This window comes from Bradyrhizobium agreste (assembly GCF_016031625.1).
Lineage (GTDB): Bacteria > Pseudomonadota > Alphaproteobacteria > Rhizobiales > Xanthobacteraceae > Bradyrhizobium > Bradyrhizobium agreste.
On sequence record NZ_JACCHP010000015.1, the window covers coordinates 7,501 to 119,606 of the forward strand.

Annotated in this window: 104 protein-coding genes, 1 tRNA gene and 3 pseudogenes (2 of these 108 only partly in view); 54 read left to right on the forward strand and 54 right to left on the reverse strand. The window is 64.1% G+C overall.

Annotation, left to right across the window (positions count from 1 at the left end; genetic code table 11):
• Positions 1–142, forward strand: the 3' end of a protein-coding gene (locus HZZ13_RS21730; RefSeq protein WP_197961571.1) for a hypothetical protein. The gene continues 455 nt to the left of window position 1, outside the view; the window shows 142 of its 597 coding nt (coding positions 456–597); its start codon lies beyond the left edge, outside the window; its stop codon occupies positions 140–142.
• A gap of 318 nt (positions 143–460) precedes the next feature.
• On the opposite strand, the gene HZZ13_RS21735 is transcribed toward HZZ13_RS21730, so the two are convergent.
• From HZZ13_RS21735 to HZZ13_RS21760, 6 genes are all read right to left on the reverse strand, one after another.
• Positions 461–1,042: a dienelactone hydrolase family protein gene (locus HZZ13_RS21735; protein WP_197961572.1), complete on the reverse strand. Its 582-nt coding sequence runs from the start codon at positions 1,040–1,042 to the stop codon at positions 461–463.
• Between the two features lie 213 nt (positions 1,043–1,255).
• Complete coding sequence (locus HZZ13_RS21740; RefSeq protein ID WP_197961573.1) at positions 1,256–2,344, reverse strand: TRAP transporter substrate-binding protein; 1,089 nt, start codon at positions 2,342–2,344, stop codon at positions 1,256–1,258.
• A 181-nt stretch (positions 2,345–2,525) separates the two neighbouring features.
• Positions 2,526–3,839 (reverse strand): NAD(P)H-dependent oxidoreductase, encoded by a 1,314-nt coding sequence (locus HZZ13_RS21745; RefSeq protein WP_197961574.1) that lies wholly within the window; start codon positions 3,837–3,839, stop codon positions 2,526–2,528.
• A 156-nt stretch (positions 3,840–3,995) separates the two neighbouring features.
• Positions 3,996–4,796: a phytanoyl-CoA dioxygenase family protein gene (locus tag HZZ13_RS21750; protein WP_197961575.1), complete on the reverse strand. Its 801-nt coding sequence runs from the start codon at positions 4,794–4,796 to the stop codon at positions 3,996–3,998.
• A 143-nt stretch (positions 4,797–4,939) separates the two neighbouring features.
• Positions 4,940–5,617: a GntR family transcriptional regulator gene (locus HZZ13_RS21755; RefSeq protein ID WP_197961576.1), complete on the reverse strand. Its 678-nt coding sequence runs from the start codon at positions 5,615–5,617 to the stop codon at positions 4,940–4,942.
• Positions 5,618–5,762: 145 nt separating this feature from the next.
• Entirely contained in the window at positions 5,763–6,662 is a 900-nt protein-coding gene (locus HZZ13_RS21760; protein ID WP_197961577.1) for a sigma-70 family RNA polymerase sigma factor, read from the reverse strand.
• A gap of 100 nt (positions 6,663–6,762) precedes the next feature.
• Between HZZ13_RS21760 and HZZ13_RS21765 the strand changes: the two genes are divergently transcribed.
• A complete protein-coding gene (locus HZZ13_RS21765; RefSeq protein WP_197961838.1) occupies positions 6,763–7,218 on the forward strand; it encodes a carboxymuconolactone decarboxylase family protein in 456 nt (151 codons plus the stop codon).
• A gap of 1 nt (position 7,219) precedes the next feature.
• Here HZZ13_RS21765 and HZZ13_RS21770 read toward each other — a convergent pair whose 3' ends face one another.
• Both HZZ13_RS21770 and HZZ13_RS21775 read right to left on the reverse strand, forming a co-directional pair.
• On the reverse strand, positions 7,220–8,032 hold the full coding sequence (locus HZZ13_RS21770) for an alpha/beta fold hydrolase (protein WP_197961578.1): 813 nt from the start codon (positions 8,030–8,032) through the stop codon (positions 7,220–7,222).
• Positions 8,033–8,034: 2 nt separating this feature from the next.
• Positions 8,035–8,853 carry an alpha/beta fold hydrolase gene (locus HZZ13_RS21775; protein ID WP_197961579.1) on the reverse strand — a complete coding sequence of 273 codons (819 nt, stop codon included), beginning with the start codon at positions 8,851–8,853 and terminating at the stop codon, positions 8,035–8,037.
• Between the two features lie 133 nt (positions 8,854–8,986).
• On the opposite strand from HZZ13_RS21775, the gene HZZ13_RS21780 reads away from it, so the two are divergent.
• Positions 8,987–9,529 carry a methylated-DNA--[protein]-cysteine S-methyltransferase gene (locus HZZ13_RS21780; RefSeq protein WP_197961580.1) on the forward strand — a complete coding sequence of 181 codons (543 nt, stop codon included), beginning with the start codon at positions 8,987–8,989 and terminating at the stop codon, positions 9,527–9,529.
• Between the two features lie 178 nt (positions 9,530–9,707).
• On the opposite strand, the gene HZZ13_RS21785 is transcribed toward HZZ13_RS21780, so the two are convergent.
• Both HZZ13_RS21785 and HZZ13_RS21790 read right to left on the reverse strand, forming a co-directional pair.
• Positions 9,708–11,252 (reverse strand): acyl-CoA synthetase, encoded by a 1,545-nt coding sequence (locus tag HZZ13_RS21785; protein WP_197961581.1) that lies wholly within the window; start codon positions 11,250–11,252, stop codon positions 9,708–9,710.
• A gap of 117 nt (positions 11,253–11,369) precedes the next feature.
• Complete coding sequence (locus HZZ13_RS21790) at positions 11,370–12,542, reverse strand: acetyl-CoA C-acetyltransferase (protein WP_197961582.1); 1,173 nt, start codon at positions 12,540–12,542, stop codon at positions 11,370–11,372.
• A 93-nt stretch (positions 12,543–12,635) separates the two neighbouring features.
• Between HZZ13_RS21790 and HZZ13_RS21795 the strand changes: the two genes are divergently transcribed.
• The 7 genes from HZZ13_RS21795 (at position 12,636) to HZZ13_RS21825 (ending at position 21,103) form a co-directional block, all read left to right on the forward strand.
• Entirely contained in the window at positions 12,636–13,346 is a 711-nt protein-coding gene (locus tag HZZ13_RS21795) for a TetR family transcriptional regulator (RefSeq protein WP_246504520.1), read from the forward strand.
• Between the two features lie 71 nt (positions 13,347–13,417).
• Entirely contained in the window at positions 13,418–14,176 is a 759-nt protein-coding gene (locus HZZ13_RS21800; RefSeq protein ID WP_128939966.1) for an SDR family NAD(P)-dependent oxidoreductase, read from the forward strand.
• Positions 14,177–14,388: 212 nt separating this feature from the next.
• Positions 14,389–15,195, forward strand: coding sequence for an enoyl-CoA hydratase/isomerase family protein (locus tag HZZ13_RS21805; RefSeq protein ID WP_197961584.1), 807 nt, complete (start codon positions 14,389–14,391; stop codon positions 15,193–15,195).
• A 43-nt stretch (positions 15,196–15,238) separates the two neighbouring features.
• Positions 15,239–17,110: an AMP-binding protein gene (locus tag HZZ13_RS21810; protein WP_197961585.1), complete on the forward strand. Its 1,872-nt coding sequence runs from the start codon at positions 15,239–15,241 to the stop codon at positions 17,108–17,110.
• A gap of 143 nt (positions 17,111–17,253) precedes the next feature.
• The gene (locus tag HZZ13_RS21815) at positions 17,254–18,381 is read left to right on the forward strand and encodes an acyl-CoA dehydrogenase family protein (protein WP_197961586.1); all 1,128 of its coding nucleotides are present in this window, start codon (positions 17,254–17,256) and stop codon (positions 18,379–18,381) included.
• A gap of 122 nt (positions 18,382–18,503) precedes the next feature.
• Complete coding sequence (locus tag HZZ13_RS21820; protein WP_197961587.1) at positions 18,504–19,748, forward strand: acyl-CoA dehydrogenase; 1,245 nt, start codon at positions 18,504–18,506, stop codon at positions 19,746–19,748.
• 110 nt (positions 19,749–19,858) lie between these two features.
• A complete protein-coding gene (locus tag HZZ13_RS21825) occupies positions 19,859–21,103 on the forward strand; it encodes an acyl-CoA dehydrogenase (RefSeq protein ID WP_197961588.1) in 1,245 nt (414 codons plus the stop codon).
• Positions 21,104–21,157: 54 nt separating this feature from the next.
• Here HZZ13_RS21825 and HZZ13_RS21830 read toward each other — a convergent pair whose 3' ends face one another.
• Positions 21,158–22,753: an ABC transporter substrate-binding protein gene (locus HZZ13_RS21830; RefSeq protein ID WP_197961589.1), complete on the reverse strand. Its 1,596-nt coding sequence runs from the start codon at positions 22,751–22,753 to the stop codon at positions 21,158–21,160.
• Positions 22,754–22,953: 200 nt separating this feature from the next.
• Here HZZ13_RS21830 and HZZ13_RS21835 point away from each other — a divergent pair, with 200 nt between their 5' ends.
• The 12 genes from HZZ13_RS21835 to HZZ13_RS21890 all read left to right on the forward strand — a co-directional run bounded on the left by HZZ13_RS21835 (position 22,954) and on the right by HZZ13_RS21890 (position 36,359).
• Positions 22,954–24,615: an ABC transporter substrate-binding protein gene (locus tag HZZ13_RS21835; protein ID WP_197961590.1), complete on the forward strand. Its 1,662-nt coding sequence runs from the start codon at positions 22,954–22,956 to the stop codon at positions 24,613–24,615.
• Positions 24,616–24,847: 232 nt separating this feature from the next.
• Complete coding sequence (locus HZZ13_RS21840; RefSeq protein WP_197961591.1) at positions 24,848–25,801, forward strand: ABC transporter permease; 954 nt, start codon at positions 24,848–24,850, stop codon at positions 25,799–25,801.
• A gap of 2 nt (positions 25,802–25,803) precedes the next feature.
• Positions 25,804–26,706: an ABC transporter permease gene (locus HZZ13_RS21845; protein ID WP_197961592.1), complete on the forward strand. Its 903-nt coding sequence runs from the start codon at positions 25,804–25,806 to the stop codon at positions 26,704–26,706.
• A gap of 184 nt (positions 26,707–26,890) precedes the next feature.
• The gene (locus tag HZZ13_RS21850) at positions 26,891–27,952 is read left to right on the forward strand and encodes an ABC transporter ATP-binding protein (protein WP_197961593.1); all 1,062 of its coding nucleotides are present in this window, start codon (positions 26,891–26,893) and stop codon (positions 27,950–27,952) included.
• Positions 27,949–28,146 carry a hypothetical protein gene (locus HZZ13_RS21855; protein ID WP_197961594.1) on the forward strand — a complete coding sequence of 66 codons (198 nt, stop codon included), beginning with the start codon at positions 27,949–27,951 and terminating at the stop codon, positions 28,144–28,146. Before HZZ13_RS21850 ends, HZZ13_RS21855 begins: the two co-directional genes overlap by 4 nt.
• Positions 28,143–29,558, forward strand: coding sequence for an amidase (locus HZZ13_RS21860; protein WP_197961595.1), 1,416 nt, complete (start codon positions 28,143–28,145; stop codon positions 29,556–29,558). The genes HZZ13_RS21855 and HZZ13_RS21860 overlap by 4 nt, the downstream gene beginning before the upstream one ends.
• Positions 29,555–30,532, forward strand: coding sequence for an ABC transporter ATP-binding protein (locus HZZ13_RS21865; RefSeq protein ID WP_197961596.1), 978 nt, complete (start codon positions 29,555–29,557; stop codon positions 30,530–30,532). Before HZZ13_RS21860 ends, HZZ13_RS21865 begins: the two co-directional genes overlap by 4 nt.
• Before the next feature lie 103 nt (positions 30,533–30,635).
• Positions 30,636–30,905, forward strand: a complete 270-nt coding sequence (locus HZZ13_RS21870) for a GlsB/YeaQ/YmgE family stress response membrane protein (protein ID WP_197961597.1) — start codon at positions 30,636–30,638, stop codon at positions 30,903–30,905.
• Between the two features lie 260 nt (positions 30,906–31,165).
• Entirely contained in the window at positions 31,166–32,914 is a 1,749-nt protein-coding gene (locus HZZ13_RS21875) for a type I secretion system permease/ATPase (protein WP_197961598.1), read from the forward strand.
• On the forward strand, positions 32,911–34,245 hold the full coding sequence (locus HZZ13_RS21880; RefSeq protein ID WP_197961599.1) for an HlyD family type I secretion periplasmic adaptor subunit: 1,335 nt from the start codon (positions 32,911–32,913) through the stop codon (positions 34,243–34,245). Before HZZ13_RS21875 ends, HZZ13_RS21880 begins: the two co-directional genes overlap by 4 nt.
• A 288-nt stretch (positions 34,246–34,533) precedes the next feature.
• Positions 34,534–36,003, forward strand: a complete 1,470-nt coding sequence (locus tag HZZ13_RS21885) for an AMP nucleosidase (RefSeq protein WP_197961600.1) — start codon at positions 34,534–34,536, stop codon at positions 36,001–36,003.
• An 80-nt stretch (positions 36,004–36,083) separates the two neighbouring features.
• Positions 36,084–36,359 (forward strand): DUF1488 family protein, encoded by a 276-nt coding sequence (locus HZZ13_RS21890; protein ID WP_197961601.1) that lies wholly within the window; start codon positions 36,084–36,086, stop codon positions 36,357–36,359.
• 256 nt (positions 36,360–36,615) lie between these two features.
• Here HZZ13_RS21890 and HZZ13_RS21895 read toward each other — a convergent pair whose 3' ends face one another.
• Positions 36,616–37,098, reverse strand: coding sequence for a CinA family protein (locus HZZ13_RS21895; RefSeq protein WP_197961602.1), 483 nt, complete (start codon positions 37,096–37,098; stop codon positions 36,616–36,618).
• Between the two features lie 145 nt (positions 37,099–37,243).
• Between HZZ13_RS21895 and HZZ13_RS21900 the strand changes: the two genes are divergently transcribed.
• Genes HZZ13_RS21900 through HZZ13_RS21910 form a run of 3 tightly spaced genes read left to right on the forward strand, consistent with a single transcriptional unit; the run spans position 37,244 to position 39,906 of the window.
• Positions 37,244–38,302, forward strand: a complete 1,059-nt coding sequence (locus HZZ13_RS21900; RefSeq protein ID WP_197961603.1) for an amidohydrolase family protein — start codon at positions 37,244–37,246, stop codon at positions 38,300–38,302.
• 25 nt (positions 38,303–38,327) lie between these two features.
• A complete protein-coding gene (locus HZZ13_RS21905) occupies positions 38,328–39,440 on the forward strand; it encodes an amidohydrolase family protein (RefSeq protein WP_197961604.1) in 1,113 nt (370 codons plus the stop codon).
• 52 nt (positions 39,441–39,492) lie between these two features.
• Positions 39,493–39,906, forward strand: a complete 414-nt coding sequence (locus tag HZZ13_RS21910; RefSeq protein ID WP_197961605.1) for a Rieske (2Fe-2S) protein — start codon at positions 39,493–39,495, stop codon at positions 39,904–39,906.
• A 137-nt stretch (positions 39,907–40,043) separates the two neighbouring features.
• On the opposite strand, the gene HZZ13_RS21915 is transcribed toward HZZ13_RS21910, so the two are convergent.
• On the reverse strand, positions 40,044–40,943 hold the full coding sequence (locus HZZ13_RS21915) for a transcriptional regulator GcvA (protein WP_197961606.1): 900 nt from the start codon (positions 40,941–40,943) through the stop codon (positions 40,044–40,046).
• Positions 40,944–41,053: 110 nt separating this feature from the next.
• Here HZZ13_RS21915 and HZZ13_RS21920 point away from each other — a divergent pair, with 110 nt between their 5' ends.
• Entirely contained in the window at positions 41,054–41,257 is a 204-nt protein-coding gene (locus HZZ13_RS21920) for a DUF1127 domain-containing protein (protein WP_197961607.1), read from the forward strand.
• A gap of 69 nt (positions 41,258–41,326) precedes the next feature.
• Entirely contained in the window at positions 41,327–41,950 is a 624-nt protein-coding gene (locus HZZ13_RS21925; RefSeq protein ID WP_197961608.1) for a GNAT family N-acetyltransferase, read from the forward strand.
• Between the two features lie 214 nt (positions 41,951–42,164).
• Here HZZ13_RS21925 and HZZ13_RS21930 read toward each other — a convergent pair whose 3' ends face one another.
• Positions 42,165–42,995, reverse strand: a complete 831-nt coding sequence (locus HZZ13_RS21930) for an enoyl-CoA hydratase (RefSeq protein ID WP_197961609.1) — start codon at positions 42,993–42,995, stop codon at positions 42,165–42,167.
• 123 nt (positions 42,996–43,118) lie between these two features.
• Complete coding sequence (locus HZZ13_RS21935; RefSeq protein ID WP_197961610.1) at positions 43,119–43,820, reverse strand: SDR family NAD(P)-dependent oxidoreductase; 702 nt, start codon at positions 43,818–43,820, stop codon at positions 43,119–43,121.
• Between the two features lie 222 nt (positions 43,821–44,042).
• On the opposite strand from HZZ13_RS21935, the gene HZZ13_RS21940 reads away from it, so the two are divergent.
• Together HZZ13_RS21940 and HZZ13_RS21945 are read left to right on the forward strand one after the other, a co-directional pair.
• The gene (locus HZZ13_RS21940) at positions 44,043–45,827 is read left to right on the forward strand and encodes an acyl-CoA dehydrogenase family protein (RefSeq protein ID WP_197961611.1); all 1,785 of its coding nucleotides are present in this window, start codon (positions 44,043–44,045) and stop codon (positions 45,825–45,827) included.
• A gap of 196 nt (positions 45,828–46,023) precedes the next feature.
• Positions 46,024–47,112, forward strand: a complete 1,089-nt coding sequence (locus HZZ13_RS21945) for a Zn-dependent alcohol dehydrogenase (protein WP_197961612.1) — start codon at positions 46,024–46,026, stop codon at positions 47,110–47,112.
• A 108-nt stretch (positions 47,113–47,220) separates the two neighbouring features.
• Here the strand turns inward: HZZ13_RS21945 and HZZ13_RS21950 are convergent, their stop codons facing one another.
• The 7 genes from HZZ13_RS21950 to HZZ13_RS21980 all read right to left on the reverse strand — a co-directional run bounded on the left by HZZ13_RS21950 (position 47,221) and on the right by HZZ13_RS21980 (position 54,571).
• Positions 47,221–48,693, reverse strand: a complete 1,473-nt coding sequence (locus HZZ13_RS21950; RefSeq protein ID WP_197961613.1) for an amidase — start codon at positions 48,691–48,693, stop codon at positions 47,221–47,223.
• 100 nt (positions 48,694–48,793) lie between these two features.
• Positions 48,794–49,765 carry an iron exporter MbfA gene (mbfA, locus tag HZZ13_RS21955; protein ID WP_197961614.1) on the reverse strand — a complete coding sequence of 324 codons (972 nt, stop codon included), beginning with the start codon at positions 49,763–49,765 and terminating at the stop codon, positions 48,794–48,796.
• A 67-nt stretch (positions 49,766–49,832) separates the two neighbouring features.
• Positions 49,833–50,981 carry an alpha/beta hydrolase gene (locus HZZ13_RS21960; RefSeq protein ID WP_197961615.1) on the reverse strand — a complete coding sequence of 383 codons (1,149 nt, stop codon included), beginning with the start codon at positions 50,979–50,981 and terminating at the stop codon, positions 49,833–49,835.
• A 205-nt stretch (positions 50,982–51,186) separates the two neighbouring features.
• Positions 51,187–52,056 (reverse strand): MBL fold metallo-hydrolase, encoded by an 870-nt coding sequence (locus tag HZZ13_RS21965; RefSeq protein WP_197961616.1) that lies wholly within the window; start codon positions 52,054–52,056, stop codon positions 51,187–51,189.
• 14 nt (positions 52,057–52,070) lie between these two features.
• Positions 52,071–52,682 (reverse strand): glutathione S-transferase family protein, encoded by a 612-nt coding sequence (locus HZZ13_RS21970; RefSeq protein ID WP_197961617.1) that lies wholly within the window; start codon positions 52,680–52,682, stop codon positions 52,071–52,073.
• A gap of 111 nt (positions 52,683–52,793) precedes the next feature.
• The gene (locus tag HZZ13_RS21975) at positions 52,794–53,636 is read right to left on the reverse strand and encodes a fumarylacetoacetate hydrolase family protein (RefSeq protein ID WP_197961618.1); all 843 of its coding nucleotides are present in this window, start codon (positions 53,634–53,636) and stop codon (positions 52,794–52,796) included.
• An 86-nt stretch (positions 53,637–53,722) separates the two neighbouring features.
• A complete protein-coding gene (locus HZZ13_RS21980) occupies positions 53,723–54,571 on the reverse strand; it encodes an MBL fold metallo-hydrolase (protein ID WP_197961619.1) in 849 nt (282 codons plus the stop codon).
• A gap of 113 nt (positions 54,572–54,684) precedes the next feature.
• Between HZZ13_RS21980 and HZZ13_RS21985 the strand changes: the two genes are divergently transcribed.
• Positions 54,685–55,161, forward strand: a complete 477-nt coding sequence (locus HZZ13_RS21985) for a DUF3775 domain-containing protein (protein ID WP_197961620.1) — start codon at positions 54,685–54,687, stop codon at positions 55,159–55,161.
• Positions 55,162–55,206: 45 nt separating this feature from the next.
• Here the strand turns inward: HZZ13_RS21985 and HZZ13_RS21990 are convergent, their stop codons facing one another.
• Complete coding sequence (locus HZZ13_RS21990) at positions 55,207–55,989, reverse strand: SDR family oxidoreductase (protein WP_197961621.1); 783 nt, start codon at positions 55,987–55,989, stop codon at positions 55,207–55,209.
• Positions 55,990–56,259: 270 nt separating this feature from the next.
• On the opposite strand from HZZ13_RS21990, the gene HZZ13_RS21995 reads away from it, so the two are divergent.
• On the forward strand, positions 56,260–57,021 hold the full coding sequence (locus tag HZZ13_RS21995; protein WP_197961622.1) for an SDR family oxidoreductase: 762 nt from the start codon (positions 56,260–56,262) through the stop codon (positions 57,019–57,021).
• 184 nt (positions 57,022–57,205) lie between these two features.
• Here HZZ13_RS21995 and HZZ13_RS22000 read toward each other — a convergent pair whose 3' ends face one another.
• Positions 57,206–58,804 (reverse strand): GMC family oxidoreductase, encoded by a 1,599-nt coding sequence (locus HZZ13_RS22000; protein WP_197961623.1) that lies wholly within the window; start codon positions 58,802–58,804, stop codon positions 57,206–57,208.
• A gap of 389 nt (positions 58,805–59,193) precedes the next feature.
• Here HZZ13_RS22000 and HZZ13_RS22005 point away from each other — a divergent pair.
• A tRNA-Met gene (locus HZZ13_RS22005) sits at positions 59,194–59,270 on the forward strand.
• Between the two features lie 61 nt (positions 59,271–59,331).
• Positions 59,332–59,583, forward strand: a complete 252-nt coding sequence (locus tag HZZ13_RS36905) for a hypothetical protein (protein ID WP_246504521.1) — start codon at positions 59,332–59,334, stop codon at positions 59,581–59,583.
• 255 nt (positions 59,584–59,838) lie between these two features.
• Here the strand turns inward: HZZ13_RS36905 and HZZ13_RS36910 are convergent.
• Together HZZ13_RS36910 and HZZ13_RS22015 are read right to left on the reverse strand one after the other, a co-directional pair.
• Positions 59,839–60,966: pseudogene (locus HZZ13_RS36910) on the reverse strand (recombinase family protein); the annotation flags it as partial.
• Between the two features lie 245 nt (positions 60,967–61,211).
• The gene (locus tag HZZ13_RS22015; RefSeq protein WP_197961624.1) at positions 61,212–63,179 is read right to left on the reverse strand and encodes a prohead protease/major capsid protein fusion protein; all 1,968 of its coding nucleotides are present in this window, start codon (positions 63,177–63,179) and stop codon (positions 61,212–61,214) included.
• Between HZZ13_RS22015 and HZZ13_RS22020 the strand changes: the two genes are divergently transcribed.
• Positions 63,178–63,357, forward strand: coding sequence for a hypothetical protein (locus HZZ13_RS22020; RefSeq protein WP_197961625.1), 180 nt, complete (start codon positions 63,178–63,180; stop codon positions 63,355–63,357). The genes HZZ13_RS22015 and HZZ13_RS22020 overlap by 2 nt on opposite strands.
• A gap of 36 nt (positions 63,358–63,393) precedes the next feature.
• Here the strand turns inward: HZZ13_RS22020 and HZZ13_RS22025 are convergent, their stop codons facing one another.
• From HZZ13_RS22025 to HZZ13_RS22055, 7 genes are all read right to left on the reverse strand, one after another.
• Positions 63,394–63,948: a hypothetical protein gene (locus HZZ13_RS22025; RefSeq protein WP_197961626.1), complete on the reverse strand. Its 555-nt coding sequence runs from the start codon at positions 63,946–63,948 to the stop codon at positions 63,394–63,396.
• Between the two features lie 1,304 nt (positions 63,949–65,252).
• A complete protein-coding gene (locus HZZ13_RS22030) occupies positions 65,253–68,120 on the reverse strand; it encodes a class I SAM-dependent DNA methyltransferase (protein ID WP_197961627.1) in 2,868 nt (955 codons plus the stop codon).
• A gap of 285 nt (positions 68,121–68,405) precedes the next feature.
• Complete coding sequence (locus HZZ13_RS22035; protein WP_197961628.1) at positions 68,406–68,666, reverse strand: hypothetical protein; 261 nt, start codon at positions 68,664–68,666, stop codon at positions 68,406–68,408.
• A 269-nt stretch (positions 68,667–68,935) separates the two neighbouring features.
• Complete coding sequence (locus HZZ13_RS22040; protein ID WP_197961629.1) at positions 68,936–70,507, reverse strand: DUF5906 domain-containing protein; 1,572 nt, start codon at positions 70,505–70,507, stop codon at positions 68,936–68,938.
• A 422-nt stretch (positions 70,508–70,929) separates the two neighbouring features.
• On the reverse strand, positions 70,930–71,508 hold the full coding sequence (locus HZZ13_RS22045) for an amino acid synthesis family protein (RefSeq protein ID WP_376707074.1): 579 nt from the start codon (positions 71,506–71,508) through the stop codon (positions 70,930–70,932).
• 10 nt (positions 71,509–71,518) lie between these two features.
• Positions 71,519–72,382: a fumarylacetoacetate hydrolase family protein gene (locus HZZ13_RS22050; protein WP_197961631.1), complete on the reverse strand. Its 864-nt coding sequence runs from the start codon at positions 72,380–72,382 to the stop codon at positions 71,519–71,521.
• A gap of 96 nt (positions 72,383–72,478) precedes the next feature.
• A complete protein-coding gene (locus HZZ13_RS22055; RefSeq protein WP_197961632.1) occupies positions 72,479–73,180 on the reverse strand; it encodes an FCD domain-containing protein in 702 nt (233 codons plus the stop codon).
• A gap of 119 nt (positions 73,181–73,299) precedes the next feature.
• Here HZZ13_RS22055 and HZZ13_RS22060 point away from each other — a divergent pair, with 119 nt between their 5' ends.
• The 3 genes from HZZ13_RS22060 to HZZ13_RS22070 all read left to right on the forward strand — a co-directional run bounded on the left by HZZ13_RS22060 (position 73,300) and on the right by HZZ13_RS22070 (position 76,263).
• Positions 73,300–74,292, forward strand: coding sequence for a zinc-dependent alcohol dehydrogenase family protein (locus HZZ13_RS22060; RefSeq protein ID WP_197961633.1), 993 nt, complete (start codon positions 73,300–73,302; stop codon positions 74,290–74,292).
• 16 nt (positions 74,293–74,308) lie between these two features.
• Entirely contained in the window at positions 74,309–75,211 is a 903-nt protein-coding gene (locus tag HZZ13_RS22065; RefSeq protein WP_197961634.1) for a VOC family protein, read from the forward strand.
• 74 nt (positions 75,212–75,285) lie between these two features.
• On the forward strand, positions 75,286–76,263 hold the full coding sequence (locus HZZ13_RS22070) for a Bug family tripartite tricarboxylate transporter substrate binding protein (RefSeq protein ID WP_197961635.1): 978 nt from the start codon (positions 75,286–75,288) through the stop codon (positions 76,261–76,263).
• Positions 76,264–76,362: 99 nt separating this feature from the next.
• Here HZZ13_RS22070 and HZZ13_RS22075 read toward each other — a convergent pair whose 3' ends face one another.
• The 5 genes from HZZ13_RS22075 to HZZ13_RS22095 are packed head-to-tail and all read right to left on the reverse strand — an operon-like array spanning position 76,363 to position 80,358.
• On the reverse strand, positions 76,363–77,130 hold the full coding sequence (locus HZZ13_RS22075; protein ID WP_197961636.1) for an ABC transporter permease: 768 nt from the start codon (positions 77,128–77,130) through the stop codon (positions 76,363–76,365).
• Entirely contained in the window at positions 77,127–77,891 is a 765-nt protein-coding gene (locus tag HZZ13_RS22080) for an ABC transporter permease (RefSeq protein WP_197961637.1), read from the reverse strand. The genes HZZ13_RS22075 and HZZ13_RS22080 overlap by 4 nt, the downstream gene beginning before the upstream one ends.
• A complete protein-coding gene (locus HZZ13_RS22085; RefSeq protein ID WP_057028320.1) occupies positions 77,888–78,694 on the reverse strand; it encodes an ABC transporter ATP-binding protein in 807 nt (268 codons plus the stop codon). Before HZZ13_RS22085 ends, HZZ13_RS22080 begins: the two co-directional genes overlap by 4 nt.
• A complete protein-coding gene (locus tag HZZ13_RS22090) occupies positions 78,691–79,395 on the reverse strand; it encodes a GntR family transcriptional regulator (RefSeq protein WP_197961638.1) in 705 nt (234 codons plus the stop codon). The genes HZZ13_RS22085 and HZZ13_RS22090 overlap by 4 nt, the downstream gene beginning before the upstream one ends.
• A gap of 12 nt (positions 79,396–79,407) precedes the next feature.
• On the reverse strand, positions 79,408–80,358 hold the full coding sequence (locus HZZ13_RS22095; RefSeq protein WP_197961639.1) for an ABC transporter substrate-binding protein: 951 nt from the start codon (positions 80,356–80,358) through the stop codon (positions 79,408–79,410).
• Positions 80,359–80,446: 88 nt separating this feature from the next.
• Here HZZ13_RS22095 and HZZ13_RS22100 point away from each other — a divergent pair, with 88 nt between their 5' ends.
• Positions 80,447–81,436: a fumarylacetoacetate hydrolase family protein gene (locus HZZ13_RS22100; RefSeq protein WP_197961640.1), complete on the forward strand. Its 990-nt coding sequence runs from the start codon at positions 80,447–80,449 to the stop codon at positions 81,434–81,436.
• Between the two features lie 46 nt (positions 81,437–81,482).
• A complete protein-coding gene (locus HZZ13_RS22105) occupies positions 81,483–82,259 on the forward strand; it encodes a cyclase family protein (protein ID WP_197961641.1) in 777 nt (258 codons plus the stop codon).
• Positions 82,260–82,337: 78 nt separating this feature from the next.
• On the opposite strand, the gene HZZ13_RS22110 is transcribed toward HZZ13_RS22105, so the two are convergent.
• Positions 82,338–83,315, reverse strand: coding sequence for a GlxA family transcriptional regulator (locus HZZ13_RS22110; RefSeq protein ID WP_197961642.1), 978 nt, complete (start codon positions 83,313–83,315; stop codon positions 82,338–82,340).
• Between the two features lie 106 nt (positions 83,316–83,421).
• Between HZZ13_RS22110 and HZZ13_RS22115 the strand changes: the two genes are divergently transcribed.
• The 3 genes from HZZ13_RS22115 to HZZ13_RS22125 all read left to right on the forward strand — a co-directional run bounded on the left by HZZ13_RS22115 (position 83,422) and on the right by HZZ13_RS22125 (position 87,536).
• Positions 83,422–84,126 carry a DJ-1/PfpI family protein gene (locus HZZ13_RS22115; RefSeq protein ID WP_197961643.1) on the forward strand — a complete coding sequence of 235 codons (705 nt, stop codon included), beginning with the start codon at positions 83,422–83,424 and terminating at the stop codon, positions 84,124–84,126.
• A 55-nt stretch (positions 84,127–84,181) separates the two neighbouring features.
• Entirely contained in the window at positions 84,182–85,408 is a 1,227-nt protein-coding gene (locus tag HZZ13_RS22120; protein WP_197961644.1) for an ABC transporter substrate-binding protein, read from the forward strand.
• 514 nt (positions 85,409–85,922) lie between these two features.
• Positions 85,923–87,536 carry an acyl-CoA synthetase gene (locus HZZ13_RS22125; protein WP_197961645.1) on the forward strand — a complete coding sequence of 538 codons (1,614 nt, stop codon included), beginning with the start codon at positions 85,923–85,925 and terminating at the stop codon, positions 87,534–87,536.
• Positions 87,537–87,546: 10 nt separating this feature from the next.
• Here HZZ13_RS22125 and HZZ13_RS22130 read toward each other — a convergent pair whose 3' ends face one another.
• Positions 87,547–88,746 carry an MFS transporter gene (locus HZZ13_RS22130; RefSeq protein WP_197961646.1) on the reverse strand — a complete coding sequence of 400 codons (1,200 nt, stop codon included), beginning with the start codon at positions 88,744–88,746 and terminating at the stop codon, positions 87,547–87,549.
• A 176-nt stretch (positions 88,747–88,922) separates the two neighbouring features.
• Between HZZ13_RS22130 and HZZ13_RS22135 the strand changes: the two genes are divergently transcribed.
• The 3 genes from HZZ13_RS22135 (at position 88,923) to HZZ13_RS22145 (ending at position 91,672) form a co-directional block, all read left to right on the forward strand.
• Positions 88,923–89,549 (forward strand): MBL fold metallo-hydrolase, encoded by a 627-nt coding sequence (locus HZZ13_RS22135; protein WP_197961647.1) that lies wholly within the window; start codon positions 88,923–88,925, stop codon positions 89,547–89,549.
• A 144-nt stretch (positions 89,550–89,693) separates the two neighbouring features.
• Positions 89,694–90,710 carry an alpha/beta fold hydrolase gene (locus HZZ13_RS22140; protein ID WP_197961648.1) on the forward strand — a complete coding sequence of 339 codons (1,017 nt, stop codon included), beginning with the start codon at positions 89,694–89,696 and terminating at the stop codon, positions 90,708–90,710.
• A gap of 14 nt (positions 90,711–90,724) precedes the next feature.
• Complete coding sequence (locus HZZ13_RS22145) at positions 90,725–91,672, forward strand: fatty acid desaturase (RefSeq protein ID WP_197961649.1); 948 nt, start codon at positions 90,725–90,727, stop codon at positions 91,670–91,672.
• A gap of 55 nt (positions 91,673–91,727) precedes the next feature.
• On the opposite strand, the gene HZZ13_RS22150 is transcribed toward HZZ13_RS22145, so the two are convergent.
• Both HZZ13_RS22150 and HZZ13_RS22155 read right to left on the reverse strand, forming a co-directional pair.
• Positions 91,728–91,976: a hypothetical protein gene (locus HZZ13_RS22150; RefSeq protein WP_197961650.1), complete on the reverse strand. Its 249-nt coding sequence runs from the start codon at positions 91,974–91,976 to the stop codon at positions 91,728–91,730.
• A 137-nt stretch (positions 91,977–92,113) separates the two neighbouring features.
• A pseudogene (locus HZZ13_RS22155) lies at positions 92,114–92,317 on the reverse strand (WCX domain-containing protein); the annotation flags it as partial.
• Between the two features lie 166 nt (positions 92,318–92,483).
• Here HZZ13_RS22155 and HZZ13_RS22160 point away from each other — a divergent pair.
• A pseudogene (locus HZZ13_RS22160) lies at positions 92,484–93,129 on the forward strand (glutathione S-transferase family protein).
• A gap of 9 nt (positions 93,130–93,138) precedes the next feature.
• Here HZZ13_RS22160 and HZZ13_RS22165 read toward each other — a convergent pair.
• The 4 genes from HZZ13_RS22165 to HZZ13_RS22180 all read right to left on the reverse strand — a co-directional run bounded on the left by HZZ13_RS22165 (position 93,139) and on the right by HZZ13_RS22180 (position 97,090).
• Positions 93,139–93,924 (reverse strand): enoyl-CoA hydratase/isomerase family protein, encoded by a 786-nt coding sequence (locus tag HZZ13_RS22165; protein WP_197961651.1) that lies wholly within the window; start codon positions 93,922–93,924, stop codon positions 93,139–93,141.
• An 11-nt stretch (positions 93,925–93,935) separates the two neighbouring features.
• Positions 93,936–95,042, reverse strand: coding sequence for a cyclic nucleotide-gated ion channel (locus HZZ13_RS22170; protein WP_197961652.1), 1,107 nt, complete (start codon positions 95,040–95,042; stop codon positions 93,936–93,938).
• Positions 95,043–95,201: 159 nt separating this feature from the next.
• Positions 95,202–95,420, reverse strand: coding sequence for a hypothetical protein (locus HZZ13_RS22175; protein ID WP_197961653.1), 219 nt, complete (start codon positions 95,418–95,420; stop codon positions 95,202–95,204).
• A 224-nt stretch (positions 95,421–95,644) separates the two neighbouring features.
• Positions 95,645–97,090: a TAXI family TRAP transporter solute-binding subunit gene (locus HZZ13_RS22180; RefSeq protein ID WP_197961654.1), complete on the reverse strand. Its 1,446-nt coding sequence runs from the start codon at positions 97,088–97,090 to the stop codon at positions 95,645–95,647.
• Between the two features lie 403 nt (positions 97,091–97,493).
• Here HZZ13_RS22180 and HZZ13_RS22185 point away from each other — a divergent pair, with 403 nt between their 5' ends.
• Positions 97,494–97,841 carry a DUF3307 domain-containing protein gene (locus HZZ13_RS22185; RefSeq protein ID WP_197961840.1) on the forward strand — a complete coding sequence of 116 codons (348 nt, stop codon included), beginning with the start codon at positions 97,494–97,496 and terminating at the stop codon, positions 97,839–97,841.
• A 276-nt stretch (positions 97,842–98,117) separates the two neighbouring features.
• The gene (locus HZZ13_RS22190) at positions 98,118–98,516 is read left to right on the forward strand and encodes a hypothetical protein (RefSeq protein ID WP_197961655.1); all 399 of its coding nucleotides are present in this window, start codon (positions 98,118–98,120) and stop codon (positions 98,514–98,516) included.
• Positions 98,517–98,581: 65 nt separating this feature from the next.
• Here the strand turns inward: HZZ13_RS22190 and HZZ13_RS22195 are convergent, their stop codons facing one another.
• Complete coding sequence (locus HZZ13_RS22195) at positions 98,582–98,902, reverse strand: YkgJ family cysteine cluster protein (RefSeq protein ID WP_197961656.1); 321 nt, start codon at positions 98,900–98,902, stop codon at positions 98,582–98,584.
• Between the two features lie 5 nt (positions 98,903–98,907).
• Positions 98,908–99,606, reverse strand: a complete 699-nt coding sequence (locus tag HZZ13_RS22200) for a helix-turn-helix transcriptional regulator (RefSeq protein ID WP_197961657.1) — start codon at positions 99,604–99,606, stop codon at positions 98,908–98,910.
• 128 nt (positions 99,607–99,734) lie between these two features.
• Between HZZ13_RS22200 and HZZ13_RS22205 the strand changes: the two genes are divergently transcribed.
• Positions 99,735–100,013, forward strand: coding sequence for a hypothetical protein (locus tag HZZ13_RS22205; protein WP_197961658.1), 279 nt, complete (start codon positions 99,735–99,737; stop codon positions 100,011–100,013).
• Between the two features lie 38 nt (positions 100,014–100,051).
• Entirely contained in the window at positions 100,052–100,780 is a 729-nt protein-coding gene (locus HZZ13_RS22210; protein WP_172787076.1) for a glutathione S-transferase family protein, read from the forward strand.
• Between the two features lie 209 nt (positions 100,781–100,989).
• On the opposite strand, the gene HZZ13_RS22215 is transcribed toward HZZ13_RS22210, so the two are convergent.
• From HZZ13_RS22215 to HZZ13_RS22240, 6 genes are all read right to left on the reverse strand, one after another.
• On the reverse strand, positions 100,990–102,132 hold the full coding sequence (locus HZZ13_RS22215) for an ABC transporter substrate-binding protein (RefSeq protein WP_197961659.1): 1,143 nt from the start codon (positions 102,130–102,132) through the stop codon (positions 100,990–100,992).
• A gap of 90 nt (positions 102,133–102,222) precedes the next feature.
• The gene (locus HZZ13_RS22220) at positions 102,223–102,642 is read right to left on the reverse strand and encodes an acyl-CoA thioesterase (protein WP_197961660.1); all 420 of its coding nucleotides are present in this window, start codon (positions 102,640–102,642) and stop codon (positions 102,223–102,225) included.
• A gap of 10 nt (positions 102,643–102,652) precedes the next feature.
• Positions 102,653–103,414, reverse strand: a complete 762-nt coding sequence (locus HZZ13_RS22225; RefSeq protein ID WP_197961661.1) for an SDR family NAD(P)-dependent oxidoreductase — start codon at positions 103,412–103,414, stop codon at positions 102,653–102,655.
• Positions 103,415–103,439: 25 nt separating this feature from the next.
• On the reverse strand, positions 103,440–105,323 hold the full coding sequence (locus tag HZZ13_RS22230) for a feruloyl-CoA synthase (RefSeq protein WP_197961662.1): 1,884 nt from the start codon (positions 105,321–105,323) through the stop codon (positions 103,440–103,442).
• A gap of 25 nt (positions 105,324–105,348) precedes the next feature.
• Entirely contained in the window at positions 105,349–106,158 is an 810-nt protein-coding gene (locus tag HZZ13_RS22235; RefSeq protein WP_197961663.1) for a crotonase/enoyl-CoA hydratase family protein, read from the reverse strand.
• Positions 106,159–106,279: 121 nt separating this feature from the next.
• Complete coding sequence (locus HZZ13_RS22240; RefSeq protein WP_197961664.1) at positions 106,280–107,125, reverse strand: SDR family NAD(P)-dependent oxidoreductase; 846 nt, start codon at positions 107,123–107,125, stop codon at positions 106,280–106,282.
• A gap of 181 nt (positions 107,126–107,306) precedes the next feature.
• Between HZZ13_RS22240 and HZZ13_RS22245 the strand changes: the two genes are divergently transcribed.
• The 4 genes from HZZ13_RS22245 to HZZ13_RS22260 all read left to right on the forward strand — a co-directional run.
• Positions 107,307–108,803, forward strand: a complete 1,497-nt coding sequence (locus HZZ13_RS22245) for an aldehyde dehydrogenase family protein (RefSeq protein ID WP_197961665.1) — start codon at positions 107,307–107,309, stop codon at positions 108,801–108,803.
• A 110-nt stretch (positions 108,804–108,913) separates the two neighbouring features.
• Positions 108,914–110,041 carry an alkene reductase gene (locus HZZ13_RS22250; protein WP_197961666.1) on the forward strand — a complete coding sequence of 376 codons (1,128 nt, stop codon included), beginning with the start codon at positions 108,914–108,916 and terminating at the stop codon, positions 110,039–110,041.
• 183 nt (positions 110,042–110,224) lie between these two features.
• Positions 110,225–110,728, forward strand: coding sequence for a GFA family protein (locus HZZ13_RS22255; protein ID WP_197961667.1), 504 nt, complete (start codon positions 110,225–110,227; stop codon positions 110,726–110,728).
• 289 nt (positions 110,729–111,017) lie between these two features.
• Positions 111,018–112,106, forward strand: partial view of a thiamine pyrophosphate-binding protein gene (locus HZZ13_RS22260; protein WP_197961668.1) — the 5' portion only. Its footprint extends 573 nt past the window's final position; the window shows 1,089 of its 1,662 coding nt (coding positions 1–1,089); its start codon is at positions 111,018–111,020; its stop codon lies off the right edge, out of view.

Sequence of the window (112,106 nt, forward strand, 5' to 3'; positions counted from 1 at the left end):
CAAGGACAAGAAAGAAGCCCTCGACGAGCTCAACCAGGCGCTCAAGACGCCGGTGCCGCCGGTCGAGAACAAAGGCAACATCGATCTCGTCGCCAAGTACTACGACAAGTTGGTTGCCGCGCTCGGCGACGATGAGAACTGAAGAACCCAGTGGTGCCTTCATGACGCGCCAAACCATCGCCTCTAGTGCGCGATGAATTGAGGTTTGATCGCGCAACGACGGAGGTGCGCTCCCTCTCCCGCTTGCGGGAGAGGGTTGGGGAGAGGGTGCTTCCGCAATGGGACAATCCCCAAGAAGAGAAAGCCCTCACCCGGCGCTTCGACATAGCCGAGGCTTTGCCTCGGCGTCGTTTAAGATGACGGCCGCCAAAGGCGGCCTAAGCAAGCGGGAGAGGTGAACGAGCCGCGACAGTCGATTCAACCTGCCATCCCGCTTAGACTAGCCAGACGCCGGCACGGATCAGACGCGGTCCAGGAACTGAAGCACGCGATTGGTTAGCAGCGCGGCCGCATCCGGGTCGTAGGACGGGAGCGACCGATCGACGAAATAGTGCTGATCGCCGTGATACAGGAAGAGTTCGGCGTCCTTGACCTTCGCCACGATCTCGCGGGCGGCATCGATGTCGCCCTCGCCGACGAAGATGGGGTCATTGTTCATCCCGTGGATTTGGACCGCGACGCCGTCCGGCCAGGGGCCGAAGGCCCATTGTCCACTAATCGGCAGGCAAGAGGAGAAGAGCACCGCGCCGCGAGCTCCGGCCCGCGTCTGCGCAAGCTTCTGTGCTGGCAGCACGCCGAACGAAAACCCGGCGTAGACAAGCTCGCAAGGCAATTCGTTGGCGACGCGCACGCCGCGCTCGCGCACCTGTTCGAATCCGGCCTCGCGAATATAGGCAAGACCGTCGTCGATGGTCTGAAAGGTGCGTCCATCGAACAGGTCCGGCGTGTGCACGGTGTGACCGCTGGCTCGCAAATCATCGGCGAACGCGCGCACGCCCGGAGTCAGCCCTTGTGCGTGGTGAAACAGCAAGACCTCAGCCATGAGGAACCTTCGAGTTGAGACCGTCGCGAAGACGCTTGATCATCCCTACAGCGCCATTGCGTCGACGGAAAGGATGCTTTGGAAACGAGGTCCGCAGGAGGTGAGGGGCGTTATGCTTCTGCCTCAACGAGCGGTCCTTCTTCAAGACGACGAAAAAAGCCCCGGAGACATCTCCGGGGCTTTCGTCGTTTCGTCGCGTGCAGCGCGATGCGCTTACGTCCGCGTCCGCATCCGCATCATGAAGGTATCGAAGCTGAGTTCTGCCACCTGCATCCACGCGAGCGACTCGCTGCGAAACGCGGCGAGGCTCGCATACATCTTGCCGAAATGCGGATTGTTCTTGGCGAGATCGGCGTAGATCTCGTTCGCCGCGCTGTAGCAACCCTCGAGCACTTCCTGCGGGAACGGTTTGAGGATGGCTCCGGCGACCAGCAGCCGCTTCAGGGCTGGCGGGTTGAGGGCATCGTACTTGCCCGTGACCCAAGTGAAGGTGTCGCGCGAAGCGCTCTCGACCGCAGCCTGATAGTGCTTCGGCAAGGCGTTCCACTTCTCCAGATTCATGACGTTGTGGCCTTGACCGGTGCCTTCCCACCAGCCCGGATAATAATAGTACTTTGCGACCTTCACGAAGCCGAGCTTCTCGTCGTCATAGGGACCGACCCATTCGGCCGCGTCGATCGTGCCCTTCTCCAATGCAGGATAGATGTCGCCGCCCGCGATCTGCTGCGGCACACCGCCGACCTTGGCGATGATCGTGCCGGCGAATCCGCCGACGCGGAATTTCAGCCCTTGCAGATCGGCCATCGACTTGATCTCCTTCCGGAACCAGCCGCCCATCTGCGCGCCGGTCGAGCCGGTGGGGATGCCGATCGCCTTGTGCTCCTTCAGGAGATCATTGAGGAGATCCTGTCCGCCGCCCCATTGCAGCCAGGAGATGTGCTGACGCGTGTTGAGGCCGAACGGCAGCGCCGTGCCGAAAGTAAAGGCCGGGTTCTTGCCCCAATAATAATAGAGCGCCGTGTTGCCCATCTCGACAGTGCCGTTGGAGACGGCGTCGAGCACCTGCAGGCCCGGCACGATTTCACCGGCCGCGAACGGCTGAATCTGGAAGCGGTTGTCGGTGATCTCGGCGACGCGCTTGCAGAAATATTCGCAGCCGCCATAGAGCGTATCGAGTGACTTCGGCCAGCTCGCCGCCAGCCTCCATTTCACCTCAGGCATCGATTGCGCGATCGCCGGCGCAGCGACGGCACTTGCGGCAAGGCCCAGCCCGCCTGCCGTCAGGAATTTACGACGTTCCATGCGTATCCCTCCTGTGATGTCGTGTCCTCGACGAGGAATCGCGGTCTTGCTGCCGCTTTCGTCTCCGCCGCTGGCCGACGTTTCTTGGTGTCCGAAATTCAGTATTCCCGGATCGTGGTCAGGATGACCAAAGGGGAACCGCAAATCAAGCGCACTTTGGTTGCGGGGCCGCCTGCGCCGATCAATGCTGCGGTGCGAACGCCGCTTCCATGGCCTTGCGCGCCTTCACCGTTTCGTTGCCCAGGTCGAATTCGACATCGCTCCAGCGTACCAACGTGCCATGGGCGACGTCGTGCTTCAGCTTCAGGCGATGTGCGAGCCCGATAGGCAGGGCGCCGGCCTTGAGGCTCGCGGCCGCCGGTATCAACTTGCCCCATACCGTGTAGCCGCCTTCGCCGTCGAGCATCTCCCCGGCGCGCAAGTTACGTTTGGACACGGCCGCGACGTCGCCGCGGAAGCCGTAAGGCTGCCCGGTGGGCTCGCCCCGCAGCGCGGCCGACAGCACCGAGATGTTCAGCTCGAGCCCGATCAGATGATACGGTTTGTACATGGCGGCGAAGCGTCCGCTGGAATCGGTTTTCAGGCCATATTGCCGGAAGCAGTCGGCGGCATAGTCGTTTGGCGCTTCCAGCACGACATAGACGCCCCAGCGCAGGTCGCGAAACACCGGCCTGCCGTCGCGCTCGAGGGAGGAGACGACTTCGACGACACCGGATCGCTCCAGCACACCGCCACGCGAGCGTGGCCGCAGGATATGCGGCAAATCGTCGACGCCGCAGGGCGGAAACGACAGGCCGTCCGCGGGCACGTCGAGGCCGCAGGCATTGGCGATCGCGGCCATCTCGATCGCCGATTTGGTCCCGTCGAGAAACGAGTTGAACATCTGCGGATTCATGCCGGCCGACTGCGCTTCGCCCGCGGTCAGGCCGTAATGCTGCCAGACACCGTCGGGCGTCACGTCGTGATAGGCCGGCAGGTACTTCGTGCCCTTGCCGGCGGCAACGACGTGAAAGCCGGTGGCGCGGGCCCAATCGACCATCTCCGCGGTCAGTGCCGGCTGGTCGCCATAAGCCAGCGAATAGACCACGCCGGCTTTGCGCGCTTCCTCGGCGAGCAGCGGGCCCGCCAGCACGTCCGCTTCGACATTCACCATCACGATATGCTTGCCCGCGGCGATCGCGGCGCGCGCGTGGCGGATGCCGACGGCGGGATTGCCGGTCGCCTCAACCACCACGTCCATGGCGCCGCCGGCGATGGCGCGCACGCCGTCATCGGTGAACACGGTGGCGGCGATGCGCTCGGCGTCCCAGCCGACGCTGCGGCAGGCCTCGCGCGCCCGGTCGCGGTCGATGTCGACGATGATGGGCACCTGAAGCCCCGGCGTGTGCGGCACCTGTGCCAGGAACATCGAGCCGAACTTGCCGGCGCCGATCAACGCGACCCGAACGGGCTTGCCGGCGGATGCGCGGGCCTGGAGGAGGCGGAAGAGGTTCATGGGGGACACCTATCGTGTCCCGGACAAGGTGCAGCGTGCAACGCTGCGCCGCAGAGCCGGGACCCAGAAAGAAAAGCTATCCGTGTGGCCTGGGCCCCGGCTCGGCAGCGCACCGCTGAAGAAGCGCTGCGCTGCGTCCGGGGCACGAGACTCAGTCTACTCCGCCGCCTGCCGCGGCGCTCGTGCCAGCCGCAGCAGCGCGTCGTCGTCCACCGTCTTGATCGGCGTGAAGTCGCGATGCGCGATGTAGTCCGGCCGCGTCGGCTTGCGGATATAGTTCGAGACTGCATTCAGCGTCAGGTACACGATCTTGCGCGGGTAGGGCGTGATGTTGCCGCTGGAGCCGTGCACGAGATTGCCGTGGAACATCAGCATGCCGCCGGGCTTGCCGGTGGGCGCGACGATGCCGCCCTGCTTGACGAGGCGCGTCACCGTTTCCTCGTCCAGCGTCCACAGCGGATAGGAGGTGGTGGCGAGATCGTGCGAAGCTTCGAGATCGCCGGCGTTCTGGCTGCGCGGCACCAGCATCAAGGGGCCGTTGATCGGCATCACCTCGTCGAGGAAGATCGCGATGTTCATCGCGCGCGGCTCCGGCATGCCGTCGTCACGCTTCCAGGTGCCGTAATCCTGGTGCCATTGCCAGACGTCGCCGGTGAACGCCGATTTGGCGTTGATCTTGAACTGGTGCATGTAGACGGGCTCGCCGAACACCTGCTCGACCGGCTCGATCATGCGCGGATGCGCGCCGAGGATCGCGAACGCCTCGTTGTAGAGATGCGCGGCAAAGGCCGTGCGCGGCGCGCCGCTCTTCTCGCGCCAGACCTCCGGCCGGTTGGCCTCGTAAATGGCGACCGCCTCGCGCGCGAGCAGGTCGACCTCCTCCTGGGTGAACAATTCGGGCAGGAACAGCCAGCCCTCGCGGTGGAAGAACTCCAGTTGCTCCCGGGACAGTTTCATGGGTCGTCCTCCTTGGTTTGTTTTTGTTGTCATTCCGGGGCACGCGTAGCGTGAACCCGGAATCCATTTCTCCGCAGTCTCTGCCGCCCGATGGATTCCGGGCTCGACGCTACGCGTCGCCCCGGAATGACGGCAGGCTGTCGCTACGCCGCCGCCTCCTCCGTCGCCCGCAATCTCTCCTCGGTCATCCGTCCTGCCGTCTGCGCGTGCGCGAGCGCGGCGCGTTCGGCCGCCTTCGCGTTGCCGCTCAGAATGTATTCGGCAATATCGGCATGCTCCGCCCAGGCCTTGGTCCGATAATCGAGCTCGGAGAGCACCGTCGCCATCGAGCGCCGCATGTGCGGCCATTGCGGCGCCATGGTCTCCTCGATCACAGGATTGCCGGCGAGCTGATAGATCGCGCGGTGAAAATCGACATCGAGCGCGATGAGCCCGGAAAGCGTCGTGTTGCGGTCGCTGCGGCGCCCGGTGGCGAGCGCTGCCTCCAATCGCGCGCGCCCCGCGGCGTCGCTGGCCGCGCGCTGAGCGGCAAGCCGGGCCGCGAGCGCGTCGATGGCGCCGCGCACTTCGTAGAGCTGGCGGATGCGCGCGGGATCGAGCTGTGTCACCTCAAAGCCGCGGCGGCCGCTCTCGGCGACCAGGCCCTGCCGGTGCAACAGATGCAGCGCGTGCGACACCGGCTGGCGCGACACGCCGAGCCGGTCGGCGAGCTCGTTCTGCCGGATGCGCTGGCCGGGCTGAAGCGTGCGGTCGGAGATCGCCTCCAGGATCCGCGTATAGACCTGGTCGATCAGGTTCGGGAGCGGGTCGAGAGGGATCACGCCGGCAGCTCCAACAGCTCGTCATAGGGAATACGGAATTCCGTATTCGAAGTTACGCTTGGTCAGGTGGAGCGTCAAGCCGCATCCTATGGCGATCCAACGGCTTCACGTCACTCGGATAAGCCATTGATTCTGCTGAGCCCGTCTACTGTGCATGGGGTTGTTTTCGCGATAATGGGTCTGGATCTGAGCCATCCAGCACCTCCACCTCCATCGCGGCGATCTCTTCCGAATCGGCCACCGCCTCGATGGCCCCGATCCGCTCGCCCACGAACGTCACGCGCAGCGCAATACGCAGCTGTCCGCCGAGGATGACGGCAACACCGATCTCGCCATCGACCAGCGCCGTGCGCGCGGCCTGGGCGCGACCCTTGTAGAGCTGCGCGACAGCCTCCGCGCCGCGGATCTCCGCCAGCGAGCCGAGCCGTACCGTCGCCTGATCGGCGCGGAATACGACGTCGGGATCGAGCACCGCGAGCAGCCCTTCGAAATTGCCTTCGCGCGACGCTTCAAGAAATGCGTCGACGATCCTTCGCTGGTGCGCCAGATCTGTCTCGGGCACCGGCGCGCCCTGCACGCGCCGCCGGGCGCGGCTCGCCAGCTGCCGCGAGGCATCGACCGAGCGTCCGACGATCGGCGCGATCTCCTCGAACGGGACGGCGAACATGTCGTGCAGCACGAAGGCGAGCCGCTCCGCGGGCCGTAACGTTTCCAGCACGACCAGCAGCGCCGCGCCGACGGAATCGGCCAGCTCCGCCTCGCGCTCGCTTGTATCGTCGACCGGCTCGGGCACGTGCGGACCCATCGGATCTTCGCGACGCGATTTCCGGGCCCGCAGCATGTCGAGGCAGATGCGCGCGACGACCGTGGTCAGCCAGCCGCGCAAATTCGCGATCTCGGACAGGTCGTAGCGGCTGACCCGCAGCCAGGCCTCCTGCACGGCATCGTCGACCTCGGCGCGCGAGCCCAGCATGCGGTAGGCGACCGCACGCAAATGGTCCCTGCTTGCCTCGAACTGTTCAGCGAGAAAATTTTGTTCGGTCATCGGTCACATTCCCTCGTCGCGATCCGTCAAGCCCATGACGAAGCCCATCCGGCCGATGTGACCGGAACCTTCGAAATTCGACAGATGGAGACGCAACATGATGCACGCCCGCATGAAACACCCTGTCATGGTCCTCCCCGAGGCCATGAATGTCCTTCAGTCCCTCGGCAATTTGACAAAGCAGGGTCTGCCGGAAAAACTCCTCGAACTGGTGCACCTGCGCGCCAGCCAAATCAACGGTTGCAGCGTCTGTGTCGACATGCATCCCAAGATCGCCCGCAAGCTCGGCGAGACCGACGAGCGCCTGTTCGCCGTGTCCGCCTGGCGCGATGCGCCCTACTTCACCGACGCCGAGCGCGCCGCGCTGGCATTGACCGAAGCCGTCACGCGCCTTGCCGATCGCGAGAATCCGGTACCCGATGCGATCTGGAACGAAGCCGCCAAGCACTTCGACGAGCGCGAGCTCGCCACACTGATCGTCGCGATCGCCACGATCAACGTGTGGAACCGCCTGAACGCGACGATCAAAATGCCCGTCGGCGTCTGGAAGGTATGAGCTACTTCGCGAGGAATCTGTTTACCACCTCGCCGAACTCGAGCGGCGCCTGCTCGAACATCCAGTGGCCGGCGTTCGCGATCACCGCCGTCTCGGCGCCCGCGATGTGCGCGGCCAGCACGCGCCACATCACCGACAGGCTGCCGCTGGTGGCGCCGCCGCCGATCAGCAGCGTCGGCGTCCTGATCGCCTGCGCATCGCGCAGCGTGTAGGGCCGGCGCTGCTCGTTGATCTGGCCGAGAAAGGTGAGCGCGTTGTCGCGCAGTTGTTGCTTCGCCGCGGCCGGCACGCGCCGCCAGGAGCCGTCGCCCTCGATGCCTTCGTAGAAATTCCGCAGCGCGCCCTCGAGATCGCCGGCGCGGATCATCTCGACCGATCGCGCCGTGCGCGCCGCCAGCGGCGGATGCGCCGGCGTGCCCTCCGGCACAGGCAGGGATGCATCGAGATCGCCGCCGGGCTCGGCCAGCACCAGCTTGCGCAACAGATCAGGCCGCGCCTGCGCCACGCGGAAGGCGATGTGTCCGCCACGCGAATGGCCCATCAGGTCGACGGGGCCGGGCTTGACCTGCTCGATGAAGGCGATCGTATCGGCAACGTGCTGCGCCATCTTGTAATCGTCGCCGACGGCGTCCCAATGCTCGGGAAAGAAATGCCGCAGGCTGACCGAGATCACGCGATGGGATTTCGACAGCGGACCGAGCACCGAATACCAGGTGCGGAAATCACCTAACGTGCCGTGCACACAAACCAGCGGTGGGCCCTCACCGACTTCGAGATAGGCCATGTCGTAACCGTTGACGCGGAAGCTTTGCATGGTCAGCTCGCCAGAAAATCCAGCACCACTTCGGAATATTTCTGCGGCGCCTGTTCGAACATCGGATGCGTTGCATTCGGGATGATCGCCGTCTTGGAATAGGGCACATGCGCCGCGAGCGCATGCAGCACTTTCGGCAGCAGGCCCTTGGTCCGCGCGCCCAGGATGAACAGCGTCGGCATCTTGATCGCCTCCGCGTCCGCCCTAGAGAACGGCGGGCGGTTGTCGCGAACCTGGCCGATCAGGGTATAGGCGTTGTCGCGCAGGTTCTGCTTCACCATCGCCGGTAGCCGCGGCCAGGTGCCGGGGCCTTCCAGCGTGTCGACGAAGACGGCGAGGCCGCCATCGACATCGCCGGCCGCGATCTTCTCGGCTGAGGCCGTGAAGCGCGCCAGCAGCGGCGAAGGGCCGCCGACGTAATCCGGATCAAGGCTGGCATCGAGCTCGCCCCCTGGCTCGGCGAGGATCAGCCGGCGCAAGAGATCGGGCCGCTGCTGCGCCACGCGGAAGCAGATATGGCCGCCGCGGGAATGGCCCATCAAATCGACCGGCCCGAGATCGAGCTTGTCGATGAAGGCGATGACGTCGCTGGTATGCTGCGCGATCGAATAGGTGTCTCCGACGCCGTCCCATTTTTCCGGGAAGAAGTGCCGCAGGCTGACGGCGATCACCCGGTGCCGCTGTGTCAGCGGCCCCAGCACGCAGCCCCAGACGCGAAAGTCATTGAGCGATCCATGCACGCACACCAGAGGCGGACGGTTCCTGTCTTCGCCCACGTCGAGATAAGGCATGTCGTAACCGTTGACGTGGAGGCTCTGCATGATGACTCGCGAGAGAGGATTGGAACGCCTGTGCAAGATTCCCGGAAACCGGGTGGATCGCAACTATTTCCAAGCCTAGATTTGGCGCGAGATGAAAGTGGGGCCTGCAACGAAGCAATTCAGGAACCAAGCCATGACCGACCAGCATTTTGCCCTGTTCGACACCAGGATCGGCCTGTGTGCCATCGCCTGGGGCCCGCGCGGCATCAACGGCACGCAATTGCCGATGGGCGGCGAGCAGAAGATCCGCACCCGTATCAGCCAGCGCCATGCCGACGCGGTCGAGACCGAGCCGACCGCCGAGGTGCGAGAGGCGATCAACCGCATGACGAGACTGCTCGCGGGCGAGCCGGACGATCTCACCGACATCCCGCTCGACCTCGACGGCGTGCCCGAGTTCAATCGCGGCGTCTACGATATCGCCCGCACCATTCCGCCCGGCAAGACCGTCACCTATGGCGATATCGCAAAACAGCTTGGCGGCGTCCAGCTGTCGCGCGACGTCGGCCAGGCGCTCGGCCGCAACCCGTGCCCGATCGTGGTGCCCTGCCACCGCGTGCTGGCGGCCGGCAACAAGCCCGGCGGCTTCTCCGCGAATGGCGGCGTGGTCACCAAGCTGAAGATGCTGGAGATCGAAGGCGCGCTGGTGAACCACACGCCGAGTTTGTTTGATTGAGGTGCTTCCACCCTCCCCTGGAGGGGGAGGGTCGATCGCGCGCAGCGCGAGCGGGGTGGGGTGCTCTTTCCACTCGGGCAGTGTCTCGTGTGGAGAGATCACCCCACCCCGCTACGCATTCCGCTTCGCTGCATGCACAGCGACCCTCCCCCTCCAGGGGAGGGTAAGAAGAAGCGCCTCAAATCTTCGCCGCCGCCTTCGGCCAGTACCGATCGCGCAAATGCCGCTTCACCAGCTTGCCGGTCGGCGTGCGCGGCAGCTCAGCTTCGAAATCGATCGAGCGCGGGCACTTGATGGCGGAGAGGCGGCCCTTGCAATAGGCGATCAAATCGGCCTCCAGCGCCTTGCCGGCGCGGCTCATATCGTGGGGCTGCACCACCGCCTTGACCTCTTCGCCCATCTCCTCGTTCGGTACGCCGAACACCGCGACGTCGGCGACCTCAGGGTGCGTGATTAGCACGTCCTCGGTCTCCTGCGGATAGATGTTCACCCCGCCGGAGATGATCATGTAGGACTTGCGATCGGTGAGGTAGAGGAAGCCGTCCTTGTCGAGATAGCCGACATCGCCGAGCGTCGACCATCCCCTGGCGTTGTAGGCCTTCTTCGTCTTCTCGGGATCGTTGTGATAGGTGAAGGCGGGCGCGTCGGCGAAGTAGACGGTGCCGATCTCGCCGACCGGCTGTTCCTCGTCGTTCTCGTCCAGAATCTTGATCTTGCCGACCACGGCACGGCCGACGCTGCCGCGATGCGCCAGCCATTCTTTCGAGTTGCAGACGGTGACGCCGTTGCCTTCCGAGCCGGCGTAATACTCGATCAGGATCGGTCCCCACCATTCGATCATCTTGGCCTTGACGTCGACCGGGCAGGGCGCAGCGGCATGGATCGCGCCCTTCAGGCTGGAAACGTCGTACTTGGCGCGCACCTCCTCCGGCAGCTTCAGCGTGCGCACGAACATGGTCGGCACCAGCTGCGATTGCGTCACCTTGTATTTCTCGACCAGCTTCAGGAATTCCTCTGCATCGAAATGCTCCATGATGATCGAGGTGCCGCCGAGCACGATCGCCATCATGTTGAAGCGCAAGGGCGCCGCGTGATAGAGCGGCGCCGGCGACAAATAAGTGCTCTCCGCGCTCATGCCGCACATGTCGGCGCAGAGCACGCGCAGGAAGGCGTTCGGCACGTCGATCCTGTTGCCTTCGAAAGCCTTCTTGATGCCCTTCGGGCGGCCGGTGGTGCCGGACGAATACAGCATGTCGTAGCCGGCGACCTCATCGGCGATCGGCGTGGTTGGCTGGGCGGCGGCTTCCTTGTCGTAGGAGCGGAAGCCGGGCAGCGGCTCGTCCATCATGTAGAAGATCGGCTCGCCGGGTGCGCCCTTGATCAGGCCCTTGATCTGGTCGGCGCATTTCGGCGTGGTGATCACGACCTTGGCGCCGCAATCGGCGATGATATAGTCGATCTCGTCCTGCTTCAGGTAGCGGCTGATCGCGGTGTAATAGAGCCCGCTGCGCTGTGCGGCCCAGCAGAGCTCCATGAAGGCGAGGCGGTTCTCCATCAACAGCGCGATGTGGTCGCCGGCCTTGAGGCCCAGCGAGCGTAACAGCTGCGCGCCCTGGTTCGAGAGCTCGTCGAGCTCGCGATAGGTGATCGCCTTGCCGGTCCCGGCCATCCGGTAGGCGATCTTGTCGGGCGTCGTCTTGGCGTGGATGGAGGGGTGGGTCATGGCGTTTCCTCAAAACGCGAATGGCGAGTAGCGAGTGGCGAATAGGAAGAAGGGCAAACCGCTCTTCGCCTACTCACCATTCGCTACTCGCCACTCACTGCTCGCTTTTGCTTTTTCTTACAGCCGTTCCACGATCGTCACGTTGGCCATGCCGCCGCCCTCGCACATGGTCTGCAGGCCATAGCGCTTGCCGCGCTGGTGCAGGGCGTGGACCAGCGTCGTCATCAGCTTGGTGCCGGAGCCGCCGAGCGGATGGCCGAGCGCGATGGCGCCGCCGTTGACGTTGAGACGCTCCGGATCGGCGCCGGTGGTCTTCAGCCACGCGGTCGGCACCGAGGCGAAGGCCTCGTTGACCTCGAACAGGTCGATGTCGCCGATCTTCATGCCGGCCTTCTCCAGCGCGCGCTTGGTGGCGTGCAAGGGAGCGTCGAGCATGATCACGGGATCGCCGCCCGTCATGGTCATGTGATGGACGCGGGCGAGCGGGTTGACGCCGAGCTGCTTCAGGCCCTTCTCGTTCACCACCATGACGCCGGAGGCGCCGTCGCAGATCTGGCTGGCGCTGGCCGCGGTCAGCTTGCCGTTCTCGGCAATCAGCTTGACGCTCTTGATGCCGTCGAGCGTGACATCGAAGCGGATGCCTTCGTCGATGTGGTGGGTGTCCTTGCTGCCGTCGGCGCGGGTGATCTCGAGCGGCACGATCTCCTTCTTGAAGTGGCCTCCTTGCGTCGCCGCGATCGCGCGCTGATGGCTTTGGTAGGAATATTCGTCGAGCTCATCCTTGGAGAGGCCGTACTTCTCCGCCATCATCTCCGCGCCCGTGAACTGGCTGAACACGATGTTCGGATACTTCTTCTCGATGCCCGGGCTCTTGTAAGTGCCAAAGCCGTTCTTGGCCGGCAGCTGCGACGACAGGCCCATTGGCACCCGCGTCATCGATTCCACCCCGGCGGCGATCACGACGTCCATCGCACCTGACATCACCGCCTGCGCGGCGAAGTGCAGCGCCTGCTGCGAGGAGCCGCACTGGCGGTCGATCGAGGTGCCGGGCACGCTTTCCGGCAGCTTCGAGGCCATCACCGCATTGCGCGCGACGTTATTGGACTGCTCGCCGACCTGCATGACGCAGCCCATGATCACGTCCTCGACCTGGGCCGGGTCGACCTTGGTGCGGTCGACCAGCTCGTCCAGCACCTTGGCGGCGAGATCGGCCGGATGCCAGCCGGCGAGGCGGCCCCCCTTGCGCCCGCCGGCGGTGCGCGCAGCGGCGACGATGTAAGCCTCGGCCATTTCGGTCTCTCCCATGATTGTTTTGGATTGGGTTGTCGGGGCGGATTTAAGAGGCGGACCATCGTTTAGTCAATCGATCAATTAACTCTTGTGATGAGGCGCTGCTTGCGCTTATCTGCGCCCCGCTCCAGCGGCCAAACAGGGATCTCCGTGGCTACCAGCGTACCGAACAGGCTCCCCGGCGGGAAAAATTCCACGGCAGAGAAATTGCTGGTGGCCGCGAGCGAGCTGATGATCGAGCGTGCCTCGATCGAGATCTCGCTCTCCGACATTGCGCAGAAGTCGGGCGCCAACGCCGCGCTGGTCAAATATCACTTCGGCAACAAGGACGGCCTGTTGCTGGCGCTGCTCGCGCGCGATGCCGCGACCGAGATGTCGAATCTCGAATATCTGTTGGCACAGCCGATCTCGTCGACGGCGAAGTTGAAGCTGCACATCGCCGGCATCATCCGCGCCTATCACCGGTTCCCTTATATGAACCGGCTGATCCACTATCTCTTGCATGAGACCAGCGCGAGCTCTGCCGACGAAGTCTCGAAATTCTTCGTTGCGCCGCTTCTGGACTTCCACCGCCGCCTGCTGGCCGAAGGCGTCAGCCGCGGCGAATTCCGCCAGACCGATCCGGTGCTGTTCTACACCAGCCTGATCGGCGCCTGCGATCACCTGTTCTTCGGCCGGCACGCGATGTCCCGCGCGACCGGCGTCGGCCCGGTCACCGACGATGTCTGCCGGCAATACATCAAGCACATGGAAACGCTGATCTGCGGCGGAATACTGAATGGGCGAATAGCGAATAGCGAATAGCCAATGGGCTGCGCTTTATTCGCCATTCGCTACTCGCCATTCGCGAACAACAACCAAGGAGAGGTCCTAAGATGCAGTTGAAAGACGTAGCCGTTCTCATCACCGGCGGTGGCTCGGGCCTTGGTGCCGCGACCGCCCGCGCCATGGCGGCCAAGGGCGCCAAGATCGGCGTGATCGATCAGAGCAAGGAAAACGCCGAGAAGGTCGCCGCCGAGGTGAAGGGCGTCGCGCTGCATGCCGACGTCACCAGCGAGGAGCAGATCAAGGCTGCGATTGCCAAAGCGGAAGCCGCACACGGCGTCGCCCGCGTGCTGATGAACTGCGCCGGCATCGGTGGCTCGCAGCGCATCGTCGGCCGCGACGGCGTCTATCCGCTCGAAAAGTTCGCGCGCATCATCAACGTCAATCTGATCGGCACATTCAACTGCCTGCGTCTGTTCGCCGAGCGCCTCGTCACGATCGAGCCCGTCGGCGAAGAGCGCGGCGTCATCATCAACACGGCTTCGGTCGCGGCCTACGAAGGCCAGATCGGCCAGATCGCCTATTCCGCGTCGAAGGGCGGCGTCGTCGGCCTCACGCTGCCGGCCGCGCGCGATCTCGCCAGCCAGAAGATCCGCGTCAACACCATTGCGCCCGGCCTGTTCTTTACGCCGCTGCTGATGGGTCTGAACGAAGAGGCTCGCAAGAGCCTGGGCGCCCAGGTGCCGCATCCCTCGCGGCTCGGTGACGCCGCCGAATACGGCATGCTCGCGGTGCACATCGTCGAGAACCCGATGCTGAACGGCGAGACCATCCGCCTCGACGGTGCCATCCGCATGGCGCCGCGGTAAGCGGCGCTCGTTTTACCCTCCCCTGGAGGGGGAGGGTCGATCGCGCGAAGCGCGAGCGGGGTGGGGTGATCTCTCTACACGGGCAGCGTCTCAAGCGGAGAGACCGTCACCCCACCCCGGCTCACATTTCGCTGCGCTCCATGTGAGCCGACCCTCCCCCTCCAGGGGAGGGTGAGAGACGGTCTTCGTGTGGTAAGAAAGTGCGAGGCCTCATGTCCCATCCGCTGCTGATCGAGCATGACGACGGCGTCGACCGGGTGACGCTCAACCGGCCCGAGCACCTCAACGCACTCGATCCTGCCCTGATCGATGCGCTCAACGATTATTTCCAGGGCCTGCAGCGCAATCGCGACACGCGCGTCGTCGTGCTCAAGGGCGCCGGCAAGAATTTTTGTGCCGGCCTCGATCTCAAGGCCGCGATGGCGCGCCGGGCCGGACAGCAGGAGCCACCCGGCGTCACGGAGTCGCTGGATTCGCAGCGGCGCATCGCCGACATCGTGATGCTGATGCGGCGATGCCCGCAGCCGATCCTGGCGCTGGTGCAGGGCGCGGCCGCCGGCGGCGGTTTTGCGCTGGCGCTGGCCTCAGACATCCGCATCGCGACGAGATCGGCGCGGATGAATTGCGCCTTCATCAAGCTCGGGCTCGGCGGCTGCGACATCGGCACCAGCTATTTTCTGCCGCGCCTCGTCGGCGTCTCCGTCGCATCCGAGCTGATCCTCACCGGACGCTTCATCGGCGCCGAGCGCGCGCTTGCGGTCGGCCTCGTCTCGGAGGTCGTCGACGAGGACAAGCTCGATGATGCGGCCGAGCCTTACCTCGAGGCGATGATGACGGCCTCGCCCGTGGGCCTGCGGCTATCCAAGGAATGCCTCAACATGAGCGTCGATGCCGGCTCGCTCGAAGCCGCGATCGCGATGGAGGATCGCAACCAGGTCCTGTGCAGCCGCTCGGAAGAGTTTTCGGAAGGCATCAGGGCCTTCCTTGAGAAGCGAAAGCCTGTCTATATCAGGCGCTGAACCACGAAGATCCGCAAAGGACAATAATTCCGGGAGACGCAAAATGAGTGGAAACGCGGCGGCGGTGATGACGAAGCCCGCCTTTCGCAAGGTCCAGTGGCTCGCGCGCGACATCGACGTCGAGCGCCGCGCCGACGGCACGGTGGTGCTGAAGTCACGCATACCGCTGCAGCCTTATGAGAAGCACATCCCGGCCTCGCTGGCGAAATGGGCGAAGGAAGCACCCGAGCGCATCTGGTTGGCACAGCGCGGCGGTCCGAACCGCGAATGGCGCAAGGTGTCCTATGGGCAAGCCAAGCGCATTGTGGACGCGCTGACGCAAGGCTTGCTCAATCTTAAGCTCGACGGCCGGCCCGTCACGATCCTCTCCGGCAATTCGATCGAGCATGCGCTGATGACGCAGGCCGCGATGCAGGCGCGCGTCCCGGCAGCGCCGGTGTCGCCGGCCTACTCGTTGATGAGCCACGACCACGTCAAGCTGAAGTACCTGTTCGACCTGATCAAGCCGGCCGTGGTGATGGTACAGGACGGGCCGACCTTCGAGAAGGCGCTGAAGGCGCTCGACCTCAGCGGCGTCAGCGTGGTTCACGTCGCGCGGCCCTGCGAGGGCATCAAGAGCGTCAGTTTCGCGGAGCTCGCGGCAACCCCTGTCACGGCCGATGTCGAGGCCTCTATCGCGAAGATCACGCCGCAGACCGTCGGCAAGCTGCTGTTCACGTCAGGCTCGACCGGCATGCCCAAGGCCGTCATCAACACGCAGGAGATGATGTGCGCCAATGCCGCGATGATGATGCAGGTGCGGCCGCGCGATCCGAACGGGCCGATCCCGACCATGCTGGACTGGATGCCCTGGAATCACACCATGGGCGGCAATGCCGCGTTCCATCCGATCCTGGTCGACGGCGGCACGCTCTATATCGACGACGGCCGCCCGATGCCCGGCCAGTTCGAGGAGACGCTGCGCAATCTGCGTGAGATCTCGCCGACCTATTACGCCAACGTGCCCGCCGGCTATGCCGCGCTCGCCGCCGCCATGGAGAAGGACGACGCGCTCTGCCGCTCCTTCTTCAAGAACCTCTCGATCATGGCCTATGGCGGCGCGCGGCTGCCTGACGATCTCTACGAGCGCATGCAAGCGCTGGCGGTGAAGACCACCGGCGAGCGCATCGTGTTCTATACGGGCTGGGGCTCGACCGAAACCGCGCCGACCTCGACCGGCACCTATTGGGACACCGAGCGCGTCGGCCTGATCGGCCTGCCGTTCCCCGGCGTCGAGTTGAAGATGGTGCCCTGCGGCTCGAAATACGAATTGCGCCTGCGCGGCGTCAACGTCACGCCCGGTTATTTCGGCCAGCCGGAGCTGACCAAGAAGATGTTCGACGAGGAAGGATTCTACTGCATCGGCGATGCCGGCATCTTCGTTGACGATGCCGATCCGGTGCAAGGCATCATCTTTGCCGGTCGTGTGGTCGAAGACTTCAAGCTCACCACCGGCACCTTTGTGCATGTCGGCTCGCTGCGGACCGATGCGATCGCCGCAGCAACGCCAGTCGTGCACGACGCGCTGATCGCGGGGCAGGACCGTCCCTTCATCGGCCTCTTGGCCTGGCCGAACTTGCACGCCTGCCGCCAGCTCGCCGGCAATCCCGATCTGAGCTTTGCCGATGCGGTGAGGCATCCGGACGTGGTCGCCTGCTTCAGGCGCGGCCTGGAAGCGCATAACCGGGAGTGCGAAGGCGCCAGCAGCCGCGTCATCGCACGCGCGATGCTGATGGTCGAGCCGCCCTCGATCGACGGCAACGAGCTCACCGACAAGGGCTACATCAACCAGCGCGCCGCCCTGGAACGCCGCGCCGCGCTGGTGGAGCGGCTCTATGCGAACAAGCCGGATGAAGATGTGATCGTGCTGCGATGAATGAACACTCTCTCCAATCGTCATTCCGGGACGCGCGTAGCGCGAACCCGGAATCCATCGGGCCGCAAACGTGTGGCGAAATGGATTCCGGGTTCGCGACTTCGTCGCGCCCCGGAATGACAGCAAGAAAAAGGTAAGCCGCCATGAACTTCGATTTCTCCGACGATCAAAAGCAGCTCCGCGACCAGGCGCGCAAGTTCCTCGCCGAGAAATGTCCGCCCAAGGCGGTGCGTGTCGTGCTCGACGGCAAGACGCCCTACGACAAGGAGCTGTGGAAGGGCCTCGCCGAGATGGGCTTCCTCGGCGTCGCCATTCCGGAGGAATTCGGCGGCGCTGGCGCCGGTCATCTCGAGCTTTGCGTGATCGCAGAAGAAATGGGCCGGGCCAACGCGCCGGTGCCGTTCTCCTCGACCGTGTACCTCGCCGCCGAAGCGCTGCTGATCGCCGGCAGTGATGCGCAGAAGAAGAAATGGCTGCCGGCGATTGCTTCCGGAGAGGCCATCGGCACGCTGGCGCTGTTCGAGGGCAAGGGCAACCCGTCGCCGAAGAACGTCAAGCTCACCGCTGCGAACGGCGTGCTTAACGGCGTCAAGAAGCCGGTCGCCGATGGTGCGATCGCGGACTTCGCTGTGGTTGCCGCGCGCACGGGATCGAGCGGACGCGACAGCGACATCTCGCTGTTCCTGGTCGAACTCAGGGCGGGCGGCGTCGAGGTCAAGAGCCTCACCAATCTCGATCCGACCCGCGGACAGGCCGAGATCGCCTTCAAGGATTGCAAGGCCGAGCCCCTCGGCGCCGCCGGCGAAGGCTGGAGCATCCTCACCCAGGTGCTCGACCGCGCCGCGGTGCTGTGCGCGTTCGAGCAGGTCGGCGGTGCTGATCGCGCGTTGGAGATGGGCCGCGACTACGCGCTGGACCGCATCGCCTTCGGCCGTCCGATCGGCTCGTTCCAGGCGGTCAAGCACATGCTGGCCGACATGTACGTGTCGGCGACGCTGGCGCGCTCCAATAGCTATTACGGCGCCTGGGCGCTCTCGACCAACGCGGCCGAGCTGCCGGAAGCTGCGGCCGCCGCGCGCATCAGCGCGACGCAGGCATTCCAGCACTGCGCCAAGAACAACATCCAGGTCCACGGCGGTATGGGCTTCACCTGGGAGTTCGACTGCCACATTTATTACCGCCGCGCCAATGCGATGGCGCTGGGCTTGGGCAGCTTGTCCTATTGGGAAGACCAGTTGATCGACCGCATGCGGAAGAAGAACGCAGCTTGATGTTGTCGTCATTCCGGGGCGCCGCAAAGCGGCGAACCCGGAATCTGGAGATGAGTGAATAACGTCGAGATTCCGGGTTCGCGCTACGCGCGCCCCGGAATGACGGAAGAAGAGAAACCGAGATGAACTTCGACGACACCCCGCAGGAAGCCGAGTTCCGCGCCACCGCCCGCGCCTGGATCAGCGCCAACGCGCCGAAGCAATACGAGGAGGAGCTGCGCAAATCCTCGCTCGGTCGCACCGTGCTCAAGAACGCTGACATCCTCCAAGTCGCAAAAGCCTGGCAGAAGAAGAAGGCCGACGCCGGCTGGGCCTGCCTGCACTGGCCCAAGGAATATGGCGGCCGCGGCGCTTCGCCGATCGAGCGGGTGATCTGGCAGCAGGAGGAAGGGCCATACGGCCAGCTGTCCCGCATGTTCATCATCGGCCACGGCATGTGCGGGCCGACCATGATGGCGTTCGCGCGCGAGGAGCATAAGCGCAGATATCTGCCGCCGCTCGCCTCCGGTGAGAACGTCTGGTGCCAGCTGTTCTCCGAGCCGGCCGGCGGTTCGGACGTCGCAGGCTTGCGCACGCGTGCGGAGAAGGACGGCGACGACTGGGTGATCAACGGCCAGAAGATCTGGACCTCGGGCGCACATTATTCCGACTACGGCATTTTGCTCACGCGCACCGATCCGACCGTGCCCAAGCACAAGGGGCTCACCATGTTCTTCCTGGACATGAAGAGCCCCGGCGTCGAGGTGCGGCCGATCAAGCAGGCGAGCGGAGCCTCGGATTTCAACGAGGTCTATTTCACCAATGTCCGCATTCCCGACCATCAGCGCCTCGGCGAGGTCGGCGACGGCTGGAACGTGTCGCTGACCACGCTGATGAACGAGCGCAGCGCGATCGGCGCGGCCGTCTCGACCGGTTTCCCTGAACTGTTCGAATATTGCTCCAGCCTGATACTCGACGACGGCCCGGCGATCGAGGATCGTGCAGTGCGATCCAAGCTGGCGAACTGGGCGGTGAAGGCGAGCGGCCTGAAATACACCAGCATGCGCGCGATCTCGGCGCTGTCGAAAGGCGAGCGGCCGGGGCCGGAGAACTCGATCGGCAAGCTGGTGGCCGGCTCCATGATCCAGGACGTTGCGACCTACGCACTGGATCTTCAGGGCGCGGCCGGCGTCGTCAGCGGCGAGAATGCCGAGCTCGCCGGCCGGTTCCAGGCCATGCTGCTGCGCGCACCGGGTACCCGCGTCGAAGGCGGCACCGACGAGATCATGCGCAACATCATCGCCGAGCGGGTGCTGGGCCTGCCCGGCGACATCCGCGTCGACAAGGACGTGCCGTTCAACAAGATCCCGACCAAGGGAAGGAATTAGCCGTCATTCCGGGGCGCCGGGCAGCGGCGAATCCGGAATCCAGAGATTGTGGTTCGAGATTCCGGGTTCGCGCGTTGCGCGCCCCGGAATGACAGAAAGAGAGGTCCGCCATGAATTTCGACGACACCCCGCAGGAAGCCGCGTTCCGCGAGACCGCGCGCAGATGGATCGAGGCCAATGCGCCGAGGGAGCTGCATGCCGAGCTGTCGAAATCTTCGCTCGGCCGCATCCGCCTTGCCAATCACGATATCGTCGATGTCGGCAAGGCCTGGCAGAAGAAGAAGTTCGAGGGCAATTGGGCCTGCCTGCACTGGCCTAGGGAATATGGCGGCCGCGGTGCGACGCCGATCGAGAAGGTGATCTGGCAGCAGGAGGAGGGCGTCTACGGCAAGCTGACGCAGCCGTTCCAGATCGGCGAAGGCATGTGCGGCCCGACCGTGATGGCGTTCGGCAGCGAAGAGGCCAAGCGCCGTTACTTGCCGAAGCTCGCATCGGGTGAGGAGATCTGGTGCCAGCTATTCTCCGAGCCGTCTGCCGGCTCCGATGTCGCCGGACTTCGCACGCGCGCGGAGAAGAAGGGCGACAATTGGGTCGTCAACGGCCAGAAGATCTGGACCTCGGGCGCGCATTATTCCGACTACGGTCTTTTGATCGCGCGCACCGATCCCAACGTGCCCAAGCACAAGGGCCTCACCATGTTCTTCCTGGACATGAAGAGCCCCGGCGTCGAGGTGCGGCCGATCAAGCAGGCCAATGGCATGCAGGAGTTCAACGAGGTCTATTTCACCGATGTCGTGATTCCTGACAGCCAGCGGCTGGGCGCCGTCGGCGACGGCTGGAACGTGTCGCTGACGACGCTGATGAACGAGCGCATGTCGATCGGCGCGCGGCTCGCGACCGGCGTGCCTGAGATGTTCGAGCTCTGCTCGAACCTGATGCTGGAGGATGGCCCCGCCATCGACGATCCCGCAGTGCGCTCGAAGCTCGCAAGCTGGGCGGCGAAGTCGAGCGGGCTGAAATACACCAGCTACCGCACGATCTCGGCGCTGTCGAAAGGCGAGCGGCCGGGCCCGGAGAATTCGATCGGCAAGCTGGTCTCCGGCATGATGCTCCAGGATATCGCGACTTACGCCATGGACCTGCAGGGTGCGGCCGGTGTTCTCACGGGCAACGACGAGGAGACGGCGCAGGGCCAATTCCAGCAGATGCTGCTGTCCTCGCCCTCTATGCGCATCGCCGGCGGGACCGACGAGATCCTGCGCAACATCATCGCCGAGCGCGTGCTTGGCCTGCCGGGCGACATTCGCGTCGACAAGGACGTACCGTACAACAAGATTCCGACCAAGGGGCGGTGATCGCGCACCGGGTGGGCAAAGGCGCCAAGCGCCGCGCCCACCCTTGCCTGTTGCTCACTCCACCCCGATCGTCGTCAGGTCCTGGAACCAGTGCTGCGCCTGCACGAACTGCTTGATCTTCGGTGACAGCGCGTGCGGGTTGGTGTCGTGGACGACCCACACCAGCGTGGCATCGTCCACGATCAGCGCATGCGCCTGGGCCAGCAATTTGTCCTGCTTGGTGCTGTCGAAAGTCTGCTTGGCCTCGTCGATCAGCGCATCGACCTTCGGGTTCTTGTAGCCGCCCCAATTGACGCCCACCGGCGCGATCTGGCCGGAATGGAAGAAGCGGACGATGGCGTAGAGCGGATCCGAAGTGACATAGGCGATGTTGTTGGAGGTGATGCCGGCGTTCATCTCGTCGGCGGCGCCCTTGCGCCAATGCGTATAGAGCGTCTCGAGCTCGACCACCTTGAAGTCGATCTCGATGCCGATCTCCTTGAAGCTCTGCTGCAGGAATTCGTTCATCGGCAGCGACAGCATCTGGCCGGTGCCGCCCTGCGCGATGATGAAGGTGGTCTTCAGCGGCTTTGCTTTGGAATAGCCCGCTTCCTCCACCAGCTTCTTGGCGGCGGCGAGATCGTATTTCAGCTCGAAGCTGGGCTTGCCGAACCACGGGCTCGACGGGTCGACCTGGCCCTTGGCGGGCTTGGCGAGGCCGTTCATCAGGCCGACGACTTCGTCGCGGTTGATCGCAAGGTTCAGCGCCTTGCGCAGGCGGATGTCTGTCCAGGGCGAGCCCGGCAGCACGCTGAGGTGATAATTCCAGACGTGCGGCGTCACGTTGTCGACCAGCTTCATGCCGGCCGCCTTCAGTTGCGGCACGGCATCCGGCGCCGGTGTTTCGATCAAATCCACCTGGCCGGCGAGCAGCGCGTTGGTGCGCGTCAGCGCTTCCGGCATCGGCACCAGCACGATCTTGTCGACCTTTGGAATGCGCTTCTTGTTCCAGTAGTCCGGATTCTTCGTGAGCTCGGCGAGCTCGCGCGGCACCAGCTTCGTCAGCTTGAACGGGCCTGTCCCGGAGGGCTGGCTGGCGAACTTGTCCCAGTCCTTGCCGAGCTTTTCGTATTGCGCCGGGCTCGAGACCAGGAACCACAACATCTGATAGGGAAAGAAGGAATCGACCGTCTTGGTGGTGATCTCCACCGTGAAGTCGTCGATCTTGGCGTAGCTGGCGACGGAGGGGAGGCGGGTCTTCACCTGCGCGCTCTGCCGCTTGTCGAATTGCGGCGCCTTGTCGTTGAGCACCTTGTCGAGATTCCAGATCACCGCATCGGCGTTGAACTCGCTGCCGTCGTGAAACTTCACGCCCTTGCGCAAGGTGAAGCGCCACTTGGTCTTATCGGCATCGTCGACTTTCCATTCGGTGGCGAGGCCCGGCACCAGCTTGCCGGGGCGATCGGCGACGTCCATCTCCCAGGCCACCAGCGGATCGTAGATCGTGTAGGCCGTGAACTGATAAGCGCCGGCGCCGCGATCGGGCTGGCCGGTGGTGAGCGGAATATCCGCCATCGAGATACCGTAGCGCACCACCGTTTCGGCGCGCGCCGAGATCGCGGAAATTGCCAGCGCAAGCACGGCGAGACAGGTCGATAGACGAATACGCATGGCCCAAAGCTCCCAGGAGATTTCGGGGCCAAAACCTGCAATCTTGATGCCAGAATAGGCAGCCGGGACGCTTTGTCTTCAATCGATCACAAGGACTTGTCGTCGCAGGAGCAATTCGCAGAAAAAGATTCTCCTTGGCATAGCCATTGCATACGATTGCATCAAAATTAATCATCGAAAGCCGGAAAGGGACTGAGGCGATGCTTATCAAGAACAAGAAGACACGGGCGGCGCTGATCGCGCTCTTGGCGCTTGGCGGCGCGGCCGCATGGCCGCGCGTGGTAGTCGCGGAAACTGTGCTGCGCATCGGCATGACTGCTGCCGATATTCCGCGCACGCTCGGCCAACCCGACCAGGGTTTTGAAGGCAACCGCTTCACCGGCCTCACCATGTACGACGCGTTGACCAGCTGGGACCTCTCTTCCGCCGACAAGCCGAGCGTGGTCATCCCCGGCCTTGCCACCGAGTGGAAGGTCGACGATGCCGACAAGACGAAATGGACCTTCAAGCTGCGCCCCGGCGTGACCTTCCACGACGGCTCGCCGTTCAACGCCGACGCCGTGGTGTGGAACGTCGAGAAGGTGCTGAAGCAGGATGCGCCGCAGTTCGATGCCAGCCAGGTCGGCGTCACGGCCTCGCGCATGCCGACGCTGGCGTCCGCAAAGAAGATCGACGACATGACCGTCGAGCTCACCACCAAGGAGCCCGACAGCTTCCTGCCGATCAACCTCACCAATTTGTTCATGGCGAGCCCGGCGAAGTGGCAGGCCTTCTACGACAAGGCCGAAGGCGCGGACGCCAAGGCGAAGTCGCAAGCCGCATGGACCGCGTTCGCCAAGGACGCCTCGGGCACTGGCCCGTGGAAGATGGCGCGCTTCACTCCGCGCGAGCGGCTCGAGCTGATCAAGAACCCCAATTATTGGGACAAGGCGCGTGTTCCCAAGATCGACAAGATGGTGCTGCTGCCGATGCCGGAAGCGAATGCGCGCACCGCGGCGCTGCTCTCCGGTCAGGTCGATTGGGTTGAGGCACCGGCGCCGGACGCGATTCCCGAATTGAAGCAGCGCGGCTTCAAGCTCTACGCCAACGAGCAGCCCCATGTCTGGCCCTGGCAGTTCTCGCGCGTCGAGGGCTCGCCCTGGAACGACATCCGGGTGCGCAAGGCCGCGAATCTCTGCGTCGACCGCGATGGTCTCAAGGACGGTCTGCTCGCCGGCCTGATGGTGCCGGCATCCGGCACCTTCGAGCAGGGGCATCCCTGGCGCGGCAATCCCACCTTTCAGATCAAGTACGACAAGGCGGCTGCGCAAAAGCTGATGCAGGAGGCCGGTTACGGTCCCAACAAGAAGCTGACCGTGAAGACGCAGACATCGGCGTCCGGCTCGGGCCAGATGCAGCCCTTGCCGATGAACGAGTATCTCCAGCAGGCGCTGGCCGAATGCTATTTCGACGTGCAGCTCGACGTCATCGAATGGAATACGCTGTTCACCAACTGGCGCCGCGGCGCCAAGGACCCCAGCGCCAACGGCTCGCACGCGACCAACGTCACCTATGCGGCGATGGACCCGTTCTTCGCGCTGGTGCGCTTCCTGCAGTCGGGCATGGCGCCGCCGGTCTCGAACAATTGGGGCTTCATCAACAACCCCAAGTTCGACGAGCTGGTGAAGAAGGCGCGCCAGACCTTCGATCCCGCCGCGCGCGACGCCGCGCTCGCCGAGCTGCACGCCGCCTCGGTCGACGACGCCGCCTTCCTCTATGTCGCCCACGACGTCGGCCCCCGCGCGATGAGCCCGAAGGTGACAGGCGTCGTGCAGCCGAAGAGCTGGTTCATCGACTTCTCGCCGGTGTCGATCGCGCAGTAGTGAGGCGGCCCTCGCTCCAACAACGCGTCATGCCCGGGCTTGACCCGGGCATCCACGTTCTTCTCTCTCATTTGTCATTCCGGGGCACCCGAAGGGTGAACCCGGAATCTTGAGATTCCGGGTTCGATGCTGCGCATCGCCCCGGAATGACAGAGCAAGAGAGACGTGGATGGCCGGGACAAGCCCGGCCATGACGATCGAGAAATCTACGTGCTAACCTGAGTAACCCAACGTGCTCGCCTATACCGCCAGACGCATTGTCTACGTCGTCCCGATCGTCATCAGCGTGGCGCTGGTGTGCTTCCTGCTCGTGCACATCACGCCGGGCGATCCGCTGGTCGCCGTGCTGCCGGCCGATGCGTCGCAGGAGCTCGCCGCGCAGCTGCGCGCCGCCTATGGCTTCGACCGGCCGCTGCCGGTGCAGTTCGGCCTATGGCTGTTGCGCGCCCTTCATGGCGATCTCGGCAGTTCCATCGCGACCGGACGTCCGGTGCTGGCCGAGGTCATGCGCGCGGTCGGCAACACCGTCACGCTTGCCATTGCCGCCGCCATCATCGGCTTCACCATGGGTATCCTGCTCGGCCTGATCGCCGGCTATTTCCGCGAGACCTGGATCGACAAGGTCGCGACGTCCTTTGCCATCGCCGGCGTCTCGGTGCCGCATTACTGGCTCGGCATGCTGCTCGTCATCATCTTCTCGGTCCAGCTCAACTGGCTGCCGGCGGTCGGCGCCGGGCCCAGCGGCTCCAACTCCTGGGCCTGGGACTGGGCGCACCTCAAATATCTCGTGCTGCCCGCGATCACGACCTCGGTGATCCCGATGGGCATCGTCACCCGCACGGTACGCGCGCTCACCGGCGACATTCTTTCGCAGGATTTCGTCGAGGCCTTGCGCGCAAAAGGCCTGCACGAGCGCGGCGTGTTCCGTCACGTCATCAAGAACGCCGCGCCTACCGCGCTCGCGGTGATGGGGCTCCAGCTCGGCTACATGCTCGGCGGCTCGATCCTGATCGAGACCGTGTTCTCCTGGCCTGGCTCGGGCTTCCTGCTCAACTCCGCGATCTTCCAGCGCGACCTGCCGCTGCTACAGGGCACCATCCTGATCCTGGCACTGTTCTTCGTATTCCTCAATCTCCTGGTCGACATCGCCCAAGCCGCGATCGATCCGCGCATCAAGCGGGGCTAGCGATGAGCGAGGTCCCCCTGTCCGCCACTGCCGATGCTGCGCTGCAGGCCGCGCCCGCCAGCAAGGCGCGCGGTTATTGGACGACCGTCGGCCGCCGCATCATGCGCGACAAGGTCAGCATGGCCTGCGCGCTGGTGCTGCTGCTGATCTTCCTCTCCGCGATCCTCGCGCCGTGGCTCGGTCTCGAAGACCCCTACAAGGGCTCGATGATCCGCCGGCTCCGCCACATCGGCACCACAGGCTATCCGCTCGGCACCGACGAACTCGGCCGCGACATGTTGGCACGATTGATCTATGGCGGCCGGCTGTCGCTGGTGATCGGCATCCTGCCCGTGATTCTGGCGTTCTGCATCGGCACCTCGCTCGGCATCGTTGCCGGCTATGTCGGCGGCAAGCTCAACACCGCGATCATGCGCACGGTGGACGTGTTCTACGCCTTCCCGTCGGTGCTGCTGGCGATCGCGATCTCCGGCGCGCTCGGCGCTGGCATCCTCAACTCCATCGTGGCGCTCACCATCGTGTTCGTGCCGCAGATCACCCGCGTCGCCGAGAGCGTCACCACGGGCGTGCGCAACGTGGACTTCGTCGAGGCGGCGCGTGCCTCCGGCGCGGGCGCCTTCACCATCATGCGCGTCCACATCCTCGGCAACGTGCTGGGCGCGATCTTCGTCTATGCCACCAGCCTGATCTCGGTCTCGATGATCCTGGCGGCCGGTCTGTCCTTCCTCGGCCTCGGCACCAAGCCGCCGGAGCCGGAATGGGGCCTGATGCTGAACACCTTGCGCACCGCGATCTACGTCAATCCCTGGGTCGCAGCCTTGCCGGGCGCGATGATCTTCGCGGTCTCGATCTGCTTCAACCTGCTCTCGGACGGCCTGCGCAGCGCCATGGACATCAGGAACTGACGATGATGAGAGCAAGACAGGCCGCCGCAGCTTCGGTGCCACACCTCTCCCGAAGGGAGAGGTCGGATTGCATCGCAAGATGCAATCCGGGTGAGGGGTTGCGCTTCACCGAGTTTGCCGCTCCCCCTCACCCGGCGCTGCCCGCCGACCTCTCCCCGATGGGGAGAGGTGGGAGATCGCGGCCATGAGCGAGAGCACCACTTCCATCGCCATGCTGGAGCAGGTCGAGGACCGCGGTGGGCCCGCGCAGCCGCTGCTTCAGGTCAACGGTTTGACCAAGCACTTTCCGGTGCGCGGCGGCCTGTTCGCTGCCAAACGCACCGTACGTGCTGTCGACAATGTCTCCTTCTCCGTCGCCAAGGGCGAGACGGTCGGCATCGTCGGGGAATCCGGCTGCGGCAAGTCCACCACCGCGCGACTGCTGATGCACCTGATGCCGCGCGATGAGGGCGACATCATCTATGACGGCATGACCGTCGGCCAGTCGCTGAGCTTGCGTGAGCTGCGCCGCGGCATGCAGATGGTGTTCCAGGATTCCTACGCCTCGCTCAATCCGCGTCTGACGATCGAGGAATCCATCGCCTTCGGCCCGAAAGTCCACGGCATGGCCGATGGTGCGGCCCGCATCCTTGCGCGGGAGCTGCTCGGCAAGGTCGGGCTGCGTCCCGAAAACTTCGCGAGCCGCTACCCGCACGAGATCTCGGGCGGCCAACGCCAGCGCGTCAACATCGCCCGCGCCCTGGCGCTGTCGCCGCGGCTGGTGATCCTGGACGAGGCCGTCTCGGCGCTCGACAAGTCCGTCGAGGCGCAGGTGCTCAACCTGCTCGCCGATCTCAAGCGCGAATTCGGTCTCACCTATCTCTTCATCAGCCACGACCTCAACGTCGTCCGTTACATCTCGGACCGCGTGCTGGTGATGTATCTCGGCGAGGTCGTCGAGCTCGGCCCGGTCGACCAGGTCTGGGACAGCCCGGCGCACCCCTACACCCGTGCGCTGCTCGCCGCGATGCCGTCCTCCGATCCTGACCGGCGCACCGAGACGCCGCCGATCACGGGCGATCCGCCCAATCCGATCGATCCGCCCTCGGGCTGCCGTTTCCATACCCGTTGCCCGTTTGCGGAGCCGCTCTGCGCAAATGCGACACCAAAGCTCACCGCGCTGGATAATATGGGTCACGAGGCCGCGTGCTACATGGCAATACCGGGTTCAGGCCATAGCCGCGCGCCCAGGGGAGAAACCGCATGACGAGACCGACACCGAAAGAGATCAAGCCGATCGCACACATCGCCGGCGTGCCTGTGGACGACGAGATCGCGACCCGCATCTCCAATGCCATCGGCCCAGCCTTCGAAGGCTTCGCCGCCATCGCCGGCACGCTGCCGTTCGATTTGGAGCCCGCAGCTTACGTGCTCGCGCAGACGCAGAAGGTGTCGAAATGAGCCGTGAGCCCGCCTTGATGACGCTCACCGAGGTCGCGCGCGCGATCACGATGAAGCAGGTGTCCTCGCAGGAGGCGACGCGCGCGCTGCTGCAGCGCATCGCGCAGTGGCAGCCGCATCTCAACGCCTTCATGTCGATCGAGGCCGAGGCTGCGTTGAAAGCGGCGGATGCCGCCGATGCCGAGCTGGCCAAGGGCAATGTCCGTGGTCCCCTGCATGGCGTGCCGCTCGCGCACAAGGACATGTATTACGATGCCGGCAACGTCACGACCTGCGGCTCGCTGATCCGCCGCGATTTCGTGCCGACCGTCACGTCCACTGCCTTGCAGCGGCTGAAGGACGCCGGCCAGGTCCGGCTCGGCACGCTGCATCTCGCCGAGTTCGCCTATGGTGCGACCGGGCACAACAGCCATTATGGTCCGGTGCGCAATCCATGGAACGTGGCGCACATCACCGGCGGCTCCTCCTCGGGCTCCGGCTCGGCGGTCGCCGCGCGCCTGACCTATGCCGCGCTCGGCTCCGACACCGGCGGCTCGATCCGCATGCCCGCGCATTTCTGCGGTGTCACGGGGCTCAAGACCACCTGGAGCCGCGTCAGCCGCGCCGGCGCCATGCCGCTGTCGCAATCGCTCGACACGGTCGGCCCGCTCGCCCGCACCGCGGAGGACTGCGCGCTGCTGCTGGCGTTGACGGCCGGCCCGGATCCGGAGGATCCGACCGCGAGCCGCGAGCCTCTCTCGGACTACGTCGCTGCGACCAAGGCATCCCTGAACGGCCTCAAGATCGGCGTGCCCGCGACCTACTATGTCGACGATCTCGACAGCGAGGTCGCGCGCGTGCTCGACGAGACCATTGCGGTGCTCAAGCGCGAGGGCGCCGACATCGTCAAGGTCGAGCTGCCGGACCAGCGGCAATTGCAGGCGGCGAGCCAGCTCGTGCTGGCCGCCGAAGCCGCCGCCTTCCACAAGCGCTGGTTGATCGAGCGTTCGCAGGATTACGGCGCGCAGACATTGATGCGCCTCCAGAACGGCCTGGCCGTTCCCGCCATCACCTATCTCGAGGCGATGCGTTGGCGCGGGCCGGCGCTCGCGGCCCACAATGCCGCGACAGCAGGCGTCGATGCGGTGGTCGCGCCGGCGTCCCCGGTGCCGGCGCCGACGATCGAGGAGAGCGACGTTGGCGGCGGCCCGAACGCGCCGGCGCTGTTGCAGCGGCTGACGCTGTTCACCCGCCCGGTGAACTTCCTGGGCCTGCCGTCACTGACCATTCCATCGGGCTTCACCAGGAACGGCCTGCCGGTCGGCATGCAGCTGATCGGCCGCTCCTTCGACGAAGCCACCCTGCTGACGATTGGCGCCGCGTTCCAGCGCGCCACCGACTATCACGACCGATTGCCGAAGCTGCCGTCATGACAAACCTCGTCGAGATCTCGGGCCTCAACATCCGCTTCACCGGCGAGCGCACGGTCTACGCCGTGAACGATCTCAGTCTCTCGCTCGGCAACAGCGAGGTGCTGGGCCTGCTCGGCGAGTCCGGTTCGGGCAAGAGCGTGACCTTGCGTGCCTTGATGCGGCTATTGCCGGAGAAGCGCACGCAGATTTCGGGCAAGGTCAACGTGATGGGACAGGACGTGCTCGCCATGAACGACGAGCAACTGTCGGCCTTTCGCGGCCAGACCGTGTCGATGATCTTCCAGGAGCCGGCGCTCGCGCTCGATCCGGTCTACACGATCGGCGCACAGATTGCCGAAAGCGTGGTGCGCCATGAGGGCAAGAGTCTTGCGGAAGGGCGCGCACGCGCGCTCGAAATGCTCGAGGTCGTGCGCATCCCATCCGCCAAGCGCAGGCTCGACGCCTATCCGCACGAAATGTCCGGCGGCATGCGCCAACGCGCCATGATTGCTCTGGCGCTGGCCTGCCGGCCAAAAATCCTGTTGGCGGACGAGCCGACCACCGCGCTCGATGCCACCGTGCAGATCCAGATCCTGCTCTTGCTGCGCGAGCTTCAGCGCGAGTTCGGCATGTCCGTTATCTTTGTCACCCACGACATCGGTGTTGCGATCGAGATCTGCGACCGCGTCGCGGTGATGTATGCCGGCCAGATCGTGGAGCAGGGGACCTTGCGCGACATCGTCCGCTCGCCGGTGCATCCCTATGCCAAGGGCCTGCTCGCCTCCACCATCCACGGCGCCAAGCGGGGCCAGCGGCTGGAGACCATCCCCGGCACGCCGCCGTCGCTGGCCGAGAAGCCGCACAATTGCTCCTTCGCTTTCCGCTGCAAGTTCGCCGAGCCGCGCTGCCTGGAGCAATTGCCCGGGAATGTCGAGGTCGGGCCGGGTCGGGCGGCGAGGTGTGTGCTGGCCGAGCCGGTCACCGTAGTGTCATAGTTCGGATGAGTTGAGCGGGGCGGCGCAAGCCTTCCCAGCATTCACACCCCATTCATCCCGGTTCCCGTTCCATGCCTCCCGTTCACGGAGAGGGACCTCACTGATGTACATTTCCAACGAAGGCCTGCTCGTCATCCTGTTCGTCGGCCTCGTCGCCGGCTGGCTCGCCGGCAAAATCGTGCGGGGCGCCGGGTTTGGTCTTATCGGCGACATCGTGATCGGCATCTGTGGTGCGCTGGTGGCGAGCCTGCTGTTTCCAAAGCTTGGCGTCCGCCTCGGCACCGGCCTGGTCTCCGAAATCGTCTATTCCGCCATCGGCGCGGTCATCCTGCTGCTGGTGGTGCGGCTGGTGCGCGGCGGCGGCCGGCTCTAGCCAGCCCCTCGGTTCGATGGATCGGAACTTGCCGCTTCTTCTGAGTTGGGGAAGGCGGTGGCCTCTGCACCAAAAAGCCGCAAAGACTGTGAAATACCGGACTTGCGTGTGGAGCCGTCAGGGGTAGATGTGGCCCACGGGTTCTGGCTGAACCTGGCTCGCGTTGGACGCAGAGTAAACAGGATGTTAATCCGGGGCGACTACCCTGAATTGCCCGTGAAATCAGGGGCTGTGGCCCCCACACGAAAGAGAAGAGACTGATGGCAGCCATCCCTGGCGTCCGCCGTTCAGAGCTCGGTGACGCCTTGCGCGCTTGTCGCATGGCCTTCATCGGCGTCGGCCTGATGAGCTGCATGATCAACCTGCTCTACCTGACCGGGTCGATCTTCATGCTGGAGGTCTATGACCGGGTGCTGCCGAGCCGCAGCATCCCGACCCTGGTCGGCCTCATCATCCTCGCCAGCTTCCTCTACATGGCGCAGGGCGTGCTCGACATGATCCGCAACCGCATCCTGGGGCGGATCGGCACCTCGCTTGACGAGGCCCTCAACAAGCGCGTGTTCGATACCATCGTGCGCCTGCCGCTCCTGGTCGGGAGCCGCAACGAGGGCCTGCAGCCGCTGCGCGATCTCGACAATGTCCGCTCCTTCCTCGGCGGCATGGGCCCGAGCGCGTTCTTCGACCTGCCCTGGCTGCCGCTCTATCTGGCCATCTGCTTCGCCTTCCACGTCCTGATCGGGGTCACCGCGCTGGTCGGCGCCATCATCCTGGTCGGGCTGACGCTGGTCACCGAGTTCATGTCCCGCCAGCCGGCGAAGGAGGCGATGGGCCTCGCCGCCCGGCGCAACGATCTCGCCCAGGCCAGCCGCCGCAACGCCGAAGTGATGGTGTCGATGGGAATGGCCGGCCGGATGAACCAGCGCTGGAGCGAGGCCAACGAAAAATACCTCGCCGGCAATCAGCGGGCGAGCGACGTCGCCGGCGGTCTCGGCGCGGTCGCAAAGGTGCTGCGCATGATGCTGCAATCGGCCGTGCTCGCAGTCGGCGCCTATCTCGTCATCCACCAGGAGGCGACCGCGGGCATCATCATCGCCGGCTCGATCCTGTCCGCCCGCGCGCTCGCGCCGGTCGATCTCGCCATCGCGCATTGGAAATCCTTCGTCGCGGCGCGCCAGAGCTGGCAGCGCCTGACGCGCCTGTTGGAGCAGATGCCGGCGCAGGCGATGCCGACCCAGCTGCAGGCGCCGACCAGCCGGCTCTCGGTCGAAGGCGTCGCCATGGTGCCGCCCGGCGATCAGCGGCTCGTGGTGCAGGATGTCACCTTCGCGCTGGCCGCCGGCAGCGGCCTCGGCGTGATCGGCCCAAGCGGCTCCGGCAAGTCATCGCTGATCCGCGCGCTGGTCGGGGTCTGGCAGCCGGTGCGCGGCAAGGTGCGGCTCGACGGCGCGGCGCTCGATCAATGGTCGAGCGACGCGCTCGGCCGCCATATCGGCTATCTGCCGCAGGACGTCGAATTGTTCGGCGGTACCATCGCGCAGAACATCTGCCGCTTTGATCCCGAGGCCACCTCCGATGCGATCATCGCCGCGGCCAAGGAGGCCGGCGTGCACGAGATGATCATCAAGATGCGCGAGGGCTACAACACGCAAGTAGGCGAGCAGGGCGCCGCGCTCTCCGCAGGCCAGGCCCAGCGCGTGGCGCTGGCGCGCGCGCTCTACGGCAACCCCTTCCTGATCGTGCTCGACGAGCCCAATTCCAATCTCGACACCGAAGGCGACGAGGCGCTGACCCGCGCCGTCCGCTCGGCACGCGAGCGCGGTGCCATCGTCGTCGTGGTGGCGCACCGGCCGATCGGCGTCGAGGCGGTCGACCAGATCCTGGTGCTGCGCGACGGCCGCATGCAGGCCTTCGGCCCCAAGGAGCAGGTGCTCGCCCAGGTGCTGCAGCCGCGCGTGACGCCGCCGGCACCGATCAAGATCGTCAGCGAAGCCGGAGTGGCCAAACCATGAGCACGATGGCCATCGGCGGCCCGAAGCCTGGCACGAAGAAGACCGTGCGCGAGTCCATCAAGTTTCACCTGCTGCTCGGGCTTGGCATCGTGCTGGTCCTCGTGATTGGCCTCGGCGGCTGGGCCTCGACCGTCCTGATCTCGGGCGCGCTGATCGCGCCGGGCCAGATCGTGGTCGAATCCAACGTCAAGAAGGTGCAGCATCCGACCGGCGGGGTGGTCGGCGAGGTGCGCGCCCGCGACGGCGACCTGGTCAAGTCCGGCGACATCGTCGTGCGGCTCGACGACACCGTCACCAAGGCCAACCTTGCCATCGTCACCAAGAATCTCGACGCCGCGCAGGCGCGTGCGTCGCGATTGCAGGCCGAGCAGCGCGGTCTCGACCGAATCGAATTCCCGCAAAGCCTGATCGAGCGGGCGGGCGATCCCGACGTCAAGGCGTTGCTCGCCGCGGAAACCAAGCTGTTCGAGGTCCGCGTCAACGGCCGCACCGGACAGAAGGCGCAACTCCGCGAGCGCATCACGCAGCTCAACGAAGAGATCGCCGGTCTCAGCGCCCAGGAGAAGGCCAAGGACCAGGAGATCGCGCTGGTGCAGAACGAGCTCACCGGCGTGCGCGAGCTCTACGACAAGCGTCTGGTGCAGATCTCGCGCCTGACCCAGCTCGAACGCGATTCGGCCCGCCTCAACGGCGAGCGTGCGCAGTACATCGCCTCGCGCGCCCAGGCCAAGGGCAAGATCACCGAGACCGAGCTCCAGATCATCCAGATCGACAAGGACGTGGTCAGCGAGGTCTCGAAGGACCTGCGCGAGACCAACGACAAGATCGGCGAGCTGATCGAGCGCAAGGTCGCGGCCGAAGACCAGCTCCGCCGCGTCGACATCCGCGCGCCGCAGGACGGCATGGTGCTGCAATCGACGGTGCACACGATCGGCGGCGTTGTCACCGCCGGCGACACCTTGATGCTGATCGTGCCGCAGGCCGACGATCTCCAGGTTGAGGCCAAGGTCAATCCGGTTGACATCGACAAGCTCCAGATCGGCCAGAAGACGCTGCTGCGCCTGTCGGCATTCAACCAGCGCACCACGCCCGAGCTCAACGGCGTCGTCAGCCGCGTCTCGCCCGACGTCACCACCGACCAGCGCACCGGCCAAGGCTATTACACCATCCGCGTCTCGATGCCGGCCGAGGAACTCGCCCGGCTCGGCGACGTCAAGCTGATCCCCGGCATGCCCGTGGAAGCCTTCGTCCAGACCGGCGACCGCACCATGCTGTCCTATCTGATGAAGCCGTTGCACGACCAGCTGATGCGGGCGTTCCGCGAGAAGTGACGCGCGACTTACCCTCCCCTGGAGGGGGAGGGTCGATCGCGCGAAGCGCGAGCGGGGTGGGGTGACAGTCTATCCATGCGTGACGCGCTCGCGTGGCGGATCATCACAATCCCGAGCTCGTGAGTTAGACTGCCTCTGTAGCTTCACCCCACCCCGCTACGCATTTCGCTTCGCTGCATGCGTAGCGACCCTCCCCCTCCAGGGGAGGGTAAGAAGAGCCGCAATGACGGGGCGGGCCCGTTCTTGCTATAGTTCGACCCAGAGCCCAGCAAGTCCGGCGGTCGATCCATGCAATCTCCACCCTCCATCGCCACCGAGTCCTTCTCCGATGCGTCCGCGGCCGTCGCCCGCCTCGAAGAGATCTACGAGCGCAACACGAAATTCCTGCGCGATCGTTTCGAAGCTTACGTCAATGGCGAAGCGATCACGACGCGGGTGCGGGCGCACTATCCCTTCGTCCGTATCACCACCGCGACGCATGCGCGACTGGATTCGCGTCTCGCTTATGGCTTCGTCGCCGGACCCGGCGTGCATGAAACCAGCGTGACGCGGCCGGATCTGTTCCGCAGCTATCTCACCGAGCAGATCGGCCTCTTGATCCAGAACCACGGCGTGCCCGTCGAGGTCGGCGAGTCCGCCGAGTCGATCCCGATCCACTTCGCCTATCGGCGCGACATCAATATCGAAGCCGCCATCACCACCAGCGAGAGCTCGCCCGTCGCACGCGCGCTGCGCGATGCGTTCGACGTTCCCGATCTCGCGACCATGGACGATTCGATCGCCGACGGCACCTTCGAGCTCCAGCCCGGCGCACCTGAGCCGCTGTCGCTGTTCCGCGCCGCCCGCGTCGATTACTCGCTGCGCCGGCTCTATCACTACACCGGCACCGATCCCGAATACTTCCAGAACTTCGTGATCTTCACCAACTACCAGTTCTATGTCGACGCCTTCGCGCAAGCGTGCCAGCAACGGCTGCAGTCCGGCGAGGCCGGCCTCGAGGCTTTCGTCGGGCCGGGCAATGTCATCATGCAGAGCGGCGGCGCCATCAGCGGCACCGCGCCGGCTCGCGCACCGCAGATGCCGGCCTTCCACCTGGTCGTTTCAGGCTATCGCGGCATCACGCTGATCAACATCGGCACCGGTCCGTCCAATGCGCGCAATGTCACCGACCACGTCGCGGTGCTGCGGCCGCACGCCTGGTTGATGCTCGGCCATTGCGCGGGCCTGCGCAATACGCAGCGCCTCGGCGACTACGTGCTTGCGCACGGCTATGTGCGCGAGGATCACGTGCTCGACCACGAGCTGCCGCTGTGGGTGCCGATTCCGGCGCTGGCCGAGATGCAGGTCGCGCTCGAGGAGGCGGTCGAGGACGTCACGGGGCTTGAAGGCTTCGAGCTCAAGCGCCTGATGCGCACGGGCACGGTCGCAAGCGTCGATAACCGCAATTGGGAAATTTCCGGGCCCGAGGTGATCCGCCGCCTGTCGCAGTCGCGCGCGGTGGCGCTCGACATGGAATCGGCTGCAATCGCCGCCAACGGCTATCGCTTCCGCGTTCCCTACGGCACGTTGCTGTGCGTCTCCGACAAGCCGCTGCACGGCGAGATCAAGCTCGCCGGCATGGCCAGCGAATTCTACCGCCGCCGCGTCGGCCAGCATCTCGAGATCGGCCTGAAGGCGCTGGAGCGACTGAAGCAGCAGGAATCGGAGCGGCTGCATTCGCGCAAGCTGCGCAGCTTTGCCGAAGTGGCGTTCCAGTAGGGTCCGAAGCCGCACTTTGCTGCTGACAAGCGGAGCGATTTTCAGCATTGTCCGGCGCGGGGCTCGACCGGGACGATTTGATGCCGCTCATGCGCGACAAGATCATTGGCCATGATCTGGAACGGCTGGCCTTTCGCTTCACCATGCTGAACGATGGCGTGGTCGTGCAGTGCCAGATCAGCGATGCCGCGATGGACGAGCTCGCGGGCATGCAGGGCACCGAAAGCAGCGCGCGTCAGGCGCAATTCCTGTCGCTGCGCGAAACCATCGAGCGGATCGCGTCGGATCTCTACGACGAAGCGCCGCGATTTCCGGGCTATGTGGTGCGGATTTTCATGCGGCATTTGGGACGGTAGGGCCCACATACTCCGCTGTCATCGCCCCACTCTCGGTGTCATGCCCCGGCTTGCCGCCTTCGCTGAAGCTTCGGCGGCCGAGCACCCTTGTGGCCCCGGCGTAGCCTTGGCGGAGACGGGACCGGGGCATCCAGTACGCCGCGGCCTATCGATTCAATCACAGCCGTCTCGGAGTACTGGATCGCCCAGTCAAGCCGGGCGATGACAGTGGTGTTGATGGCGCGGCCATCCCCACTCACTTGAGTCGCACAGCAGCTCACCCCTGCAGCTTCCGCAACAACAGCTTCAGCGCCGTCGCTGCAAACACCTGCATGTTGCCGAACCGGTCGTTATCTCCCGTCTCCAGCGTCATCACCTCTGACGCAGGTCCCGCAACCGCCATGCAGCTGTGGCCGGCGGCATCGCCGTAGCGGTTGCCGGTGGGGCCGGCGGCGCCGGTCTCGGACAGGCCCCAATCGCAATTGAAGCGCGTTCGCATCTGCTCGGCCAGCAATCGTGCATAGGGCTCCGACGAAGAGCGAAAGCCCTTCATTCCTTCGTCCGAAATATCCATCAGCACGCGCCTGGCATCGCGGGTGTAGACCACGGCGCCGCCGAGGTAATAGGCGGAGGCGCCGGGCACCGCGAGCAGGCTCGCCGAGATCAGGCCGCCGGCTGATGATTCCGCCACCGCGATGGTCTGTCTGCGCGCGATCAGTTTGGCGGCGACCTGTTCCGCAATGCCCACGAGCTCTTTCATTTCGCAACCCCTCATTCCTTCGCAACCGAGCTCAGCCTTCATAGCATATGACAGGACGCTTGGCCGAGTTGCGGGCGGCGGGCAGGCCTGCTTGAATGGCCGTGACAAGACGAGACATGCGAGGAAACGTGAGAAGGGAGACGTGATGGCGTCCCTGATCGCCGGCGGCATCGACTGCGACGTGCATCCGGCCGTGCCGCATCTGACCAGCCTGCTGCCCTACCTGAACGATTACTGGCGCGATCAGGTCACGACGCGCGGCATGGTCGACCTTATCTCGCAATCCTATCCGCAGAATTCGCCGATCACGGCGCGGCCCGACTGGCGCCCTGAGAGCGGCAAGCCCGGTGAGAGCCTGGCGGACATGCAGCGCCATGTGCTGGATGCTTTCAAGCTCGAATGCGCCATCTGCAACCCGCTCTATGGCGTGCAGATGGTATTTTCGGAAGACATGCAGGCCGCCTTCTGCCGCGCGCTGAATGATTGGCTGGCGAAGGAATGGCTCGATCGCGACGTGCGGCTGCGTGGTTCGATCGTGATCCCGACGCAAAGCATCGAGAAAGCCGTTGCCGAGATCGAGCGCTGCGCACCGGACAAGCGCTTCGTGCAGGTGCTGATGCTGGTGATGGGCGATACGCCGCTCGGCAAGCGCGCGCTGTGGCCGATCTACGAGGCCGCGGAACGTCTGGAACTCCCGGTCGGCATCCACGCCGGTTCCGCCTATCACAATCCGCCTACCGCCGTGGGCTGGGGGTCCTATCACATCGAGGATTATGTCGGGCAGGCCCAGGCGTTCCAGACCCAGCTCACCAGCCTGATCGTCGAAGGTGTGTTCGCCAAATATCCACGGCTGAAAATGGTGATGCTGGAGTCGGGCGTCTCCTGGATCTCGCCTTATCTCTGGCGGCTGCACAAGTTCTGGCGCGGGGTGCGGATGGAGACGCCGTGGGTCGATCGCGCACCGCTGGAGATTGTGCGCAGCAACATCCGCTTCTCGTTACAGCCATTTGATGCGCCTCCGGAACCGGAGACATTAATTCGCCTGTTTGATCATATGCAGTCGGACGAATTGGTCCTATTCTCCACGGACTATCCGCACTGGCAGTTCGACGGCCAGGACGCGCTGCCCGAAGGTCTGTCCCCCGATCTCGTGCGCAAGATCATGATCGACAATCCGCATGCTACCTACCCCCGCCTGAAATGAGCCCGCTGCCAAAGGAGGCAAGGCGATGAATATCCAGTTCCGCGAGAACCAAGAAGCCGCTTCCCCACTGACCGTCAAACCCGCAATCGCGGACTGCGACATCCATCCGGCACGAACGACACCCACCGAGCTCTATCCCTACCTCGCCAAACGCTGGCAGCATCACCTCGAAGTCTACGGCGTCCATGCCTATCAGGGCATGATGGAAGGCCCGCCCTATCCGAAGGCCCAGCCCAACGCCTCGCGCCGCGATGCCTATCCGCCTGAAGGCGGCCCGCAGGGCTCCTCGCTCGCCTTCATGCAGAAGCAATTGCTCGATCCCAACAACGTGCAGCTCGGCGTGCTCAACCCGCTCAACACCGGGCAGGGCATCCGCAATCACGAGCTCTCGGCCGCTCTGTGCTCGGCCATCAACGACTGGCAGATCGACAAATGGACCAGCAAGGATAAGCGGCTGAAAGCGTCCATCGTCGTCGGTAATGAAGATGGCCCGTCGGCGGCCGCAGAGATCCGCGAGCGCGCCGGGGACAAGAACTTCGTGCAGGTGCTGCTGCTCAGCCGCAATGTCGAGCCGCTCGGCCAGCGCCGTTACTGGCCGATCTACCAGGCTGCGGAAGAAGCGGGGCTCCCCGTCGGCGTCCACGCCTTCGGCTTCGGCGGCAATCCGATCACGCCGTCGGGCTGGCCGTCCTATTATATCGAGGAGATGGTCGGGCATTCGCAGTGCCAGCAATCGGCGCTGGCGAGCCTGGTGCTGGAGGGCGTGTTCGAGCGCTTCCCGAAACTGAAGATGGTGATGATCGAGGCCGGCTTCGGCTGGGCGCCGTCGCTGTGCTGGCGGCTCGACAAGGCCTGGCAGCGGCTGCGCAGCGAGGTGCCGCATGTAAAACGGCCGCCGTCGGAATATATCCGCGAGCAGGTGTGGTGGACGACGCAGCCGATGGAGGATCCTGAACGGCGCGAGGATCTGTTCGACGTCATCAAATGGATCGGCTGGGACAAGCTGCTGTTCGCGACCGACTATCCGCATTGGGACTATGACGAGCCCTCGCGCGTGCTGCCGGCGGGCGTCAGCGAGGCCAATCGCGAGGCGTTCTATCTCGGCAATGCAAAGAAGCTGTATGGGATCACCGCATGATCCGAAAAAGTGTGAAGCGGTTTTTCGATCAGATCATGCGGAAAACATAAGCATGGCGCGGCACGTCATTGCGCCAGTGGATGAACTTCCGCCCGGCACGCGAAAATTCCTGGAGATCGACGGACGGCCGATCGCGGTCTTCAACATCAAGGGCGAATATTTCGGCCTGATGAACCGCTGCCCGCATCAGGGCGCGGCGCTGTGCGAGGGGCCGTTGATCGGTCTCGCACAGTCGAGCAATCCCGGCGAGATCGAATACACCAAGCTGGGGGAGATCATCCGCTGCCCCTGGCACGGCTGGGAGTTCGATATCCGCACCGGCCAATCCTATTGCGACCCCCGCCGCTTCCGCGTGAAGGCCTATCCCGCCCATGTCGAGCCGGGCGCGAGCGTGGTGAAGGGACCGTATGTCGCCGAAACGATCCCGGTCAGGATCGAGAGTGATTACGTGGTGGTGGAGCTGTAACTCTCGCTGTCATTCCGGGGCGCGCGTAGCGCGAACCCGGAATCCATCGTGCGACAGAAATGCTAGGAGAAATGGATTCCGGGCTCGCCTCTTCGAGGCGCCCCGGAATGACAGCGGGGCGGGAGCCGCTGTTTTCTTCACGCCTTGTTCTGCGCCGCCGCGAGCACCCATCGTCGGAATGCGGCAAGCTTCGGTGCCTCGCGGTGGCCCTCGGGTGCGACCAGGTAGAATCCGGCATCGGCCGGCAGCGCGATCTTGAACGGCACGACGAGCCGGCCCTTGGCGATGTCATCCTGCACGTAGGAGGTCCGTCCCATGGCGACGCCGATGCCGTCGATCGCCGCCTGGATGGTCATGAAGATCATGTCGAAGGTGATGCCCGGGTGCCTAGCGATGTCGGCCGGCAGGCCCGCCGCGGTCAGCCATAGCCGCCAGTCGTCGCTATTGGTGTTAGATGTGTGCAGCAGCGGATGGTTGCGCAAATCCTCCGGCCGGCGCAGCGGCTTGTCGCCGCGCAGCAGCGAGGGGCTGCACACCGGAAACAGCTCGTCCGCCATCAGCCAATCGGCGCGCACGCCCGGCCACTGACCGCGGCCATAGCGGATCGCGGCGTCGACATTGTCGCGCTGGAAATCGACGAGGCTGGTCGAGGTGGTGATGCGCACGTCGATGCCGGGATGCTGCTCCTGGAAATCGGTCAGCCGCGGCAGCAGCCATTTGGCGGCGAGCGAGGCCAGCGTCGACACGGTCAGCACCTTGTCGTCCTCCTTCCGCAGCAGCCGGTCGGTGGCGAGGCGCAAATCGTTGAAGGCGGCGCGAACGCCCGGCAGATAGTCGCGCGCCTCCGGCGTCAGCGCCAGCGCGCGGTTCTGCCGGATGAACAGGCGGATGCCGAGCTCCTCCTCCAGCCTGCGGATCTGATGGCTGATCGCGGTCTGGGTCACGTTCAGCTCGCTGGCTGCCAACGTGAAGCTGAGATGGCGCGCGGCGGCCTCGAACGCCCGCAATCCGTTCAGGGAGGGCAATCTGGCAGTCATTTGGCAGCAGGATGCATGACGTTATTTCATGCGAAAAGGTACAAATTGTCGTTTGTCGCGGCGCAGCAGCAGGCAGATATTAGCGGTCAACTTAGCTCCAGGAGCTGAAAATGTCTACGCTGACTGACAATTCGATGACAAATCATCATGTACCGGGCCTGCTCCAGCAGATCGGCGAGACCCTTCACGTCTGGCACGAACGCTATCGGACCCGCCGCGAGCTGACCAACTGGACCGCCCGCGACCTCCACGACGTCGGGCTGTCCTGGTCCGACATCGCCTACGAGGCCGACAAACCCTTCTGGCGGGCCTGATAGGCCGCCAGGCCGGCGCCGCCTGAGCACAGGGGCGCCGGCGGTCCCCTTTTCCGCCTGGCACGTGTCATGAGCACTTTCCGCCTCGAAGACCTCAAGCAATATTCGGACGTGCTGCGCACAAGGCACGGCGAGCGGCTCAATGTCCGCTTCATCGAGCCGCGCGACACCGATGAGCTGCAGCACTATTTCCGTTCGCTCTCGACGCGCTCCCGCTACAACCGCTTCTTCGGCGCGATCAGCGAATTGCCGAAGGGCCTGCTGCACGATTTCCTCGAGGTCGGCGCGCGCGATCGCTTCACCGTCGTGGCGACCATGATGGTCGACGGCTTCGAGACCATCGTGGCCGAAGCCCGCTATGCCTTCCATGCCGAGACCGCGACGCTCGAGTTCGGCCTCTCGGTCGATGACCGCTGGCAGGGCCACGGCATCGCCACCGCGCTGATGAAGAATCTCGAATGCCGCGCCGCCGCCCTTGGGGCCGAGCACATCTTCGGCGATACGCTGCGCTCCAATGAGGCCATGGTCTCGCTCGCGCGCAAATCCGGCTTCACCTTCGTCAACCACCCTGATGATTGGAAACTGGTGCGCTTCGACAAGGAGATCAGCGCAGCTCCGCAAGACATTCCCTGTGCGAGCTGGCGCCTCGCCGCCCTTTCCCGTCAGGCCGACAGCCCCTCAGCCTCGGCCTGACATGACTGCAGCCCGGCCTGGCCAAGCCAGAGCCGGGCGTTTTTTTGCCGTCGCTCTCTCTCCACCGTCATTCCGGGGCGCGCGTAGCGCGAACCCGGAATCCATTTCGCGGCTCGGCTTGCAGCCTAATGGATTCCGGGTTCGATGCTCCGGGCCGCGCCTTGCGCGGTCCCGCCGCATCGCCCCGGAATGACGCCCTGGGCGTTAGGCGCCCCTACTTCCCCGTGAACACCGCCTTGCGCTTCTCGATGAAGGCCTGCACCGCCTCCTTGTGGTCGGCGGTCGTGGTGAGGCGGACCAGCCGCTCGGCTTCGTGGTCGCGCGCGGTCTCGAAGTCGAACAGCAGGGCCTCGTCGAGATTGTCCTTCATGTAGCGCAGTGCGAGGCGCGGGCCCTCGGCGAGCGATTTGGCCAGCGCGAATGCCTCGGTCTGCAACTTGTCGTCGGGCACGACGCGGTTGACGAGGCCGATCGCTTCGGCGCGCGCGGCATCGACGCGCTCGCCCGTGAACATCAATTCGCGCGCCCGCGCGGTGCCGACCAGGCGGGTGAGCAGCCAGGCGATGCCGTAATCGCCTGACAGCGCGATGCGGACATAGCCGCTGGCGACGAAGGCCGATTGCGCGGCGATGCGGATGTCGCAGGCCATGGCGATGGCGAGCCCGGCGCCGACCGCGGGGCCGGGCAGCGCAGCGATGGTCGGCTTGCGCACCGACACCAGCGCGCCGGTGAGCAGCCGCTGCCGCTCCTGCAGATCGGCGACCTTGTCGTCAAAGGACATGTCGAGCTTCGCCTTGTCGCGATGCGCGCCCATACCCTTGACGTTGCCGCCGGCGCAGAAGGCTTCGCCCGCGCCGGTCAGCAGCAGCGCGCCGACATCGGGATTCTCGCCGCAGCTGCGGATCATCGTGCGCAGCGCCGGCGTCAGCGCATCCGACAGCGAGTTGCGCGCCTCCGGCCGGTTCAGCGTGATCACGGCGACGCGGTCGCGGACGACGCAGAGGAGTTCACTGGTGCCGGTGTCGATTGTGGTTTCGCTGGTCATGGTTTCTCCCTAGTTCGTCATTGCGAGTGAAGCGAAGCAATCCAGGGTCTTTCCGGAGAGGCAGTCTGGATTGCTTGGTCGTTTCGCTCCTCGCAATGACGGATTGTTGTTGTTGGCTTGCCGTCAAAACCTCTCGACCCAGGGCCGCAGCTCCAGCTCCCAGCTCCAGGCGCTGCGCGGCTGCTGCAGCACGTTCCAATAGCTCAGCGCGATTGCATCGGGATCGAGCGTCGAGTCCGGCTTGTCCACCGGGTCGGTCCGCGTCGCGCTGCGGATGCCGCCGTCGATCACGAAATGCGCGACATGGATGCCCTGCGGCGACAATTCGCGTGCCATGCTCTGGGCAAGTCCCCGCAGCGCGAACTTGCCCATCGCGAAGGGCGCGGACTGCGCATAGCCCTTGACACTGGCCGAGGCGCCGGTGAACAGGATCGCGCCGTGCTGGTTCGGCAGCATCCGCTTGGCCGCCTGCTGCGCCACCAGGAAGCCGCCATAGGCGCTGACCGCAATCGCCTGCGCGACCTCGGCCGGGACGAGGTCGACGAACGGCCCGCGCGTGCGGCCGGAGGCATTGTAGACGACGAGATCTGGCGTGCCGATCTCGCGCTCGACCAGGCCGAACAGCCGCTCGACCTCCTCGGGCTCGGCGGCATTGCAGGCATAGGCCTTGGCCCCGGTCTCGGTGCAGAGCGCGCCAAGCTTCTCGATCCTGCGTGCGGCGAGCGCGACGCGGATGCCCTGCGCCGCAAGCAGGCGCGCCAGCGACGCGCTGAGGCCTTCGCCGGCACCGACGATGAGGGCGATCTTGTATTTCGGATGTTCCATGGCGTGATCTCTCGGAACAAGGGAGCCGCTGATCTATGCATGGTCCGCGCGGACAACCAGCCGGCGCGGCCACAATTCCGCAAGACGAATTGCTCCCTCGCGGCGATCATGCCGCCCTGACATTTTGCGGCTTTATCGCGGTCCGCGACTGGAGCATGATCGACATCATCCAAAGCGGCAAGCGCAAAGAATTGCCGCGGGACGGAAACGAAGAGGACGATCATGCCCAGACCGGTGACAGCGCAGCCAAAAGATGTCGCGGCCGCACCATCCGGCCTGCTGGCGCCCGATACATCAGGCATGAATTTCTACCGCGCCGATCCCGCGCTCGCGGACCTGCTCCGCATCCATCTGCCGGAGAATCTGTTCCGCCACATCGAGCCGTATCTCGACCGGCTCGGCGAGCTCGCCGGCGGCCATCTCGACGAATGCGCGCGGCTCGCCGACCGGCACACGCCCATCCTGCACCAGCGCGACAAGTTCGGCCGCGACGTGCAATGGATCGAATATCACCCGGCCTATCGCGAGCTGGAGAACGCCGCGTTTGGTGAGTTCGGCATCCACGCGCTCTCGATCGCTAAGGGCATCATGGGCTGGCCGGACAAATACCCTGTTGTCGCCAAGCACGCCTTCACCTTCCTGTTCAACCAGACCGAATTCGGCATGGGCTGCCCGATCAACGTCACCGACGGCTGCGCCAAGCTCTTGGCGAATTTCGGCAGCGAGGCGCTGAAGGCGAAATATCTGGACGGCCTCACCTCGACCGACATGAGCAAGCTGACGCAAGGAGGCCAGTTCATGACCGAGAAGGAAGGCGGCTCCGACGTTGGCACGCTGACCACGCGCGCGGTGCAGGAGGGCGACCATTGGCGCCTCTACGGCGAGAAATGGTTCTGCTCGAATGCCGATGCGAAAGTCGTGATGCTGCTGGCGCGCCCCGAAGGCGCCGGGCCCGGCACGCGCGGCGTCGGCCTGTTCCTGATGCCGCGCTTCCTCGACGACGGCACGCAGAACCATTACCGGATCGTGCGCCTCAAGGACAAGCTCGGCACGCGTTCGATGGCCTCGGGCGAGATCAAGCTCGAAGGCGCGATCGCGTATGCGGTCGGCAAGCTCGACCGCGGTTTCGTGCAGATGGCCGAGATGGTGAATTCCTCGCGGCTCTCCAACGGCGTCAAGTCCACGGCGCTGATGCGCCGCGCCTATCATGACGCGATGACGGTGGCGACCAACCGCGTGGTGTTCGGCCAGCGCATCATCGATCTGCCGCTCGGACGGCGGCAGATGCTGAAGATCATGCTGCCGGTGGAGCAGGGCCTGTCGATGAGCTTCCTCACGGCGGATGCGCTTGACCGTGCCGAGGCCGGCAGCCAGGACGCTGCGGAGCTGCTGCGCATTCTCACTCCGACGCTGAAATTCCGTGCCACGCGCGATGCGCGCAAGGTTTGCGGCGATGCGCTCGAGATGCGCGGCGGCATCGGCTATATCGAGGAATTCGCCACCGCCCGCCTGCTGCGCGATGCGCATCTGGGCTCGGTCTGGGAAGGGACCGGCAACATCGTCGCGATCGATGCGCTCCGCCGCGCAGTGGGCCGCCACGGCGCAGAATCCGCGCTTGCGGCCGATCTGCACGCCCGGCTCGACGACAGCGGCTCGGTGCCGCAGGCCTGGCGCAACAATTTGCGTGGCCTCACCGACCGTGCCGTCGGCTTCGCGCGCGAAGTCGCGGCTAAGTCCGAGCACGAAGCTGATGCGCGGCGCGCCACCAGCGTGCTCTATCACGTCGCCAGCGCGGTCGCCCTCGCCTGGGAAGCACATCGCATCCACGGCATGCGCGGCGATGCACGCCGGCTGCTGCTCTCGCGCCTCGTGATCGACCATCGCGTAACGCCGAGTGATCCGTTCCGGCTGACGGAAAATGCCGCGCAAGCGAAGATGGCCGAACTGCTGCTCGGCGATCGCGCAAGCGGCATGAGCGAGGTTGGCGAACTGATTCTGGCGGCGTAGGCTCTCTTCACCTCTCCCGAAGGGAGAGGTCGGATCGCGTCAGCGATCCGGGTGAGGGGTTGCGCTTCATCCAGAGACCTGAACCCCTCACCCGGAATCGCATCTTCGATGCGCTTCCGACCTCTCCCTTCGGGAGAGGTGAAGAACCGCCGCACGAGCAACATACAACGAACCAACGATAACCGAGGAAACACCGATGAAGGCCGCCGTCCTCTATGAAGTCAACCAGCCGCTCGTCATCGAGGACATCAGCCTGCCGAAGCCGGGGCCGCGCGAGGTGCTGATCCGCACCGCGGTTGCCGGGCTCTGCCACTCCGATCTGCATTTCATGGAAGGGCTCTATCCGCATCCGCTGCCGGCGGTGCTCGGGCACGAATCCGCCGGCGTGGTCGAGCAGGTTGGCTCCGATGTGACCTATGTGAAGCCGGGCGACCACGTCGTCACGTGTCTGTCCGTCTTCTGCGGCACCTGCGACAATTGCACCACCGGCCGCACCGTGCTCTGTACTGACGCGACGGTGAAAATGCTGCCGGGCGTCTCCAACCGCATGCAATGGTCGAAGCCGGAGAAGCTGCACCAGTTTCTCAATCTCTCCTCCTTCGCCGAGCAGATGCTGGTGCACGAAAACGCCATCGTGAAGATCCGCAAGGACATGCCGCTAGATCTCGCCGCCCTGATCGGCTGCGGCGTCATCACCGGCTATGGCGCGGTGGTGAACACCGCAAAGGTGACGGCCGGCGAGACCGTGGCCGTGATCGGCTGCGGCGGCGTCGGCATGGCCGCGATCAACGGCGCGCAGATCGCCGGCGCCGGCCGCATCATCGCCATCGACACCAATCCCGCAAAACTCCAGCTCGCGACCAAGCTGGGCGCGACCGACATCATCAACCCGGCCGACGGCGACGTGGTCAAGCAGGTGCGTGACCTCACCAATGGCGGCGTGCACCATTCCTTCGAGGTGCTCGGCCGCAAGGAGACGGCCGAGCAGGCCTTTGCCATGCTCGCCTCCGGCGGCACCGCCACCATCGTGGGCATGATCCCGTTCGGTCAGAAGATCGAGCTGCACGGCTTCGATTTCCTGCGCGAGCGCAAGATCCAGGGCTCCTCGATGGGCTCGAACCATTTCCGCGTGGACATGCCGCGCTTGGTCGAGTTCTACCTGCGTGGCCGGCTGCATCTCGAAGACTGGATCTCGGCCAAGCTGAAGCTCTCCGAGATCAACGAAGGCTTTGCCAACATGAAGGCGGGCAAGACGCTGCGCAGCGTGATCGTGTTCGATAGTTGAGCGATTTACCTTCGTCATTGCGAGCGAAGCGAAGCAATCCAGAACTGTTTCCGCGGATGCAGTCTGGATTGCTTTGTCGCAAGAACTCCTCGCAATGACGAAGGACCGCTAATCGTCAAACATCTTCGGCGGCACGAAGCCGCCGAACTCGCGCTCGATCAGCTCGGCGAGCTTGAGCGGCGTCCTGTCTTCGAGGAAGGGGCCGACGATCTGAACGCCGACCGGCAGGCCGTCCTTCGACAGGCCGAGCGGGATCGCCGTGGCCGGCAAACCCGGAAGCGTGGCGATGCCGGGCCAGGCGAGCTGGTCCGGATAGACATGATCCTTGCCGTCGATATTGATCCGGCGCTTTTCCTGTTCCGGCGAATGATCATGCGGATAGGCCGGCGTCGGCATGATCGGGCAGATCACCGCATCGAACGTCCTGAACAATTGCCGCCATTGCGCGCGCAGCCCGGCGCGCGCGCCCTCGTCGAACACCCAGGCCTGATGAGTGCTGGTCATGCCGCGCAGCCGCTCCGCGGCAAGGCTCGTGTCGTCGGGCGAGAGCTGCGCTGCGCCGGCACGGGCACCGGCGAGAATGTCGGGTGCAAAGAACGCGCCGAGAAAGCTCATCAGCATGCGCATGTAGAGACGCGAGGCCTCGCGGAAGTCCGGAAACAGCGGGCTTTCGCGCGCAACATTTGCGCCGATGCTCGTCAATCGACTGGCCAGATGTTCGATCGCGCCGCGAATCTCGGCATTGGCCGGCAGCAACGGATGGCTGTCGATCACCAGCACACGGAAATCCTTCAGCGACGCATGGCGCGGCTCCGGCAGCGCGAGCTTGTACCCGATGCCGAGGTCGAGCGGGTCGGGGCCGGCCATCACGTCCAGCAGCAGCGTGAGATCGGCCGCACCGCGGGCCATCGGTCCGATCACCGCCATGTCGCGTTCCATCGGAATCGCCGGAAACGGAGGCGGCGTATGGCCGCGCGTGGGACACAGATTGTAGGTCGGCTTGTGCGCGTAGACGCCGCAATGGAACGCCGGCACGCGCAGCGAACCGCCAATGTCGGATCCGAGCGACAGCGGGCCATAGCCGGCCGCAAGGGCTGCCGACGAGCCGCCCGACGAGCCACCGGGCGTGCGGCCAAGGTCGTACGGATTGTTCGTCGTGCCGTAGATGTCGTTGTAGCTCTGCCAGTCACCCAGCCCCACGGGAACGTTCGTTTTGCCGATAATGATGCCGCCGGCGTTCTTCACCCGGCTGATCGAGAGCGCATCCTCCGCCGGCTTGAAATCTTTCTGCGGGAGCCAGCCCCAGGTCGTCGGCAGGCCGGCGACGTTGTAGGATTCCTTCACCGTGACCGGCAGGCCGAGCAAGGGCTTGCGCTCGCCGCGTGCCAAAGCGGCGTCCGCATCGCGCGCTGCTTGAAGCGCGCGATCGAAGTCGCGCACGCAGATCGCGTTGACCTTGGCATCGTGCCGCTCGATGCGGTCGATCGCATCCCGCGTGAGCTCGCCTGCGGAAACCTTCTTCGCGGTCAATGCGGCCGACAGCTCCACGGCGCTCTTGAAACTCCATTCCGACCTTGCCACGTCGCTTCTCCTGTTCTTGTTGTCGAAGAATGATGCGCAGTTTGGCCGAATGCTGCAACGGCTGTTTGATCGCGATTGATATTCTGGCGGGACGGAACGTCTACGCCGCCCCAATCACGATCCCCACCGCCAGCACGATGGCGCCGCCGAGCACGATCTGGAACACGGCCTGGAGGAACGGCGTGTCCATGTAACGCGAGCGGATGAAGGCGATCGCCCACAATTCGAAGAACACGACGACGCAGGCGATGACGGTTGCGATCCAGAATGCGTTGGCCCAGCTGTCGGGCACCAGATACGGCGCGGTGTGGCCGAGCCCGCCCAGCGTCGTCATCGCGCCGCAAGTGATGCCGCGGAGCCAGGGCGAGCCGCGCCCCGTCAGCGAACCGTCGTCGGACAGCGCTTCCGCAAATCCCATGCTGATGCCTGCGCCGATCGAGGCGGCAAGGCCGACCAGGAATGTCTGCCAGTTCTGGTGCGTGGCGAAGGCAGCCGCGAACAGCGGTGCCAGCGTCGAGACCGAGCCGTCCATCAGGCCGGCGAGGCCCGGCTGCACATATTGCAGCACGAACATGCGCCGGCGCGTGCGGTCTTCCTCGGCGCGCACGTCGGGCTTCAGGATCTCGTCGGTCAGCCGCGCCGCGGTGTGCTCGTGGCTCTTCTCGGCCTCGGCGAGATCGCCGAGCAGCCGGCGCACGTTGACATCCTCGGCCTGCTCGGCGGCTTTGGCGTAGAAGCGCTCGGCCTCGAGCTCCATGGTCTCGACTTCGCGGCGGATCGTATCGAGCGGCAGGTTCTTGGTCAGCCAGATCGGGCGGCGGCGCAGGAAGCCCTTGACGTCCTCGCGGCGGATCGGCGGCAGATGCTGGCCAAAGCGCTGCTCGTACATTTCCAGCAGCATGTGACGATGGCCGCGCTCCTCCTCGGCCATCTGCTCGAACAGCTTGGCCGAGTCCGGATAGCGTTCCTTCAGATCCTCGGCGAAGGTCATGTAGATGCGGCTGTCCTCCTCCTCGGAGGAGATCGCGACCGCCAGCACCTCGCGCTCGGTCAGATCGGCGAAATTCTTCACGGCGGCCCTGGCTTCCAAAATTTAGAATAGTTCTAAACTATATAGGAGCTAGGGGTTCCGGGTCAAATCAGGCTGTGCGGGCCTTCGCGAGGAAGTCGAGCAGCAACCGACTTACCTCCACCGGCTGCTCCTGCTGCACCCAATGGCCGGCGCCGTCGACGAGATGGCAGCCGAGCATCTTCGTGCACGCGCTGCGTTGCATCGTCTCGAATGCGCCGGGCCGTTGATAGGTGCCCCAATCCTGCTTCCCCGAGATGAAGCAGGAGGGCACGTCGATGCTGCGGCCCGCGAACAGCTGCATCTCGTTGTTCAGCATGCCTGACGTGCCGTAGCGATACCATTGCAGCCCGCCCTGGAATCCGGTGCGGCTGTATTCGACGCTGTAGTAAGCGAGCTCGCGGTCCGGCAGCCATTGATTGACGGCAATCGCGGCCGCCGACGGCATTTCCTTCGCGACCGTCTCGGCCATGGTCTCGTGCAAGTCCATCACGTAATAGGTCGGCAGCTTCGCCAGCTCCTGCGCCGACCATGCTCGCAGCGGATAGGGCTTGTTGTCGGTCCAGTCCGCGCTCTTGTGATGATAATAGGCGCGCAGGAAATCATGCACGCCTTGCGACGCGCGGTGCATGTCGGCGTTCGCCTCGCGCGTCGAGTAGTACCATTGATAGTGCTTGCGTGGCCGCGGCAGCGCGGCGAGCTCGCGATGCACCGGGTCTTCCGCCGCGGGCTTCGCCGGATTGTCGACAGTGCCGAACGGCAGCGCCGGCGGACCGCCGAACGGCGCGCTCATCATCGTCACCGAGCGAAACACGTCGGGCCGGATCAAGGCGCACCAGGCTGCAACCGGGCTGCCGAAATCGTGCCCGACCACGTCGGCCTGCCTGTAGCCGAACGCCGACACCAGGCCGAGCGCATCGCGCACGAGATTGAACAGCGAGAACGGCGCGAGATCGTCGTCGTAGTCCGCGCTCCATCCCGTGGTGCGGCCGTAGCCGCGTTGGTCCGGTGCGATCACGTGGTAGCCGGCCGAGCTCAGCGCCGGCATCACCTTGCGCCAGGAGAAGGCAAGCTCGGGAAAGCCGTGCAGCAGCAGGATGCAGGGCCGCCCCTTGCTCTCGAAACCGGCCTCCAGCACATGCATCCGCAAGCCGTTGATGCCATCGATGGTGCGCGAGCGGATTCCGGCGGGCAGGGGAGGTGGGGGGAGATCAAGCATGATGTTTCCTCCGTCTTGTTACCCTCCCCTGGAGGGGGAGGGTCGTTCGCGCGAAGCGCGAGCGGGGTGGGGTGATCTCTCCACACGGGCAGTGTTCAACGCGGAGAGACCGTCACCCACCTCGGTTCGCATTCCGCTTCGCTGCATGCGAACCGATCCTCCCCTCCAGGGGAGGATGGGAGTTCGTCGCGCGAACTCGGCTAAATCACACCGCCGCACACACGAACGCGTTGCCCTTGCGCCGGATCTTCCCCACCGATGGCGAGGGAAAATGCGCGGTGCAGCACAACGTGTCGGTGTCGCAATAGCGTTCCAGGAAGCTGCGGCGCGTCTTCGCGGCGGCGGCCGGATCGACGTCGAACTTGATCGACAGCTCCGGATAGAGCGTCTGCAGCGGCGAGTGCATGAGATCGCCCGAGAACACCGCATCGTCCTTGCTGCGGCCCATCGTGATGGCGATATGGCCCGGCGTGTGACCGGGTGTCGGCAGGATGCGGACGTGGTCACCGATCTCGTGGTCGTTGCCGACGAGCTCGTGCCTGTTAGCCTCGACCACCGGCAGCACGCTGTCGGCGAAGGGCGGGATCTCCGCCTTGGCGTTCTGCGCCGACCAGTGATCGAATTCCTGTTTCGCAAACAAATAGCGCGCCTTGGGGAAGGTCGGCACCCAGCGGCCGTTCTCGAGCCGCGTGTTCCAGCCGACATGGTCGACATGCAGATGCGTGCACATCACGAAATCGATGTCGTCGACCGAAAACCCGGCGGCGCTGAGGCCGCGCAGATAGGTGTCGTCGGTCTTCATATTCCATTTCGGCCGATTGGGGCGCGGCTTGTCGTTGCCGATGCAGCTGTCGACCAGGATGGTGTGGTGCGACGTCTTCACCACATAGGACTGGAAGCACAGCAGCAGCACGTCCTGCTCGTCCAGCGCCTTCGCCTGCCGCATCCACGCGCGGTTCTCGGCCAGCACCTCCGCGGTCAATCCCGGCAGCATCTCCAGCGCCGGGACGAACGAGGTCTCCTGCTCAATGACGCGATAGATGGTGAGATCGCCGACCGAGAACTTCAGGCTCATGAGAACACCGCGGGTTATGCCGCTGGCGGCACTGAGATCTTCACCGAGGGCCGCTCCTGCATCTTCTGGTAGAAGGCGTCGAGCTTGGGATAGGCCTTGCGCCAGCCGCAATCGGCGAAGCGGAAGTCGGCATAGCCGAGCACGCAAACGAGGCCGATCTGCGAGATGTCGAACGGGCCGTTCAGCACGTCAGGCATGTTCTCGAAGCGCGCCATGCCGGTCCAGGCCCTGTTCCAGTGGTCGTCCGACCAGGCCTGCCATTGCAGGCCCTGCGGCCGCACCATTTTCTCGTAGCGGCACAGCAGCATGGAATCGAGCATGCCGTTGATCAGCGAGTGATTGGTCTTGGCTTTCCAGCGCCGCGGGCCGTAATCCGGGATCAGGCTGCCGCCGGCCATCTCGTTGAGATATTCGACGATGACGTAGGAATCCAGGATCACGTCGCCGTCATTGGTTATCAGCACCGGCAGCTTCTTCAGCGGCGTGATCTTCGAATAGTCCTCGTTGGCCGTGCCGGGCACGACGCTCGCGGGCACGAGCTCGATTCTGTCGATCAGCCCGAGCTCGATCGCGGCGATGCGTACCTTGCGGGCAAAAGGCGAGGCGGGGGAGAAGGTGAGCTTCATTTTGGGTCCTTGTTGTCATTCCGGGACGGCGCGTCAGCGCCGGACCCGGAATCTCGAGATTCCGGGTCCGATGCTTCGCATCGTCCCGGAATGACGAAGAGGGAATCGCGCCTACGCCGCCACAATCTCCTGGCGCTGCTCGCCGAGACCTTCGATGCCGAGCGTCACGACGTCGCCGACATTGAGGAAGGTCGGCGGCTTCATGCCGAGGCCGACGCCGGGCGGGGTGCCCGTGGTGATGATGTCGCCGGGCAGCAGCGTCATGAACTGCGAGACATAGGAAATGCACTTGGCCATCGAGAAGATCATGGTCTTGGTCGAGCCGGTCTGGCGGCGCTGGCCGTTGACGTCGAGCCACATGGAGAGGTTCTGCACGTCCTTGATCTCGTCCTTGGTGGCGAGCCACGGCCCGAGCGGGCCGAACGTGTCGTGCGACTTGCCCTTGGTCCACTGTCCCAGGCGCTCGATCTGGAAGGCGCGCTCGGAGACGTCGTTGCAGACGCAATAGCCGGCGACGTGGTTCAGCGCGTCGGCTTCCGAGACGTACTTTGCGCGGGTGCCGATGATGGCGGCGATCTCGACCTCCCAGTCGAGCTTGGTCGAGCCGCGCGGCTTCTCGACCGGATCGTTCGGGCCCGACAGCGAGGTGTTGGCCTTCATGAAGATGATCGGCTCGCCCGGAATCTCGGCGCCGGTCTCCTTGGCATGGTCGGAATAGTTGAGGCCGATCGCCACGAATTTCGAGATGCCGGTGACGGGCGCGCCGAACCGCGGCTTGCCGGAGACGGCGGGCAGCGAGGCGGGATCGAGCGCCGCCAGCTTCTTCAGGGATTCCGGCGAATAGGCCTCGCCGGTGAGGTCCTTCACATGTGCCGACAGGTCGCGCAACTGGCCGGATCTGTCGATCAGACCAGGCCTTTCCGCACCCTTCTCGCCATAACGAACAAGCTTCATTCTCGTTTCTCCCTGGAAATTGGACCGATCGGTTGAATAGCTTCTTGGAACAGGGCGGCGGGAAATTCAACCGCTCAAAACGGAGATCACCCCAGCGCCTCAAACCTGAACGCGTCGCCGTCACGCTTGATGTGCCCGGCCGAAAAATGCCCGCCGATCACCAGCGTCGGCGTGTCGGCGAAGCGGCCAAACAGCGCCGCCCTGGTCGCGGCGGATTGCCTCTGGTCGGAATCGGCGGTGGAGGACCAGTCGAGATGCGCCATCTGGCAGGGGTGGTGGGCGACGTCGCCGGTGAGCAGGCCCTGCTCGCCGTCGGACCGGATCAGGACGCTCATGTGGCCGGGGCTGTGGCCCGGGGTCGGGATCATGCTGATCTCCTCGCAGAGCCTGTGGTCGCTCGGAATCAGATCGGCCCTGCCGGCGTCGACGATCGGCTGGACGGAATCGCCGAACACGGCCTGCTTGTCCGGCTCGGTCGAATGGTCGCGCCAATATTCGTATTCGGTCCTGCCGAAAATGTAGCGCGCCTTGGGAAAGGTCGGCACCCATGAGCCATCGACCAGCTTCGTATTCCAGCCGACGTGGTCGACGTGGAGATGCGTGCACAGCACGGTGTCGATGCTCTCGGGCGGAAAGCCGGCCGCAATCATCGTCTCCAGAAACGGTGTATCGCGGTTGTTCCATGTCGGCACGTTGCGGCCCTGCTTGTCGTTGCCGAGGCCGGTATCGACCACGATGCGGCGCGACGGCGTTTCCACCACCAGCGAATGGATCGACATTTTCAGCCGGCCTTCTTCTGTGGCGAAATGCGGGCTCAGCCAGGGCAGTTTACGAATTTCCTCATTGCTTGCGAGCGGCAGGATGAAACGGGTTGAGCCGACCGTCTCCAATTCCACCACCTTGGTGATTTTGACCCTGCCCACTTTCCACTGCATCCGGCACCTCCCCATGTTCTTGCTTTGGCGTCGAAACATGCGGTTTTCCGCGGGGATGCGCAATGGATCATCTGACGCGATGCGGCGTTATCGCGGGAACCAGAGGAGGAGCCATGCCAGAGCTTGCGATATCTGCTGAAAAGCTCGCCTTCATCATCGAGAAGGCGCGCGAATTCGACGTCAAGGAGGGCGATACCGATCCGGATTCCGGCTCGAACCCGAGCGATGACGACGCGCTCGATGTGCTCGAGGACGACGGCTCCGATCCTGTCGTCCAGGAGCTCGGAAGCTTCATGATCGCCTTGAACGAGGATGAGCAGCTCGACCTCGTCGCGCTGACCTGGCTCGGCCGCGGCGACGGCACGATCGATGATTGGGACGATCTGCGCGCCCGCGCGGCGGAGACGCGCCGGGAATATCGCAGCCCGCGGCGCGAAACGGTGCATTATCTGCTCGGCGAGCCCATGCTGGGCGATCTGCTCGCGAACGGGCTCGACGAATTCGGCATTGACTGGACCGATGAGCGCACGACCGCCGATTCCTCCGCGCCGAGCCAGCAGGATGAGGACGAGCCGACCAAGCGACGGTGAGGCGGAGAGCGCTCTCCCCGCAACAACGGGGAGAGCGAGATGCGCTTACAGCGTGCCCGGGAACGCACCACCATCCAGCAGAATGTTCTGGCCGGTGATGAAGCCGGCCTTGGCGCCGCACAGGAAGGCGCAGGCATAGCCGAACTCGTCGGGCTGGCCGAACCGCCCCGCGGGATTGAGCTTGGCGCGCTCTGCCAGGATCTGCTCAGGGCTGACGCCACGCTTGTCGGCCTCGGCCTTCGCGGTGCCGGTGAGCCGATCGGTCTCGAACGGGCCCGGCAACAGGCCATTGATGGTGACGTTGTTGATCACAGTCTTGCGCGACAGGCCGGCGATGAAGCCCGTGAGGCCGGCGCGGGCGCCGTTGGAGAGGCCGAGGATGTCGATCGGCGCCTTCACCGCGGCCGAGGTGATGTTGACGATGCGGCCGAACTTGCGCGCCATCATGCCGTCGACCGTCGCCTTGATCAGCTCGATCGGGGTCAGCATGTTGGCGTCGATCGCCTTGATCCAGTCGTCGCGGGTCCAGTTGCGGAAATCGCCGGGCGGCGGGCCGCCGGCGTTATTGATCAGGATGTCGGGCTCGGGACAGGCCTTCAGCACCGCCTCGCGGCCCGCCGGCGTCGTGATGTCGCCGACGATCTCGGTAACCGTCACGTCGGGATAGGCCTTGCGGATCTCATCGGCGGTCTTTTTCAGCGCTTCGGCGCCGCGCGCGGTCAGCGTGACGTGAACGCCGGCCTCGGCCAGCGAGACGGCGCAGGCCCGCCCGAGACCCTTGCTGGATGCGCAGACGATGGCGCGGCGACCTTTGATCCCAAGATCCACTGTTTCACTCCCGTAACAATCAGGCAGGTTTTGAACGGGCCGCACTTTAGCCAACTGCGGCGCCGCTGATAAGGGACGGGCTCGCACCAAAATGCATGGCGCGCGCTGCGGCGATGCAAATGCGGGGGCGGCGGCTTCCGGCGGAAGCGTCGGCACATCCCCGACCCGACGAAACGAATGACGGCCGAGCCGATCATTCCGGTTTCAGATCGCTAAAATCGTCTGTATTGGTGGCTCCGAAGCTTAAGAGAACCGCGCGAGGAACGCGTCATGTCAGACCTATTCGACGTCAGTAAAGAAACCATCCTCGTCACGGGCGCGAGCCAGGGGCTGGGCCGGCAATTTGCCCGGGTGCTGGCGGCGCATGGTGCGGCCGTCGCGCTGGCTGCGCGGCAGACCGACAAATTGAAGAGCCTGGAAGAGGACATTCGCGGCAAGGGTGGCCGCGCGGCGGCGGTCGCGCTCGACGTCACCGACACCGCCTCGATCGCCAAGGCCGTCGATGCCGCCGAAGCCGCGCTCGGCCCCGTCACGGTGCTGGTCAACAATGCCGGCATCGCCATCGAGAAGCTCGCGACCGAGCAGACCGAGGCGGACTGGGATGCGGTGATCGGCGCCAATCTCAAGGGCGCCTATTTCCTCGCAACGGAAGTGGCGCGCCGCATGATCGCGCGCAAGCAGCCGGGCAACATCGTCAACATCGCCTCCGTGCTCGGCACCGGCGTCTTGAAGGCGCTCTCGCCTTACGCGATCTCCAAAGCCGGCATCATCCAGGCGACGCGAGCGATGGCACTCGAGCTCGCGGGCCAGAACATCCGCATCAACGCGCTCGCGCCCGGCTATATCGATACCGAGATGAACCACGCCTTCTGGTCGACGCCGGCAGGCGAGCGCCTCGCCAAACGCATCCCGCAACGCCGCGTCGGCGCCGAGTCCGATCTCGACGGCGCGATTCTGCTGCTGGCCTCAAACGCCTCGCGCTACATGACGGGGAGCGTGGTGACCGTGGATGGCGGGTTCTTGTTGAGTTGAGCCCCGCTGTCGTCCCGGGGCGCGCGCAGCGCGAGCCGGGACCCATAACCACAGGCAGATGTTTGGCGAAGACTCGGAGTTGCCATCTCGTACATGACTCCTCCCTGGGGTTATGGGTCCCCGCCCCCGTGCGCAATTGCGCACTAGGCGGGGACGACAGCGGAGTATGGCGCGACACGGTGGCTCAACTCGCCCGCACCTCCCCTCGGATCATGTCCGCCGCCTTCTCCCCGATCATGATGGTCGGTGCATTGGTGTTGCCGCCGATCAGCGTCGGCATGATCGAGGCGTCGACGACGCGCAACCCTCCGATGCCATGCACCTTCAACGCCGGATCGACCACGGCCATCGCGTCCGTGCCCATCTTGCAGGTGCCGACGGGGTGATAGACGGTGTCGACGCGCGCGCGCAGAATGGCGCGGATGTCATCGTCCGTCCTCACGTCGGATGTGAACATGTCCTTCTTCTGCAATGCCCGCATCGCAGGCGTCTCCATCAGCCGTCGCGTCGTCTTGAATCCGCCAACCATCGCCTCGAGATCTTCCGCCTCGCCCAGAAAGTTCGGGTCGATCAGCGGCGCTGCGAGCGGATCGGCGCTTTTCAGCCAAATGCTGCCGCGACTCTTCGGCCTGAGCAGACAGAAATGGCATGAGAAGCCCGCCTCCTTGTGCTTCTTGCGGCCGTGGTCATCGAGCATCGCGATGACGAAGTGGAGCTGGATGTCCGGTACGTCGAGATCGGGCCGGGTCCTCAGGAAGCCGCCACACTCGGCGAAATTGGTGGTCATCACGCCGCGTCGCTCGCGGCGATATCGCCGGATACCGCGCAGCAGGGATGGCAGCCGGCCGAGCGAGGCGTGAACGAAGTGCGGATAGTCGGAGGCGTAGACGAAGACGAAATCCGGATGGTCCTGCAGATTGCGCCCGACGCCGGGCAGGTGATGCGCGACGGCGATACCGTGCGCGGCCAGCGCGTCGCCGTCACCTAGTCCCGACAGCATCAACAGCTGCGGCGACTGAAAGGCGCCGGCGGCGAGGATCACCTCGCGGCGGGCGCGCAGCTGCTTGGTCTGCCTGCCCTGCACATATTCGATGCCGACCGCGCGTCCTGCTTCGAACAGGATCTTGGTTGCCTGCGCCCCCGTCTCGACCCGCAGATTCGGCCGCTTGTTCAAGTGAGGAGCCACATAAGCGCGCGCCGCGCTCCAACGCTCGCCGCCACGCTGGGTCACCTGGTAGCTGCCGAGTCCCTCGTGGTCCTCGGCATTGAAGTCCTCGCGGATGCGGAACTGCGCTTCGCGCGCGGCCTGATGGAAGACGTCATGGATCGGATTGTCCGAGCGCAGCCTGTTGACATGCAGCGGGCCGCCCTTGCCGTGATATTCGCCGTCGAAATCGGCGTTGTGCTCGGAAGCCTTGAAATAGGGCAGCACGTCCGCATACGACCAGCCTGCATTGCCGAGCGCGGCCCAATGGTCGTAATCACATTTGTGGCCGCGGATGTAGACCATCGCGTTGATCGCCGAGGACCCGCCGAGGCCCTTGCCGCGCGGTTGATAGCCGATGCGGCCGTTCAATCCCTTCTGCGGCACGGTATCGAAGGCCCAGTTGGCCGCGGCGTAGGGCAACGCGAGCCCGAATGGCGTGGTGATCCGCCAGGTGTCGTTCCGTCCACCCGCATCGAGCAGCGCGACGGATGTCCCCGCATCCTCCGACAGCCGCCCCGCAACGGTGCAGCCGCCCGAGCCTGCGCCCACGACGACGAAATCGCATGTGTCGGTCAATGTTGTTTCCCCCTTTTCTCGTCATTCCGGGGCGCGCGAAGCGCGAACCCGGAATCTCGAGATTCCGGGTTCGCTTCGCGCCCCGGAATGACCCCAGGCGTTTCACCCTAATCTTGTTGCCGCAAGCTCGCCCTATGTGGAACTTCTGGCAAGAGCGCGCGGAATGGTGCGGAAATCCATCCATCCTCCTGTCACAAAGTCGAAAAAAACGTTCCCGCAGCCCTTTCCAAAGGCAGCCCGCCTTGATACATACCCCCCGCACCCGACGGGCATTGCCCGGGGGTCGCCTTCCAAGGAAGCCTTTGGGACGGATGCGGAAAGCCAGCGCGGCCAGCGCCGGCCTCAACCGACCGTCCCCAGGATTTAACCGAAGGCGTGCAAAGGTTTAACGCGGGGTGGAGCAGCCCGGTAGCTCGTCAGGCTCATAACCTGAAGGTCATAGGTTCAAATCCTATCCCCGCAACCATCGCCCCCTGCGACTCGACGGCCCCGGTAACGGTGTCGGAGAGTCGCAGGATCGCGGCGAGTTGGCCGTCGATCTCGATCCCCACCGGCTCGCCCGGCCCGCGCGGATGGATCGTCACTTTCTCGACAATCTCACGGATGCCGGCGAAGGCGGCCTGCCGCGCTTCCTCGCCCGAATCCGCCAGCCATTTCTTGAGCGACCTGATTTTGAGCCGGTAGGCATTGGCTGCGTTGGGATGAAACTCGACGGGATCGGCGCCGACGGCCGCGCGCTCTCGCTCGATCTCGTCGCGCTCGGCCTCAAGGGCGGCTAGGCGGTCTTGCACCGCGCGGGCCGGGGTGCCCGAAACGATCGCATCCACGAGCCGGCCGATCGAGGTGTTAACCGTCGAGAGGCGCTTCTCGATCGCCCGGATTTTGCCGGCGGCCTTGCTGTTCAATTCGCGGCTCATGCGGTGATACTCGGCGACATACTCGGCGACGAGATCGGGATCGGCGAGGTGTTGCTCGATCCCCTTGAGCACGCGTTCCTCGACGACGGATCGCGGCACGCCGAGCGCGTTGTCGCACAAGCCGGTTTCCTTCCGGCGCGAGCACATAAGGCGGATGCCGTCTTTGCCCGAGCCGCACGCGATCATGCCCGAGCCGCACTTGCCGCACTTCACGAGGCCCGACAAAAGATGCACCGGGCGCGCCTTGTGCGGCGTGCCGGCGCGATCGCCGACACGGGCTTGCGCGCGTGCCCATGTATTAGCGTCGATGATGCGCAGATGCTCGGCGTCGGCCTGCATCCATTGGTCGCGCGGATTGGGCCGACTGATGCGCCGGCCGGTTTCCGGGTCTTTGACGAAAGATTGCCGATTCCAGATGATGCGCCCGGCATAGAGATCGTTTTGCAGGATGCCATTGCGGCGCGTGCGACTGCCGCCGATCGTCGAGGCGTTCCACACGCCGCCGCGCGGGCCGGGCACGCGTTCTTTGTTGAGCCGGGCGGCGATCTCGCGGGGGGTGTTTCCGTCGAGGTATAGCTCGAAAATCCGCCGCACGGTGTCGGCCTCGGTCTCGTCGATTTCCAGAATGCCGGGGCGCCCGAGCACCGGCCGATAACCAAAACTGCGCCCGCCATTGTGGCGGCCGTCGCGCACGACGCCGGCTTGCCCGCGTCGCGTCTTTTGCGCGAGGTCTTTGAGATAGAGGGCACCGACGAGTCCCTTAACGCCGACGTGAATCTCGCCGACGGTGTTATCGACGAATGTTCTGATCTCGACGCGGGCGAAGTTCAGGCGCTTGTGTATGCCGGCCAAATCTTCCTGATCGCGCGAGATGCGATCGAGCGACTCCGCGACGACGACGGCAAACTTGCCGGCCTTGGCGTCGCGCATCAGGCGTTGCAGGGCGAGCCGGTTAAGGGTGCTGGCGCCGGAAATTCCGTGATCGGAATAGACCTGCACGACGGTCAAGCCGTCGCGCTCACACATCGCCCGGCAAAGCGCGACCTGATCCTCGATCGATTTGTCGGTTTGCTTCTCTTTATCGCTAAACCGGGCGTAGATCGCTGCTTTCAACGCTGCCCCCCTCAAGATTGCCATTCCGGCGCTGATAATCCTCGATCGCGTCGGCGCGCGCAAGCGCCCGCACAAGCGCGCGCATAGCCTCGCTCGGCCCACCACTGGCGGCGCTTTTCTTAGCGCGCACATCTGTTGAGCGGTTCGAGGTCATGGTGGATTTCGTCCGTATTAAAGCAAAAACCCCGCCGGTCAGGGGCGGGGTTTCTGAAAAAGGAAAGTGCGGCCACAACGATCCTTGGCCCCGACGTGCGGAGCCGCGAGTGGGCGGGGAGGATCGCTTTCGGCGAGGACGTGGCCGCTCGCCCTACAGGAGATGCCCACTCACGGTAGTGCGTGGCCGCCCTAGGGCGGCTCCGCAAATTGATGTGCTGGCTTTACGCGCCCGGATTCAGGTACGTGCCGCGCCAATCCTGCATGGCGCAACCGAAGTCGAGCACGGCGCGGAATTCGACGCCGAGCACGTCCCAACCCTGTTGCAGGTCGATCTGCGGGCCTTCGCGACCGGCGAGATACGCAATGACGAGGGTCGCCAACTGGCCCGGATCGGCAAAGAGGCGCCACGAGTTTCCGATCAACCGGGGCTCGACATGCAGGGTGAGTTTGCCCGGGAACGGGTTAACCTCATCAACCTGCACCGCAGAAATCTCGTGCAGCACCTGTTCCGCCTCGGTTTCCTTCGCGCTACCGACGACGAGATGGCGAGGCACCACGTTCAGAGGCGTCTTGCCGTCGATATCCGTCACATCGCGCAAAACCTTGCGGCCGGCGCCGAGCGCATCAACAGTGATCGCCGAACCGGCCGCCGCCTTGTTGCCCCGCCCGGTGCTGTAGACGGGATTGCCGTCGTTGAGATTCGCGCCGTCGCCGCCGTTCGCCAGCAGCAAGCCGGCGATAAGATCAGCCTCCGTCGATGCGGCGGCGCGACCGAAGTCGCCCGACGTTTCGCCGAATGCGCCGAGGTTGTCATTGATGATCGCCTGCCGCGAGATGCCGAAGATTTTTGCGTAGGTATCGATCGCAAAACCTTCCTTGGCCTCAACCCGAGAGCCGTGCTTGACCTCGCCACCTTCAGGAACCTTATCGAGGCGCGGTGCCTCACTGAGCCGCAAGATCGAGACCGGCCGGAAGTCGATGGCGGTTCGCCGACGCGCAAGCTGTTTCAGCGGCGTCTGCGCGATCTGATACGCATCGGCCAACACGCGATTCCCGGCGAGCGTAAGCAGGTTCGGGAAGTCGGAAGTCGTATGCCCCGATCGCGTCAGAACGCGATCAGCCAGGGTGACGCGGTTGGCCCACGACACCCGCTCGCCGCGCGACTGCAGGATCATGGCGCCCATCTCCAACATCGAGCGGCCGGCCAACTCGACAGCAGCACCCGTCGGTGCTTTGCCGGTCATCTTGGAATACAGCGCATCGACGATCGACCGATTCAGAAAGTCCGGATTCTCGAACGTCTCGTCGCTGCGCGCGGCGTTGGTGCGAGTCCGGTTGGCATTGTCCGCGAGCCGTTCAAACGTACGTTCGCGGAAATCAGCCATCGTGCCGCCGGAGTCGACGTGCCGGCGCACGAAATCGAGCGGGATGCCGGCGCGCTCCGCGATGTCGTAAGCTTCGCGAACCTCGCGATCGGACATCACCTGCCGCGCACCATCGTTCTGCGGCGAGCGCACGTCGATCTGGCGAGTATTTTCATTGTTAGAATTATCGATCACTTCCGGGTCCATCCGGTTTCCTTTCAGGTGTGTGTTGAGAGTGGTCTGCGCCGAACGGATCAGCGCATCTGCGTCGGCGGGAACGGACACAAGGGATGCTTCCAGCAATTCCCATTCGTCCGCGCGCCAGATTTCGACATCATTTTCGATGCCGACCCGCGTCCAAACGTTGACGCGGTAGCCGACCGAAATCGCCGTAACCTCGCCGCGTGCGACCATGCCCTCGGCATTGCGACCGGCGTCGGTTTCAGAAAATTGGATACGGCCAAGCAGTTTGCCGCCTTCGATCCATGCGTCAGTGACGACGCCCAAGATGGCATCGACCGAAGATCGATCATGGCTGTCGAGCAAGCGAACCTGCCCGAGCGCCACACGGCGAAGATCGATCGCATCCGTTGCGATCGATAGTTCCTCGAAGGCCCCAAACCTCGGAACGCGCGCGCCGACGGACAAGACGGCGATAACCGTTCGCGTTTTTGGGTTGTAGGTGCTCGATGCAAATCGAGCGGCGGTGTCCTCGCTTGCCAAGCGCACGGCCGCCGTGCCGGCCCGGAATGGTGCGCCGAGCGTGGCGCGCGCGGCAGTGTTCGCGGCCGGCGAGCGCCGGCGCGGCTTGTCAGTTCTGGTCATGATGATGATTGTCCTAGTGGCGCGACTGGCCCAAGGGATCGACCAGTTCCAGCAATTCATCCGCAACCGCATAGCGGATCGCGCGGACGATCGTGATGATGCCGGCTGGGATTCCGGTGCGCTCAGCGGCGGTTGTGACTGTTATCCGCTCGCCAGCGGCAACCAGCGCGAGGATTGATGCGATTTGCTGTTCAAGATCGGCAAGGCTTCCGGGTCACCGCCAGTCCGCCGGCACCGGGAAGGTGATGTTAAAGCGAGCGGCATTGTTGCGGATGTCACGGAGAACAGTTGATGCGTTCACCAAGACAAGCCGCGCTTTCTGTTGCTCGACATCCGCCTTGAGTTGTCCGAGAACACTCACAAGGTCGCCGCCGAGATTGCGCCCGCCGCTGTTGCGCCCGCCTTGGTCGGTGTAGCCCAGATAACCGACCCAAAGATCGTGCGGCGACGGCTCGCCGATCGTTGGCGATGCCAACCAATACATGTGCCCGATATCGCCGGCGTTGCACTCGACGATTTTCGCGGCGGTTGCGGCGCTGGAGCCATCGGCGTATCCGATCTCCATCATCAAACGCTCTTGGACGGCGATGAGAAGGACATCGACGGGCGAAAACCAATTCCACCCGCGTTCCTTTGCGCGATCCCGAATTTCGTCGGTTGCGCCTTGAGACGGCACATTGACGGTCGGCAGTTGGTCCCGCCGCGCCCGAGTCTTGAATGCCGCAACGGGAATGCCCGTCATGGCGCAAACGTCCTGTCGTGTAAACATGGTGATATCTCCTATGTTGTGAAGTGAGATTGCATGGCCGTGGCCATGTGACGTTCAGCGCCCCGATTGAGCCGCTGCATTCCATGGTGGCCGCAGAAATGCAAAAACCCGCCTCGAATGGGGCGGGTTCTTTTTCCCTAGGCTAACCTAAAGAGATCGACTGCCGATCCGTGTAGCGCCTGTTGGCGCCGTTCTGTGGCAGCTTGCATCAGTGCGGGGGTTGATAGAATGGACTTCCGTTCCGGTCAAACACCCCCCGCACGAGTTTGTAAGAAACCCCTTAGTTTGCAGCGGTTCGGCGCAACTTTTCCCGGCCCTTATTCATCAGGTCGCGGGCCGTTATCGCGCTCATTGATGCGAGTTGGTGTCTTGTGATGCCTTTTGATCCGTCCGGGGTTATGTCAAGACTTCCCCATGAAATCAAACTACCCGGACACGGAATCGCAGCAAACCCCTTAAACCACAGCGGTTCGGCGCATCGTTTCTCCAACCCTCTTTGATCAGGCCGAGACCGTTTTCGCGCTCATTGATGCAGAGTTGGTGTCTTGTGACGCCTTTTGATCCGTCCGGGGTTATGTCAAGACTTCCCCATGAAATCAAACACCCCCCGCACGGAATCGCAGGAAACCCCTTTGATTGCAGGCGATCAGTGCATTTTCTCGAGAGGAAATGCGCGGGCGATTCGCCCGCGCTTCTCGAAAGCGTCTTTAGGCCGCAACGCAACTTCCAAGTTGTGAGTGCCACTTGGCGCGGGTCGCCTCATGCCGTGCAGCCCGCGACGCATCGGCGCGAATGCGTTGATCAATTTCGACGTCGATCGCCTCGCGTGAGTGGAGGTAGAGCGGCGTCGTCTCGCCCGTTTCCTCATCTCGATAAGTTGCAAAACGCACGCGAGGGCAAGATGCTGTGTTCTTAGTCATAAAGAAAACGTTTCGAGTTGGCTTCTACAGCCGGCGTCGGGTGCCGGCCCGGCAGCCGGGAGGTCGAAACTGCTCGAAACAGGTGGACGCGCTCTTAAGCCTTCGCTCTGGACATAGCGCGGCCCTCCCAGCCAAGCGGCCAAGTTGATCCGCCGTCGAGGGCGGAAACCGCGGCAAGTTTGGAAACGGTGCTGTTCGAGTCCGGGCTTTCGACACCCGCAGCAACCATTCCTGTTTTGTCAGACTCGCGCAAGATAGTGCATAATGCACTAGTTTCCTGCCGCGCGAGCGAAATGCTTGTCAGCGTCAACAGGGCGCATCAAAGTCTTGCTGGCAGGGCTCAAGGCTGAGGTAGGCGCCAACTCAGTCAAGCGATTCTTAGACCTACTCACCCGCGGCTAGGCTAGAAGTGTCGCTCTTGCCAGAAGGCATTCTCTTTCGCCTCTTTATCCCAACTGAGAACATTGGCGCGATCAGGTCCTCATACAATTTGAAAAGATGCTCAACCCGCTCACCGTCGCTTCCAAACGGCTCCTTGCGATAAATACGATCGACAGCAACATCAAGTGCCCGATGAGCCTTAAGTAAGACGGGCGGCATCGAGGTCGCATCGTAAATGTCTGCAAGGGATGAATCAGGGAATTGCTTGCGGGCATCGAGAACAGCTTTTGCCAAAGTGCGAACCTTCTCCACTTCTTTCTCTCCCGGAGCAGCCGGCCAAGGAAAGGCGTTATAGTTGATGCCTATGGAATATTGAAACCGGCTCTCCAGTCGCCCGCCTACGAACGTCGTCCATGCCATGTGCATGGCGGAGGACATCACTCCAAACTGATACAGATCGGCATCCTTGATGAATCGAAGCTTGTTGCTCGGTATAATAGGCGGTTCTAACCACCCCATAGGAATATATCTTCGGGTCTCTGAACTGACCTCTGGCACCACCAAAATCGGGGATTTTGGGATTACAGTAACGTGAAATTGCGCTGGTGTATCCGCCAAGCCTCGCGCCGATATTCCGGGCTTCTTTGCTTCCTTGTCCTGCTTTCGTTTTGCCGGACGTCGGCCTAATCGATACTCACGAACGAACTTTAGCCGCTCCGATACACTGGACATCGCGCGAAGCTGTGCCGGACTCGCCTCTTGAAGAGCCAAAATCCAACGCGTTCCGCCGTTCAAATATTCCTGTCCCCCAATAAACGGTTTTACAAAGGGGCGTGCGCTCGGACATGCTGCCAAAAATTCCGCCTTCTCCTCGGGAGTATCGAGAATCAGGTATCCACCGTCGATTGGCTTAGAGCCAATGATCATCGCTGGTGCTCCTGAAATCGAGCGAGAGAGTTCGCGGACGACGAGATGCTTGTCCCGAAGGCGAGAGGCATCAATCAGGTAGGGAGAAAGCGCCGAATGGCTGCTTTCGACAGGGTCGCCATCGATCGTGAGATAAGAGAACAGCCGCTTTTGGCTTGGTTCTTGATTCCGTTGCGACAGGCCGATGATTACGCAATGAACGTGTGCCTGCCCTCTGGCGTCGGACAACCATTGAAACGTCCGGTGCGCAAAGCTGATCTCTAGCTTGCATCGATCAAATAACACTGGCCACAGTTGGCCTACCTGCTCGCCTTGCGTTACAGAATTTGTCGCCACGAACGCAATCCGCGCTCCTGAACCCTTTGTAAATTGGCCCGCTTTTATGAACCAAGCACAAACGTAGTCTAGCGAACCGCCCGATCCCCCAAGCGCCGCTATTCGGCGAACCTGTTCGCGTTGCTGCTCGCTTTGATATTTGGCTCCGACAAAGGGTGGATTTCCAAATACGAACGAGCACTTGTCAGCCGAAATCACCTGAGACCAATCTGTCTCTAGCGCGTCTGCATGCCTAATGTTGGGAGACTTTGTCAGGGGGATTCGCGTATATGCCTCGCCGAAAGCAGCAGAAAGCCTCACGTTCTCAATGTGATCTGTCATCCACATCGCAACTTCAGCGATGCGCGCTGGAAATTCCTCGATCTCGATTCCATAAAATTGGTCAACATTCACCCTAGTGTACAGCCCGATGTCGGTTACACGTTGCTCAGGATGAAGTTCTTTCAGAATCCTCGTTTCGAGTTCCCGCAGCTCGCGATAGGCAATAACCAGAAAGTTGCCACATCCACACGCTGGATCGAAAAAGGTCAGTTTGGATAGTCTCGTATGGAATTCATCAAGAGCTTTGTCGCGTCCACGCTTAAGCGACGTGATCCGTTCGAACTCCGCCTTCAGGTCGTCCATAAAAAGCGGTTCGATAACTTTGAGGATGTTCTTTTCTGAAGTGTAGTGCGCTCCTTTTTTTCTTCGCTCCTCCGTATTCATTACAGATTGGAATAGTGCGCCGAAAATTGCCGGAGATATTGCTTCCCACTTGAACCCACAGGCTGCAAGAAGCTTGTTACGCATGTCGCGATCGAAGTGCGGGAGCGGTAGATTCTCCGCAAATAGGTCGCCATTCACGTACGGAAACTTGTTTAGCTCAGCGCTGATGGTTTTGTGTCGAGCATTTTCCTTAGTATTGAGCACTTGGAAGAGAGCGGCCAACGCTCCGCCGACGTCGGCGCCATCTTCGCGAGTGTTTGCGACGTATTCTTCGAATATTCCGAGAGGCTGGAAAATGCCGGTGTCATCGGAGAAAAGGCAAAAAAGCAACCTTACGAGAAATCTCTCAAGGTTATGTCCGTCATAACCGGAGGCTTCGAGTGCATCGTGAAGTGCACCCATGATCTCCGAGGCCTGAATGTTCGCGGGGTCTTGATCGCGGAAAAGTCTCCGCTCTAATCCGACTATGAACCCAAAGGATTGGACGTGATCGGGAAGCTGGTCGAGCTTGAAGACCAGCGGCTTATCAGGATCAATATCAAGATCGTAAAGCTCGAAGTTTTGAAAATCTGAGAGCAGGATGTATCGCGGAAGCTCTTCTTCTTTGAGGCCAGGAAAATACTTTAGAGCTTGCTCCCTAGCCGGCTTCAGGTCCTGCCCTTTGGATTTCTGCTCGATAAGAAGCTTTCCCTTCCAAAACAAATCAAGAAAGCCGCGCTTGTTCTCGGGCAGCTTGACGCCGTATTCGAAGCTGGCCAGACGCCTGCGCGTTACACCAAACAGCTCAAAGAACTCGTTGTAAAAGGTCTGAGTTTCTCCCCGCTCGTAGTGGGCATCTTTCCATTCCTCCGCGAATTTTGCGGCGCGCGCGCGAATATCGTTCCAGTCCAGCCGAGTTGCCATGCGATTCCCCTGCCACTAAACAATCAATAATTGCGGTGCCTTAGATGCACAATGGGGAAATCACCGCGATCGGGCCTTCTCCAATCCAAGGGAACCGAACAGCTTCGATCGCTGGCTCAAGAAGCCATAGGCCTTGTTGTACCCTTTCCTTTGAGAGGGTTGGCGAAGCCACCGGGCTGACAAACCTTGTCAACCGTGTCAACTCAGGATTCACAAGCTGTGACTGGTGAATTCTTGGGGCGCGCTTGGGCCGTAGGCGGTGGGTGTCCGGGAAGGACCCGCTGCCTAGTAGGCTCCCTTCGCCTGCCGTTCCGCGATCCGCTTGCCAAACTCGGTGACGCCCCACGCCGGGAGACCGCCGGTTGCGCAAATATGATGGCACTGCACGAGCCGGTGCCGGAACAGTTCATACAATTCAGGATCAGCGCGCTCGCTCGCGCTCATGAACCATCCATTCGGGTAGATCGCGAGCGCCCGCAAAACGTGGCGCTGCTTGATAGTCATCGACTTTGCGAATTCGATTTGGTCTTTGGTCAACTTGCTCATTGGATACTCTGTAGACATGTCCAAGCAGTCCAAGCACCGTTGAGGCGCTTGGACTGCGAGAAACGGCTTTATTTTGCGGGTTGGTCTAGGGTGTCCAAGGAGTCCAAGGACTTTGATAGGGTTGAGGTAAAACAAAAGCCGGCCTCAGGGCTGAGACCGGCTTGCTTCGCCTACGCGCGCGCGACCTAGACTCCCTAGACACCTTGGACGCGGGCCTTATTTTATAGGCTAAATTGAATTTCCACAGCTTGGACGGCCCTTGGACGCGCCTAGACCGGAGCGACATCATCCGGGTCAACCGGCTGCTGCGCTCGCTCGCCCTCTCCCGGGGGGAGCGCCGGCCAAGGGACAGGCTGGCCAAGCAGATCATCGAATGCCGCGCGGCACTCGTCAAGCGACGGTAATTCGTAACACCATACGCGCTTCATCACACCGGGCTCAGTTTCCATTGCGGGCCGAATTTTGCGGAGATCGGGCACAAGCTTTGCGAGGCGCTTGCCAAACTCGGCAGTGCCACGTTTGCGGCCGACACCGATGGCTTTGAGGTACTCGCTGTAGAGATGATCACACACGATCCGGCTTGGCCACTCGCCGCCTTCGTGAAGCCGATTGAACCAAAAGTCATCGATCGTATCGAGGGACCGAATCTTTTGCTCAAGCAGCGCTTGCGTTTGCGGAAGATGCCTCAGGTTCACCTGAGACAGATCGAACGTCTGCAAGTCGTGAAGCAACCGCTCGCGCCCGCCGTTGTTCAATTCCTCATCCATCTCGGCGAAATATTCGTGATCTTGGGCGCACCGAGGGTTTACGTCGAGGACAACAAACCGGCGTTCATCCATGCCGGCAGGGACAACCCAACTCTCGTTTGATGTCATGATCACGCGAACGAAATTGCGCATGCGGATCGCGTTGACGCCCTTGGACTCAATCATCTGCATTTCGCTCGTGATCAAGCCCTTGAGCCGTCCCTCGGCCGCCTTGTCGCCCGCCCAAATCGCTTCCTCGGCCTGCAACAGCAAGCAACTCGCCATATGCTCATTGAATTGGCCGGTGATGTATCGGGCGTCATCCACCTGAAAGTAGTGCGCCGGGATCAACGATCCCAGCACTTCACCGACCTTGCTCTTGCCAGTCCCGCGTCGGCCGATCAGCACGAGGGCCGTACCGGGCCGCTCGCGCGGACGTTGGACGAGGTGCGCCATCCAGCCGAAAACGTATTTGAATAGCTCGGGATCGCCGTCGCAGACGTTGTTGAGCAGATGGTCGCGAAAGATATCATACGATCCCGCCGGCGAGGGCGTCACATCGAACCCACGCCAGAAATTGAGATAGTTCGGTGTGCCCTTGGCGCCATCCGGATTGGGGAAAAACTCAATTCCCTCGTACTGCCGGCGATCGGGGTGCCGCTGCCAAGCCTGCGCCCAGGTAACAGCCCGAATCTTGCCGTCCGATCCCTTGATTTCCGTGCAGGTGTTCGCGAACCAGAGGTTCTGGGACTCGAACGACATCACCCGCACCCGGTCATTGACCGGGCCGGCGGCCTGTTCATTCACCACCACGGTCTTACCGCCCCAAATGGCCACGGCGTAGCTACGGTTGATTTCCTCAACATCGAACCCCCAAGAGCGCGGGGACGCGTTTGGCGCATCCCCGGCGTTCCTATCGCCGCCTTGCTCCCCCTCCCGGCCGGCACCCGGCTCGGACGGGTAGGTAGCCGACAGGTCGTCGTCGGCGTCGTCGGATTCGATCCATCCGGCGATTTTCTCGTGCGGCGGCGGCATGTCGTCGGAAACGGGTTTTGCGGCGGCCTCGGGGAGGCCACCGTTTGAAATCTCGGTCATGTCGGTCTTTACCTATGGGACGCCAAGCGGCGTCCTCAATTCCGGGGCTTAGATCCCGTTGAATTCATGCAGCAAATCGAAGTCGTGGTAACCGCAGGGGGGGCTTGTTGCGGGTCCCCGCAACCAAATTCGGATTGACCGGATCCGATGACACGAAAATGGCCCGCGCGATGCGGGCCATTTTTGTTTGGCGATGGGATCGCCGCGCTACCTCGCCGCGGTCTGCCATGCGAGCAGTCGCTGCTCGACGAGCGAGACCTAAACCTCATGGAACGCGATGGTGTGATTTACGTAGGGCGGCGATCGGGTTGGGGTTGAGGCTCTTCGGTCAAAGCACAAGACGCCGGAATGACTAGGTTAGACCAGCGGGCGTCATGACTGCCAGGGTTTGTGAAGCTTGAGGCGGAATCCGCCGTCAATCCTCAGCGCTGCCCATCGTGCACTGAGATATCCGATACGGCGAGGCCCCCGATCCGCGCATGAGGTCTGCCGCCGGTCGCCATCACCAGGCCGAACGCGATCTCGTCACGCCTGGGCGCATCCCAGATCGTCATCTCAGCCGTGCTGAAATGACTGCGGACGTAGGCCGCGTGGATATGGCCGAGCGGCACCATCAGGCGCGTGCCGGCGCCGCCAATGGTCTTCGCCGCCGGCACGATCGCTTTGGGCTGCCCCAGCACCTCGCGCATGCCCTGGCCGCCGGCTTCGTGCCAGACGGCGCCGTGCTCGAGCTCGCCGTCCTCGCCGACGATGATGCCCTTGCCATAGGCTTCGATACGCTCGGCGCCGCCGAGCTGCGCGATCAGTCGGCTCGCGAGCTCGCGGCCGAGCTCACGCAAGGACGCCTGGAACGGCATCAGGTCAGGCTCATAGCGGCCGGTGAACGGATTGCGGATCACTGCGACCGCGGTCCCCACCAGCAGCGGCTTCTCCAGCCGGGGGCCGCGCTCGTGCAAGATCGTCTCGACACTAAGTGCGGTCTTGCGAATGTCATATGACAGCATGCCGGGCTTATGCCTCATCCACGACCGGATTGCGCAGCACACCAATGTTCTCGATCTCAACCTCCACGACATCGCCCGGCTTGAGAAAGATCGGCGGCTTGCGTGTGAAGCCGACGCCAGCGGGTGTACCTGTGACGATCACATCGCCCGGAACGAGGTCGAAAATGGTCGAGGAATATTCGATCAGGCGCGGGATCGAGAAGATCAGCATCGAGGTGTTGGAGGACTGCATCACCGTTCCATTGACGCGGGTCTCCAGCTTGAGATTGGTCGGATCGCCAATCTCATCGGGAGTGGCGAGCCACGGTCCGAAGGGGCCGGTGCCGACGAAGTTCTTGCCGGAAGCGATCTGCTGCGCATGGCGCTGCCAGTCGCGCACGCTGACGTCATTGTAGATCGAGTAACCCGCCGCGTGACTCCAGGCCTCAGCCTGGCTGATGTGACGGCCGCCCTTGCCGATGACGACCGCAAGCTCGCCTTCCCAGTCGAAATTGTCCGACACCTTCGGCCGGATCACCGGGGCATTGTGGCCGACCTGGGAGCGCCAGACCCGCAGGAAGATCGGCGGAAACTCCGTGATCTCGCGCTTCATGCCGAAGGCCACCGCCTCGTTGTGGTGGTCGAGGTAATTGCGCACGGCGCAGACGATCTTTTCCGGGCGCGGGATCACCGGCAGATATTTGACGTCGCTCAGCGCTATCGTCGGCTTGTGCCCGGCGACGATAGACTCGCGGCGCGCGTAGTCGTCGCTGCCGAGGAAGTCTGCCAGCGTCGGGTACTGGGGCAAGGCGCGGCCGAGATCGATGACGCCATTTTCGACGACAGCGCCCCAGCTTTCCCGGTTTCCGTCCAAGAACGACAGCAGCTTCATGGTCTCGCCCCAAGGGTTTGCGATTTTCGATGAAGTGTATTATTTTCGAAAATCTCTCGCGAGGCAAGCCCGCCCGCGTGAAAATGTCCATACTGCCTATTCAGAGTCGAGCAGATGGCCGGCGTAAGTCGCCACGTTGTCGAAGGTCGAGCGGATATGCGCCTCGATGAGCTGCACGGCGAGATCGGCGTTGCGCGAGATCGCCGCCTGCATGATCGCCTGGTGCTCGCCGGCCTTGTCGCGCGGGCGAGGGCGGAGATTGGCGGAGAGGTGCCGGTAGCGCTCGGCGCGATCAAACAGCTCGGCGCGGATGGCGAGCAGCGTTGCCGAGCCGCAGGCGGAGACCAGCGCCTGGTGGAACTGGCGGTGGGCGATCTTCCATTCGGGATCGCGCAGGGGATGCTCGGGATCGCGCTGCTCGATCCGCTTCAGGCGGTGCAGCGTCGAGATCACGGCGATTTCCCAGTCGTCATCGCCGCGCTCGATCGAGCGGCGGATCAATTCCACCTCAATCAGCACGCGGGCATCGGTGACCTCCACCAGATCCTGGCGGCTGACTGGGGCGACGCGAAACCCGCGCTGCTCCTGGGCGTCGACGAGGCCCTCGGCGGCGAGCGCCGTCAGCGCCTCGCGCAGCGTCGTAAAGCTTGCGCCGAAGCGTTCGCGCAGCACGTCGAAACGGAGCGGCTCGCCGGGTGCCAAGCTGCAGGCAATGATCTCCTCGCGCAGCCGATGGGTGATGTCGGCGGCAATGGTCTTGCCGAATTCCTTGCGGGGACGAATGGCGCTGTCGGGCATGGGCCTGCCAATGAATCGATGGCCCAAGATGCCGCGGCAACGACCATCTTGCAATAATTTTCGCAAACGGTATGATTTTCGAAAATGACGTTTTGAAGAGGTCTGGGGAGCGTGGAGACATGAGGGCGGTGTTGGTGCGTCAGCCAGGTGGGCCGGATGCACTCGAGGTGGTCGAGGTTCCCGTGCCCGTGCCGGGCGCAGGACAGGTGCAGATCCGGGCGGAGGCATTCGGGGTCGGGCAGCCCGACGCGCTGATCCGGCGCGGCGTGTACAAATGGATGCCGCTGCTGCCGGCCAATCCCGGCAACGACGTCGCCGGCCGCATTTCCGCGCTCGGGCCCGGCGTCGAGGGATTTGCAATCGGCCAGAAGGTGCTGCTGAGCGCGCGTGATCTGTCCCAGCGCGGCGGCTGCTACGCCGATTATGTGGTCGCGCCTGCGGACGCCGTTCACGCGTTGCCCGACCACGTCGATCTGCAAGCCGCCGTGTGCCTGTCGAACTACCAGGTCGCCTACACGCTGCTGCACGAGTGCCGCCATCCGCGCGCACCTAGCAGCGTGCTGGTGATCGGCGCCGCCGGCGGCGTCGGCACCGCGCTGGTGCAGCTGGCAAAGCTCGCCGGGATGACCGTGATCGGCACGGTCTCGACCGAGCAGAAAGCCGCTTTCGCGAAGGCCAACGGCGCCGATCACGTTATCTTCTACCGCAGCGAGGATGTGGTGGCGCGGACGCGCGAGCTGACCAAGGGCGAGGGCGTCGGCCTCGTGCTCGATCACGTCTGCGGGCCCGAATTCACCGCCTATCTCGGCGCGCTCGGCAAATGGGGCACGCTGCTGTCGTACAATGCCTTCGCGGGGCTGCCGGAAGAAAACCTGATGGTTGCGATGCGCAACCATCTCGATATCTGTCCGGCGGTGCGCTGCTTCTCCTTCCACATCTACGACCATGATCGCGACGGTCGTCGCGCCCTGATGCGCAGCGTGATCGAGGCGCTGGGTCGCAATGCGATCAAGCCGGCGATCTCGGCGGTGCTGAAGCTCGACGAGGTCAGGAAAGCGCATACGCTGCTGGAGCAAGGCTCCGCGCTCGGCAAGATCATCATGACGCCATGAGGGGCTGGACCGCACGATGACACAAGCACCCATTGCACGCCTCACCCGGCTGCGGCACGCGACCTTCACCTCGCCGGATCCGGAACGGCTGCTCGACTACTACCGCGGCGTGATCGGTCTTGGCCTAGTCGCTCGCGACGGAGGCCGCCTGTTTCTCGCCAATGAGTCCGAGCAGCTCTCGCTGGTAATCGAGCCCGGCGATGCCGCGCTGAAGAGCATCGCCTTCGAAATATCCCCTGACATCCAGATCGAGGCGCTCGGCTCTGCGCTGAAGCAGGCTGACTTGCGGCCCGAGCTTCACAGCGATCCCTTGCCGGGCATCTCCCGCCTGCTGTCGTTCAGCGATCCCGAGGGGACACGCTTCGAATTGATCCAGGGCTGGACGCCGACCCCCGCGCAGGAGCGCATCGCAGGGCTCGCCGTCAGCAAGCTCGGCCATGTCGCGCTGCGCACGCCCGATCCGCAAGCAGCTTCCGAGTTCTACGCCAATGCGATGGGCCTGCGGGTCTCCGACTGGATCGAGGACCGCTTCGTCTTCATGCGTAGCGGCTTCGAGCACCACACGCTGAATTTCGCCCGCGCGCCGGTGCGCAATCTTCATCACTTCGCCTTCGAGCTGCGGGGCCCCGACCACATGCATCAAGCCTGCGACCATCTCGCGCGGCACAAGGTCCCCGTGCTCTGGGGGCCGGTGCGTCATGGTCCCGGGCACAACACCGCGATCTACCACCGCAATCCCGACGGTCACCTGGTCGAGCTGTTCTTCGACCTCGACCGCATGACCGACGAGGCGCTCGGCTATTTCGAGCCGCGTCCGTGGCATCGCGATCGCCCACAGCGGCCAAAAGTCTGGGTCGGGCTGCCGCGCGACGTCTGGGGCATGCCGCCATCGCCTGAATGCACGGAGTTCGCGCGGTAGCGGCTCAACGACGACTTGAAGATCGCCGCACACATTGCGGCCAACGACACAATAACCAAACGGGAGAAGCATCCATGGGTCGGATCAAGCGGCTTGCTGCGGCCATTTTTCTGCTGGGCTCTTGTCTCGCGACGGGTCCGGCGTCGGCGGACACTTATCCGTCGCGCCCGATCCGTCTGCTACACGGCTTTGTCGCGGGCGGCGCGGCCGACACGCTGTCGCGCATCATCGCCGATGGGCTCTCGAAGAAGCTCGGGCAGCCGATTGTCATCGAAGCGAAGCCCGGCGCCGGCGGCAACATCGCGGCAGACGCCGTCGCAAAAGCAGCGCCCGACGGTTACACGCTCGGCCTTGTCACCGGCGCGCACGCGATATCGGCGGCGACCTACAAGAGTCTCAGCTATCAGCCGGCCGAGAGCTTCGACATGATTTCGACGCTGGTCTATTACGCGCTTGTCATCGCGGTGCGTAGCGATCATCCGGCCAAGTCGCTGGGCGAACTCATTGCCATGGCCAAAGAGAAGCCCGGGACTTTGAGCTTCGGATCGGTCGGCTTTGGCAGCACGCATCATCTTGCCGGCGAACTGCTCAATGCGATGGCCGGCATCGACATCATGCATGTGCCTTATCGCGGCGATTCCCAATCGCTCACCGCGCTGCTCGGTGGTGAGGTGCCTGTCGTCGTCGGCACGCCCGTCCTGCTCGCGCCGCAGATCCAGAGCGGTGCGATCCGCGGCCTGGCGGTCACGTCGCCGAAGCGGACCGCGCTGCTGCCGGATGTGCCGACCGTCGAGGAAGCTGGCGTCAAGGGATACGACGTGCGCACATGGGCAGGACTACTTGCTCCCAAGGGAACGCCACCATCCGTCGTCGGCGCCCTCAATGCCGCCACGCTCGACGTACTGAAGGATCCGGAGCTGAGGCAGCGTCTCGAGACCGCCGTTGGAGGTGAAGTCCGCGGAAGCACGCCCGACGAAATGAAACAGCTGATCGGGTCCGAAATCGCCAAATGGTCTGCGGTGGTGGAACGAGCCAAAATTCCGAAGATCTGACCGAACTCGTGTTCATGGAGGTGGGGATGCTGAGGCGACGTCAGGTCCGGGCAGGCCAGCTTCATCTTCACCTCGATCTGATTGGAAATTGAGCCCACCTCACCGTGCCGCCGCTTGCCATGCGAGCAGTCGCTGCTCGACGAGCGAGACCGCAATCGACGTCAAATATCCGGTCGCACCGAGCAGGATGACGCCGGCGAAGAGGTCGGCGGATCGGAACGCGCGTGCCGAGAGCAGGACCCAGTGACCAAGGCCGTCGAGGCCGGCCAGGATCTCGCAGACAACCGAGAGGATCAGCGCGACGGTCAGGCTGAGCCGCATGCCGGCGAGGATGTCCGGCAATGCCGAGGGCAGGGCGATCTTGGCGATGATGGCGGCGCGCGACATCTGCAGCGAGCGGGCGACCTCGTAGAGCCGCGGCTCGACCGCGGCAAAGCCGTGAATGGTTGCGAGCATGATCGGCCAGATCGCGCCGAAGGCGATCACGAACAGCGCCATGCCTTGCGTCAGCCCGAGCATCGCGATCGCGACCGGGATGATCGCCGAGACCGGCAGGGGCCTTAAGAATTCCAGCGACGGCGCGACATAGGCCCGCATCATCTTGGACGAACCGATCAGCGCGCCAAGCCCAATGCCGGCGATCGAGGCGGCGAACCAGCCATAGGCCATGTGCTCCAGCGTGCCGATGAGCTTGCCTGCGAGATCGCCGCTGGAAAAGCCGCGCACCAAAGCGGCCCAGGCGCGGTCCGGACCGGGCAGGAACACCGGCGACACCAGGCGCAGGTCGGCGACGAGTTGCCATGCCGCGATGAAGCTGCCTGCGACGAGGACGCTTGCGACACGCCAGAGGATCGCCGCGCGCTTCATGGATTGTCTCCGGCGAGCGCGGCGCGGCCGAACAGGCGGCGCTGGGCTGCGATCAACAGGATGTTCAGCGCGTAGCCGATCGCGCCGATCCAGACGAGATAGGCGAGCATCAGGTCGGCGCGCAGTGCCTGCTGCGCCAGCATGATCCCGGCACCCAAACCGATCGGGTTGATGGCGATCTCGACGGTGACCGCGACGATCAGGGCGATCCCGGCCGACAGGCGGAAGGCGACAAAGATCCGCGGCAGTGCGGCCGGGATCACGACCTTCGCGATCCGTTGCGGCGCGCTCAGCCGCAAGGCCCGCGACACTTCCATCAATCGCGGCTCGATGCTGCGCACCGCGCTGCGCGTCATGATCAGCATCGGCCAGACGCAGGCGAACGCCACGATCACGATCTCCATGCGGTAGCCGAAGCCGAGCGCGATCAACGCAATCGGCAGCAGCGCGATCGACGGAATCGGGCGGATCGCCTCGATCGTCACCTCCATCAGCCGGTCGAGGGGACGCGAAACGCCGAAGGCGATGCCGAGCGCAAGCCCGATGGCGCTGCCGATGGCAAGGCCTGCAAAGGTAGCGAACAGCGTGTCCCGGGTTGCGATCGGTATAGAGAGATCGGCAAGCGCCGCGGCCAGCGCCGCGAAGATCGCGCTCGGCGGGGCCAGGCTGTCGCTTTGCAGTTGGGTAAGGCGCGCCCACAGCTCGAACGTCAGCGTCAGCGCCAGCGGCAGCAGCAAGGGCTTGGTGCGGTCGAGGCTCAATGTTCGGTCGCCTTGATGAAGTCGAACAATTGCCGGCGCAGCCGCAGGAATTCCGGATGCTCGCGGGTGGCGAGCTGGTCGCGCGGACGCGGCAGGTCGACGTCGAGCTCGATCCCGATCCGGCCCGGATGCGGCAAGAGGCCGATGACGCGGTCGCCGAGATAGATCGCCTCGTCGAGATCGTGGGTCACGAAGATCACGGTCGTCTCGCTCGCTTGCGTCAGCGACAGGACTTCGTCCTGCAAGCCTTGACGCGTCATCGCGTCCAGCGCGCCGAACGGCTCGTCCATCAGCAGCGTGGTCGGCTCCTGCGCAAGGCAGCGCGCGATCTGCAGGCGTTGCTGCATGCCCCCCGACATTTCCGTCGGATATTTGTCGGCATGGCCGGGCAATCCGACCTTGCGCAGCAGCGCCTCGATGCGCGCGCCGCGTTCGCGCGCCGGGACACGCGAGGCTTCCAGCGCCAGCGAGATGTTTCCGGCCGCGGTCCGCCACGGCAACAGCGCCTTGCCGTAATCCTGGAACACGATCGCGACCTCACGCCGCGGCTCGGTGATCGGCTCGCCCTCAAACGTTACCGCGCCGCTCGTGGGGCGATAGAGGCCCGCGGCGAGCCGCAGCGCCGTGGTCTTGCCGCAGCCGGAGGCGCCGACGATGCAGAGGAATTCGCCCGGCCGCACCTGAAGATCAAGATTCTCGATGATGGTCTTGCCACCGAGCCGCAGCGTCGCGGCATTGAACGCGATCAGCGGTTTCTGCCGCCGCGCGGCGCGTGCCTCAATGAGCCTTGCAACGACGCTCATGATTCCTCCCCGCCCACCTGCGGATAGACGAAATCGATGGTCGAGTGCAGATGCGCTGCCAGCATTTTTTGCGCGGCGGCCACGTCGCGGGCGAGCACGTGGTCGGCGAGCATCTGGTGACTGCGGATGAATCTCTCGCCGCTGTCGATGGCGCCCATCATCACGCGGCGGTAGCGGTAGGCCTGGTCGTAGAGGTCGGAGTGGGCGGCCAGCATGCGCCGCGAGCCGCAGGCGGCGAGCAGCGCGGTGTGGAAGCCCTTGTGCAGCCGGTCGAACTCCGCCGCGCCCTCGCGGAATTCGTTGCCGGTGCGTTCGATGTGTCGGCGCATCTGGTGCAGCGCGCTGACGATGCCGGCCTCCCAGGCGACATCGCCATGGAGGATGGCGAGCCTGACGGCCTCGATCTCGACCGCCGTCCGCATGCAGGTGATGTCGGCGAGATCCTCGCGGCTGACCTCGGCGACGCGGAAGCCGCGCTGGCCGGTGCCGACGATCAGGCCGCGCGACATCAGCCGCGACAGGCCTTCGCGCAGGGGCGTGGCGCCAATATCGTAACGTTGCACGAGTTCGACGATGCCGAGCCGCGATCCCGGCGCGAGATGTCCGGCCAGGATGTCCTGCTCGATGAGGTTTGCGGCACGCTCGCTCAAGGTGCCGGCTTCCGTCGGCAGGCGTTCGAGAGTGCGCTCGGGAGCAGGCATCGTCGATATCCCTTAGTTCAGCACCAGTTTCGCGGTGTCGAGCTTTGATTGCAGCATCTTCTGCGACGACATCACCTCGATCCACCAAGAGAGGTTTTGCGGCTTGAGGTTCGGCTCGGACTGGTTCGGCGGCGTCGCCTTGACGAGATCGAGCGGCTGCTTGGTGAACTTGGCGATCGAGGCCGAGGCCTTCTCGGGGTCGCTGTTGACGATGACGGCGGCCTCCGCGATGGCTTCGCGGAATTTCTTCACAGTCGCCACATTCTTCTCTGCCCAGTCGCGCGATGCGGCATAGAAGATGATCGGATCGGTGCGGCCGAGCTCGGCGCCATAGCGCGCGCCGACCGAGCCGAGCCCCGCATTGCTCATGCGCGTGACGAACGGCTCAGCCGTGAGCACGGCATCGACACCGCCTGATTTGATGATATCGGACATGGTCGGGAAGGTGACTTCGACGAAATTGACGCTTCTGGGATCGACGCCTTTTTCGACCAGCCATTTCACGAACAGCACGTGGAGAAAGGCGTTCAGGCCAGGCGCGCCGACCTTCTTGCCGATGAAGTCCTTGGGATCCTTGATGGTGATGCCGTTGCGGACGAAGGCGGCGATCGCGGTGTTGGAGGTCTGGTTCATGACCGAGGCGCCGGCGATGGCGACGAGGTCGAGGCCGCCGTCGACGGCCTGGAGGAAGACGGTGGAGGTGGGGCCGCCGACTTGAATCGAGTTCGACAGGATTGCCGCAGGGATGTTGGAGTTGATCGCGATCGGCGTCATCTCGACGTTCAGGCCGTGCTTTCTGAAGATGCCTTCGTCCACTGCCACCATGGCCGACGCGCAGTCCGAGGTTGCGGTGCAGCCGATCTGGATCTTGGCCTGCGCCAGCACGGGCGCCGTGAAAGCAACGGACACCCCAAGGCCAACCGTGAGACCTGCCAATACCGCCCTGACCTGTGTTCCTCTCACAGCGCTCTCCCCAGTTTGTATTTTTCGGTCTTGTTTATCGATATTTTATCTGATCATATATTTCAAACGATAGCAAGGGGAGTCCAGGGTGAAGCTCGCAACATTCAGATCGGCCGGTCAGGAGAAGATCGGCGCCGTCCATGCTCATGACAGCCAGGTGTTCGACCTCGCCGCCGCGGCTGCGCGGGACGGCGAGGCCAATCCGGCCTTCGGCTCGATGCTGGCGCTGATCGACGCAGGTCCCCGCGCGCTCGATCAGGCCCGTGCGCTGTTCGACAAGCACGGCCAGGACGCGACGCTGTCGACGGCGGTCAGCGCCGTCGACATCCTCGCGCCGGTGCCGGAGCCCAGGCAGATGCGCGACGGCATGTCGTTTGCGCTCCACATCCTGCAAGCGCCGCGCGGGCAGCGGAAGCTCGCCGCACGCGCCAGGGGCGACATGGCAGAGTTGGCGCGCATCGACGCCGAGCCGCTCGGCGAATTGCCCGAGGTCTATCGCAAGCAGCCGATCTTCTACATCACCAATCGCTTCAGCGTCCGCGGCACCAACACCACGGTGAAATGGCCGCGCTACAGCAAGGTGATGGACTACGAGCTCGAATTCGGGATCATCACCAAGAACAAGGGGGCCAACATCACGCCTGCGAAGGCGAAGGATCACATCTTCGGCTACACCATCTTCAACGATTTCTCCGCGCGCGACGCCCAGCGCATCGAGATGGAGGGACGGCTCGGCCCGGCCAAGGGCAAGAGCTTCGACGGCGGGAACGTGTTGGGGCCGTGGATCGTGACGCCGGACGAGATTGGCGATCCTTACAAGCTGAAGATGGAAGCGCGCGTCAACGGCGAGACCCGCTCGAAGGGCGTCTCTGAGGGCATGCTGTTTTCCTTCGAGGAGATCATCGCCCATGTCAGCCAGGACGAGACGCTGATGCCCGGCGAATTCATCGGCTCCGGCACGGTCGGCAATGGCTGCGGCCTCGAGCTCGGCTGGTTTCTCGAGCATGGCGACACAGTCGAGCTCGAAGTCGAGAAGATCGGTATCTTGAAGAACCGCGTCGAGCGGCAAGACGCCTGAAGAGACGCCTGATTGCCGCCAACGAAACAATCAACGAGGAAGCGCCATGACGACCAAGCTGATCGACATTTCCGTCCCCCTGCAGAACGATGTGCCGGCCGACCCGCCCGGCAATCATCCGACGATCCAGTACATCAATCACCAGCAGGGCCTGCCGCGCATGCTGCAGTTCTTCGACGGACTGAAGGCCGAGGATCTGCCTGATGGTCAGGGCTGGGCGGTGGAGCAGGTCAGTCTCTCCACCCACAACGGCACGCATCTCGATGCGCCCTGGCATTTTCACCCGACCATGAACCGCGGCGAGCGGTCCTGGACCATCGACGAGGTGCCGCTGGAATGGTGCTTCCAGCCCGGCGTGAAGCTCGACTTCCGGCACCTGCCGGACGGCTATGTCGCAACGGCCAAGGACGTCGAGGCCGAGCTCAAGCGTATCGGCCACGAGCTGAAGCCGCTCGAGATCGTCGTGGTCAACACCAGCGCCGGCGCCAAATATGGCCGGCAGGACTACGTCACCTCGGGCTGCGGGATGGGCTATGAAGCAACCATGTACCTGCTCGAGCGCGGTGTGCGCCTGACCGGCACCGACGGCTGGAGCTGGGACGCGCCGTTCGTTCACACCGCGAAGAAATATGCCGAGACGAAAGACGCCAGCCTGATCTGGGAAGGCCACAAGGCCGGCCGCCATATCGGCTATTGCCATCTTGAGAAGTTGCATAATCTCGAAAAGCTGCCGTCGACCGGCTTCAAGGTGTCATGCTTCCCCGTGAAGATCGAGCGAGCCTCGGCAGGGTGGACGCGCGCAGTCGCGATTTTGGAGGGGTAGCTTTTTGAGGCCGGCGTTGGGCGCCTTTCCGAGGCCATCGCGGGACGGTCGAGCTAACCCGCCCCGTCCTTATTGTCTCTACCCTTGGTGGAATCGAGCCCGGTAGTCGTGCGGTAGCACGTTAAGGCGGCGACGGAACGCGCGACGCAGATGCTCTTCGCTCTGAAAGCCTGCGCGCGCGGCGATTTCCTTGATAGGGGAGGCGGACTCTTCCAGCGCGCGTCGGGCAGCCTCGACGCGAAGCTCTTCCACCGCCTTGGCGGGGGTGCGGCCGGTCTTCTGGCGAAACACGCGCGCGAAGGTGCGCGGGCTCATGCCCGCTCGTTCGGCGAGACTTTCGACGCGCAAATCGCGGCCAAGATTTTCCTGCATCCAGCTCGAAATTGTTTCGAAAGCCCGGTCTTCCGAGGCCTGAATTGACAGCGGCACGCTGAATTGCGCCTGCCCGCCGGGCCGCTTGAGGAAAACGACGAGGCGGCGCGCGATGCGCATGGCCTCGCGATGGCCGAGATCATCTTCCAGCAGCGCGAGCGTCAGGTCGATGCCGGCCGTCACGCCTGCCGATGTCCAGATGCCGCCGTCATGCACAAAGACCGGATCGACCTGAACCGAAACGTCAGGATGTTTTGCGCGCAGGAGGTCGCAGGAACCCCAATGGGTGACCGCGCGCCGCCCGCCCAGCAGCCCGGCCGCAGCCAAGACGAATGTGCCCGTGCAGACCGAGCAGACGCGCCTTGCCTTCGGTGCTGCCAAGCGAAACCAATCCACCAGCGCGGCTTCTGCAGCGGCGCGATGGACGCCGGGACCGCCACCCACCATGAGGGTGTCGATGTACTTGTGGTCGCAGTCAGCGAGGGCGGTCGTCATCACCTCCAGACCGGACGAGGTTTTGACCGGCCCGCCATTCAACGAGCAGATCTGCCAGACATAGGGCGCCTGCCCCGCTTTGGACGTTTCGCAAGCCAGCTCGAAGGCCTGTAGCGGCCCTGCGAAGTCGAGCAACAGGCAGTCGTCGAACAGCACGAAGACCACGCGGCGGGGGGCGTAACGGGCCATTGGCAGCGCCTTTACCAGGGAAGCTTGGCAGGAATTGCGTGTGTTATGACATTTCGGCAAATGCCCTCCGCTGTCAACATGGGTTTATCCATCGTGGGAGGGCTCCATGTCCGGCAAGCGGATCGAAATCGGAATTCTGTACTATCCCGGGATGACCCAACTGGACGTCACCGGACCTTTCGAAGTGTTTGCTCGTCTGCCGAACGTCCGCATGCACCTGCTGTGGAAGCGCATTGAGCCCGTCGTCAGCGACGTCGGTCTGCCGCTGCTACCAACCACGACGTTCGCCGACTGCCCGGATCTGGACGTGTTCTGCATCGGCGGCGGCCCGGGACAGGTCGCCACGATGGACGATGACGAGGTGATCGCGTTCGTTCGCGACAAGGGTGGATCGGCGCGCTACGTCACCTCAGTTTGCGCCGGCTGTCTAATCCTCGGCGCCGCAGGCCTGATCGATGGATACAGGTCAGCCTGCCATTGGCTGATGAGCGACCAGCTTGCGGCCTTTGGCGCAATCGCCGTCGACGAACGCGTCGTGGTCGACCGCAACCGCATTTCCGGCGGCGGTGTCACCGCCGGTATCGATTTCGGTTTTCAGGTCGCCGCCGAACTCTGCGGCGAAGAAGTTGCAAAAAAGCTCCAGCTGATGCTGGAATATCAGCCGCAGCCGCCGTTCGATATCACCGTGCAGAATGCGCCGCGTGAGCTGATTTCCCGCATGCGCCTCGAGGCCGAACCTTGGCTGCAAAAGCGCGCAGCCGCGGTGCAGAAGGCGGTTTCTAAACTCAAGGCGAAAGCAACGGCGGCTTAAGCTCGTTCGGGACAGGGAGGAAAGCCACAAGCGCCACTATTGGAAAGGTGTTCGCATGAACTGGCACGGCCGCATCGCTACCCTTCTCGTCGCCGGGACTCTCACCGCATCTTTTCCGACCGCGCGCGCGGGCGAAATATCCGGTGGCGTGGTCCGGATCGGCATCATCAACGACCAGACCGGACCATTGTCAGACCTGTCGGGATCGGGCTCCGTCACGGCGGCCACGATGGCGGCGGAAGACTTTCGGACATTGGTGCCGTCGATCAAGGTCGAGATTTTGGCCGCCGATCACCAAAATAAGCCTGATATCGGCATCGGCATTGTCCGCAAATGGTTCGACGTCGACGGCGTCGACATGATCGCCGACGTGTCCAATTCGGCCGTGGGGCTGGCGATCCAGTCGCTGGCCCGCGACAAGAACAAGATTGCGGTCTATTCTGCGGTGGCGACCACCGAACTGGCGGGCAAGCAATGTTCGCGAAACGGCTTGGCCTGGTTACACGATTCCTACAATCTGGTGTCGGGACCGATCCGCACCCTGGTCAGCCAGGGTTATGACACCTGGTTCTTCATCGCGGCCGATTACGCGTTCGGCAAGAACATGGTGTTGGAATCGCAGCGCGTGCTGGCGGCGGCCGGCGGCAAGTCGCTCGGCGCGGTGTATCACCCGATCGGCAACGCGGACTACAGCTCGTTCATCCTGCAGGCGAAGGCCTCCGGCGCCAAGGCGATCGCCTTCGCCAATGCCGGCGACCAACTCGTGAATTTGATGAAGCAATGGAACGAGTTCGGGATGAACACGGGAAGCCAGAAGCCCGTGGCCGAACTGATGTTTGACACCGACGTTCATGCCATGGGCCCGAACATTGCCAAGGGTCTGACCACGCTCACGGCATGGTACTGGGCTTTGGATGAGGAGAGCAGGGCGTTCGGCCAGCGCTTCTTCAAGCTTCGTAACGCCATGCCCACGGCGCCGCAAGCCGCGGTCTATTCCGGCGTCAGCCACTATCTGAAAGCAATCGCTGCCGTAGGCACGGATGCAACGGATCCAGTGCTGGAGAAGATGCGCTCGACGCCCGTCAACGATTTCTACGCACGCGGCGCGAGGTTGCGCGAGGACGGCAAGCTCGTGCACGACTTCTACCTTGTGCAGGTGAAGGATCTGTCCGAGGTCAAGGCGCCCTGGGAGTACTATAACGTGCTCGAAAAAGTTCCAAGCGGCGAAGTCTATGCCTCCTTGGCTGACAGTGAATGCCCGCTGGTCAAGCGCGGCAATTGAGCTTGGAGTGCCAAACCGCTACCTGATGGATCGTTGGTGATCGCGCGCTTGGTCGGTGCGCATCATGTCGCAAAAAACAAAAGTCCTAACAAGCCTCGACCGCGCAACTCGCTCGCCTCGGAAAGGCGCCGGTCAGATCCCGCCTGTCCGACCTCCTGCGATGATGGCACTATGCTCCTGTTTTGCCCGACGAAGCAAATCACGGGAGACCTCATTCGGAATGGGCGGCAACGGTCGCGGCCAAATCTCCTCGGTTCGCTTGGGCGAGCCGGACGGGCGGATCAAACCACGATCCCCCGGCTTTTCAGCTCCTGAAATCCTGCCCGACCCGCACCCAATCCCGCTCCCCACCTAACCCATTGATCTTGCAGCCGCCGTCTACTGTGCATGGGGTTGTTTTCGCGAGTTTTGATCTGCCCCGTTGCAATTTGACGGCGCTGACAGCGCCGATTACGTTCCGCGAAACTCGAAAGCTCGCAGCATTTGTGCTGAGCGAAAATTCCACGGGGAAGAAATGACCGGCGACACCGCAGCCACCATCTCGAAAGCGCGCGAGCATTCCATCGGCGATCTCCTGCGCCGCTCCGCAGGCCGCGAGCCGAACAAGCTCGCGGTGAGCTGCGGCGATGTCAGCTGGAGCTTCGCCGAGATGGACGCGATCTGCAACCGGCTCGGCCGCGGCCTGCTCGGGCTCGGCGTCAGGAAGGGCGACCGCCTCGCCGTGCTCTCGCGCAACTCGCACGCCTTCGCTGCGCTACGCTTTGCGGCGGCGCGGATCGGCGCGGTGCTGGTGCCGATCAACTTCATGCTCAATCCGGACGAGATCAATTTCATCCTGAAGAGTTCCGGCGCAAAGCTGCTCGCGACCGGTGCCGATTTCGTCGGGCCGGCACGCGCGGCGAGCGCGAAGGATTGCGCGGTCGAGAAGATGATCTGGCTGCCCGGTGAGGATCCAGCGGCGGCGCCTGCAGACCTCACCACCTTCGATGATCTCTTGCATCCCGACGGCTCGTTCCTGGACGCCTCTGTCGATAGCCGCGATCTCGCGCAGATCGTCTACACCAGCGGCACGGAGTCTCTGCCCAAGGGCGCGATGCTGACCCATGAAGCCGTGATGTGGCAGTATGTCAGCTGCATCATCGACGGCGGCATGAGCGTGGACGACAAGTTCCTGCACGCCCTGCCGCTTTATCACTGCGCCCAGCTGGATGTGTTCCTGGGTCCGCAGGTGTATCTCGGCGCCTCCGGCGTCATCACGGGCAAGCCGACCGCCGACAACATCCTGGCGCTGATCCAGGCGCACAGGATCACCTCGTTCTTCGCGCCGCCGACGATCTGGATCGCGATGCTGCGCTCGCCGAACTTCGACAAGACCGATCTGTCGACTTTGCAGAAGGGCTATTACGGCGCCTCGATCATGCCGGTGGAAATCTTGCTCGAGCTTCAGCGTCGTCTACCCGCCGTGAAATTCTGGAATTTCTACGGCCAGACCGAGATCGCGCCGCTCGCGACCGTGCTGCGGCCGGAGGATCAGCTCCGCAAGGCCGGCTCAGCCGGCAAGCCCGTGCTCAATGTCGAGACGCGCGTCGTCAACACGGCGATGGAGGACGTCAAGGTCGGCGAAGTCGGCGAGATCGTGCATCGCTCGCCGCATCTGCTCTCCGGCTATTACAACGATCCGGTCAAGACCGCGGCGGCATTCACCGGCGGCTGGTTTCATTCCGGCGATCTCGCCACCGTCGACGAGGAAGGCCACATCACCGTGGTCGACCGCGTCAAGGACATGATCAAGACCGGCGGCGAGAACGTCGCGAGCCGGGAGGTTGAGGAGATGGTCTATCGCATTCCAGAGGTCTCCGAGGTCGCGGTCGTCGGCCTGCCCGATCCGCGCTGGATCGAGGCGGTGACCGCCATCGTCGTGGTCAAGACCGGGGCAAGGCTCGACGAAGACACCGTCATCAAGCATTGCGCCGGCCAGATGGCCCATTTCAAGGTCCCCAAGCGCGTGATCTTCGTGGATAGCCTGCCGAAGAATCCGAGCGGCAAGCTGCTCAAGCGCGAGCTGCGCCAGCGCTTCCTCGGCGGCGAGACGCTCGACAAGGCGGTCCAGAAGAGCTTTGGGACGTGAGACTCTTGCCTCAATACTTCCTCACCGCCGCACCGAAGGCCAGCCACAGCGCGATCGACGCGAGGCCAAAGCCGCCGAGCAGCAGGAAGGTCGGTCCGTAGCCGATCCATTGCGCGATCCACCCGCCGAGGGCGGGACTGAGGCTCGCGCCGACGCCCTGCACGGTGATCACGGCGCCCTGGCCGAGATTGATGCGGCCGGTGCCGTTGAGCGCGCGCGCGACCATGCCGGGGACGGCGACCGTTTGCAGTCCGGTGCCGATGCCGTCGAGCACCTGCATCGGCACGACGCCCCACCATCCCGTGACGAAGAAGGCGAGCACGCCGCGGATGGGCAAGAACGTGAAAGATACCAGGATCACCGGCCAGTAATTGCGCTTGCTGGCGGCCTTCATCGCGATCAGCGAGGTCACGATCATCACGCCCTGTGCGATCACCACGGTGGTTGCGACGAAGCTCGGGCCGTTGGCCTGTCCCTCGGCGACCGCGGCAAGTCCGTATAGCGGCACGATCGCGGCATTGCCGAGGTGGAACAGCGCGAGGGCGAGAGCCAGCACGAGCAGCGCCTTGTGCTTCAGCAGCATCGTCATCGCATCCGGCGGCGCCTTGGAATCGTCCTCCTTGCTGCCGCGCGCGGCGCGATCGTCGATCGCCTTGGCGGGAATCATCAGCACGCAGGCGATGGCGATGGCACCGAATACGGCCGCCAGCGCGAATACGGCGACATAGCCGAACTTGTAGCCGAGATAACCCGACAATGCGGCGCCAGCCATATTGCCGGCATGGTTGTAGGCCTGGTTGCGGCCGTTGAGCGCATTGAAGCCCTTCTGCTTGGCGATGCCGAGCGTGATACCCGTGACCGCCGGCACGATTGCGGCGCTCGCCAGCGATTGCGCGACTTGCGAGAACGTCACCGCCCAGAAGTTTTGCGAGATCAGGATGATCGCGGATGCCGCGACCACGCAGATGCCGGGAATGACCACCCACAGCCGCTTGTTGCGGCTGGAATCGATGAAGCCGCCGATCGGCGTGGTGATCAGCATGCCCGCGACATTGCCGATGGTCATGGCGGTGCCGATCAGCCCGCTGGCCCAGCCACGCTCCTGGAGGAATACCCCGACGAACGGCCCGATGCCCGACTGCATGTCGGCCATAAAGAAGTTGAGTGCGAACAGGGGCCAGATGCGAGACGTTGAAGGGCGCGATGTCATCGAGACGCTGAACTTGATGCTGCCGATCGAACCGGATCTCACATGTGGCAGCACTGGGGGTGCCCGGGGCGGACCAGAACTTAACCTGCTCTCATCGCGTTGGTTCCGGCTGCTCTTGCGATCCGGCGGCTGCGACGTCATGTCTTGCAAGAATGGACTCATGACGGATCACCGCAATGGCCCTCTGGACCTGCGCAACCTGCGGCGCTCAATTCCCGGATAGCGTAAATCCCCCTACGGCCTGTCCGATCTGCGAGGACGAGCGCCAGTTCGTCGGGTGGAGCGGTCAGGCCTTCCTCACGCGCGAGGAGCTCGCGCGCAAGCACCGATTGGTGGGGCGCGACGATCTCGGCCTGACCGGGATCGGGATGGAGCCGAGCTTTGCCATCGGGCAGCGTGCGCTGCTGGTGCCCGACGGCGACGGCTGCGTGATGTGGGATTGCATTCCACTCGCGACCGACGAGGCCATCCAGCACGTCGCCGCACTCGGCGGCCTGCTGCGCACCGGCGGCCACTTCGCCGGCGCCACCGTGCTGCATTATGCGCGTGGTGCGGACGGCAAAGGCGCGCTGCTCACGGGGGACATCGCGCAGGTGACGATGGACCGGCGCTTCGTCAGCTTCATGTATTCCTATCCGAACTACATGCCGCTCAACGCCGCCGCGGTGCGGCGGATTGCGTCAGTCGTCGAGCCGCTCGCCTTCGACCGGGTCTACGGCGCCTGGTGGGGCCGCAACATCGCCAGCGGCGCCAAGGCGGCGTTTGCCGCGTCGGTCGCGCGCTATCTCGCGGCCATCGCCTGAGCCGGGTTGGGAATCGGATTTTTCTTGCCGGTCCCAAATAACTGTACTAAAAGTACATTATAAGGCGGGACGCATCTGGCCAAAGCGGGCATGATCGATGCATCGCGGACGCCGGGAAGACCTCCGTGAGCGGGAGCTGAGTGCATGACGGCGCAGCGCGATTACGAGATCTTCGAGGCCGGCGACGTCGCGCTCCAATCCGGGAGCGTTTTTCCCGCGCTGAAGCTCGCCTACAAGACCTACGGCACGCTGAGCCCGGCCAGGGACAACGTCATTCTCTATCCGACCTCGTTCAGCGCGCAGCACACCGACACGGAATGGCTGATCGGCCCGGACAGCGTGCTCGATCCCACGCGTTACTTCATCATCATCCCGAACCTGTTCGGCAATGGGCTGTCGTCTTCGCCCTCGAACACGCCTGCGCCATTCCCCGAGGTGAGCTATCACGACGCCATCGCGGTCCAGCACCGGCTGCTCACCGAACGCTTCGGCATCTCGAAGCTTGCGCTGGTCTATGGCTGGTCGATGGGCGGCATGCAGGCCTATCACTGGTCGGCGCTGCATCCCGACATGGTCGAGCGTGCCGCGATCGTCTGCGGCAGCGCCCGCTGCTCACCATACAATTACGTCTTCCTCGAAAGCGTGAAGGCCGCGCTCACGGCCGATCCCGCCTTCCGCGATGGCCGTTTCCTCGAAAGACCCGTCGCCGGCTACCGCGCCATGGGACGGGTCTACGCCGGCTGGGCGATGTCGCACGGCTTCTATCGCGACGAGCTCTGGCGCGAGGCGGGCTTCATCTCACTCGAGGACTATCTCACCCGCGCCTGGGACGCGACCTTCGCGCGGCGCGATGCCAACGATCTCCTGGCACAGATCGGCATCTGGCAGAATGGCGATATCAGCCGGTGTGCGTCGTTCGCCGGCGATCTCGATCGCGCGCTGGCGGCGATCAAGGCACACATGCTGCTGATGCCGGGCGCAACCGACCGCTATTTCGACGTGCACGACAACGAGGACGAGCTCGGCAAGCTCGTCAACGCGAGATCGGCCGTGCTGCATCCGATCCCATCGCTGCATGGCCATCGCGCCGGCAACCCCGTCAACAATCCGCGCGACCAGGCCTTCATCAAGGCCGAGGTCGCCGCGCTTCTCCGCAAGTAGGGCAGGCAACGATCATGAGCGACGCAACCGTTTCAGACACCAATCATCGCCTGAAGCCGCTGACGCCGGCCAAGCTGCGCGAATTGTCAGTTCGCTCCGACCTCAGGGGTGCCGCGCAGAGCCTCGGCCATTACGGCGTGATTGTGCTGGTGGGCGCGCTGATCTGGATGGTTTCGTCGAGCTGGGGCGCGCTCTGGGCGCTGCCGCTGATGGTGGTGCAGGGCTATGTCGTCGCCTTCCTGTTCATGGCGGTGCACGAGACCGCGCACAAAACGGCGTTCAGGAGCCGGGGCCTCAATCTCGGCGTCGGCTATCTGTCGGCCTTCATCATCGGGCTGCCTTACGAATATTACTGCCTGTTTCACTGGGACCATCATCGCTACACGCAGGACCCGGAACGGGACCCCGAGCTGATCGTCGGCGTGAAGGTGACGTCCGACGCGCAGCTTGCGATCGCCTATAGCGGCCTGCTCCAGGTCGCCGGCCGTCTGCGGCTGATGCTCGGCCATGCGATCACCGGCAAGGTCGTCGTGCCATGGATTCCCGAGAGCAAGCGCAGCACCATCGTGGCTGAGGCGCGCGCCTATGTCGCGCTCTACGCCCTGCTGCTCGCGCTGTCGCTGTGGTTCTCTTCAGCGCTGCTGCTATGGGTATGGATCGTCCCGCTTGTGATCGGGCAAATCTTCCTGCGGCCCTATCTCTACGCCGAGCATACCGGTTGCGACCGCAGCCGCAGCGCCTTTCAGAACACCCGCACGACTTACACCGGCGCGATCGTCAAATGGTTCGCGTGGAACATGCCCTATCATGTCGAGCACCACGCTTATCCCTCGATCCCCTTTCACGCCCTGCCGAAGCTGAACGCGATCGTCGATGGCGAGATCGTCCATCGCGGCCGCGGCTACATCAGAACGACGCGCGAGACCTGGGCCTGGTTTCGGCGGGCGCGGCCGGCCAGCTAGCTCAACGCAAAACTCCGGCCGCAATGCGGCCGGAGCTTTGTCGTGAAGGCGGATATCAGTAAATCCCGTAGGCGCAGACGTTCACGACGCGCACGCGCAGGCCGTGACGGGTCTGGACCAGGCGCTCCTGGTAGCAGTTGCTGACGCCAGTGTTGACGTAGACACCGCCGAAGCCCCAGCCGGGACCCCAGTAATGACCCCAGTGGTGATGATGGAAGCCACCGGCCGAAGCGGCGGTGGGCGCGAGAGCGGCAACGCCGAGCGAGCCGGCAGCGATCAGACCAAGAGCAAGCTTACGAAACATCTTCATTCTCCATTTGGCGCTGGGGCCATTGTTGCGTCCCTGCATTTCGGTCGAGACGAGACGCGATCGCGTTCACGGCGAGCGGGAAGAATCGTGTTTCAGGATTGTTTCGTCGGCTTTGGCAAAACATGCCGCGGTCAGGCTTTGCGCGCCGCGCGATAGCGCGCGACCATCGACTGCGTCATCTCGGCCATCTTGTCGCGGAGATCGGCCGGTTCCAGCACTTCGGCCTCCGGACCGAGCCGCAGCAATTCGGCCGCGGCGTGCCACGACGTCTTGCCGACCGGCACGCGCGCAATGCGCCAGCCGTCTGCGTCGGCTACCTCCTCGAGCTGCGTGCGCCCTCCGCGAGCTCGGGCGCGGTGGCCTGTCCCCTGGCCTGGAGGGTGGTGAGGATCGACAGCATCCGGCTCGCGCGCATGATCCCTTAAATCATACCTGACACAGGATGTCAGGTATGGTCCGCTACAACCGGCGCCATCGCCAGCCGGCCAAATGGAGACTGCCATGACCGATCCGAACCGCATCACCTTGTTCTATTCGCCGCAGACGCGCGCCACCGGCACGCGTGTGCTGCTGGAGGAGCTGGGGGCTCCCTACGATCTGCACGTCCTCAACATGAAGGCCGGCGATCAGCGCAAGCCCGCTTATCTCGCCGTCAACCCACTCGGCAAGGTGCCGGCCATTCGCCACGGCGAGGCGCTGGTCGACCGAGCAGGTCGCGATCACCATCTATCTCGCCGATTTGTTCCCGCAGGCGGGGCTGACGCCCGCCCTGAACGATCCGCTGCGCGGGCCTTATCTGCGCTGGATCGCCTATTACGGGTCGTCGTTCGAGCCCGCCTTGATCGACAAGTTCATGCAGCGTGAGCCGGCGCCGATCACGCAATCGCTCTATGCCGATTACGACACGATGCTGGGTGCGCTCGAGGCCCAGCTGGCGAAAGGGCCCTATCTGCTCGGCGAGCGCATGACGGCGGCCGACGTCTTGTGGGGCGTCGCCTTCAACTGGACCATGAAGTTCGGCATCGTGCCGAAGAAGGGCGTGTTCGTCCGCTATGCCGAGCGCATGACGGCGCGGCCGGCGTTCCAGCGAGTCACCGCCGGCGACGCCGAGATGGCGGCGCAGCATGCGGCTGCGACTGGGGGATGAGACGCCGCTTCAGAACCGCGGCGCCCGCTTCTCGGCGAACGCCTTGATGCCTTCCTTAATCTCGTCGCCGCGCATGCTGTCGCGGTGGCGCCCGTCGGCGGCGCCTTCGTCGAGCTCGCCGCGGGCGAACTCGTTGATTGCGCGCTTCATGCCGCGCATCGCCTGCGGGGCGTTGCCGGCCAGGACGCCAGCAAGCTTGTCGACCTCCTCGTCCAGGAATTCCACCGGCACCATCGCGGTGAGATAGCCGATGCGCAGCATCTCCGGCGCGCTGATCTTCTGTGCGGTCAGGAACAGCTTCTTCGCATTGTCGACGCCGAGGCGGGTCACGTAGCGCTTGATGCCGCTCGGGTAGTAATGCAGCCCAAGGCGCGCCGCCGGCATGAACATTTCCGCGGTATCGACGCCGATGCGGAAATCGCAGGCGAGCGCGAGGTCGGTCGAGCCGCCATAGACGCCACCGTTGAGCCGGCAGATCGTCGGCACGCCGAGATCCTCGAGCCGGTTGACGACCGCCTCGAAGGCCGAGCCCGCGCTCTGCTGCTCGCTTGGGCTGACAGCGCGTTCCGCCACCGAATTGAGATCGTAGCCGGCGGAGAAGGCGCGCCCTGTGCCAGTCAGCACCAGCACGCGAAGATCGGGATCGGCCTCGACGCGGTCGAACAATCTCGTCAATTCGCCGAGATCTTCCGCCTGCAATCGGTTGAGATGCTTCGGCCGGTTGAGGCGGATGGTGGCGCGGGCGCCGGTGATTTCGAGCAGGGGGCCGGTGGCTGCGTCGGCTATGTCCGACATTCTTGTCTCCATTACTTGTTTTCGAGCGTGCGCCGTTTTGCTTCCGCATCGATGGTCTCGGCGAGATCCGGATGCCGTGCCATCAGCACGCGGAAATCGACGAGGTCGAGCACCAGCAGCCGCGACACCTTCGTGGTCGAGACGTTGGCCCCGCGCTTGTTGTTGCCGAGCAGCGCCATCTCGCCGAAGAAGGCGCCCTCGCCGAGCCGCACCTTCTTGCCGGGCAGATCGACCTCGACCTCACCGGCGGCGATGAAATACATGCAGTCGCCCTGCGCACCTTTGCGGATGATCATGGTGCGCGCCGGCAGCTCGATGGTGCGCAGCATGTGGGTGACGTCGGCGATCGCCGCCGGTCCCAGGGTTGCGAAGAACGGCACCTTGCTGACGGATTCCCAGGTCTTGAGGAAATTGTCGCGCCGCGTCTCCGCGGCAAAGCCGGTCGCCAGGATACCGGTCCAGAGGCCGAACACGCCGAGGCCCGAGATCATCACCAGCGCTGCCACCACGCGCCCGAGTGGGGTGACCGGCACGACGTCGCCATAGCCCGTCGTGGTGAGAGTTACGACGGCCCACCACAATGCGTTCGGGACGCTGCCGAATGTCTGCGGCTGCACGTCCCGCTCCAGGAAATATTCGGCGACAGAGGCAAGGAAGACCACCATCAGGAAGATCACGAGCACGCTGGCCAGCGGCCCCGATTCCAGCACCAGCACGCGGCGCAGCTGCCGCAGGCCGGGAATGCCTGGCACCACCTTCAGCACCCAGAGCACACTGAGCAGCCAGGCCGTCTTCGGCTCGACGCCGAAGAGAAGCGCGGCCGGCACGGCCAGCGCCCCGATCGCATCGACGATGCCGGCGGAGGAGGACACGTAAAGCGAAAGCCGCCCCTGCCGCGCCATATGGTGCAGCCGCACCAGCCATTCGAACGCGAAATAGGCGAGGCAGGTCCAGAGCAGGGCGCCGACCCAGCCCCACGCCCCTTTGGCCCGGTTGTCCGTCAGCAGGACCATGCCGAGCACGCCGACGGTCACTGCGACATAGGCGGCCTTGGTCATGTTGCGGCCGGCCGTGGCGGCCGCGAACTGGGCCAGAGCGGAGATCAGCGGCTTGGACATGCGAAGAAGGCTATTCGGTCTCGGGGCAGGTCTCGAGGCCCCGGATGGGACGTCCACGCCAAAGTGCCTGCCCGGGCGGAGGCCGTCAACGACGGCGCAGGCCGTTTTGCCGGCGCCGTTGCGCCGGGCCTGCCGTCGGTGCCGCCGTCGCCGGCGGGGCTATTTGAAATGTGGCGGCTCGTCGTAGCCGCGGCGGCTGCTGAAGAACAGCAGCACCATCAACCCGACGCCGACAATGACAGAAAACCCCGCGCCCAGCGCCAGTGCCACATAGCCTTCCGTCGGGATCGGCTCACCTTCGACCGCCATTGCGGAATAGGCGAAGTAGCCGACCGCCGCCAGCATTGCCAGAAGGAGGATGATGAGGAGTGCACGCATGCCGCGTTCTCCGGTTGCAACCGGAAACCAACGGTTGCGAATGGGCAGGGTTCCTGACGGCAGGCTAGATCGGAGGCCTGTCGTGCCCCGGACGCGGCGCAGCACGCAGTGATGCGCCGCAGAGCCGGGGCCCATGCGGCAGCGCATAATGCGGGTTCCTGGGTCCCGGCTCAGCGCTGCAATGCCTTCGGCATTGCAGCTTGTCCGGGACACCATTCCTCGGCTCACGCGCTCTGGGCGGTCTTCACGACCACGACATTGCTGTCGTCCGATGGGACCGGGCCGGCATCGCCTACCGTCCTGTCGGCGTCGCCGGCATGACGCTTCAGATAGTCGCGGCGCATGCCGATCTCGTCACGGACGAATTCGTAGCCGAGCTTGAAGGTGTCGAGCCCGTCGGTACTGATCGTGCCGTCTCTGAGGCCGATGACGGCACCGCGCAAGATGGTCTCGAGCTCATCCTGGAGACATTCGAGCTGATCCAGCGAGTGAGCGTGCTCGATCCGCTCGCCGATGTCGAGGATGGCGGTCGAGAGCTCGCTGGCCTTCTCCGGCGCGATGCGGGTAATCTTGGCGTAGATCGCGGCGAAGATCGAGCCGATGATGCTGAGCGCTGCGGCGCCCAGATACATCAAGTCGCTGTACTTATCCATGAACGACTTGGTGTCGTCGTTGATGTAATCGGCGGCGCCCCGATGCGCGATCACGAAGGCGTCCTTCTCGACCGAGGCCGGCTCGATCCTGGTGGCAAAGCCGTTGTCGAGCCCGAGCGCCGACTTGTTCTCGTAGACGATACGGGCGAGCTCGCCGGCCGTGGTTGGAGACATCCGGGATTGCGCGACCAGCAGCCATTCGAGACCGATCGTGTCGAGATCGTCGTCGGGAATCTGCGGGGATGTCGACACCGAGCCCGCCGTCACGGTCTCGTCGGAAATGCCGGGAAATTTGCGTGCCAGCGTCTTGGCTTCTTCGATGGCGTTCAGCGTGAAGCCGCCGCGCTTGGCGGCTTGCTCATAGGATTTGTCCCGGATCGCCTTCGAGGCGTGGACGATCGCGATCACCGCGTTGAAGCCGCTTGCCGGGGCGAACAGCTTGTCGAGCGTCGCGCCCTGCTGCGCCATTTGGATCTTCGCAGCCTCCGGGCCATCGGGGACGTCGAGGATGTTGCGGACGAAGGCGAGCGAGGATTCGTTCTCGGCGACGACCGCGACCTTCTTCTTCTTCAATTCAGCCAGAGACTTGATCTTCTTGTTGCCGGGACCGAGCAGGAGCACGAGATCGTGGTCGAGGATCGCGAGCGTGCGCGCCCGCAGCGGCACCTTTGCGTCGGTGCGCAGCACGGCGAGGTCGGCCTGCCTGCGGTCGAACTGCGCGAGCGCCTTGGCATTGTCGGCGTTGTTGACGATGTTGATCCGGAAGCGCGATGCGGTGTTCTTCAGGAGGGCAGCGAGCTTGGCCGCAAACAGCGCCTCGTCGCTATTGGGACCGCCGACGGCAAAGGTCAGCGTCTCCGAATTGTGCACCAGCGTGCGGCCGGCCCAGACGGTGGCGAGCGACAGCAGCAGGGTCAGCACGACGTAGAGGAGAACCTGCTGCTGGTTGGTCTTGATCACCTTGGGGCGCCGGGGCGGCGGTACGGTCGGCGATGCGGTGGGGCCTTCAGTACTCATGGCAGCACTCTGGCCTTATCGTTTGGCTGGCGGCGGCGCGAAGCTTGGAAGCGCGGCGGGCCCGGCAATTCGTAAACGCCTGAAAAAAGAACGATATTCTCGACCGCCGATGATAACGCGAAGGCAGCGGAATGCAAATTTCGAGCCGAAGGTAACCTTACTCGATACGACCGCGGCGGTCGGTCATCCTATCACCAGTTAGCCACACTTGGCGATTTTCCGGTTCCACCCGGCTGCATTCCGGCGCGGGAGATGTCATAAATTGCCCGTCCCGGCCATTTGACCGGTCCAAGAAGAAGTTGCGCTGAACGCTCCAATTCTTCTCGTCACGTCAATGAGGGCGTCAGCTTTGTCGTTTCCACCTCTGTCATCGGCGATTCCGGTTGAAGCGCTCATTGGCTGGATGTTGCTGCTCACCTTCAAGCACGTCATCGCCGATTTCGTGCTTCAGACCGCCTGGATGGCGCACGGCAAGGACCAGAAGCATGGCTGGGCCCTGCCGCTCCTGGTGCACTGCCTGGTTCACCTTGCCGTCGCGCTGCCGCTGATCGTGATCGTGGCGCCGAGATTCTGGTTCGTGGCCTTCATCGACTTCGCGATCCACATCACGATCGACCGCGCCAAGGGATTCGTCTCCGCCAATTTCGGCGTTGACCTCAGCCATCCCTGGTTCTGGACTCTGATCGGCGTCGACCAGGCGCTGCACCACCTGACCGGCTTCGGCCTCTCCATCTTCATGGCGGCGAACTGAGTGTCAGTCTTGCGTCGTCGTTCCGGGGCTCGCGAAGCGAGAACTATGGTGCGCAGTTGCGCACCTGAGAACCTCGAGATTCCGGGTTCGGTCCTGCGGACCGCCCCGGAATGACGTAGCGAGAATCCTGAGAGCCAAACTCTTGGGTCGCCTGCGGTCGCCCCGCCCCTCTGATTCGCGGCCGACGCGCAGCCACCCCGGATGACTACCGGGCAGCGTGGTTAACCTTTCGTTAGAGAATTGCGCTGCATCTTCCCCACACGAGGGAGAACTGCAATGTTTTCAAGCCGCGATGCCTTTGAAAGCGATTTCTGCCCGGTCCGCGACGAGCTCCTTGGCCAGATGTATCGCGCCAGCGAGAGTGGCCTGCCGAGGCTGGTTGAGAGTGTTTCCCCTGACGTGCGCGCCAGGCTGGCGCTGTTCTGCTACCGCCGCAGCCATTTGCACTCGCTGGCGGTCGCGATCGCAGCAAGCTGCAGCGAGCGCGACCTGATCGAGAATGGCGGTCGCGTCGGCTCGACCCTCTTCGCGCTGTCGCGCGAAGGCACGGCGAAAGCTTCAACGTCGCTGTCGGGAGGGCGCAAGCCGATCACGCTGTCGACCAAGCCGCTCTCGGTGCTCGCACCGCTCGATGACGAGCTCGACGACGAGATCAGCGCAGCCGTCCCCGCCTGAAGCGCGCGCTTCAGGTGGTTATTGGCGCATGATCTGTTCGGAAAACCGCTGCACACTTTTCCGGATCATGCGCTAGCGACCTCGATTACGGGCAGTCCGAACTTCCGCCGCGCCATCGCGCATTCGGCGTCGCCCGGCATGCAGGTGCGACACACCTCCGGCCGCACGTCATAGATGCCGCAGGCCGTCATCTTTCCGATCTCGCCTTGCAACGCCGCGCAGCGATCGCCTTCGCAGCGCATGCCCGATTGCCGGTCGTTGACGAGCGCCTCCGGGATCAGCGCAAGCTCCTCGTCGCTCTCGATCGAGAAGCGCGGCCAGTTCTGCGAATAGCCGCAGCAGGCACCGCAGCCCTGGCAACAGCTCGACAGCTCGATCTCGTCCATCGTTCTCACGTGTCCTTCGGCGTACCCCAGACCAGGCTCTGCCGCCATCTCGCGCGCAGCACGTCGCGCCTTTCAGGATATTTCTCGTCGAGATAGGTCGCCTCGACCACGCGGTCGGTGCGGAAGCTGCGGAAGTCGCCGCGCAGCTCGCACCAGGCCGCCAGCAGCCGCACCGCTTCGAGATAGCCGACCGAAATCGGCCAGATCACGCGCTCGCTGGGGCGCCCCTGCTCGTCGCGATAGCGCAGCATGATCTTCTTGCCTTCGTGGATCTGGGTGCGGGTGCGTGCCATGTCCAGGCGGTCCGGTTCCCGGTTCCAGCTCGGACGCGCCCGGCTCGCCGGCTCCAGCACGAAGGGGCGCAGGCGCTCCGGCACGGTGTCGGCGATCTTGGCCATCAAGTCTTCGGCCGCGCGCGCCAGCGCGGAATCGGCGTGGCCCGCGACCCATTGCGCGCCCAGCACGGCCGCCTCGATCTCGTCGGGCGTCAGCATCAAGGGCGGCAGGTCGAAACCCTTTTCCAGGATGTAACCCATTCCGGCTTCGCCGCGGATCGGCACGCGCTGGCCGATCAGGGTTGCGATGTCGCGATAGATGGTGCGCTTCGAAGTCTCGAGCTCGGCCGCGATCGCGTCCGCCGTCAGCGGCTTACGCGTGCGCCTCAGCACCTGGATGATTTGAAACAGCCGGTCGGCGCGTCTCATGACAGGTCTCTTGTCGCTGCTTTTTTCTAAGGTGGTGTTTTCAGAAGGCGGCGCGCGGCTGCTGACAGGATGTTGTCAGCAGGGGAGTTCTATACCGGGACAACACATCGACTGAAGAGGATTTGTCCATGATCATTCCAACCCATTTCGGCCAGGCCGGCCCGTTGTGGCGGAGCCAGCCTTTCCAGGCCCAGGCACGGCATGCCTGGGCATTCAGCCGCCTCGTCTCGCTTGATGCCACAACGATTGTCGACCTCCGCCTTGCGCTCGCGACCGCCGCGACGCGCTCGCTGGTCCATGCCGCGGATGCGCTGGTCCGCCATGTGATGGGCCGCGCCTGGCGCGGGGCCCGCTTCGCAGAAGATATCACGGCTGCTGCCACCATGGTGGCAGCAGCCGGCCGCTAGGTTCCTTCCACTCGTTCGACAGGTTCAGGAGAACTTGCATGATCACGCTTTACGGCTTTGGCGCCGGCTTCGGCCTGCCGGAAATCAGCCCCTTTGTCACCAAGACCGAGGTGCAGCTCAAGATGGCGGGACTGCCTTACCGGAAAGAGCGGGCGATGCCGCCCGCCTCGCCCAAGGGGCAGCTGCCCTTCATCGACGATGGCGGCGAGGCAGTGGCCGATTCCACCTTCATCCGGGCCCATATCGAGCGCCGCTACGGCTTCGATTTCGATGCCGGCCTCTCCCTGGCTGAGCGTGCGCAGGCCTGGGCGTTCGAGCGCATGATCGAGCACCACGTCTATTGGGCGCTGGTCGGCGCGCGCTGGGTCGATCCGGTCAATTTCGCCAAGGGGCCCGCGCATTTCTTCGACGGCGCGCCGGAGCACAATCGCGAGAAGCTGCGCGAGGATGCGCAATTCCGCGTCGCCGAGAACTACCTGCTCTCCGGCCTCGGCCGCCATGCGCCGGATGACGACGTCGATCTTGCCGTGCGTTCGCTGTTCGCGCTGTCGGTGCAGCTCGGCGACAAAGCCTACCTGATGGGCAACAGGCCCTGCGGCGTCGACGCGACAGCCTTCGGTGCGCTGGCCGGAATTCTGACGCCGTTCTTCGAATCCGCCTTGCGCGAGCGCACAGAGGGATTTCCGAACCTCACCGCCTATGTCGACCGCATGATGGACGACTATTATCCGGAGTTCGCCTGGACCCCGCTGCGGCAGGCGGCTTAGCGCTTGCACGTTTATTCGCGAAGCGCTGAACTCTCCACATCGTCATGGCCGGGCTTGTCCCGGCCATCCACGTCTTACGGCAAGGCTCAAAGAACGTGGATGCCCGGGACAAGCCCGGGCATGACGGCCTCTGCAGCAATTTGACCCGAAAATGAACAAAAGAGCCGGCCCATCGGGCCAGCTCTCGTCGTCTCAAATCTTCGCTGCGCCTACTTCACCAGCGCGTACTTGCCGTCCTTCACCGTGAGCAGGATGCGCGAGCGCTCGTCGAGGCCGTAGCGGTCCTTTTCGGTGAAGTTGTAGACGCCCTGGCTCGCCGCCAGCTCCTTCTCCGTCAGCAGGGCCTGACGGATCGCTTCGCGGAATTCCGGCGTGCCGGGCTTGGCCGTCTTCAATGCCACAGGAATGATGCGCTTGAGGATCTCGAAGGCATCGTAGGAGTGGCCGGCGAACTGACTGCGGCTGTTCGGGCCGTACTTGGCTTCATACGCCGAGTTGAGCGCGAGACCCGGCTTCTTGGTGGCGGCTTCATCCGGCTGGTCCTCGGGATCCATGACGGGACCGGAGGCCATCAGCACGCCCTCGGCCGCTTTGCCGGCGATGCGGATGAAGTCCATGCTGGCCGCGCCGTGGGTCTGGTAGATCAGGCCCTTGTAGCCGCGTTCGCGCAGCTCGGTCTGCGGCAGCGCGGCCGCGGTGCCGGAGGCGCCGACCAGGATGGCGTCGGGATTGGCCGCGACGAGCTTCAGCACCTGGCCGGTCACCGAGGTGTCGGGACGGGCGAAGCGCTCCTCGTCAACGATGGTCATGCCCATCGGCACGGCCTGCGCCTTCAAATCGTTGAACCAGAGGTCGCCGTAGGAATCGGAATAGCCGATATAGCCGAGCGTCTTGATGCCCTTCGACTTCATGTGATCATACAGCACCTTGCCGACGATCGGAATCGGCTGCGGCATCGCCACCGACCACTTCATGCGCTCGGGCGTGATCGGGAAGGGCGCCAGACCAAAGTGCGGGATACCGGCTTCATTGGCGACGTTGGAGACCGCGATGGTCGGCGGAGTCAGCGCCGAGCCCATGATGATGTCGGCCTTGGATTCGGTGACGAAGCGGCGGGCGTTGGTGGTGGCGGTGGTGGGATCGCCGCCGTCGTCGAGCACGATCACCTTCAGAGGCACGCCGCCGATCTCCTTCGGCACGAATTCCAGCGCGTTGCGCTCGGGAATGCCGAGGGCCGCACCCGGGCCGGTCGTGGTGGTGGTGATGCCGATGGTGACTTCGCTGGTCTGGGCCAGCGCGGGCAGCGCCAGCGCGGCTGCAGTGATGGCAGCGGTCAAATAAAAGCGTTTCATCTATTCCTCCCTTGACGTGTTCATTTGAAAGCAGAAATCGCGGGGTAATTCAGCCCCGTCTTTTGGTGATGCGGCGATTTAGCTCCGGACCTAACTCCCCGTGAATTTGGTGACCATTTCCGCCGGGAATGGTGCGGATTTCAGCTTGTCGGGGTTATCAGGATCACGGCCGACCAGGACGCGGGTCTCGAAACCCTCGATCGCGAGCGCCTCGCCCTTATAGACGTTGTGCTTCACCTCGAAGCTCGAGCGCTTGATGCTCTCGATTCTGGTCTCGATGGTGATCCAGTCGCCATAGGTGGAGGGGATGTAGAACTTGGCCCGGGTGTCGACCATGGGGATGCCCACAAGGCCGTATTTGCGGACCAGGTCCTGCTTGGAGAAGCCGGCGACCTCGAACAGGATCGAGGTCGAATCGTCGAACATCGCGAAATAGCGCGGGTAATAGACGATGTTGGCGGGGTCGCAATCGCCCCACTGGATCTGGACCTCGCGCCGGTTCACGAACATGAGCGGTGCCTTACTTCGGCGCCATGCGCAGCGAGCCGTCGAGGCGCACCACTTCGCCGTTCAGGTAGGCATTCTCGACCATGTGCAGCGCGAGCGCGGCGAACTCGTCGGCCTGGCCGAGCCGGCGCGGGAAGGGGATGGCGGCGGCGAGCGAGTCCTGGGCCTCCTGCGGCAGGTTCGCCAGCAGCGGCGTCAGGAACAGGCCGGGGGCAATCGTCAGCACGCGGATGCCAAATTGCGCGAGCTCGCGCGCGATAGGCAGCGTCATGCCGACGATGCCGCCCTTGGATGCTGAATAGGCGGATTGGCCGATCTGGCCGTCATAGGCGGCAACGGAGGCGGTGTTGATGATGACGCCGCGCTCGCCGGTCGGCTGCGGCTCCAGCTTGGACATTTCGGTGGCGGCGAGGCGCAGCATGTTGAAGGTGCCGATCAGGTTGACCTTGATCACCTTGTCGAAATCGGCAAGCGCCATCGGGCCGTCGCGGCCAACCACGCGCTTGGCAACGCCGATGCCGGCGCAATTGACCAGCACGCGTGCCGGGCCATGGGCCTTTGTCGCCTGCGCGATCGCGGCTTCAGCAGAGGCGGCATCCGAGACGTCGCAGGTCACGGCCACGCCCTTGATCTCTGCCGCGACCGTTTCGGCCAGCTTGGTGTTGAGGTCGCACACCGCGACCTTGGCGCCCTGCGCCGCCAGCTTCCGCGCGGTGGCCGCACCCAGTCCCGATGCGCCCCCGGTGACAATGGCTGCCTGATCCTTCAACAACATGGCGTTCTCCTTTGGCGATAATTTTCTAGCCGACCGATATCACACGGTTCGACGGATTGGCAGCGTAGAGCTCCTCGATCAGCTCGCCGCGATGTTCCAGCACCGCGCGCTGGTTGATCGAGCCCTTGTCGGTGACTTCGCCCTTGTCGATCGAGAGCGGCATGTCCATCAGGATCGCGCGCGTGATCCGTGTCGAGGAGCCCGTGGCCTCGCCGAGGAAACGGGTCAGGCGCTCGCGGAAAGCCTCGCGCACCAGGCGGTCGCGCGTCGCGACGACGAGATCGTCGGGCGGCAGTGTCGGGTTGATCAGCCGGCAGCCGTCGAGATCGAGCACGACCAGCGCGGAGATCTCGTCGCGGTTGATGCCGGCGATGACGACGTCGCGCACCAGGGGCGCGCAGGCTGCAACGAAGCGCGCGCGCAAGGGGCCGACGCTGACCCAGGTGCCGCTCGCGAGCTTGAAGTCCTCGCTGACGCGGCCGTCAAAATCGAAGCCGGCGTTGAGATCATCGGGATCGGCAGGCTTGAGCGCGTCGCCCATCTTGTAAAATCCTTCCTCGTCGAAGGATTTTGCCGTGATATCGGGTTGGCGCCAGTAGCCGGGCATCACGTTCGGCCCCTTGGCGCGGACTTCCAGCTTGCCGTTGTTCGGCACCAGCTTGGCGTCGTTGCCGGAGACGGGCAGGCCGACATGGCCGGAGCGGCTGGTGCGCGGATTGACCGACATGAAGAACGGCGCGGTCTCGGTCGCGCCGAGGCCGGTCAGCATCGGAACGCGATAGCCCTTCTCCTTCGCCGCGAGCTCGTCGAGGCTGTTCCAGACGAACGGCGACAGCGCCGCGCCAGAGAAGAACATTGCATGCAGCCGGTCGAAGAACTTTGCGCGCAAGCCCTGGTCGTCGCGCAAATAAGGCAGCAGCGATTCGTAGCCCTTGGGCACGTTGAAATAGACCGTCGGCGAAATTTCCCGCAAGTTACGCACGGTCTCCTCGATGCCTCCGGGCACCGGCTTGCCGGCGTCCAGATACATCGAGCCGCCGTTGTAGAGCGTCAGGCCGATATTGTGATTGCCGCCGAAGGTGTGATTCCACGGCAGCCAATCGATGATGACCGGCGGCTCGTCCTTGAGGAAGGCGAGCGTCTCGCGCAGCATCACCTGATTGGCGCAGATCATGCGCTGGGTGTTGATGACGGCCTTGGGATTGCCGGTCGAGCCCGAGGTCAGCAGGAATTTTGCGATCGTGTCGGGGCCGATCCTGCCGTGGACGTCGTCGAGATCGCCACGGATCGACGTCGCCATGAGGTCGGCGAGCAGGGTGACGTCGCGTCCCGGCACGTGCCCATAGGACGCGGCGATCTCGGTGCCGAGCGAGACGTTGGCGGCGAGCGCATCGGCGAACTTGTCGGCGTCGTCGGCGAAGACGAGGCCCGGCGTCAGCAGCTTCATCAGATAGGACAGCTTGCCGTAATCCTTCGACACCAGCGAATAGGCCGGCGACACCGGGCAGAACGGAACGCCGGCATAGAACGCGCCGAACGCCAGGAGCGCGTGGTCGATCGAATTGCCGGAGAGGATGACGACCGGCCGCTCGGCCGACAGGCCACGCTGGATCAATGCGGAGGCGATGTGACGGCTCGCGGTGAGCAGCTCGGCATAGGTGATCTTGCGCCAGCCACGGCCGCCTTCGCGCTCGGCCATGAAGACGCGGTCCGGCGTCGTCGTTGCCCAATGATGCAGGCGGTCGGTGATGCGGACCGGATAATCGCCGAGCGGCTGCTTTGGCCGCAGGTAAATCGTGCCGTCGTCGCGCCGCTCGATGTTGACGACGGGATCGCCGAACGAGATGGGCCGCAGCGGGAAATTGCTCGCGCCGCGCTCCATGCCGGAAGAGGACGGCTGCGCGCTCATGACTTTTCGCTCATGACTTTGGCGCTCATGGCTTGGGCTTCACCTTCGCGGTCTTGTGCTCGAGGAATTCCCGGATCCGCCGCTTGGCCTCCTTGTCGCTCTGCGCGACGGTGGCCATCAGCGACTCCATCAACAGGCCGGTCTGCGGATTGGCTTCCGCGATCATCGGCAACGCCTGGAGCACGGCGAAATTCGTCAGCGGGGCGTTGGCCGCCACCTTGGCCGCAAGCTCCAGCGCCTTGCCGAGCCCATTGCCGGCCTCGGTCAGATATTGTGCGAAGCCGTAGGACGCGCCTTCGGTCGCGCTGTAGACGCGTCCCGTCAGCATCATATCCATCATCCGGGCGACGCCGATCAGCCGCGGCAGCCGCACCGAGCCGCCGCCGCCGACAAAGATGCCGCGCTGTCCCTCCGGCAGGGCGAAATAGGTCGAAGGCTCGGCAACGCGGATATGGGCCGCGCAGGCCAGCTCCAGCCCGCCGCCGATCACCGCGCCCCGGAGCGCTGCGATCACGGGCACGCGGCTGTACTGGATGCGGTCGAACACCCGGTGCCACATTTGCGAGTGGAGCAGGCCGCCGGTGGCGTCGTGCTCGGTCAGCTCGGAGAGGTCCAGGCCGCTCGAGAAATGGTCGCCGATGCCATGAATGACGACGGCGCCGATGTCATCGGGCAGCGACGCAAAGCACTCGCCGATTTCCAGGATGATGCCGTCATTGAGCGCATTGCGCTTGGCCGGCCGGTTCAGACCCACGGTCAGAACCCGGTCCGCCCGCTCGATCCGCAGCAGTCCGGAGGCGCCCGCGTTTGCGGTCTCGGCGTTTCCCTGTGTCATTTGCGTCCTTGTCAGAATAGTTATGTTGTATAACGAATTTTGGGGGAGTCAAGGTGGAGCGTAGCCAGATGGACGCGACCCCACCCTCTCCGTAAGGAGGGCGCAAGGGCGCGGTGCAAGCCTAGTCTCGCGTCACAAACTTCGCGAACGCATCGGCGTAATCGGGATGCCAGCGTGACAATGGCGGGCGGTTCTCCACGATGTCGCCGGCCGCCCAGAGCATGCGCTTCTCGTCGAGCGTGCGCGGCACGTCATTGTCCGGGCAGAGAATGTAGAAATCGCCGGCCTCCAGCCGCGCCAGCATGAAATCGACCGTCTGCTCCGGCGTCCAGGCGCCGGCCGGCTTCTCGGTGCGTCCCTTCGCGGTCAGGCTGGTGAAGACAAAGCCCGGGATCAGCAGGTGTGCCGTGACGCGACACTCCTTCGTGTTGCGCAACTCGTGCTGGAGCGCCTCGGTGAACGCTTTCACGGCAGCCTTGGAGACGTTGTAGGCGGGATCGCCCGGCGGCGTGGTGATGCCCTGCTTGGAACCGGTGTTGATGATGAGGCCGCGCCTGCCACGCGCGATCATGTCGGGTGCGAAGACACGCGAGCCGTTGATGATGCCCCACATGTTGACGGCGATGATGCGCTGCCAATTGTCCGGCGCGTCGAACAAGGTGCTGCCCGGCTGGATGCCGGCATTGTTCATGAGCACGTCGGTGCCGCCGAACCGCTCGCGGACTGCGCGCTCGAGTTCCGTCACGCTCTCGATCTTGCTGACGTCGACGGCCGAGGTCATCACGTTCGCGGCAGATGTGACCGATGACAGTTTTGTTGCAGCTTCTGTCATGCGTGCCTCGTCGATATCCGCGATACACACCTTCATTCCAGCACGCGCAAAGGCGGTGGCCGCGGCAAATCCGATGCCGGCAGCGCCACCCGTGATCACGGCAACATTGTCTTTGACGATGGCGGGATGTGACATGGATCTTCTCCGTGGAAAGCCTTCGGCCGAGCTATAGCATGGCAGCAGTGCGACCCTGCACAAGTCGGCATGGGAGGTCTTCGTTCCGCGCTGCCTTTACGCTGATCAGGCACGGCTGTATCTTCGGCCGAACGATCCCGCCCAGATCGAACCAATCAATCACCTGACAGGGAGTGCAGCCATGGCTGTGTCGCAGGCTATTCCGATCACGCGCCATCCGTTCGCCAACGGGTCCTACAAGCAGATGCTGATCGACGGCAAGTGGGTCGATGCAGCCTCGGGCAAGCGCTTCGAGACCCGCAATCCCGCCACCGGCGAGCTGCTCGCAACCGTTGCCGAAGGCGACAAGGAAGACATCGATCGTGCAGTCGCGGCTGCCCGCCGCGCCTTCGAGGGTCCGTGGAGCAAGGTCAAACCGTTCGAGCGGCAGAACCTGCTGTTGAAGCTCGCCGACCTCGTCGAGAAGAACTTTGACGAATTGTCGCAGCTCGACACGCTCGACATGGGCGCGCCGCTGAGCCGCACCCGTGCCTATCGTCTGCGTGCCGTCGGCATGCTGCGCTATTACGCCGGCCAGACCACCGCGATTCACGGCGAGACCATCGAGAACTCGCTGCCCGGCGAGATCTTCTCCTACACGCTGAAAGAGCCGGTCGGCGTCGTCGGTGCCATCATTCCCTGGAACGGGCCGCTGACCGCGACGATCTGGAAGATCGGCCCGGCGATCGCGACCGGCTGCACCGTGGTGCTCAAGCCGGCCGAAGAAGCGCCGTTGACCTCGCTGCGCATCGCTGAGCTCGCAATGGAAGCGGGCGTGCCGCCCGGCGTCGTCAACGTCGTTCCCGGCTATGGCGAGACCGCGGGCGCGGCGCTCGCCTCGCATCACGACGTCGACAAGGTCGCCTTCACCGGCTCGCATGTCACGGGCCAGTCGATCATCCGTGCCTCCGCCGGCAACCTCAAGCGCGTCTCGCTCGAGCTCGGAGGCAAGTCGCCGGACATCGTGTTCGCCGACGCCGATCTCGACGCCGCCGTGCCGGGCGCGGCGATGGCGGTGTTCGCCAATTCGGGGCAGATCTGCAGCGCCGGCACCCGCTTGTTCGTCGAGCAGTCGATCTACGACGAGTTCGTCGGCCGCGTCGCCGAGTTCGGGAAGAAGCTGCAGGTCGGCAACGGCCTCGATCCCAACGTGCAGATCGGCCCGCTGGTCTCCGAGCAGCAGCTCGAGCGCGTCACCGGCTATCTCGACATCGGCCAGAAGGAAGGCGCCAGGGCGCTCGCCGGCGGCGGCCGCGTCACCGAAGGCGCTTTGTCGAAGGGCTTCTTCGTCTCGCCGACGGTGTTCGCGGGCGTCGAGGACAACATGCGCATCGCGCAAGAGGAGATCTTTGGCCCCGTCATCTCCGCGATCGCGTTCAAGGACATGGACGAGCTGGTCAAGCGCGCCAACAACACCACGTTCGGCCTCGGTTCGGGCCTGTGGACGCGCGATGTCAGCAAGGCCCATGCGGTGGCGAAACGCTTGCGTGCCGGCTCGGTGTGGGTCAACTGCTACCAGGCGATGGACCCGGCCGTGCCGTTCGGCGGCTACAAGATGAGCGGCTACGGCCGCGAGTCCGGCAAGCAGCACGTCGAGGAATATCTCAACGTGAAGGCTGTCTGGATCAAGACGGCCTAGTGTCCTGCCCACGTTTCGCGAGGAGGAATTTTCTTCGAGGGGGCGGCACCTTTTCCGGGTGTCGCCCCCCTATATGATCGTCATCTTACCAAGCTCCAGTTGAGGCCAGCATGAAATTCGAAGCGTTGTTTCGGCCGTTGCAGGTCGGTCCCTACAAGCTTGCGCATCGCGTCGCGATGGCGCCGTTGACGCGCATGCGCGCCGAGCGCGATACGTTCACGCCGCGGCCGCTCAATGCCGAATATTACGGCCAGCGCGCGACGAAGGGCGGGCTTATCATCGCCGAAGCCTCGCCGGTGCTCTCGCACGGCCGCGGCAATCCGGCGACACCCGGCATCTATTCAGAGGCGCAAGTAGCCGGCTGGCGCAAGGTGGTCGACGCGGTGCACGCCAAGGGCGGCATCATCTTCCTCCAGCTCTGGCATGTCGGCCGCGTCTCTCATTCCTCCTTCCACGGCGGTGAGCTGCCGGTTTCGGCCTCGGCAATTCCGATCAAGGCCGAAGGCATGAAGGCGATGACGGCCGACGGCAAGATCGCCGATTACGAGACGCCACGCGCGCTGGAGACCGATGAGGTCAAGGGAATCGTGGAAGCGTTCCGGCAGGGTGCGGAGAATGCGCTCGCCGCCGGCTTCGACGGTGTCGAGATCCACGGCGCCAACGGCTATCTGCTCGAGCAATTCCTGCAATCGCGCAGCAACCAGCGCACCGATCAATATGGCGGCGGAATCGAGAACCGCGCGCGCCTTCTGCTCGAGGTCACGCAGGCCGCAATCGACGTCTGGGGCGCAAACCGCGTCGCGGTGCGGCTGTCACCTTACGGTATCGCCAACGATTCCGGCGAGCCCGATCCGATGCCGCTCTACACCCACGTGGTGAAGGCGCTCGACAAGCTCGGTCTGGCCTATCTGCATCTCATCGAGCCGCGCTCGAGCGGCGCGGGCCGCGCCGAGGTCAACTGGCAGAACGTGCCCTCCGCCATGGTGCTGTTCCGTCCGCTTTACAGCGGCGTCTTGATGACGGCCGGCGGCTTCACCGGCGAGACCGCGAACGCGGCGATCGCGGAAGGCCACGCCGACATCATCGCCTTCGGCCGCATCTTCATCTCCAATCCGGATCTGCCCCGGCGCCTGCAGCACGGCTACCCGATCACGCCGTACAATCGTGCGACGTTCTACGGCGGCGAGGAGAAGGGGTACACGGATTATCCGGTGTATGACGAGCTGGCGCCGGCATAAGTCCCTGCCGTCATTCCGGGGCGACGCGACGGGACCGCGCGAAGCGCGGCCCGGGAGCGTCGAGCCCGGAATCCATTTCACGCCTTGGCTTGCCGCTCGATGGATTCCGGGTTCGCGACTTCGTCGCGCCCCGGAATGACGGTCGTGTATTGTCGCACGCGCAATGACGACGGAGAGACTTCCATGGCCAAAGCCGCCGCCGCTGCAGGGATCGCCACCGGCCAATGCCTCTGCGGCAAGGTCGCCTTCGAGATCGACGTGCCTGCGCGCTGGGCTTGGCACGATCATTCCGCCGCCAGCCGCCGCGCTCATGGCGCCGCCTACGCCACTTATGTCGGAAGCTGGAAGAAGCGCTTCCGCATCACCTCCGGCAAGACCGCGCTGACCCGCTACGAGGACAAGGCGACGAAGACCGTGCGCAGCTTCTGCTCGCATTGCGGCACGCCGATCATGTACGAACGCCCGCGCGGCCCCCACATGGTCAACATCCCGCGGGCGCTGTTCAACGAGCGCACCGGCCGCCAGCCGCTCTATCACATCGCCATCGAGGAGCTGCAGGAATGGGCCTATACCGGTGAGCCCTTGGTGCCGCTGAAGGGCTTTCCCGGCGTCGTCTGGCAGCGCTCGAAAAAGAAGAAGCGCGCGGGCGGCGACGACCCGTTCGAGCTGGGGCGGGAGGAGATGTAGCGCGAGCCGTTTGCATTGCTCTCGTGCCCCGGACGCAGCGCAGCGCCTCCCCGGCGATGCGAAGCATCGTCCGGTGCGGCGGTGCGCTGCTGAGCCGGGGGCCCATGTAGCAGCGAACTCGGCGCTAGTCTGGGTCCCGGCTCTGCGCCGCGTCACTACGTGCCGCAGCGCGTCCGGGACACGAGGTCGCCGCGCGCAACGCAGCCATGACCGCGCTTCCTTGCGCGTCTGCCAACATCTCGGCCATCATGCCTCGTCCTTGCGGCAACGGTCCGCTCCTGGAGGAAACATGAAGAACAAGATCACCGGCCGCTCCGCCTTTCTCGCGCTGCTCAAGGACGAGGGCATCACGCATCTGTTCGGCAACCCTGGTACCACCGAGCTGCCGATCATGCATGCGCTGAAGGACCATCCCGATCTCACTTATGTCATGGCGATGCAGGAGAGCCTGGTGGTCGCGATCGCGGACGGCTACAGCCGCGCCTCGGGCAAGCTCGTCGCCTGCAACGTGCATGTCGCGCCCGGCCTCGGCAATGCCATGGGCTCGCTCTATAACGCCCAGTTCACGGGCACGCCGATGATCCTGACCGCCGGTCAGCAGGAGCAGGGCCACGGCCTGATGGAGCCGGTGCTCTATGGTCCGCTGGTGCGCATGGCCGAGCCGCTGGTGAAATGGGCCGTCGAGGTGACGCGGCTGGAGGACCTGCCGCGCATCGTGCGCCGCGCCGCGAAAGTTGCAACCACGCCGCCGACCGGGCCGGTGTTCATCTCGCTGCCTGGCGACATCCTCAACAGCGAAGCCGGCATCGATCTCGGCCGCTCCACCCGCATCGATGCGCGCACGAAACCATCGGACGAGGCGCTGAAGGCCTTTGCCGCACGCCTGCTCAAGGCCGAGCGTCCCGTGATCGTCACCATGGACGAGGTGGTCAAGAGCGATGCGCTGAAGGAGGCCGCCGAACTGGCCGAGCTGCTCGGCGCTGCGGCCTATCAGTCTTCGACGCCGTATGGCTCGCACTTTCTGTCCGAGAGCCCGAGCTTCGTCGGCACGCTCGCGCGCGTGCAGAAGGCCGCCCGCGATACGCTCGCGCCTTACGATCTGCTGATCGCGCTCGGCGGCGATCCCTTGCGGATGTCGGTCTATAGCGAGGTCGACGCGCTGCCCGAGGGCCTCGGCATGGTGCAGATCGGCCTCGTCGATTGGGAGATCGCCAAGAACTATGGCGCCGAAATCGCGCTGAAGGCAGACTTGAAGGAAACGCTGCGCGCGCTGATCCCGGTGCTGAAGGAGATGGGCGGCGCGACCCTCGCAAGCCGCGCAAAGCAGCGTCTCGCCGAACTCGCGCCGAAGAACTGGACTGCACGCCGTGCCGCTTTG

Bases quoted from the DNA above. Each gene is read 5' to 3' on its own strand.
- HZZ13_RS21735 (WP_197961572.1), bottom strand. From the start codon at position 1,042: ATGGCTGAGGTCTTGCTGTTTCACCACGCACAAGGGCTGACTCCGGGC.
- HZZ13_RS21940 (WP_197961611.1), top strand. From the start codon at position 44,043: ATGCCCAGACCGGTGACAGCGCAGCCAAAAGATGTCGCGGCCGCACCA.
- HZZ13_RS21900 (WP_197961603.1), top strand. From the start codon at position 37,244: ATGGCGTCCCTGATCGCCGGCGGCATCGACTGCGACGTGCATCCGGCC.
- HZZ13_RS21770 (WP_197961578.1), bottom strand. From the start codon at position 8,032: ATGCAAAGCTTCCGCGTCAACGGTTACGACATGGCCTATCTCGAAGTC.
- HZZ13_RS22245 (WP_197961665.1), top strand. From the start codon at position 107,307: ATGGCTGTGTCGCAGGCTATTCCGATCACGCGCCATCCGTTCGCCAAC.
- HZZ13_RS22205 (WP_197961658.1), top strand. From the start codon at position 99,735: ATGATCATTCCAACCCATTTCGGCCAGGCCGGCCCGTTGTGGCGGAGC.
- HZZ13_RS21865 (WP_197961596.1), top strand. From the start codon at position 29,555: ATGACAAACCTCGTCGAGATCTCGGGCCTCAACATCCGCTTCACCGGC.
- HZZ13_RS22250 (WP_197961666.1), top strand. From the start codon at position 108,914: ATGAAATTCGAAGCGTTGTTTCGGCCGTTGCAGGTCGGTCCCTACAAG.
- HZZ13_RS21915 (WP_197961606.1), bottom strand. From the start codon at position 40,943: ATGACTGCCAGATTGCCCTCCCTGAACGGATTGCGGGCGTTCGAGGCC.
- HZZ13_RS21855 (WP_197961594.1), top strand. From the start codon at position 27,949: ATGACGAGACCGACACCGAAAGAGATCAAGCCGATCGCACACATCGCC.
- HZZ13_RS22180 (WP_197961654.1), bottom strand. From the start codon at position 97,090: ATGAGTACTGAAGGCCCCACCGCATCGCCGACCGTACCGCCGCCCCGG.
- HZZ13_RS22090 (WP_197961638.1), bottom strand. From the start codon at position 79,395: ATGCCTGCTCCCGAGCGCACTCTCGAACGCCTGCCGACGGAAGCCGGC.
- HZZ13_RS21985 (WP_197961620.1), top strand. From the start codon at position 54,685: ATGCCAGAGCTTGCGATATCTGCTGAAAAGCTCGCCTTCATCATCGAG.
- HZZ13_RS21790 (WP_197961582.1), bottom strand. From the start codon at position 12,542: ATGGCCGAGGCTTACATCGTCGCCGCTGCGCGCACCGCCGGCGGGCGC.
- HZZ13_RS21835 (WP_197961590.1), top strand. From the start codon at position 22,954: ATGCTTATCAAGAACAAGAAGACACGGGCGGCGCTGATCGCGCTCTTG.
- HZZ13_RS21935 (WP_197961610.1), bottom strand. From the start codon at position 43,820: ATGGAACATCCGAAATACAAGATCGCCCTCATCGTCGGTGCCGGCGAA.
- HZZ13_RS21775 (WP_197961579.1), bottom strand. From the start codon at position 8,853: ATGCAGAGCCTCCACGTCAACGGTTACGACATGCCTTATCTCGACGTG.
- HZZ13_RS21745 (WP_197961574.1), bottom strand. From the start codon at position 3,839: ATGAACCTCTTCCGCCTCCTCCAGGCCCGCGCATCCGCCGGCAAGCCC.
- HZZ13_RS21925 (WP_197961608.1), top strand. From the start codon at position 41,327: ATGAGCACTTTCCGCCTCGAAGACCTCAAGCAATATTCGGACGTGCTG.
- HZZ13_RS22120 (WP_197961644.1), top strand. From the start codon at position 84,182: ATGAACTGGCACGGCCGCATCGCTACCCTTCTCGTCGCCGGGACTCTC.
- HZZ13_RS22040 (WP_197961629.1), bottom strand. From the start codon at position 70,507: ATGACCGAGATTTCAAACGGTGGCCTCCCCGAGGCCGCCGCAAAACCC.
- HZZ13_RS22210 (WP_172787076.1), top strand. From the start codon at position 100,052: ATGATCACGCTTTACGGCTTTGGCGCCGGCTTCGGCCTGCCGGAAATC.
- HZZ13_RS22145 (WP_197961649.1), top strand. From the start codon at position 90,725: ATGAGCGACGCAACCGTTTCAGACACCAATCATCGCCTGAAGCCGCTG.
- HZZ13_RS21815 (WP_197961586.1), top strand. From the start codon at position 17,254: ATGAACTTCGATTTCTCCGACGATCAAAAGCAGCTCCGCGACCAGGCG.
- HZZ13_RS22240 (WP_197961664.1), bottom strand. From the start codon at position 107,125: ATGTCACATCCCGCCATCGTCAAAGACAATGTTGCCGTGATCACGGGT.
- HZZ13_RS21875 (WP_197961598.1), top strand. From the start codon at position 31,166: ATGGCAGCCATCCCTGGCGTCCGCCGTTCAGAGCTCGGTGACGCCTTG.
- HZZ13_RS21880 (WP_197961599.1), top strand. From the start codon at position 32,911: ATGAGCACGATGGCCATCGGCGGCCCGAAGCCTGGCACGAAGAAGACC.
- HZZ13_RS22200 (WP_197961657.1), bottom strand. From the start codon at position 99,606: ATGAGACGCGCCGACCGGCTGTTTCAAATCATCCAGGTGCTGAGGCGC.
- HZZ13_RS21795 (WP_246504520.1), top strand. From the start codon at position 12,636: ATGAGGCGCTGCTTGCGCTTATCTGCGCCCCGCTCCAGCGGCCAAACA.
- HZZ13_RS21970 (WP_197961617.1), bottom strand. From the start codon at position 52,682: ATGAAGCTCACCTTCTCCCCCGCCTCGCCTTTTGCCCGCAAGGTACGC.
- HZZ13_RS22105 (WP_197961641.1), top strand. From the start codon at position 81,483: ATGACGACCAAGCTGATCGACATTTCCGTCCCCCTGCAGAACGATGTG.
- HZZ13_RS22030 (WP_197961627.1), bottom strand. From the start codon at position 68,120: ATGGCAACTCGGCTGGACTGGAACGATATTCGCGCGCGCGCCGCAAAA.
- HZZ13_RS21830 (WP_197961589.1), bottom strand. From the start codon at position 22,753: ATGCGTATTCGTCTATCGACCTGTCTCGCCGTGCTTGCGCTGGCAATT.
- HZZ13_RS22130 (WP_197961646.1), bottom strand. From the start codon at position 88,746: ATGACATCGCGCCCTTCAACGTCTCGCATCTGGCCCCTGTTCGCACTC.
- HZZ13_RS21845 (WP_197961592.1), top strand. From the start codon at position 25,804: ATGAGCGAGGTCCCCCTGTCCGCCACTGCCGATGCTGCGCTGCAGGCC.
- HZZ13_RS22185 (WP_197961840.1), top strand. From the start codon at position 97,494: ATGTTGCTGCTCACCTTCAAGCACGTCATCGCCGATTTCGTGCTTCAG.
- HZZ13_RS22140 (WP_197961648.1), top strand. From the start codon at position 89,694: ATGACGGCGCAGCGCGATTACGAGATCTTCGAGGCCGGCGACGTCGCG.
- HZZ13_RS22050 (WP_197961631.1), bottom strand. From the start codon at position 72,382: ATGAAGCTGCTGTCGTTCTTGGACGGAAACCGGGAAAGCTGGGGCGCT.
- HZZ13_RS22220 (WP_197961660.1), bottom strand. From the start codon at position 102,642: ATGTTCGTGAACCGGCGCGAGGTCCAGATCCAGTGGGGCGATTGCGAC.
- HZZ13_RS22230 (WP_197961662.1), bottom strand. From the start codon at position 105,323: ATGAGCGCGCAGCCGTCCTCTTCCGGCATGGAGCGCGGCGCGAGCAAT.
- HZZ13_RS22195 (WP_197961656.1), bottom strand. From the start codon at position 98,902: ATGGACGAGATCGAGCTGTCGAGCTGTTGCCAGGGCTGCGGTGCCTGC.
- HZZ13_RS22020 (WP_197961625.1), top strand. From the start codon at position 63,178: ATGATGATGATTGTCCTAGTGGCGCGACTGGCCCAAGGGATCGACCAG.
- HZZ13_RS22150 (WP_197961650.1), bottom strand. From the start codon at position 91,976: ATGTTTCGTAAGCTTGCTCTTGGTCTGATCGCTGCCGGCTCGCTCGGC.
- HZZ13_RS21905 (WP_197961604.1), top strand. From the start codon at position 38,328: ATGAATATCCAGTTCCGCGAGAACCAAGAAGCCGCTTCCCCACTGACC.
- HZZ13_RS21980 (WP_197961619.1), bottom strand. From the start codon at position 54,571: ATGCAGTGGAAAGTGGGCAGGGTCAAAATCACCAAGGTGGTGGAATTG.
- HZZ13_RS22065 (WP_197961634.1), top strand. From the start codon at position 74,309: ATGACACAAGCACCCATTGCACGCCTCACCCGGCTGCGGCACGCGACC.
- HZZ13_RS22165 (WP_197961651.1), bottom strand. From the start codon at position 93,924: ATGTCGGACATAGCCGACGCAGCCACCGGCCCCCTGCTCGAAATCACC.
- HZZ13_RS22135 (WP_197961647.1), top strand. From the start codon at position 88,923: ATGGCCCTCTGGACCTGCGCAACCTGCGGCGCTCAATTCCCGGATAGC.
- HZZ13_RS22115 (WP_197961643.1), top strand. From the start codon at position 83,422: ATGTCCGGCAAGCGGATCGAAATCGGAATTCTGTACTATCCCGGGATG.
- HZZ13_RS21805 (WP_197961584.1), top strand. From the start codon at position 14,389: ATGTCCCATCCGCTGCTGATCGAGCATGACGACGGCGTCGACCGGGTG.
- HZZ13_RS21810 (WP_197961585.1), top strand. From the start codon at position 15,239: ATGAGTGGAAACGCGGCGGCGGTGATGACGAAGCCCGCCTTTCGCAAG.
- HZZ13_RS21860 (WP_197961595.1), top strand. From the start codon at position 28,143: ATGAGCCGTGAGCCCGCCTTGATGACGCTCACCGAGGTCGCGCGCGCG.
- HZZ13_RS21820 (WP_197961587.1), top strand. From the start codon at position 18,504: ATGAACTTCGACGACACCCCGCAGGAAGCCGAGTTCCGCGCCACCGCC.
- HZZ13_RS21960 (WP_197961615.1), bottom strand. From the start codon at position 50,981: ATGCTTGATCTCCCCCCACCTCCCCTGCCCGCCGGAATCCGCTCGCGC.
- HZZ13_RS21885 (WP_197961600.1), top strand. From the start codon at position 34,534: ATGCAATCTCCACCCTCCATCGCCACCGAGTCCTTCTCCGATGCGTCC.
- HZZ13_RS21750 (WP_197961575.1), bottom strand. From the start codon at position 4,796: ATGAAACTGTCCCGGGAGCAACTGGAGTTCTTCCACCGCGAGGGCTGG.
- HZZ13_RS22070 (WP_197961635.1), top strand. From the start codon at position 75,286: ATGGGTCGGATCAAGCGGCTTGCTGCGGCCATTTTTCTGCTGGGCTCT.
- HZZ13_RS22125 (WP_197961645.1), top strand. From the start codon at position 85,923: ATGACCGGCGACACCGCAGCCACCATCTCGAAAGCGCGCGAGCATTCC.
- HZZ13_RS22255 (WP_197961667.1), top strand. From the start codon at position 110,225: ATGGCCAAAGCCGCCGCCGCTGCAGGGATCGCCACCGGCCAATGCCTC.
- HZZ13_RS22190 (WP_197961655.1), top strand. From the start codon at position 98,118: ATGTTTTCAAGCCGCGATGCCTTTGAAAGCGATTTCTGCCCGGTCCGC.
- HZZ13_RS21825 (WP_197961588.1), top strand. From the start codon at position 19,859: ATGAATTTCGACGACACCCCGCAGGAAGCCGCGTTCCGCGAGACCGCG.
- HZZ13_RS21930 (WP_197961609.1), bottom strand. From the start codon at position 42,995: ATGACCAGCGAAACCACAATCGACACCGGCACCAGTGAACTCCTCTGC.
- HZZ13_RS22175 (WP_197961653.1), bottom strand. From the start codon at position 95,420: ATGCGTGCACTCCTCATCATCCTCCTTCTGGCAATGCTGGCGGCGGTC.
- HZZ13_RS21765 (WP_197961838.1), top strand. From the start codon at position 6,763: ATGCACGCCCGCATGAAACACCCTGTCATGGTCCTCCCCGAGGCCATG.
- HZZ13_RS22055 (WP_197961632.1), bottom strand. From the start codon at position 73,180: ATGCCCGACAGCGCCATTCGTCCCCGCAAGGAATTCGGCAAGACCATT.
- HZZ13_RS22025 (WP_197961626.1), bottom strand. From the start codon at position 63,948: ATGTTTACACGACAGGACGTTTGCGCCATGACGGGCATTCCCGTTGCG.
- HZZ13_RS21760 (WP_197961577.1), bottom strand. From the start codon at position 6,662: ATGACCGAACAAAATTTTCTCGCTGAACAGTTCGAGGCAAGCAGGGAC.
- HZZ13_RS21920 (WP_197961607.1), top strand. From the start codon at position 41,054: ATGTCTACGCTGACTGACAATTCGATGACAAATCATCATGTACCGGGC.
- HZZ13_RS22075 (WP_197961636.1), bottom strand. From the start codon at position 77,130: ATGAAGCGCGCGGCGATCCTCTGGCGTGTCGCAAGCGTCCTCGTCGCA.
- HZZ13_RS21910 (WP_197961605.1), top strand. From the start codon at position 39,493: ATGGCGCGGCACGTCATTGCGCCAGTGGATGAACTTCCGCCCGGCACG.
- HZZ13_RS22060 (WP_197961633.1), top strand. From the start codon at position 73,300: ATGAGGGCGGTGTTGGTGCGTCAGCCAGGTGGGCCGGATGCACTCGAG.
- HZZ13_RS21780 (WP_197961580.1), top strand. From the start codon at position 8,987: ATGACCGACCAGCATTTTGCCCTGTTCGACACCAGGATCGGCCTGTGT.
- HZZ13_RS22015 (WP_197961624.1), bottom strand. From the start codon at position 63,179: ATGACCAGAACTGACAAGCCGCGCCGGCGCTCGCCGGCCGCGAACACT.
- HZZ13_RS22225 (WP_197961661.1), bottom strand. From the start codon at position 103,414: ATGTTGTTGAAGGATCAGGCAGCCATTGTCACCGGGGGCGCATCGGGA.
- HZZ13_RS22035 (WP_197961628.1), bottom strand. From the start codon at position 68,666: ATGAGCAAGTTGACCAAAGACCAAATCGAATTCGCAAAGTCGATGACT.
- HZZ13_RS21800 (WP_128939966.1), top strand. From the start codon at position 13,418: ATGCAGTTGAAAGACGTAGCCGTTCTCATCACCGGCGGTGGCTCGGGC.
- HZZ13_RS22215 (WP_197961659.1), bottom strand. From the start codon at position 102,132: ATGAAACGCTTTTATTTGACCGCTGCCATCACTGCAGCCGCGCTGGCG.
- HZZ13_RS22085 (WP_057028320.1), bottom strand. From the start codon at position 78,694: ATGAGCGTCGTTGCAAGGCTCATTGAGGCACGCGCCGCGCGGCGGCAG.
- HZZ13_RS21850 (WP_197961593.1), top strand. From the start codon at position 26,891: ATGAGCGAGAGCACCACTTCCATCGCCATGCTGGAGCAGGTCGAGGAC.
- HZZ13_RS21945 (WP_197961612.1), top strand. From the start codon at position 46,024: ATGAAGGCCGCCGTCCTCTATGAAGTCAACCAGCCGCTCGTCATCGAG.
- HZZ13_RS21870 (WP_197961597.1), top strand. From the start codon at position 30,636: ATGTACATTTCCAACGAAGGCCTGCTCGTCATCCTGTTCGTCGGCCTC.
- HZZ13_RS21965 (WP_197961616.1), bottom strand. From the start codon at position 52,056: ATGAGCCTGAAGTTCTCGGTCGGCGATCTCACCATCTATCGCGTCATT.
- HZZ13_RS21975 (WP_197961618.1), bottom strand. From the start codon at position 53,636: ATGAAGCTTGTTCGTTATGGCGAGAAGGGTGCGGAAAGGCCTGGTCTG.
- HZZ13_RS21740 (WP_197961573.1), bottom strand. From the start codon at position 2,344: ATGGAACGTCGTAAATTCCTGACGGCAGGCGGGCTGGGCCTTGCCGCA.
- HZZ13_RS21785 (WP_197961581.1), bottom strand. From the start codon at position 11,252: ATGACCCACCCCTCCATCCACGCCAAGACGACGCCCGACAAGATCGCC.
- HZZ13_RS22110 (WP_197961642.1), bottom strand. From the start codon at position 83,315: ATGGCCCGTTACGCCCCCCGCCGCGTGGTCTTCGTGCTGTTCGACGAC.
- HZZ13_RS21995 (WP_197961622.1), top strand. From the start codon at position 56,260: ATGTCAGACCTATTCGACGTCAGTAAAGAAACCATCCTCGTCACGGGC.
- HZZ13_RS21895 (WP_197961602.1), bottom strand. From the start codon at position 37,098: ATGAAAGAGCTCGTGGGCATTGCGGAACAGGTCGCCGCCAAACTGATC.
- HZZ13_RS22170 (WP_197961652.1), bottom strand. From the start codon at position 95,042: ATGTCCAAGCCGCTGATCTCCGCTCTGGCCCAGTTCGCGGCCGCCACG.
- HZZ13_RS21890 (WP_197961601.1), top strand. From the start codon at position 36,084: ATGCCGCTCATGCGCGACAAGATCATTGGCCATGATCTGGAACGGCTG.
- HZZ13_RS22235 (WP_197961663.1), bottom strand. From the start codon at position 106,158: ATGACACAGGGAAACGCCGAGACCGCAAACGCGGGCGCCTCCGGACTG.